This window comes from Nitratidesulfovibrio vulgaris str. Hildenborough, assembly GCF_000195755.1.
GTDB lineage: Bacteria > Desulfobacterota > Desulfovibrionia > Desulfovibrionales > Desulfovibrionaceae > Nitratidesulfovibrio > Nitratidesulfovibrio vulgaris.
The window spans coordinates 57,672-173,014 of the sequence record NC_005863.1 but is presented as its reverse complement, the minus strand read 5'-3'; the positions used below and the strand labels follow the sequence as shown (position 1 = coordinate 173,014).

Sequence of the window (115,343 nt, the reverse complement as noted above, 5' to 3'; positions counted from 1 at the left end):
CATGCCCGGTCTCGGGGTCGATGCGCGGCATGTTGCCCGCGTCGGGGTCGCCGTTGGGGTTGCCGTTCTCCACATCGAAAAGCAGCACGAACTCGTATCTGTTGGCAATGGCGGTCATGGCTAGTTCTCCTTGTTCTTCTTGGTGAAAAGGGCCTTGCGCTGGTGGTAGTAGCCGATCATGAACAGGCCTTGTTCGTCGGACGACATGGTCACCGGAAAATCGCTGATGTTGTCGATAATCTCTTGCATCATGATTTCGTAGTGGATGGCCGACCCCTTTCTTTCAGGGTCCTTGCGGAGTTTGGCCGTGTGGTTGGACGCATTCTTGAGCAGCATGTGGAATACCTGCCCCGGATTGGCCGATGCGGAGGCCAGATAGCGGTCCTTGATGGTGGCGTTCGCACCGGGCACGGCATCTTCCTGCGCTTTTTCCAGAACGGCGAAGAGTCGTCCGAGCAGGTACGGGCGGTCTGTTCTTGCGGGGTCGAGAGACACGGGCACCTCCAGCTTTCTGTTTCTTATGAGATACGCCTTGATCAAGGCGGCTCGATAATACGTCACAACTTCAAGCCTATAGCGGCTTTTATCTTCTGGTCTGGCGTGCTCGGCGCGGATGCGTCCAAGCACGGCGGGCAACAGGCTTTGCGGATAGGGCCCGCCGGTGAGCATGGCCCTGAATAGCCCGCCTGCAAGTACAGGCGAGATGTTCTCGGTCTTGTTCAAGACGGCAGTCTGCCGCAGCAGGGTTGAAAGAGACGGGAACTCCTGCTCGTTGTTGAATTGCGGAATGATCTCGAGTTCACGGTAGTGCCGCCCCACCTTGTCCAGCATGTGACCGACGGTATCGACCTCCCAGAAGCGGACGGACAGGCGGGCGGCGTTGGGCGACAGGCCAAGCACATGGAAGCGCACGGACTCGTCCATGTCGGGCATGATGTCCGTGGCGCGCTTGCCGGAACGGATGGCCACAAGCAGGTCGTGCATTCTGGCAGCGGCATGGGGGTCGTCTCTGGCTGTGTCAGGCTGGCTGCCTTCTTCACTGTCTTCCGGCGGCGTCCCGTTCGAGGACTCCGGTTTCGCCGTGGTGGAAGGCGGGTCGAACATGCCTGCAAAGATGTCCTCTGCCGGGCTGCTGCGTTCGGCCCAGAAGACCACGGTGGCGTCAGCGATGGTGACCTTCTGTCGATTTGACGGGTTGAGCAGGTAATTCAGGGCTGTGACATAAGAGAATGCCGCTTCTTGACTGACGGGTGCATTGATCGACTGTTCTTTCCCGTAAGATTCAAAGGCGGTGTTGTTAAAGGACACTATCGAGGCAACAGCCTGTGCACCGCGAACGCCGTCTCGCCCGCCTTTGATCGACGGATGGAGTTGGGCAATCGGCTTCTGGCGCTCCCCGGTGATGAGGCATTGACCACATAGCCCTTGCTCCCGCCGGTTCAGGCAGTTGGCCCAAGCCTGCCGCGCAGCCGGACGCTCATGGACGAAGCCCGGTTCGCCCTCGATGCGAAAGACGATATTGGAGCCGATGACCTCTTCCGAAACCGGAAAAGCGGAGAGGTCTTTTTCGCCGTGTTCAAGGAACTGCAGAACGGCGGCAAGGTCTTGGTCTGCAGTGTCACAGTAGGCCTTGATGTGGGCAATGAACGCGGCGTGGCACTTGTCTGTACGTTCCTGCTTGCCCTTGGCGTCCACCCCCAGAATATAACTGGTGTTCTCCCACAGGAAGTTCGGTTTGATGCCGTTCCCCTTCTTTTCCGCGATAGGAACCAGCATCTTGCGGGGCCGCAGCTTCTTGCCTTCCTGTTCCCGCAAGTCCTCGATGCCCCGTAGCGTCCCTTTCGCATCCAGCACCAGCGCGAACGAGATGTTCTCCATGCTGGTCCCGTAGGGCGGCATCCCCGCATCGGGGTCTGCGCTCATGCGCTGGTAATAGCCATGCAATGCCTGCAGGATCATGCCCTCACCTCCGGTGACGTGCGCGACGGGGGCGTTATCACTCCGTCTTCCATGACGGCCTTGAAGAACAGCGGCGTCATGTCGCGTTCGAAGTCGATGTCGAGCAGCATGTAGCCAAGGTCGCGCTTCTCGCCCGCGTAGCACGAGAGCGGCACATCCCCCTCCAGCAGTTCGAACGACGCCGGAAACTCGCGGCAGCCGAGGCATGGCTGCTGGAACGACTGCCCGGCGCGCGCACGACGCCTGAAGATGTCCAGATGCTTGCCCGCGTTGTCTTCCGCTCCGGCCTTGTCTGTCAGTTCGAAGTGGGCTTCGATGACATAGTCGACGTTGCGCAGCAGGGTCGCCGCCCGTTGCTGGCGGTTGCTGCCGTCATCGACCAGAAAGTAGAGCGGCTTCCTGTCGCGCATGGCCGTTGCCGGATTGGGCTTGGGTATCTTCGAACTGACCTCGTTGCGCCGCACGTTGTCGAAGACGATGGGCCGCAGCACATGAATCCTGTCCACAATCCACCTGATGGCCGGCTTCCAGTGGATGGCCTCAAGGATGCCCCGTGCGGCGGAAGGGGGCATGACATCGTATGACACCCGTTCCACCTTCATCTCCGGCCGCGTGAAGCAGGCGTAGTCGCCCCATACCCGCAGTCTGATGCCGTATGTCTTAACAGCCCCATGTGTCATGGGTACCTCCTTTTCAGCTGACGAGGCCTTCAGGTTGCCACACTTCGACGGAGTCCACGCACAGGCCCATGTCTTCGCTGTACGCCGCCAGATTGCGCAGCACCGGATAGGCATCGCCTATCATCTCGACCGCACCGGCAGACCGGAGTTTCTCCAGTTCCCTGTGCCTGACCGTCACCGAATACTGTTGCAGCTTGCGCAGGACAGGGCGCGGGAACTCGCAGCCGCGCAGTCGCCGCACGAGGTCTTCCACCTCCGGCCCCGTGGGGATGACGAGGGCCGTTCCCTCGTCGTCGATGAACCTGAAGTCGTTGGCGATTTCTCTGAACTTGAAGACCATGTCCCTGTCCACCTGCCCTCTCAGGCGTTTGAAGATGTCCTTCCTGTCCAGTTCCTGCACGTCATAGATCAGCCCGAAATAGCGGCGAATGGCCTCGAGGCCGAGAGGGTCTGCTTCGGGCAGGGTACGCAGCGTCTCTTGGGCGCGACTGGCGCAGCGTTGCATCCACGGCATTCGCGCGGGTTTTTCCGGCTCGTAGACGACGACCTGCCCCGGTTCTGGAAGCCGCCCTTCGCGGTTGCACCGCCCCGCGGCCTGCGCGATGGAATCAAGCCCCGCCATGGCGCGGTACACGACCGGGAAGTCCACATCCACACCGGCTTCGATGAGCGAGGTCGACACGACACGGCACGGCAGCCTGTCCGCGAGGCGCTGGCGGATGGTGCCGAGCACACGCCGCCGGTGTTCGGGGTACATGTTGGTGGACAGGTGGAATGCGCCCTCGCGCTCTTGCAGCAGGGAGAACACCGCCTGTGCCTGCGGCTTGGTGCCGACGATGCACAGCACCTGTCCGTGCCCGTCGAGCCTTGCGGCGAGTGCGGCATCGGTCAGCCTGCCTGCGAGGGTGACTTCGGTGCGTTTGAGGTCGGTGTAGAGTCGTTGCGGGTCGGCGATGATCTCGCGCACATGGTGCAGGCGCACCCTCTCTGGCAGGCTTGCATCATCGACGGCAGGCTGCGTGGCGGTGCACAGAACCACCGTACACCCGTACTGCCCCACCAGTTCCTTCAGGGCGTAGAGGCAGGGTTCGAGGTATTCCGTGGGGATGGCCTGTGCCTCGTCGAGCACGATGACACTGCGGGCGATGTTGTGCAGCTTGCGACAGCGCGACGGCCTGTTGCTGAACAGCGACTCGAAGAACTGCACGTTGGTGGTCACGACCACGGGCGCGTCCCAGTTCTCTGCCGCCAGACCGCGCCACTTGTCGTAGCCTTGCTCTTCCGGCTCGTCCTTGCTCCTGTAGTTGCAGTGGTGCTCCAGCACGTTGTCCTGTCCGAACACGTCGCTGAAGACCTTGGCGTTCTGTTCGATGATGGACGTGAACGGTATGGCGTAGATGACCCGGCGCAGGCCGTGGGTGACGGCATGGTCGAGGGCGAAGGCCATGGAGGAGAGGGTCTTGCCGCCGCCCGTGGGTACGGTGAGCGAGAAGAGGCCCGGCGTTTCGCTGGCGCGCGCCCGGCAATCGTGCAGCACGGTCTTGCGGATGTCGTTGACGCGGGAGGGGAGTGCTTTGCGTTCCACTGTATCGAGGTGCGTGTTCAGGGCATCGCGCAATGCCACAAGCCCCAAAGCCGAGCGTCCGTTGCGTGCCGACGCTTTTTCAGGGGTGCAGAACGCCTCGGTATCCAGAAAGTCCGCGTCGGTGAGGCATGAGAAGAGCATCCGCGTGAAGAAGGAGAGGGAGAAGCCGGGGTGTTCGGGGCGGCAGGTGAAGGGCGGCTTCAGCACATCGGGGCGGATGTCCACCGAAGGGGGCGAGACATCGGCGGGAAGCCGTTCATGCTTCAGGCGATGGTGCAGCTGCCCATCTTGCAGGCCGCCATCGGGCAGTCCGCCGTGGTGTCCCGCGATGGCATACGACAGGAGCAGCCCGCACGTGCTGCCCTGTTCCTGCGCCAGTCGTGCCCCGCAGATGGAGTGGTTGACCCGCACGGGCCTTCCTTCAAGGCGTTGGGTGAACTGCGCGGTGGCCTTGCCTGCGTCGTGCAGCAGCCCGGCGGCCTTGCCCCACTCGCGTGCGCCGAAGGCCTCTGCGAATGTGGCGGCAAGGTTCGCCACATTCTCGAGGTGCGCGTCCAGCCCTTGCCAGTCGGACTTGTCGGGGTTGGGCGTGGAGTGCGCGTAGTAGCGTGCGTTCTTGAGTGTGTTGTCGTGCCCGCTGGCATGTTCGTCGCCGCCGTCGGCCATGTGCGAATCTCCTCGTATTGATCTTCAGATGATTAAATTTGTGAATGAATACTCACAATTCATGAGCGATGTCGAGGGGGTCGAGGCCGCTATTGCACGGTAGGTCGCCTTTGTGTGCGGCGTGCACTGGGCCGACCACCACGCATCCCGCGCGGGGGGACGCGCAGCTTCCTCCGGGTGCTTGCCGCGTTCGATGTCCCATCCCTGCCTCAATCCCCGTTCCTGCCCCATGCCCCCGTGAACGACGAAGCGGGACGACCCGTAGGGGCCGCCCCGCCATTGCGTTGCGTGGTGTCTGGTGGTGTCGGGTGTTTCAGCGCATCACTGCGGCTGGATGTCCCAGTTGTAGTCGAGGTTGGCCACGGTGTCGGAGATGACGGGCTGTCCGTCCACCATGCGCAGGGTGCACGAGAACGACATGGTGGTGGCCGACCCCGGTTGCAGTTCTTCCATGCCGTGGCCTGTCATCAGGTGGGCGGCGGGTTCGGTGCGCGTCGCGGTGAAGCGGCCCGTGGCGGTATCGAAGGTGTAGCGCGTGCCGCCCCCGCCCCCGCCTCCGCCGGGGCCGGCACCAATCACCTGGAATGCCATGCCGCTGCCCAGTGTCGACCCGGTGAGTTCCACCAGCGGTGCCATCGACGCCTGATTGGCAAGACGCGTGAGGGCCAGCCGCAGCGCGGGGTCGGCAATGGCCTGTGTGACGCCTTCGGTCGTGCTCACGTCCACGCCGTTGACCATGAGGGTGTCGGAGCGTTCGACCACGTCGAGGACGAACGCCTGCGCCACGCCGGGGGCCGCCTCGTTGAGCACGCCGGCCCCGAAGTCGTTGGTTGCTATCCCGGTCAGGCTGCGCTGCACATGCGGGTCGATGGACGGCATGAGGGGCTGCTTCTGGGCCTGCGGGACCTGAAGTCGCGTCTCGAGCCTGTCGACCAGTTCACCGGTGAGGAAGCCGAACTTCGACAGATGCCCTGCCACCTCGCTGGCGGGCGTCATGCGTGCGCCCACCGTGAACGCCATGGTGTGCGCGATGGCGGCGCTACGCATCTGTTCGCCCTTTGGCGAGGTCAGTTCGGCGTAGACCGCCTGCGCATCCTGGTCGGTCATGCCGGCAAGGGCGAGGTCGACCAGGGCTCCGAGGTTCTCGGTGGCGCTGTCGATGGAGTCGCTGGTGCCTTCGATGCACTGCACAAGCTGGTCATGCAGCGGCATGTACTGCGCCGCAGGCCCCATGGGGCCGCCTGCGATGGGCTGACCGGCGAAGCCAAGCTGCCCCATGGCCGTGAGCGTGGCCGTGGCCTGTGGCAGGGCCGCCAGCACCTGAAGGCGTCTTGCGGGCGAAAGCGGTGCCAGCACCGCCTCTTGCGCGGGGGTGAGGGGCGTGGGGCAGATGAGACGTTCGGGCGACTGCGGCCCCACGGGGCGTGGTGCCGCGCCGCCAGCACCCGGCCCGCCAGGCCCACCGGGGCCTCCGGGGGCACCACCCGCAACACCGCCGGGCGCGGGGGCGAAGTCTGCCGCATCGAACATCACCTCGTTGCCGATGCGGGCCTCCATGTGGTCGGCGCGGGTGAGCGAGCGTTCCATCGAGCGCACGAGGTTGCCGCACAGCCCGGCGAAGCGGTTGCGCTCGGGCCCTGCGGGCATGGCTGCCAGCGTGGTGCGCATGTTGGCCATCATGGTGCGGATGCCGCCCGACGAACCGAGGGGGTTGCCCGCCTGAAGCATGGTCTGCTGCGCCGGGGTGAGAATGGCGGCGCTTTCGCGGGTGAAGTCCTTGAAGGCCTGCTTCACGCCGTCGGGGATGCGCTCCTTGCGCGACCCAAGCGCACTGCCCGCGCCACGGGTGGCGATGAAGCTGAAGGCATGACCGATGGCCTCGCGCAGGTCGGTGCGCAGTCGCACGGGCCTGTCGGGTACGCCATCCTGCCCGGCCTGATGCGCCGCCCCGGAGAGGGTGCTCAGGCGGCAGCCGTGCGACTCCATCTTGAGGAACATGCGGCGCGGCGGCTGACCCCCCGCCCCTTCGGGGATGACGGCGAAGAGGGTGGTGGCGTTGCCGTGGGGCAGCCCGTTGGGGCCCTGCGGGATGTCGATGCCACGGTGCGTGTTGGTGTGCCCGTCCACCACGGCCCGCTGCATGTCGCTCATGTGGCTGGACGAACGCTGGTACTTCTCGGGGCACTGGTTGAGGAAGGCGGCGAGATGGCCTTGCGGGTCTTCGATGCTGAAGGCCCCCGCGCTGAACGCCTGTCCGCCTGCGTTGGCCTTGGCGTCGAGGAAGAGCATCACGTCGGCCACGTCCTGCGCCGTGGGGTTGGGCTGGGCGTGGCCCGCCAGCACGTCCTGCATCAGGGTCTGCCCGTGCTGCATGCGCCCGGCGAGGTGTGCGGAGAGGTTGGCGCGCGCTGCGGCACGCTCGGCATTGGGCAGCGAGCGTATCATCTGCGCGAGGTCGCGCCCGTCGTAGGTCACCTGCCCGCCGCCGGGCATGGCAATCTGCACCTGTGCGGGCAGGCCCGCCGTGGGCGTGTGGCTGGTGCGCACCTCGGCGAACCAGCGGCGCATGTTCTGGAAGAGCCCGCCGGGGCGTGCCTGTCCGGCAAGACCCTGCGGCCCGGGCTGCGCGATGTGCTGCTGCCCCGCCTGTTGCGCCACGGCGGGGTGCGCCACACCCTGCATGTGCTGCGGCAGGGGGTGGGCGGCCTGTTGCGGTGCGCCCTGCACGGGTGCGCCGGGGGCCTGAAGGCCGCCGGGTTGACCGGGGCCGAGAAGAGGCTGGTTGAGGATCAGCGGTGCCATGCTTCCTCCATGGTCGCGCGCTACCGTGAGCGGTGCGTGCGGTGGCTTCGTGGGTGCTGTTAGATGCGGATCATGCCGGAGAAGTCGGTCGGTGCGCCGGAGGCTGCGGGGGCCGTGCCTTCGGGGGCGAGGCGTGCGCGCCAGTACCGTGCAGCGCCGACCATGGCGGCGAAGAGTTCAGGGAAGGCCATGGGGTCGCCTGCCACATCTACGGGAAGTTCGATGAGACGGTGGATGGACAGAAGGCCCGTCTCGCGGTCGATGCCCATGTTGCCGCCCGCAGAGAAGCCCCACATGTAGTTGCCGCAGAGGATGTCGTAGAGAAGCCCGGTGTCGTCGGGGTCGACCCTGCCGGGGATGATGCTCACCACGAGGCTGGACGTGTCTTCGGAGAGGTAGATGATGGCGCCCATGTCCTCATCGATGCCGAAATCGACCTTGTTGGCGTCGTCAAAGGCCAGAGGGCCGCACTGAAGCGTTTCGGCCAGCCCGTCGAGAATCTGCTGTGCGTTTTCACGAATGGTCATCGCATCGCTCCTTGCTTTTACCAGTGCTTTCCAATCTCCGTGCCAGCGGGTGGCGCGGTGTCGTAACCATGTGTATTCCTGAAATGTGTCGCGTTTGAGGCGTGCGGGATGGCGCGGACGTGCGTGGAATGCCGCATCGTCTGTGCCACCATCGTTGGCAGTGATGCCTGTCGTGCCGACATCGGTGGCATTGCGACCTCCCGTGGCGTGGTGCCCCGTCCGGTTCCGTGCTGTCGGCTGTGATGCCGTTCGGTCGATGCGGTCGGCCCTGTCGTCTGCCCGGACGCCTGCCCGGACGCCTGCCCCGTTGGGATGCCGTGGGGGCGTGGCGCGAAGGGCGCACGGTGCCCCCCACCGTGGTGCATGACGGCGCTCATCGCATGCCGTCCAGTACGCGCCGCACGAAGGTGCGGGTCTCGTCGAACGGGGGCATCCCGCCGTATTTCAGCACGTTGCCGGGGCCTGCGTTGTAGGCCGCCAGCGCCAGTTCGAGGCTGCCGAAGCGGTCGAGTTGCTGCCGGAGGTAGCGGCTTCCGGCCTCGACGTTGGCTTCGGGGTCGAAGGGGTCGTCGAGTCCCAGTTCACGTTGCGTGGCGGGCATGATCTGCATGACGCCCTGTGCCCCGCGGGGCGAGACCGCGCCGGGGTCGTAGCCCGATTCGGCCCTGATGACCGCCGCGATGAGGCGCGGGTCGAGGGCGTGGGTGCGGCTGGCCTTGTCGATGGCAGACTCCCAGAAGGGGAAGGCGGGACGCGCCACACGCAGGCGTTCCGCCACGACCACCGGCACCATGCGCGGCAGGGCGAGGCGCGCCGCGTGGGGCGAGAGGGCGTAGACATCCATGCTGTCGAGAAGGTTCTCGGAGGTTGTGGCGTGCTGCGAGACAGACGCGGTAGCGTGTTGCGATGCGGACGCGGTAGCGTGTTCCGAGACGGACGCGGTAGCGTGTTGCGAGACGGACGGGATGGAGTGCACCGTGCCGGAAGTCGTACCGTAACGTGTTGCGGACGCAGGCGTTGCCGTCGTCACGGCTGCCGGGGCATCCGCCGGTCTTGCAGCCGGGCCGGACGGTTGGGACGTCGTGGTGCCGGACGCCCTTCCCGAAGGTGCGACCCGTGCCCCATCGCCCACGGCATGAGGGATGCCGGATGGCGCAGGGCTGTGCGTTGCGGTCTGTGCGTCCGGCCGTACCGGGCGGGCAGGTCGTTGCGGCACTGCCGTTTGCGGCATCACCCCGGCGGTATCTGCCGGGGGTGTGGTGGTCTCGGCGTGACCGGAGGCGACGTCTGCGGATGACGCCGGGACGCGGGCAGAGGCCGTGGCTGCATCCGCGTCATCCAGACCATCTACGCCATGCACACCATGCCCACTGTTGGCGTGGGGCGCACCGTCCGCATCGGGTGTACCGTTCGTCTTGTCCGCGCCGTTTGCGCCACCCGCAACGTTTGCGCCGGGCACATCGGAGTCATCGGGCACACCGCCCGCACCGGGCGTCGCACCGCGCACGAGGGGGCCATGCGGCACAAGGCGCACGGGCTGGCGTTCAGAGACGTTCACCTCTTCGGAGATGATGCCGTACAGTGCGGGCTGTCCCGTCTCCGCCGTCACCGTCTCCCACGGGCCGAGCACCAGCACCGCCAGCGCGCAGCACCCCGCCAGCGCGGGCCATGTCCGCTTCGTGGCGGGCATGGTGCGGTGGGGATGCGTGGCGCGGGTGTGGTGCATGGTGCCCCCGTCAGTCGCCGAGGGGGAAGTAGAGTTCGATGTGGTTCGACGCCTCGTGGTGGCTGTAGCTGTAATGCCCCACCATGGACTTGATGAGATGCACCCCGAGACCGCCCACGGGCCGTTCCTCCACATCCAGCGAGGTGTCGGGCGTGGGTGCCTCGCTGAAGGGGTTGAACGGTGCGCCCCAGTCCCTGACGGTGAGGCAGAAGAAGGGCGCGTCGTCGAACAGCACGACACGGCAGCCCACCTCGGCCTTGCCGGGGCTGTCGGGGTAGGCGTAGCTGAACACGTTCACCAGCAGTTCTTCGGCGGTGAGCTCCACCTGCGGGATGATGCCGCGATGCTGCTCGGGCATATGCTCGGCGATGAAGGCGTTGACCGTGGCGAGGTGCTCGATGCTTGCCGGAACAGAGAGGGTGGCCATGCGTCCGTCCTCCGGCTAGGCGAGAGAGGCGAGGGCCTCGTCGAGACCGGGGAACACGGCGAGCATCGACGTGAAGCCGGAGATGCGGAACACCTCTGCCACCATCTGTCCCACATTGCAGAAGGCCAGTCCGCCCTTCGCCGCCTTGCTCGCCTTGAGCAGCGAGAGGATGCCCCGCAGCCCCGCCGAGCTTATGTACTCCACGCCGCCAAGGTCGACGACGATGCGCCGCGCCCCGTTGTCGAGGCAGGTGCGCCATGCCTCGTCGAACGAGGCCACGGTGGTGGCGTCCATGCGCCCGGTGAGGGAGATGACGGTGATGCCGTCGCGTTCAGTGGTGACAATCTGCATAGAGGCTCCGATGGGGCGCGCGGCCCCGTGCTAGCGGTAACTGAGAAGCAGCCCCTGACTGACCTTGAGCCAGCCGTCGAGGGTGACGAAGAGAAGCAGCTTGAAGGGCAGCGATATGGTCATGGGCGAGACCATCATCATGCCCATGGCAAGCAGGATGTTGGAGATGACAAGGTCGATGGCGACGAAGGGCAGATAGAGCAGAAAGCCAATCTGGAAGGCCCGCGTCAGTTCGGAGATGGTGAACGACGGAATGAGGATGAGCAGGTTGTCGCGCGAGATGCTGGCGTGCTGGTCGGCGGGCCAGATGCGCTTGGCGGTGCTCATGAACACCGTTACGACCTTGTCGTCGGCGTTGCGTTCGAGAAAGCCGCGCAGCGGGGGCGAGGCCTTGTCCAGCAGGGCGATGATCTCACGCGGGGCCGGGTCGGGGCCGATCTTCATGTTCTGCATGAGGTCGAGGGTGCCCGAGGCCACCGGGGCCATGATGAAGATGCTCAGGATGATGGCGAGGCCGTTCATGACCATGGTGGGCGGCACCTGCTGCACCCCGAGGGCGTTGCGCACCAGCGAGGTGACGACCACGATCTTCACGTACGAGGTGACCATCATCAGGAAGAACGGCGCAAGACCCAGCAGGGCCATGCCCGCGATGAAATACAGTGGGGCTACGCCTGTCACGCGTCGTCTCCCGTGGACAGGGGGGGCCTTGCGGTCGCGCCGGCAGTGCTGCCGGTGGACGTTCCGGCTGTCGCGCTGCCAGTAGGCGTGCCACCAGCACCGCCCGACATGCCTGCACCCGTAGCCGTACCGGTTCCTGCACCGGCTGCCCCGCCGCCGTCTGCCTGATGGGGCGATGCGCTCTCAAGGTGCAGCACCTGCACGCCGGGCGTACCGTCAAGGTCGACGAGTCGCCCGCGCCCGATGTTCCGTCCCTGCACCCGCAGCGTCACCGGGGCGAGGGGGTCGGTGCCGAGGGCGAAGGTGTAGCCGGGGGCGAGGGCCGCAAGGTCGTTCAGCTTCATGGTGCGGCGTTCGAGTTCGAAGACGATGTCCACTTCGAGGGCTGCGGTATCCAGCCCTGCGGGGACTTCGGGGGTCTGCTGGTCGCTCATGGGTGACTCCGGGGTGTTCGGTGCGGGCGTGGCGTCGAGCACGGTGGCCCGCCCTTCGGTCAGGGAGCAGGCGAAGGCGTGCGGCCCTGTCATGAGGGCGATGCGCCCGCGCAGGGCGGGGTAGTCTTCGGGCAGCAGCACGTCATCGACGGCCAGCGTCGCCAGTTCATGCGCGGCAAGGCGCATCCTTCCGGCTTCGATGGTGACGGTGACGGGAATGTCCTCGCGCGGGGTGTGGCGTTCGGGCAGGGCCATGAGTTGCGCCGCCAGTGAGGTGGCAAGGGCCACGGGCAGCGTCAACCGCAGGGGCACGACGGTATGGCCCGCGCTGCCGCTGTCGCGGTTGTCGCCATCACCGCCGGTATCCGGGGCGGGCGTCGTCCCGCCAGCTGCCGTGCCGCCCTTTGTGTCACCTGTCGGGACGGAGAGTGCAAGCACCACGGCGCAACTGCCGGGGGGCGGTGCATCGTGCCCCGCACTCGTGCCCGAAGCCACACCGGGGGCGGCGTCTGTGGAGGCCGCCGGGGGCGTCTCCATGGCCTCGGCCCGGACGGTGGTGCCCAGAAGGGTTGCCAGCGCGGTGCAATGGGGGGCCAGAAGCAATTCGGCGAGGGCCAGCCGCAGGGCGTCGGGCAGGTCCACGTCGCCCTGCACGCCCGCCAGCGCGGGGTGGCTGTGCACCGGCAGGCCCGCCCCGGCGTCGAGACGGCACGAGGCGTCACCGATGAGCAGCCTGAAGCTGTACGCCGGAACGAACGGAAGCTGTTCCACCGGGACAGAGAGACCGCAGGCGAGGGTGCCCGCCTGAACGCGCCACGGCTGGCTGCGGGTGTGCAGCACGTTGAGCAGGGCCGTGGCCGCCGGAGAGACCCGTGGCGGCCTGAGCGCGGGAATGACGCCTGAACTCGCGGGCGTGTGGCCCTGACTTGGAGGCGTGTGGCCCTGACTTGGAGGCGTGTGGCCCTGACTTGAGGGAGTACTACCCTGATGCGGGGCGGATGCGGGAGTGGTGGGCACGCTAGCGTCGCTCCTCGTCGGGTTGTTGCGTCATGTAGCCTGCCGACCTGCGGTCGGCGTCGCCGTCGTCGGGCCGCGCCTCCTGACTCACCTCCACGCGCACCTGCCCCTGTTCGAGGCGTTCCAGCCGCTGTTGCAGCCCGTCGCGGGCGGCGACCAGACTCTGGAACGAGCCGGGGTCGGTGGTCTGTAGCGAGACGGAGAGAAGGCCGTCGGCCCCGCGTGCGAGGTGAATCTCGGTACCGGGCAGCACGCCGTCGCCGAGGATGATGCGAATCTCGGCAGTGCCGGAACCGGGCGAGGAGACGAGGATGCGCTCGACCAGTGTGCTGGCGAGGCTGTCGGCGTCGGTCATGGCGTGGGGCTGCTGTGCGCCCTCTGCCGCCTCTGCGCCGTGCAGGGTGAGCAGGCCCTGCATGGCCCCGCCCAGCAACTGGAACGGCGAGGCCGTGGCACCGGGCAGGGTGTCGGTACCGGTATCGGGGGCGCCATCCGCGCCCGTATCACCGTCGCCCTCCATGCCGTCATGAGAGCCGTTCTGCCGTTCGTCGCCGGGGCGCTGCATGACCCGGTCGAAGGCATCCACCTCCTGCGATGAAGGTGGCGTCTTGCGTCCCTCTTCGTGGGCGACGGCACGGTCGAGCCGTTCCGCGTCGATCTTCAGAAAATCAGCCATGTGTTCCCGCCGTTTCACGCGTCATCGTGGTCACAGGTCGTCGCCCTCCGGTGAGGGGGGCGTTCTGAACTCTTCCATCTCGAGGTCTTCAAGCCGTTCGGCCTCGCGCCGTGCCGCCTCGCGCCAGATGTCGCGGTGCGTGGCTATCTTCATGGTGTCGCGCCGTGCCTGCGCCGCAGCCTCGCGCGCGGCGAGCACCGCCTTGCGGCAGGCTTCGGTGGCGCGTTCCGCCGTGCGAACCTCCTCCTCGCGCAGCAGTTCACCCTGTGCGAGGGCCGCCAGCCCCGCCTTGAAGCGGTCGAGGTCGGCGAGGGCCATGACCTGCCCCATGATGGCGTCGTAGCGTCTCTCTTCCTCGTCGGGCCGCCATGCGCGGTAGGCCGCCAGTTCGTCGCGCCGACGCTGTTCGTCGTCCTCGGCCTCGCGCAGGGCGCGTTCGGCAAGGCGCAACGCCCCTGCCGCCGCGTTCTCGCGGAAGTGCCGTACGTCGAGCAGCGGTTGCAGCGGATAGGCGGCGCGGGCCATGTGTTACTCCGTGGCCTTGTACAGGGCCGCCAGCGTCTCGTCGAAGGTGCTTCGCTCGTCGAGACCCTGCCGCAGGAAGGCGTTCACCGCGCCCACACGCGCCAGCGCGTCGTCGGCCTCCTTGTCGGAACCCTTCTTGTATTCGCCAATCTGCACCAGCAGTTCCACCTCGGCGTATTTGGCGAGAATCTTGCGCAGCTTCTGCGCCGCGCCCTTGTGCTCCTTGCCGACGATGGCGTTCATGACGCGGCTGACGCTGGCCTGCACGTCGATGGCGGGGTAGTGGTTGGCTGCCGCCAGCTTGCGCGAGAGGACGATGTGCCCGTCGAGGATGGAGCGCGTCTCGTCGGCGATGGGTTCTGTCATGTCGTCGCCTTCCACCAGCACGGTGTACAGCGCGGTGATGGAACCCCTGTCGGAGTTGCCCGCACGTTCCATGAGGCGCGGCAGGGTCGAGAAGACCGACGGCGGAAAGCCCCGGCGCGTGGGCGGTTCGCCCGCTGCCAGCCCTATCTCGCGCTGGGCGCGTCCGAAGCGCGTCACCGAGTCCATCATCAGCAGCACGCTGCGCCGCTGGTCGCGGAAATATTCGGCGATGGCGGTCGCCGTGTAGGCGGCCTTCAGCCGTTCCATGGACGAACGGTCAGAGGTGGATACCACCAGCACCGCCTTCTTGCGTCCTTCGGGGCCGAGGTCGTGTTCGATGAACTCGCGCACCTCTCGCCCGCGTTCACCGATGAGCGCGAGCACGCACACATCCGCAGAGCATCCCTTGATGATGCTCGAGAGTAGGGTGCTCTTGCCGCCGCCCGCAGCCGCGAAGATGCCCATGCGCTGGCCTTCGCCGCAGGTGAGCACCCCGTCGAGGACACGCAGCCCCAGCGAGATGGGCCTGTCGATGATGCGGCGCGTCATGGGGTTGGGCGGGTCGGCGTAGACGGGGTAGCGGGTGCGCGGCTTCAGCGGCGGGCCGCCGTCGATGGGGTCGCCAAGGCCGTCGAGGACGCGCCCCAAGAGGTCTTCACCGACGGGGATGGAGAGAATCTCGCCAGTGGGGATGACCTCCGTGGCGGGCGAGATGCCCTGAAGATTGCCCAGCGGCGTGAGCAACGCCACATGCTTGACGAAACCCACCACCTCTGCCCGCAGGTTCCAGTCGTCCCACGGGTTGCGCAGCAGGCACAGTTCGCCGACCTTCACCCCGGGCACCACGGCGCGGATGATGGTTCCCACCACCTGTTCGACGCGACCGCGCACCTCGACCGAGGGGCCGCTGTTGACGGCCTCTTCAAGCAGCGGGCCTATGTATTCGAAGGCCATGCCGACTCCTGCCGCGGGGCGCGGTGTGTTGCAGGGTGGCGGGGCACGGCGGCGGTTGCCGTCGTGGGGGTGCGGTGCCTGTGCGCTGCCGCCCGGAACGATGTCGCCACGCCGTAAGGGGCCGTCCTGTAAGAGTCAGGCCCGGTGATATGTGTCCCCTTAAGGTGTGCCCCTTGAAGGTGTGCCTGCTGAAGGTCAGGCCCGGAAAGGCCAGCCGCCGAGGTGTCCGCGAAATGGCGCACGGCACCGGAGAGGGTCGGCGGGCGCACAAGGGGGGCGTTCTTCTTCGGATGCCGGGCTGCTGCCGCCCTCGCCCGCAGGGGTGCGTCACCTGATCTTGGCATGGAACGCCTTCTCCAGCGCGGCAAGTTGGGTCTCGAGGCTGGCGTCCACCACGCCGAGTTCGCTTTCAAGCAGACACGCCCCCCGCGCAAGGCGCGGGTCGGCCACCACGTCGAGAAAGCCCACGCTGCCGGGGGCGCGTTGCAGCATGGCGGCAAGCGATTCGGTGACGGCCTTCTCGTCTGCGGGGGCCACGCGGATGGTCACGCGCTGCTGGTTGCGCACGGCGACGAGGGCGTTGCGCACGATGCGCACGATGCGTTCGTCGTCGTCCATCTCGCCGATGACCTTGCGGATGGACTCGGTGACCACGCGCACCACCGTGCCTTCGATGCCCTCGATGAACTCCACAGAGGAGAGGACGGTCTCAAGCACCTTCTCGGCGTGTTCCATGCGGCCCTGTTCGAGACCGTCGTTGTAGCCCTCGTCAAGGCGTCTGGCGTAGGCCTCTTCGGCCTCGCGTTCCAGCGCGGCGGCACGTTCACGGGCGGCGGCAAGGATGTCCTGCGCCTCGCACAGCAGGGCGGCATCAGCCGCGCGCAACACGCGGCGGCCCGCAGCGGGGACGACGGTGCTGGCGTTCAGTCGAAACAGGGCGCCCATTGCGGTGCGACCTCCTTGAGGAGCAGTTTCCGTAGCGAGAACCAGATGTCGGGCCATGCGGCCTGCCTGCGCGCCTCGTCCCACCGGGGAGAGGTGCCGGAGATGATGTCGGCTGTGATGTCTTCGGGGGTGTTGCCGGGGGTGTTGCCCGAGGAGATGCCAGACATGCTGTCGGGCCAGACCAGCCGACGCCGCAGCACGTCGGGCCAGCGGGCGATGCACACGCCAAGCGCGGTGAGGCCGTCGGTGCGGATGCGCCGGGCGATGCCCTCGCCCGTGCGTTCGGCGTCGCGCAGCGGCGAGAAGTGGCGACGCACGCCGCCAAGCTGGTAGCGGCCCCGGTGCAGCCCGTAGGCGTAGAGGTCTTCACCGAGGGCGGCGCGCAGGGTGAGCACGTCGTCGCGCCGGACGAGGACGGCGAAGGCGTTGCCGTGCAGTGCCGCGCCGAAGGTGAGGGCCAGCCTGTCCACGGCGGGGGCGGGCAGCAGGGCGAGTCTGCGCGATTCTTCGGCGAAATCCCAGAAGGGCACGCGCGGTGCGCCCGAAGCCGGTGCGCCGGGGGCCGTAGCCTCGGAAGCCCGCTCGCCGGATGTTGCTGTGTCGGGGCCAAAGGTGTTGCCCGGTGTGCTGCCGGATGTCTTGCCAGCTGTGCTGCCAGCCGCGCCGTGGCCCGGCGCACCCGCAGCCGTCTCACCGGGCGCAGCCACAGGGCACAGTGCGGTGAGGCGTCTGCGGACGTCGGGAGATGTGAGCAACAGCCCTGCGTCGATGCCCGGTACGGCCCGCGTCAGCACGTCGGCAAGTCCCGACGCAGACGGCGACCCTTCGGCGTTGAACGCGAGCATGGCCTGGAACAGGGCCGGCTTGCGTCGCAGGATATCCAGAAAGAACGCCCGGTTCATGGTGGGCTAGTCTCCGCCGTGCTGCTTTGCGTCGGCAGCTGCGTTCTTGCGGGCCTCGAGCGTGGCAAGCCCCGCACGCACGCCCATGAGGGCGAGGGCGAGAAGGGCGCACAGCAGCGCGATGGCGGCCCCGGCGAGAAGGTACGAGGGCCCCGAATCGGAAGGCAGCGGAATGCCCAGCAGGGTGGGGGCGTCGCGCAGGGGCACGGTGACGCTCTCGCGCACGGGCACCAGCATGACCGACACCTTCTCGTAGTCCAGCCCCGGCACGGCCTTGGCTGTCATCTCGCGTATCTTGGGGATGAGGTTGACCACGGGCGAGTCTTCGGTGTGGCGCAGGAAGACGGCAGCCGAGGCGGGGGTGCGGGTGTCGGTGCCCACGTCGGACGAGGCCAGCACAACGTGGGCGCGGGCCGTCAGCACGCCGTCGATGCGCGAGAAGGTGTCTGCCAGTTCCTGCGAGATGGCGTACGAGAGGCGGGCCTTCTCTTCGGAGGGCGAGGCGATCATGCCATCGCCGGAGAAGACCTTGCCGAGGCTCTGGTACTGCTCGCGCGGGAGGCTGTTCTCGCGCAGCACCTCGAGGGCCTGCACCACCTGCCTGCGTTCGACGCTCAGCGTATAGCCGTTCTTGCCCTCGGACTGCTTGTCGACCTCGATGCCGCGCTTGAGGAGGGTAGCCAGCATGGTGTTGGCCTGTTCCTCGTTCAAACCCTTGTAGAGTTCAGCCTTGCAGCCGGTGAGGAGCACAAGCAGAAGTGCCGCCAACGCGACGTTTCGCCATGTGGCCAGAAGTCCGTATGCCCTGTCGCGTCGTCCCATCGTGTCCTCTCGCTCGGTGGCGGATTAGCCCTGTTGCTTGAGCAGGGATTCGAGACCCTGCGTAGCCTGCTGTGAAACCTGAGTACCGCTCGATGCCTGAAGCCGCAACATGCCCACCATGTATTGCAGCCTGTAGAGTTCGGTGGGCGTGGGCTGCCCGGTGGCAACCCGTTCGACCAGTCGCGCCAGTTCGCGCAGCGGGTCATCCGCCCCGGAGGCACCGCGCCCTGCGCCGGATTCGTGGCCCGTTCCCGGCACTTCGGGCGAGGTGCGCACGCCATCGGGCGCGTGCGTGCGGTCTGCGCCTTGCGGTGACGTAGGCGACGTCTCGCCGAGGCCCATCTCTTCTACTCCGGTGCGGCGTGCCGCATCGTCCACATGATAGGTGGTGCCCGTCTTATCCGTTGCGCCCGTTCCTTCCGGCACACCCGTGGCCTCGGGCCGTGTCGGGTCGTGTCCGTCCTCAATGCCGCCTGACGCGGCCTTGCCCCGCACGGCGTCGGGCCGCGTGTCAGACCCTATCCCCGATGCCGCTTCGGGCCCGATATCGGGCCCGACACCGGGCATGGCCTCCGGCCCGCCGTGCAGCGGCAAGCCTCCCGGCCCGTCATCGGACAGGGCCGTGGGGCCGGATAGACCCTGCCCGCCAGCACCGCCTTGCAGACCCGACGACGCACCACCCGTACCCTCCAGCGCGTCCAGAAAGGCGCGCACCAGTTCAGGGTCTGGCTGGCCCGAAGGCCCGGTCGCGCTCTTGAGGTCGGCCCCCGGCGAGGAACTCAACTTCTCAAGCGCCTCAAGAAGGCGTGACGACGCCTTGCCGACGGCGGCTATGTCCATGGCGTCTCCGGTCGCAGTGCCGTTGCGCCCCCGTGGGCGGGGCTAGCGGATGCCTTCCAGAAGTCCCCTTGCGACATAGGCGGCAGGGGTGTCGCCCTCTGCCACGGGACGCAGCACGTCCCGGGCCTCTTCGTCGCGTCCGGCGAGGAAGTAGGTCAGGCCCAGCAGGGCCTTGGCATCTGTGTCTTCGGGGGCTTCTGCCAGCACCTCTTCGTTGATGATGCGTTCTGCCTCTGCGAATTCGTTGACCACGGCGTGGCTGAGGGCCTGCCCGAGACGTGCGGGGGCGAAGCCGGGGCGCACGGCCAGCACACCTTCGTAGATGCTGCGGGCGTCGGCCACATGGCCCTTATGGCAGGCGGCGTTGGCCACATCGAGCAACAGCGATATGTCGGAATCTGAAAACACGGTTCTCTCCTCTGTTCAGGCAAACTGGCACAGGCCGGACACAAGCCGGGTGTGATACGGGCGCGACATGTGCGCTACATGAGCGCGTCACGCGCACGACATGCGCACCATGGGGCGCGATAGCCGCATGACGGCTGCGCCCGTGACGGGCGGAGCGGGCGGGGCCGCGGCCCCCCACACACCCGCACGCGGTGCTAGCCGGTGCGCTGCGAAAGGCTCTTCAGCATGTCCGTCATGCTCTTGGTGACCGACGACAGCGCTTCGAGTGTGGCGTTGTACTGGCCCATCTCGAATTGCAGTTGCAGCATCTGCTCAGGGCTGACCTGTTCCTGCTGCATGAGCGTGCCCATCTTGTCCTGAAGTGCCTTGCCCTTGTCACCGAGGCTGTCGACACCTGTCTGGAACATCTTGCCAAGGTCGAGTCCGGGGGCGTTACCGACGTTCATGGTATCCTCCTGCGGGTTTACGGGGTCAGCGGGAAAGGGCCTCGACCACGCGCGACGCGGCCTGAACGGCGTCGCGGGCGGCCTGTGCCACCTTCATGTCGTCGGGGGTGAGCCCGGCGTCCATGGTGCGCTTCACCGACATGTCGAGGGTGAGCAGTTCTTCCTTCAGGGCGCGGGCCTTGACGCCGGAGTGGTCGTCGGCAAGGTCGAACGCCGATGCGCGCGGTTCAGTCATGGGAACCTCTCAGTCGGTAGATGGTGGAACGTCCATCCTTGCGCAGATGGAGTTCGGTGGTGCTTATGGATTCGACGACATAGCCGCCCGGCAGCATGCCGCCTTCGAAGATGCGTTGTCCGTCGCCCGTGGTGACGAAGCGTAACGGCGTGAGAGTGACACTGCGCACGTCGATGCCCTGTGGCCCCTCGGCCTGTGCCGGGGCTGCGGCCTCTTGCCGTGCGGGGGTGAAGCCGCGGCCCGCCACCGGGGCGGGGGCCTCCTGCTGTTTCTTGTCGGGTGCCGGGGCCGATTGGACGACCTCGAAGGGGATGTCGACCTGAAGCCGCGTGCGCGTCTGCGCCAGCACGGTGTCGAGGGCCTCGCGCTGTGCCGCGTCGAGGTCGCCGGAGAGTTGCACCACGCCTGAAAGGTAACGCGTCTGCACATGCTTCAGCCCCGCGTCGGCAAGCAGCGGGTCGAGGACGGGGGCCACCTGACTGGCATAGCGCAGGTCGCGGGTGACGTGCGGCATCTGCGGCACGTCTTCGCGCAGCGCGTCGAAGGCCCATGCCTCCACCACGCCGTCGCGCATGTAGCCCGCGACACGCAGACCCGCCTTGGCTTGCGGGGTCGCAAGCGGGGCGGATGCCAGCGTCGCAGCCCCGGCGGGCACGGTGCCTGCCGTCATGCCGCCGATGCTCTTTCCGTCGCTGTTGTTGCCGCCGTTGCCGCCTGTACCCGCAACGCCACTCGCTGCCGTGCCGGTGCCCGCCATGCTGGTGGTCGCCGTGTCTGGGCTTTGCGCGAGACCCGTCCCGGCGTCGGGCGTACCCGGCACAGCCTTGGGCATGGCCTGCGCGGACAGGGGCGGTGTGGTGGGCGTGGTGTCGGCGGCGGGCATGAACGTCACCTCGGGGTAGATGCCACGGCTGTTGAAGGCGGCTTTCACGGCGTGCAGCACGTCGCTGCGCACAGCCACCTCAAGCTGTACCCGGTACAGCAGGTTCCGTGCCATGTCCCACAGGCGGATGCGCTGTGCCTCGTCGTCCAGCAGCCCGGAGACGACCACCCCTTCGGGGCGTGCCTCGACGCGCAAGGCGGTCAGTCCCGCGGCATGAAGCTGCGCCGCAAGGTGCGCCGCGCGTTCAGGGGGTGCGGGCGGGCGTGTCTCAAGGGTGATGACCACCGTGCTGGTGCACAGCAGCATGACGGCGGCAGCCAGCAGGGCCGACCGCCAGCGTTTTTCGTGGTGGGGCCGGGTGGGGCTGCCGAGTACGAGGTCGTCAACTTCGTTGGCAGGCGTTGCCGAAAGTGTTGGCGTCTGGGATGCGCCCGAGGGGGCATCGCCCGCCGCGCCCGATGGGGATGCACTGGCGGCCGCATTGGCGGAAAGCGTGGACGCCGCAGGGTCGCCACCCGCCATGGCGGATGTTCCCGCTGCCGCGTCGGCAGCCGTCACGGACTGGCGCGGTGTCAGGTCGAAGGTCTCCCACGGTGCGCCGGGGGTGTTCCATGCAAGGCAGGTCTCCCCGATGTGGCAGGGGGTCGCCGGGGCGAGGGTCACGCCCGTGGCGGGCACCTCGGCATCGTCGTAGCGCACCGGGCCGTCAAGCGGGGTGATGTGGACGGTGGATGGCGCACCGGGCACTCCGGCGGTGACGCCGATGGAGACGTGGCGTGGCGCAAGCCCGCCGTCGGAGAGGATGATGTCGCACGAGTCTTCGGTGCCGATGACATGGTCGCCGGGCGGAAGCACCACCTCGGCCCCCGTATGGGGGCCGGAGAAGACGCGAAGGATGATGTCGCCGCTACTGCTCATGGGGCGACTCCGTACGCAGGGACAGGGGATGTGGCCGCTTGGGGCGTGGTGCCGCCTTCTGTGTTCGCTGTCACCCCTGTTCCTCCCGTGCCACCTGCCGCACCCGAAGCCGCTTCCGGCGCATTGTCGGGCGCGCGGCTGCAACCGCTACGGCGCGACGGGGGCGGCGTGGGGGTGCGTTCGGCATAGTCCGACTGGGTGGCCGTGCGGTGGAAGGCGGGGTCGTCGACCCGTGGCGGGGTCCCCGGCAGGTTGTCGAGGCGCACCACCTTGGGGGTGATGAGGATGAGGCGTTCCATCCTCTTGTTCTCTTTCGACTGGGTCTTGAACAGGTTGCCCAGCACCGGGATGTTCATGAGGATGGGCACGCCGTCGGCGCTGGTGGCCTTCTGTTCGTAGTAGTAGCCGCCAATCAGCAGACTCTGTCCCGCGCCGATGATGGCCTGCGTGTTGATCTTCGTCTGCTTGATGGGCGGGATGGCCTGCGTGGTGGAGGTCGAGGTCGGCGTGGTCTGGTTGTTCTGGTCGTCCTGCACGCTCACCACCAGCTTGATGGCGTCGGTGCCGTCGTCGTTGTTGATGATGTGCGGCGTCACGCGCAGCACCGTGCCCGCCTCGACCTTGAAGAGGTCGACGGCCTGATAGCCCTGCACCTGTATATAATAGGTGCTGGTGTTCTCGAGGGTGGCCTGCACGTTGTCCACGGTCAGCACCGAGGGCCGCCCCAGCATCCGGGCCTCGCCGTTCTTCTCGAGGGCGTTGATGCGGGCGAGAAAGTAGTCCGACCCCATGGTGTAGATGGTGGAGAGGGTCAGGCCGCTGCCCTGCGGCACGCCGGGTACGGGCAGGGGGGTGAACTTGTCGGTGCCCGTGGATACGTCGGCACCGCCCGCCCACCGCTGGTCCTTGCCCACCGTGGCCTGATAGGTGACGCCGAGGTCGCGCTTGAAGTTGGTGTCGATGTCGACGATGGCGGCGTGTATCTCCACGAGTTCGACCGGCCTGTCGAGGTCGCCGATGACCGACTCGTAGTAGGGCATCCGGTACACGGCGTCGTGCACGATGACGGCGTTGACGCGCGGGTCGGCCATGATGCTCACCTGCTGACCGTCCTGCGCCCCGCCCGAATCCTGCTGCGAGGCCTGCCCGCCGCGCTGCGCCTGATTCGACTGGCCCGACTCCTTCTGCTGACGCCCCTGCGAGATGAGGCCCGTGCCGGAAAGCTTGTCCACCGTGGCGGTCTCTTGCGTGACGCGCGTGGCGCTCGAGGGCGACCCGCTGACCATGGCCCGCAGGATGCTGGCGACACCGGGCAGGGTGACGGTCTTGTCCATGCTGTTGACGGTGATGTCTTCGGCCCACGCGTACTTGAGCGGGAACACCTTCATGCCGAAGTTGCCCGTCTGGGCCTCTTCGAAGGCCGTCACCGCGGCCTGAATCTGGTCGAGGTAGGCGGGCGGGCCGGAGACGACCACCATGGCGCCGCCGGGCATGAGTTCGGCGGGCAGTTGCGGCGACAGCACCGAAGACTGGCGCAACATGCGGTACAGCGACTCGGCACTCATGACCCGCGGCGAGATGAAGATGCGCGTGGTCTCGGCCTCATGGTAGAAATGCAGCGTGGGGCCGAGGCGGTACCACGACACGCCGAAGGCCGCCTTCATGCCCTGAAGGAACTTCTCCGGGGCCACGTCCTCGAACCTGCCGCTGACCGTGCCCGTGACACCGGGCGAGAACGACGTGGCAAGGCCCTGCGTGCGCCCGAAGTCGGCCAGCAGCGCGGTCAGTTGCTCCTGTTCCGAATAGTGCGAATAGGTGTGCGGAAAGGCGGGTGCGGCCTCGCACCGTGACGGCGCGTGAAGGCACAGCATGAACAGCAGCACGGCGAAGATGGCCGCGAGGTACGGGCGCAGGCTGTTCCGCGTGCCGGGCGTACTAGCGCCATCGTGAATGGCGGGCGTACAAGCACCCGTTTTCAGCCCCGATGGACATGGATAGTGCAGAATCACTGGTCGGTGCGCGCCGTCGTGAATATCAGGCGCGCCGAGCGTACCGGGCGTATCAGACGGGCGCAAGCCGCCCGTCATGAGGCGGGCGGCGCGGGTGCGGTGTGGCGTGGCGTCACGGGGAACACGACAACGGGAACGATAACTAGGCAACGGCCACCACCTTTTCAGCGAATGGGAATCCAGGGCACACCGGCGGGCATCGCGCCCCCCGCAGGGGCACTGCCCTGCGCGGACGGTGCGAGCATGCGCTTCCACCATGCGAGATCGTTGAGAAAGTCGCGCATGGCGGCTGCCGCCTCATCGGGTGATGCGGTGTCCACGTTCAACTGGCGATGCAACACGAGCATGGTTCCGTCAAGGGCGATGACGCTCTTGCGGGTGCGCCCCCGTGCGAGGGCGTGGCGGGCGCTGTCGGCCAGCAGGGTGTCTGCGGCGCGGCTGTCGTCGGGCAGGGGCACGAGGTCGGCCCGCATGATACCCGTGCGTCCGTCGGGCGAGAACAGCGTCACGTCGAGGTCGCCCTCAAGACGGAAGGCGTACGCGCCGTCGCCGCCGGGTTGCGGGGTGGCCCACCCCGCCGCCTGCGCCACGTGGCGCGCCAAGTCGTCCAGCCTGCTCATGTGTTCTCCCGGTGTCGTGCAGTGAGGCCGGGGCCCTGCGGGCCCCGGTCGGTCAGCCCAGAATGCGTGTACGGGTCTGGTTCATGTTCTGCTGGATGGCGTCCATGCCGGAGAGGGTCTTCTGGATGAGTTGCGCCAGCGCGTCGTCGAGTTGCTTCATGGCGTCGCGGCTGGCCCTCATGCGTTCGACATCTCCGTCCATCTCCTTGATGGCGGCGTCGAAGAAGCCGCCCACGGCCTGATTGATGCCCGCCACCGCGCTGTTGCCGGCGGTGAAGCCGCTGTTGAGGGCGTTCTGCTGCGCCGTCAGCTTGGACATGCCACTCTGGTACATGGCGTCGAACGACTTGGCCATGTTGGGCAGCCCCTTCTGCGTGGCTATCTGCGAACCGGTCTGGAAGCCGTCAAGCTGCTTCATGGCGCTGGCCTGCATGCTCATGCTGGCGACGCCCTGCGCGATGCTGATGGCCCCCGAGACCACGCCCATCACAAGCTGGACGATGGCCTTGTTCCGCATCTCGTCGGCCTGGTCCATGATCTTCTCGACGATGGCCTTGGTCTCTTCGATGCGCATCTGCGCGTTCTGCTTGCGTTCGTCCGCAGCCATGGAGGTGATGAGCGACATGAGCGTAGCCCCCGGCGAGGGAGCCATGTCGAGCGACCCCAGATGGCTGAGGGCGTTGTTGTGCGGCAGCGAGAGGCGCGGCAGGTCGCCCGTGACGCTGTTGAGCGCCGCCGAGAAGTTGCTGCCTGCGTTGACGGCCTGCAACAGGGCCATGTCGATGGCCGCCGGGTCGATGTTCTGACCGCGGGCCGTGGCGACGAGCGTGTCGTACTGCGACTGGTTGAACCCCGGAATATCGCGGACGTTGGTGATGGTCGTCATGTCGTACTCCGTCAGGCCATGGCGGGGGTTCCACCAAGGATGGCAGTCTGTGCCTCTGCGCAATCCTTGACGATTTCTCCCACCTTGCCCATGAGTTCTTCGGCCCGTTTCATTTCCGCCTCAAGGAAGTCGTGTTCGAAGTCGATGGCTTCCCGAATGCGTTCAAGTATCGCTTCAAGTTCTTTGCTGTCGGCCTGTGACGAGGCGATGCGGTAGTCGATGACGGCCCCGGCGATGGCGCCGCTGCCCTGCGCCACGGCCACGCCCGCGTTGACGAACTGGCCTATCTGCTGCGCTTTGATGGCGAAGTCGAGGGCCTTGGTCGCCGCCGTGGTGCTGAGGTTGGCGGCAGAAGAGCTGACGTTGGCGAAACCCGCCCCGAGGCTGAGGCCCACGGCGACGAGGGTCACCGCCATCTGCATGCCGAAGCCGAACCATTTGGCGGCCTCATCGCTCATGCCCATGGCCTTGCCAAGCTCTGTCATGCCCGACATGAAACTTATCTTGCCGTCCGTGGCCGTACTCAGCACGGCGTCGAGGGTCATGGCCATGCCCATGACGCCCGCAGCCACCAGCAGGGGGTTGCCGGTGAGCGCGCCCACGACGGTGGTGGCGATGGAGGCGATGGCGCCGACGATCATGCCGATGATCTTGAACGCCTTCAGAAAGCCGTTGAGCACCGACTTCGAGCGCATGTCCTCAAGTCGCTTGGAGATCTGCTCCAGCCTTTCCTCGTTGATCTTGGCCTGGTCGGCGGCCTTGGACTTGATCTGGTCGACACCGTTCTTGCACGCCTGCCTGCGCTCGGCATTGCCGAGGGCGGACATGAGCGTCTCCAGTGCCAGACCGCCCATGGGCGGGGCCAGTACCGGAAGGTCGGCCTTCGAGGTGCCGTCCGCCCCGCCGGGGGCCGGGGGCAGCGTCGCGCCGGTGGTGATGCGGAACCGCGGTGTGGGGTCGAGCGAGATGTCGCCCACGCCGGTGGTGCCGGAAAGCCCGCCGACGGTCAGGGCGCTCATGGCCTCTCCCCGGCCAGCAGTTCGAGCATGGCCTCTGCCTTGCGGTGCATGGCGGCATGGGTGTCGTTGTCGGGGTCGCCGATGAAGGGCACCCCGGCGAAGGTGTTGCGCGCGTTCTCGGTGTCGCCCAGCTTCATGTAGCAGATGCCCGCATGCACGAAGGGGGCGGGGTCGCCGAGGGCGCTGGCGGCACCGGCGAGGCCGTAGGCGTCGATGGCCCCGGCAAGGTCGCCCTGCGCCTGCCTGCACCCGGCAAGGCCGAGCCAGTAGCGTTCGTCGTTGTGGTCGTAGACGCACAGCGCGCGGAACATGGTCTCGGCATCGCGGTAGTTCCCGGCGGTGTACAGGTTGTAGGCGAGGGCGTAGCCCGCCTCGAGCTGTTCCTGCTGCATGTTGCACACCGCGCCGATGGAGGCCCCGGCGAACAGCCCGTCTACCATGGCCTGCATCTGTGCTTCGGTGAATTCCGGCCCGGAATGCTGATAGCTGGTGCTCATGGCGTCTCCTAACGGCCCGTGGCGAGGGATTGCAGGGTCTGGTTGCCCTGCTGGATGGCGGAGTTGGCACCCTGCAGGTACGAGTTGTACTGGCCCATGAAGTCCTGCACGAAGACCATGAGCTGCTGCGTGTCGGTGCCCAGCTGGTCGCGGTACGAGGTGAGCTGCTGGATGTTGTAGTCCCACTCGTCCTTGTTGTGATGGTCGTCGTTGCCCTTGGTGTCCCACTTCAGGTTGTTCTTGGTGAAGAAGGCCTTCATGTCGGCGGGCATGTCGGTGGTACCATTGTTGTTCTTGGCCGTATTCTGGAGTTCGCGCGCCTTCTGGATCATGGCGGCGCATTCCTTCTGTGCCTCCTGACTGTCCTGGATCTTCTTGATGTTGTCCATGGCGCCGTTCTTGGCCAGTTGCGCCTGTGCGAGGTTGAGCTTGGCGAAGAGCATCTGGAGGCTCTGCGTGGGGCCAAGGTCGATGGAATTCATGATCCCGGAAAGGGAGGTGTTGTTCACTTGCGACATGATGTTCTCCTTGCTGCTGGCTGGAAGTTCACCCGCTAGAGGCGGACGGCACCGCGGCGACCTGCGCCGGGAATCTTGGCCGAGGTCGTGGCCGTGGCTGCGGTGGTGCAACGGCTGGCGCGTGCCTCGCCCTCGCGCTTCGCGTTCTCCTGCGCCTGCGTGAAGGCCTTGGCCACTTCGGGCGGCAGGGTCGCGGTGTCGACCGCCGCGAGGTCGGCCCCGGAGACACCGGCGGCCTTCATCTGGGCGTCCAGTTGCGCGTCGAGGCGCGAGAGTTCGTCTTCAAGCTGACGCAGCTGTGCCTGTTGCGCTTCGAAATCCTGTTCGGTGAAAGCCATGGTCGGTTCCTCCTGCGGTGTTCGGGTGCGGACGATTCCGCCGTAGCAGCAAGTATGCCATGCCCCCTTTGCGGGGTGCAGAGTGTGTCATTGCAGTGGTTTGTGATGTCAGACCCGGTGCTTCGCCTTTGTCTGCCCGTTGTACCCCTCTCGAAGTGCCAACATCGTTGCCTTTATATGCCGCCTTGCGGCAGTGTTGTTGGCGTGCTGTCCATGACTGTACCATGTGCCAGTGCGACAGCGCGTGTCGCTGCGGGTGTGTCGTCTCCTGCACGGCTTCGGTGACCGGAGTAGGGCGGCTGCCAGCAGGTAGGGTGTACCATCATGCGCTGTTGCCGACATGCCCCGGAATATGTCATTTAACTAGCCGTTGTACAGCGCATTAAAGCATTTTCTCGGGTGTCTCTTCAAGTGCCAATGCGTGTGGATGCGTGGTAGGATGTGGACCTTCTGGCCCGCTTTTCGCAAAGGTGTGTATCTGCAACGTTGTTGCTGCTACGGACGTAAGTCCTGAGAGTGCGCGGCAGGTGCCATGCCCGACTGCATCAGGTGGCGTGCGGCAGAGTGTGCTGACGTATCACACAGGCACGGTACGGCGCGACTCGGCTCACTGCGGCGGGCGTCAGGCCCGTTTCCATGGGCCGGTGGCGTCTGCTCTTGTAGATAGATTGGGGACATGCACAGCAGTTTTTGTGGAGGATACACTATGTCGATCGACCTGCGTGGCGTGTCGGGGCCTGCCCAGCCCGGACTTGCGAACGTTCAGGACGGGCCGGACGGGGCCGCGGGCACCCTGCTGGGCAGGGCCGCGACCGTGGTCGATTCGCCGCTGTCGCTGCTTGCCGATGCCGCCGAGGAACTCACCTTCGCCGCCGACACCACCGACGACTTCGAACTCTCCGAACGCAAGGAACGCAAGAGCACCGAAGACGCCATGGCCGAGCGCATCGAACTCTACAAGGAGTTGATGCATCAGGCGGGCAAGGGCGAGGGGCTGGACAGGCTGAAAGACAGCCTCAAGTCGCAGCAGGGCAGGGAACAGGCGCGCCAGGAGGCGCTTTCGCAGTTTCCCGACCCCAGCGACGCATGGGCCGCCCTGCACGACGCCCTGCAAGCCTTCGACGACGACCCCGCCATCCCCGACGGCGTGCGCGAGGCGGTGCGCGGCGCCATCGCCGACCTCGAGGCGGAACACGGTCCCGCCATCCGCGCCGGGGTGCACGGGGCGCTCGCCTCTGCCGGTTTCGCCGACCTTGGCGATGCCGACGCCCTGCGCGACCTCTACCGCGGCACGGTGTGCGACTTCACCACCGTCGAGCAGGTCTTCGCCACCATCAACGAACGCTACGGCGACGAACGGTTCGACGTGGCCATCGGCTTCCTGTACCGCGCCCTGTCCAGCGACCTCGGTTCGGACATGCCGAGTATGGACGGCACGCACCTCGAGAGCGTAAACACCAGCCTCGGGCAGCTGCGGCTGCTCAAGAGCGCCCACGCCCTGTGCGCCGACGTGATGACCCGGTGGGAGAACGTGCACGGCGTGAAGGACTGCCCGCTCACGGCGCAGGGGCTGCTCGAGCAGGTGGTGGCCCTGCGGTCGGAGAACTTTCTGGGGGCGTTGCACATCGACCGCATCGCGGCGCAGGCGAAGGCCCCCGACATCGAGCATGAGGTGCTGTTCCTTCAGGAACTTCTGCGTATGACACGCAATGTGCCCGCACAACTCTTCGACGGGACGGCGGGCCGCATGAAGCTGCTCGACGCCGTACAGGACGCCGTGGACAGGGCCATAGACCGCGAAGACGCCTTTCTGGCAGCGCAGGAGGGGTAGGGATGCTTCAGGACACCATCGCCGCATTCGCAAGGCGCATGGGCATGACCGGCTTCGTGCCCTCTGCCGGGGGCCTTGCGGCCTTCGACATCGACGGGGTGGGGCGGCTGTATGTCGAACCTTCCGACGACACGCTGCTGGTCTATCTCGCCCGTGCCGTGCCTGCGCACGAGACGCACCTGCCCCGCAGGTTGCTCGACCTTTCGCACTACCGCCACGCATGGCCCCTGCCGTTGCAGGGCGGCATGCACGGCGGGCAGGCCGTGGTGCTCACCCGGCTTGACGGGCGCACAGCCACCGCCGTGGACGTGGAGAACGCCGCCGTGCTGCTTGCCGGTGTACTCGACAGGGCCACCGCACCCGGGGAGGGCGCATGAGCCGCGTCACCGGGTTCTTCGACGGGTCGCTGGGCATCCAGAACGTCATGGATGTGGAGACCTTCCGCGCCACCATGCCACAGGCCCGGCCCCTTGCCGCCAGCGTGCTGCACGAGGCGGGGCTGGAAGAGCTTTTCGCGCCGCAGAACGCGCGCAGGCTGGTCGAACAGGCCCTCTGCCCGCCCGTGGGTGACGGCGAGATGCTGCGCCCCGACGTCTTCGGCGCGAACCTGCGCCAGTGCCTCGACGCGCTCAGCCTCGAACGCTCGCCCGCGGTGCGCGACTTCGTCCGCAACGACCTTGCCGCGCTCATCGACGACACCGAACTTCTCCGGGCCTACACCGGATTGATGGTGGGAGGTTAGCCTTGGCCGTCGCCCCCGAATGCCGCCGGACGCTGAGCGTCCTCGGCTACCTCTACCTGCGCATGGGCCGCCACGAGAGCGCCCGCCGCACCTTCGCCGCCATCGCCGCGCTGCTGCCCGACGACGCCCCCAGGGCCGAGGTCAGCCTCGTGTACCGCAACCTCGCCGCCGTCGCCATGGCGGAGGGTGACGGTGCCGCCGCCCTCGACCACCTGCACAAGGCCCTCGACGGCATGGTGCTCACCTCTGCCGACGCCGCGCTGCACCTCCTGCGCGCACAGGCGCTGTGGCAGCAGGGCAGGCACGACGAGGCGCACGGCGCGGTGGAGACCTACCGCCATCTCACGGGAGACCGTTCATGAGCATGCTCGCCCGCGCCAATACCGCCGTGGGGGCTGTCACCCGGCACAACGACCTCGCCATCGTGCTGCTGCTGGTGGTGGTCATCGCCCTGATGATCCTGCCGCTGCCCACGCCGCTGGTCGACACGCTCATCGGCGCCAACATGGCGCTCTCGTTCGTGATGCTGATGATGTCGATGTACGTGAAGTCCATCCTCGACTTCTCGGTCTTCCCCACCATGCTGCTCTTCACCACGCTCTTCCGCGTGGGTCTCAACATCACCACCACCCGCCTCATCCTGTTGCAGGCAGACGCGGGCGAGATCATCTTCGTCTTCGGCGAATACGCGCTGGGCGGCAACTTCGTGGTGGGCGCGGTGGTCTTCGTCATCCTCACCATCGTGCAGTTCCTCGTCATCGCCAAGGGCGCGGAACGCGTGGCCGAGGTGGGGGCGCGCTTCACGCTGGACGCCATGCCCGGCAAGCAGATGTCCATCGACGCCGACATGCGCGCCGGGGTCATCGACATGGAAGAGGCGCAGCGCAGGCGCAACACCGTGTCGCAGGAAAGCCAGATGTACGGCGCCATGGACGGCGCCATGAAGTTCGTCAAGGGCGACAGCATCGCGGGCATGATCGTCGCGCTGGTCAACATCGTGGGCGGCACGGTCATCGGCATCACGCAGCACGGCATGGCGGCGGGCGAGGCGCTGCACACCTACGGCATCCTCACCATCGGTGACGGTCTTGTATCGCAGATACCCTCGCTGCTGGTGTCCATCTCCGCGGGCATTCTCATCACCCGGTCGGGCGATTCGGGCGGCAACGTGGGGGCGCAGATTGGCGGGCAGATTTTCGGACAGCCCAAGGCCCTGCTCATGGCGGGGGGGCTGGTCTTTCTCTTCGCGCTGGTGCCCGGCTTCCCCAAGCCGCAGCTGATGGGGCTGGCGCTGGCCCTCGGCGGTTTCGGCTACGTGCTGCGCCGCATGGCGGAGTTGCCCGCAGAGACCGACCCGCGCGCCGAACTCTCGCGCTCGCTGGCACCGGCGGTGAAGCCGCGCCCCGCACGGGGCGGCGCACAGCAGGGCGACGACTTCGCCCCCACCGTGCCCATCATCCTCGACCTCTCTCCGGCCCTTGGCGAGAGCCTCGACTACGACTCGCTCAACGATGAACTGGCGCGGCTGCGCCGTGCGCTGTACTTCGACCTAGGGGTGCCCTTTCCGGGCATCAACGTGCGCCCCAACCCCGCGCTGCCGGGGCTGTGCTATGTGCTGAACCTCAACGAGATACCCATGTCGCGCGGGGTGCTCGAGAAGGGCATGAGCCTCGTGCGCGACACCCGCGAGAACCTCGCCATGATGGGCGTCGCCGTGCGCGAGGGCGAACGCTTCCTGCCCGAGGTCGAACCGCTGTGGGTGCCCGACGAGCAATGCCGCCTGCTTGAGAAGGCGGGCATCGGGCACATGTCGCATGCGCGCATTCTCGCGTACCATCTTTCGCTGGTGCTTTCGCGCCACGCCTCCACCTTCATCGGCATGCAGGAGGCCAAGTACCTTCTCGACCGCATGGAGGAGAGGGCACCCGACCTCGTGCGCGAAGTCACCCGCCTGCTGCCCGTGCAGCGCATCGCAGAGATTTTCCAGCGGCTGGTGCAGGAACAGGTCTCCATACGCGACCTGCGCAGCATCCTCGAAGCACTCATCGAATGGAGTGCCAAGGAGAAGGACACGGTCATGCTCACCGAGTATGTCCGCAGCGCACTCAAGCGGCAGATAAGCTACATGCACTCGCGCGGGCAGAACATGCTGCCCGCCATCCTGCTCGACCCCGGCGTGGAGGAGACCATCCGCAAGGCCGTCCGGCAGACCTCCGCAGGGGCCTTCCTCGCGCTGGAACCCGCCGTGACCGAACGGTTCATGAAGGCGGTTGCCGATGCCGCAGGGCCGTATGCCCAGCAGACGCAGAAGCCCGTCATCATGACCTCGATGGATATCAGACGGTATGTGCGGCGTCTCATCGAAGGCGACCACTACACCCTCGCCGTCATGTCGTATCAGGAGCTTACGCCAGAGATTTCGGTGCAACCCGTGAACAGGATACGCCTGTAACCCCGCAGGCGTATGCAAGGCAGGCAGACGTCGGCGGCGCCATCCGGCCAGTCAGGGGACGGGGGCCGCGACACGGGGCGGTAGTTACACGGCAGGCGCAGCAGACGCCGTCATCCGGCCAGGCGTCGGCAGATGCCGTCATCCGGTCAAGCGTCGGCAGGCGCTGTCATGCGGCCAAGCGTCGGCAGATGCCGTCATCCGGCCAGACGTCGGCGCACGCTGTTATTCGGTCAGGCGATACCGCCCGCCACGCACCCCGGTGTCAGGTCAGGAATCGGCACACGCCGTCATCCCGCACGCGCGGGCACGAGAAGGAACCCCATGGATTCGATGCCCATGACATACGCGGTCAAGGCGCTGTACCTTGTGCTGATGCTCTCCATGCCGCCCATCATCGTGGCGTCTGTGGTGGGTATCGTGCTCAGCCTCATACAGGCCATCACGCAGTTGCAGGAACAGACGCTCACCTTCGGGGTGAAGCTCATCGCCGTGGTGCTCACGCTCTTTCTCATGGGCGGCTGGTTCGGGGGTGAACTGCTGCGCTTCGCAGACGAGATATTCGTCAAGTTCTACCTGTTGTAGGCGACCATGACGCTGGAGACGATACTCGACCAACTGGCCGTATACGACCATATGCTGGCCCTGCTGGTGGGGATGCCGCGTCTGTTCGTCATCGCGCAGGTGGCCCCCTTCATGGGCGGCAACGTCGTCTCCGGGCAGTTGCGTCTGGTGCTCGTCTTCGCATGCTATCTGCCGCTGCACCCCGTCATCGTGGGGCAGCTGCCGCACGGGCACATCTTCGACCCCTCGCTCATGGGCCACTACGGGGCGCTGCTGCTCAAGGAGACGCTGCTGGGGCTGCTGATGGGCCTTCTGGCGGGCATGGCCTTCTGGGCCGTGCAGAGTGCGGGCTTTCTCATCGACAACCAGCGCGGCGCGTCCATGGCTGAAGAGTCCGACCCCATGTCGGGTGAGCAGACCTCGCCCACCGGCGCCTTCCTGCTACAGGTGATGATGTACCTTTTCTACGCCAGCGGAGCCTTCGTAGCCTTTCTCGGGCTGCTCTACACCTCGTACGAGGTATGGCCCGTGCCTTCGCTGACGCCGCTGTCATGGCGGGCCGACCTGCCCCTGTACTTCGCCGGAAAGGTGGCGTGGCTCATGACCCACATGCTGCTGCTGGCGGGGCCCATCATGGTGGCGTGCCTGCTGGCCGACCTCTCGCTGGGTCTGGTGAACCGCTTCGCCTCGCAGCTGAACGTCTACGTGCTGGCCATGCCCGTGAAGAGTGCGGTGGCAAGCCTGCTTCTGCTGCTCTACTTCGGGGCGCTGGTGGCCCATGCACCGGGGCTGTATGCCGACTTCGCGGGCGGCCTCGCCACGCTTCAGGGGCTGCTGCCATGAGCGACAAGACCGAACAGCCAACACCCAAACGCCTGCGCGAGGCGCGCGAGAAGGGTGACATCTGCAAGAGTCAGGACATCGGGTCGGCGGTGACGGTGCTTGCGGTGGCAGGGTACTTCGCCTTCGCCGGGGAATCCATCTTCGCCTCGCTGATGGAGGTGACGGAACTTTCGATGCGCCACATGGCGATGCCCTTCGACGAGGCGCTGCCCCTTCTGGGCACGGCGGTGGTGCATGCCGCCGTGGGCATCGTGCTGCCCGTGGTGGGCCTTGCCATGATGGCGGCGTTTCTCGGCACGCTGGCGCAGACGGGTGTGCTCTTCGCCTTCAAGGGGGCCATGCCCAAGCTTGAGAACATCAGCCCCGGCAAGTGGTTCAAGAAGGTGTTCTCCATGCGCAACGCGGTAGAACTGCTCAAGAACTGCATCAAGGTTGGCGTTCTCGGCTGGGCGGTGTGGAAGGTGATGTCCGACCACATGCGCGGGCTGTTCTCCATCCCCGACGGCGACATAGGGCTGCTGTTGAAGGTGCTGGGCACGGCGGCGCGCGACATGGTGCTCATGGCTGCCGTGGTCTTCTGCGTCATCGCCGCGCTGGACTATCTCTACCAGCGCTGGCAGTACAACAAGCAGCATATGATGACCAAGGACGAGGTCAAGCGCGAGTACAAGGAGATGGAGGGCGACCCCCATATCAAGGGCAAGCGCAAGCAGTTGCATCAGGAGATGCTGGCACAGAACACGCTCTCGAACGTTCGCAAGGCGAAGGTCATCGTGACGAACCCCACCCATTTCGCCGTGGCACTGGATTACGAGAAGGACAGGACGCCGCTGCCCGTCATCCTCGCCAAGGGCGAGGGTCTGATGGCGCGCCGCATGGTGGAGATAGCCCGCGAAGAGGGCATTCCCGTCATGCAGAACGTGCCGCTGGCGCGTAGCCTCTTCGCCGAAGGCACCGAGAACGCCTATATCCCCAAGGAACTCATCGGCCCCGTGGCCGAGGTGCTGCGCTGGGTGCAGTCGCTTCAGGAACGGTAGGCCGTGCCGCAGGGCCATGCGCCCCGGCGGAGAAGGAACCGGACACGATGGACGAGAACGACTTGCTCGACAACCTCATCGACCTCTGCGACGACCTCGCATGGGGTCGCCCCGCCAGTGAAGACAGACTCTTCGGCCTGACCGCACCTCAGGCGTCGTTTCAGATTTCGGGTCAGACGCCGTGCCAGACGCCGGGGCAGGCGTCATCAAAGGCTTCGGGGCAGACTTCAGTACAGACGTCATCACAGACGCCATCGCAGGCGTCAGCGCAGACTTCGGGCCAAGGGGCGCAGCAGCCGTCACCCCAGTCGTCACCCCAGACGTCACCCAAGCCGGGGGCGGGCACCGTGCCTGAACGCTACACCCGCCTTGCCGAGGCCTTCGGCATGATGCTGGTCAAGGTCGAGGCACGCGAATTCCAGCAGGCGCAACTCATCGCCGAATTGCGCGACCGCAACGAAGAACTCGAAGAGGCGCGCCGCCTGCTGACCGAACGCAACCAGCGTCTCGCCCATACCCTGCAAGACAGCTTCCAGCCCCGGCGTCTCATCGGGCAGTGCGCCGCCATGCGCGCCGTGACCGACATGGCCCTTTCCATCGCACGGCGGCCCATCAACACGCTCCTTCTCGGCCCCACCGGGGCAGGCAAGGAGGTGGTGGCGAAGCTCATCCACTATAGTTCGCCACGGCGCGAGGGGCCGTTCATCGCCGTCAACTGCACCGCCATCCCCGAAGCCCTGTTCGAGAGCGAGATGTTCGGCATCGAACGCGGGGTCGCCACGGGCGTCTCGGCGCGCAAGGGTCTCGTGGAAGAGGCCGACGGCGGCACGCTCTTCCTCGATGAACTCGCCGACATGCCCCTGCCGCATCAGGCCAAGCTGCTGCGCGTCCTCGAAGGGCGCGAGGTGGTGCGCGTGGGCAGCAGCCGCGCCATACCCGTCGACATCAAGGTCGTGGCAGCCACCAACGCAGACCTCGCACAGGCGGTGCGCGAAGGGCGTTTCCGCGAAGACCTCTACTACCGCATCAACGTGGCAGAGGTGCACCTGCCGCCCCTGTGCGAACGCGGCGACGACATCCTGCTGCTGGCACAGCATTTCCTCGAACGGCACTGCGCCCAGATGGGACGGCCCCGGCTGACCATCTCGTTCGGCGCGCGCGACCTGCTCCGCCGCTATGCGTGGCCCGGCAACGTGCGTGAACTGAACAACGAGATGGAACGTGCCGCTGCGCTCACCATCGGCGACCGTGTGGAGGTGGGCGACCTGTCGCCCCGTATCGCCGGGCCCGTCGGGGCTGGCGGGTCGGGAGGCGGTGCGGGGGGCGGAACAGCCGCAGCGTCGGCAGGCCGGGAGACGGCATCTGCCGGGTCGGCCGGTCACGCGCCGGGACTCACGGCTGGCGCAGAGGGTTCCGGTGGTGCCGCAGGTGCCGGTGGTGCGCCGTGCCCTGCGGGGTCACTCCCCGGCGCGGGTTCCCTGCCGGATGCCGGGGCGTTCCCGGGCGCAGGGTACCAGCCGCCGTCCGTTGCCAGCCCGTCGCCTGCTTTTGTCGCCGCCGTATCCGCGGGTGCCGGCCAGCCCGGAATCTCCGGCGGGGCCGATGCCGCCGACCGCTTCAACCTGCACGGACTCGAACGCGAGACCATCCTCGCCGCCCTCGACCACGCGGGCGGCAACAAGAGTCGCGCCGCCGAACTTCTGGGCATCACCCGCGAGGGGCTTCGCAAGAAGCTGCTGCGCTTCGCCATCTCCGGCGGGGACGACAGGGCATGATGTCTCCGTGTCGCCCGTGGGGCAAGGGACGCCACCGCCCCGACGCTGTCCCCAATCCCGTCACCCGTATCGCCTGTCGCGTCTCCGGTACCGTGGGCCTCGCGTCGGACACGGTGTCCGGTGGTGTCCTTCACGCCATGGGGCCCCGCGTGGGCGTCGATGTGGGCGGCGACACGACTCTCCCTGCCTGCGGCGTCATCATCCGCAATGACAGCGCCACGGCCCGTCGCAACGCCCCCAATCCCGTCACCAGTATCGCCCACAGTATCACCTGTCGCACCACAGGCTGCGCCACGGACGGGACGGCCCGCCCCCTGTCCGCCTTCCGTATCCATGAACCTGCAACGCCTCACCGGACATGCCAGCCATGACCATCTCGCTCAGAACCAAGCTCTTTCTTCTCGTGGCGTGCTCCATCGCGCTGGCGACCGTGCCCATCATCTCGTTCACCTACCGCGACCTGCGGCAGTCCAACGCCGAACTCGAACGCGAGGCCTTCGGCAACGTCATCACCCTGATGGAAGACGGCATCGACTCGCGCTACCTCAACCTGCTCAGCAACAAGGTCGTCGACGTGCTGCTGCGCAAGGAACAGCTGCGTCGTTTCACCCAGCTTGCGCGGGCCACATGGCAGGATGTGGCGCAGATGCCGCCCGACGTGCGCGAACGGTTCGTCGCCAACTGGATAGGGCGTCTCGCCGAATTCGGCGTGCACATGGACATCGTCGACGCGCAGGGCCGCCCGCGGGCCGGGACGGGGCTTCTCGGCACTGTGCTCGCCGACCCGTCGCGTACCGACTTCAAGGGTCGCCCGGTGCGGTCGCTGCTGTCTCCGGTGCTTTTGCCGCAGGACGGCGAGTTCGCCGTGCTCGAAGCCTCGGGCGGTGCGTCCGCTGTCGGTGCCTCTGTCGCTTCCGGCACTGCCGCTGCCCCCGGCGCGGCTATCGTTGACGGGCTGCCCCTCGCGACGGCGCAAGGCGATACGGCTTCGTCAGTCCCGACCGGCGTACAGGCGGACGCACAGGCGGATGCACAGACGCCAGCGCCCGTTGCCTCTGCCGCCACACCCGCCACCGGCACAGCCGTAGCCCCGTCCGGCGCGCCCATGCTGGTCTACTTCCTGCCCATGCCCGACGGCGAGAGTGTCGCCGTCTCCGCGCTGCTGCTGTCCGACATCGAGAAGCAGGCGCTCTTCAGCGAACAACAGATCATCCGCAGCCTGCAAGAGAAGTTCGCCACCCTGAAGCTGAGCGGCAGCGGCTACATCGCGCTCCTGTCCGGCAGGGGCGAGGTGCTGGCCCACGAAGGCAACCCGCTTGGGCGCAGCGACGGCACCATCCCCGCCGACGCCCTCGCCACGGCGCGGGCACAGGGCCGGGTCGAGGTGGTCTCTGCCGCGTCGTCGCCCCTCGGTCAGGCCATCTTCCGCATCGCGTACTTCAAGGCCCTCGACTGGTATGTCGTCTCCGCCGCCCCGGTGGCCGAGATAGAGGCCCCCACCAACGCGCTGGTGCGCAAGCTGTCGTTCCTTGCCGCCATCGCCGTGCTGGTCAGCCTTGCGGCGACCCTCGGCATCACCGCACGTCTCATCGCCCCGTTGCGGATGCTCACGCGCAAGGCCCATGCGCTGTCGTCGCTGGACTTCAGCGCGCCCGACGCCGCGACCTTCGCCGCCGAGGGGCTGTTCACCCGGCGCAGCGACGAGGTGGGGCAACTGGCGCGGGCCTTCGCCTTCATGGGCGAGGCGCTGTCGCGCAACGTGCGCGCCCTCATGGAGACCACAGCCGCCAAGGAGCGCATTCAGGGTGAACTCGACGCCGCGCGCGACATCCAGATGGGCATCCTGCCCGCGCCCGACGCGTGCCCCGTGCGTCCGGGCTTCTCGGCCCACGCCTTCCTCGAACCCGCCAAGGAGGTGGGCGGCGACCTCTACGACTTTCTCACCGCGCCCGACGGCAGACAGGTGTTCGTCATCGGCGACGTCTCCGGCAAGGGCGTGCCCGCGGCCCTGTTCATGGCGATGGTGGTCACCCTGTGCCGGTACGCCGTGGCGCAGGGGCTGTCGCCCGCCGAGGCCATGATGCGCGTCAACGCGCAGCTGGCGCAGAACAACCCCGGCTGCATGTTCGTGACGCTGTTCATCGCCGCCTTCGACCCGCAGACGGGCGTGCTGGAATACGCCAACGGCGGGCACTGCCAGCCCTGCGTCGTGGACTGCGAGGGCACTGCCCCGCCCTTTGAACTGGAGGGCATCAGCGGCCCGATGGTGGGGGCGTTCGAGGATGTGGACTACGAGGGCTTCACGGCGACGCTGGAGGAGGGGCAGACCTGCCTCGTCTACACCGACGGCGTGACCGAGGCCATGAACCCGGCACTGGAACTCTTCGACATGGTGCGGCTGCATGACGTGGTCGCCGCGCACCGCGCCAGCACGCCTGCCGACATGCTCACGGGCGTTCACGAGGCGTTGCTGGCCTTCCGGGGCGAGGCCGAACAGTCGGACGACATCACCATGTTGTCCTTCACGCGCCGCAAGCCCTAGGCTTGCCTGACATATCTGACGGGCCTGACGGGCCGGTGTGCCTGATGTGCGGTGCGTCGCGTGTCGCCACGTCGCCAGCCACAAGCCCTCCGGGGGTGTCCAAATCGTCCCGGACATGCGAGATTGGGGGTGACGTGACCCACGTACCGCAGACCGGAGGAGGGAAGGCATGAACCGGGCCACATACATTTCCGTGCCGGGGCTGGTGCGCATCAAGCCCGGCGCGCTGGCGCGCCTTGGCGTGTACCTGCGCCGTGGCGGGTACGTGCGGGTCGCCGTCCTTGCCAGCACGGGGCTGCCGCAGCCGGTGGTCGAGGCCGTGCGCGGGGGCTTCGCGCAGGAGGGCGTCGAGGCCGCGTCATGGGCCGAGGTCGCGGACAACACCTTCGAAGAGGTGGTGCACGACTTCGCGGCACTGCCCGCCAAGGTCGGCGCCATCGTGGGGCTTGGGGGCGGCAAGGCGCTGGACATGGCCAAGTACATGGCCTTTCTGGCTGGCGTACCCTATTTCGCCGCGCCGACCTCGCTGTCCAACGACGGCTTCTGCAGCCCGCAGGCGAGTCTCACCCTCAACGGCAGGCGCAGGTCGCTGGCCGCAAGGCTGCCGCAGGGCGTGGTCATCGACGTGGATGTGTGCCTGTCTGCACCGCGCATCCTCTGGCTGTCGGGGGTGGGCGACCTTGCCTCGAAACTCTCCGCCGTGGTGGACTGGAAGCTGGCCTTCCACAACACGGGCGAACCGGTGAACGACCTCGCCGCGCTCCTCTCCGACGCCACCGTGCGGCAGTTCATGGCCGCGCCCGCCTTCGACGCGCAGGGCATGAGCCTGCTCGGTACGGCGCTGATGCTCAACGGCATCGCCATGGAGATTTGCGCCTCGTCGCGCCCCGCCAGCGGCAGCGAGCACCTCGTCTCGCACGCGCTGGACGCCACGGCGTCACGTCCGCGCCTGCACGGGTTGCAGGTGGGGGTGGCGACCTACCTCATGCGCCGCCTCCAGCGGCAGGAGACGGCCACCATCGACAGGCTGTTCACGAAGACGGGCTTCTGGGACGCCATACGCGCCGACCCGTTCAGCAAGGCGGAATGGCTTGAGGCGGTGCGCGTGGCGCCGTCGGTCAAGGACGACTTCTTCACCGTGCTGTCGCTGCGCGACTGCCTGCCCGAAGTGCGGGCCATGCTCGACGACGACCCGGTGCTGGCGGGGTGCTTCGTCTGACCTTGCGGGGGGCGGCTGTCTTCGACCTTGCGTGCCCGCGTCAGCTCAAGGAAGCCGGAAGCCAGTGCAGCCGTATGTTCGTGCTTCGCCCTTGCGCGCCTGCGCCAGCTTCACGGTCTCTCCGCGCCATGTCCGGCGCGCCGTTCAATCGAGGCACTGCACGCCGCCAAGGCACCACGGGCAGTGCCCGCAGGGCACGGTGACACCGTGGCAGTCCATCTCGAAGTCGCCGAACGTGCCCGTGATGTCGTCGCAGGGCACGGTGGGGCAGTTGGTGCAGTCGGGGTAGTCGTAGGCCAGCACCTCGTCACGGAAGGCCCGCCATGCCTCTCCGTCCCACATCTCCTCGAGGGGTGTCTCCGCCAGCGACCCGAAGCGGCGCGGGTACACCTGCTTGGTCGCGCCGTCGAGATGACAGGCGTAGCGGTGCCAGAGAAACTGGCACGGGTGCGCCCCGCCGTCGGCGGCGATGAAGGCCGCGCCCTCTTCGATGAACGCGCAGTGCCTGTCCAGCCGCGCCCCTGTCTGCGGCAGCGAGAGGTCGAGGCCCGCGCGGTCGGCCTCGGCCTGTGCCTCGGCGAACAGGGCTTCGAGTGCCTGTGGCGACAGCGCGACCGTTTCTCCCCTGTGCGGGTCGAGCAGCCTTCGCAGATGCAGTGACAGCCCGTGCGCCACGGCCTCGTCCTGCATGGCCCCCACGTAGTCCACGACGGCCTTCTCCTGCGGTGACTTGTGGAACTTCCACAGCACGTCGAAGTAGGTCGAGATGTCCAGCCCCTGTTCCGCGGCCCTCTGGCGGTGCGCGGCGACGAACGCCAGCGCCTCGGCGGTGTCGGCGCTGAAGAGCGACTGTTCCGCCGTCTTGGCGTCATAGGGCAGCACGTGCGAGACCAGCATGAACGACGCGCCCTGCTGCGCGGCCCAGCGCACAACCCGGGGCAGTTCATGGGCGTTGTCGCGCAGGAGCACGAACTCGCACCCCAGTTGCAGCCCGTGCGGGCGCGGCGAGGGGATGGCGCGCAGCATGGTCATGACGGAGGCGAGACGCTGCGCCACGATGTCCGGTCTGCCGCCCCCGTGGCCCATGTCGGCGCGCAACGTTTCGCCGTGCGGGCATCCGGGTGCGGACATGCTGTCGGGGCTGCCGAGTGAATCCACCGAAAGGCACAGCCGGTCTACCCCCGCCTCCACCACCTGTCGTGCGAGGTCGGGGGTGAAGAGGTGGCCGTTGGTCTGGAAGCCGATGCTGGCGTCAGGGGGCATGAGGCTGCGGGCGAAGCGCAGCATCTCGGGCAGGTCGGGGTGCAGCAGGGGTTCGCCGATGCCGTTCAGCACGAGGCTGCGTACCGACGGCAACACGCTGCCGAGGCGCATGAAGAGCGCAAGAGGCAGGTCGGCCTCTTCGATGCGGCAGCCTTGCGCCTGTTTCACGCACATGGGGCACTGGAGATTGCACCGGGTGGTCACCTCCACATGCAAACGGGCGGGCAGTCTGGCAGGCGGCCGGGCGGGTGACCGGGCCGGTAGGGAGGCTGTCCGGGGCGCCATTGGGGGGGCGTGCGGGTCTTGCGCCCCTGCCGCGGTGGCTGGCGTCGCGGCAGGGGCGTCTGGCGTCTGGTGCCGTGCGGTGAGGGGGGCTGTCATGGCGTATACTCCTGCGGGGCGGGTGTGCACATGGTTACATGCTATGGACATGAACGTGGTGCCCGTCAAGTCACCCCTTGGCGTGGTCGTGCCGACCTGTGGCGACGCGCGTGTCTGTCCCGTGTCCCCGAGGCGTGCCGGGAGTGTCGCCGCACCGTGCCACTGCGTCACGCGCAGGTGCGTTGCTGTCCTGCCATCGCCTCATGCCGCCCGAGGGGCAGGCGTGCCCTGACAGCCCTGTTCCCGTTCCGCCCGTGCGCGCCTGTGCGCGTCTGTACACCCCATGTCATCGTTTTGCGCCTCTATCTCGGCCAACTGCGCGCCCCCCTTCGTCAGGCCTGTCCTTCCTGTACGCCGTTGCCGCGCATGGCGGCGATGAAGAACGGAATGCTGGCCACCAGCACCAGCGACATGATGCCGAAGGCCCATCCGTAGCCCAGCAGGCCCACGAGTACGCCGCCCAGGATGGGGCCGGAGGCATGCCCGATGTCGAAGATGGTTCCGAACACGCCCATGGCGGTGCCATAGTTGCGGGCCTTGCAAAGGTCTGCCACCAGCGCGGCTGAAGACGAGGTGACAAGCGCCTCGCCCAGTCCGAACACGAGGCATGCGAGGAACAGCGACGTGAAGTCGCGCAGCAGGGGGATGAGGGCGAAGGGCACGGCACAGCACAGCAGCCCGGCGACGATGAGTCCGTTGCGCCCGTGCCCGTCCGAGAACCTGCCCATGAGGGGCTTGGCAAGCATGGTGGTCACCACCTGCCCCGCCCACAGAAGCCCGGCCTCGAACGCCGAGAGACCCGCCACCGTCACCGCATACACGGGCAGGAAGGCCTCAAGCGCCCCCATGGACATGTTCTGCACGCCCTCCATGGCAGAGGCGGCGACGACCCGCCTGTCTCCGGAGACCTCGCGGATGCCGGAGACGAAGCGTTCCCATCGCGAACCCTGCACGGCCCCGGCTGCCGTCTCCTCCTTGAGCAGTATCTTCACGCCCAGCAGCAGGGCGGCAAGCCCCGTGACCGCCACGATGCCGTAGACCGCATGGAACGTCGTGGCCGTGGCCCCCTGCACGCCGCCAAGAAGCGAGACCAGCAGGCCACCCACCGGGGCACCGGCAAGCGTTCCGAGAATGGCGACGGACGAGAACCACGACAGCATCTCGCCCTTTCTCGCGCCTGCCACGTCGGCGACCACCGCCATGGCGACAGGGCCGTAGATGGCCGTGGCGAATCCGTGCAGGAAGCGTACGGCCACGAGGGCCTCGTAGCTGGAGATGAAGAAGTACAGGAACGGGACGAAGGCGAAGAAACAAAGCCCCGCCAGCATCGTCCTGCGGCGTCCGATGATGTCCGAGATGGCCCCGGCAGGCATCTTGAAGAAGATGCCCGTCACCGTGGAGATGCCCACGGCCAGCCCGATGGCCTCGGGCCCTGCGCCCAGATACAGGGCGAAGAGGGGCAGGACGGGGTTGCGGGCAAGGGCGTAGGAGAACCGGGCAAGAAAGCCGACAGAGCACAGGGCCGTGATGAGGTGCGTGTTCATGGCGCGTCCGTGGTTCGAGAATGATGGGCGCGACGGGCTGCGGGTACCGTCTGTGCGACGCGGTTCAACCTGTCACAGTTGCACTATAAGCTCGTCGCAAAAGATGTCAATTGACATATCCTGCGCGAGACATATAGTGCAATTGAAAGACCGTGAAGGCGTCTTCCCGGTCGGTGGCGCAACGCCGCACCCGGCCCTGCCGGGCATTCCGCGTACCCGGTGCGACCGGCACATTCCCGCACCCGCTGCATCCGGTGCACCCGCTGCATCCGGTGCAATTGGGCCGGGAACGCCCACAACGTCCATACCGACCACAACGACAGGAGACCCCCATGCCTGAACTCAATGAACACATCGCCGCCAGCGTGGCGCGAACCGGCAAGGAATACCGCGAGGTTCACGAGTGGATTGACGCGCCCGAGTCGAAGTACGAGCGTCATGATTTCTCGAAGGTGCTTGCCAACGCCGAGATGTTCCGCAAGCAATACGGCGATGAGGCCGCACAGGAATACGTGTATCATCTCGTGGACGACCTGAAGTGCAGGTTCGGCAAGCAGATTGCCAGCCATACGGCGAACCTTCAGGATTGCCTGAAGTATTTCGGCGGATAGACCCGTGGGGCCGGGGTTCCCGGCCCCTTCATCCGCAGGGCGTCATGCCCGGAGGAGTCGACCATGACAGACAGGATATCACCCGACGAACTCGAAAGGCTGCTTGCAGCCAAGGCCGTCAGGCTGCTCGATGTGCGGCGGCCCGCCGACCGTGCTGCCGCAGGGGGCGGCATTCCGGGGGCCGAGTGGCGTTCGCCCGAAGAGGCTGAGGCATGGGCGCATGAGCTTGCACCCGACAAGCCCGTGGTCATCTACTGCGTGCGGGGCGGTTCGGTCAGTGCCGCCGTGCACGCGACCCTCACCGCGAAGGGATGCGACGTGCGCATCCTCGACGGCGGACTTGCAGCGTGGGAGGCCCATCGTGGGAAAGGCTAGAGCGGCGCAGGACGGGATGCACCACCCGTGGTTGCTCTGCATCCACAACATCCCGCCCCGTCCCCCGTATCTGCGGGCGAAGGTCGCCCGCAGGCTGGCGGCACTGGGTGCCATGCCCGTGAAGAACTCGGTCTACGTGCTGCCCGACACCGCGCCGCATCGTGACGCCCTCGTCTGGCTGGCACAGGAGATAGAGCAGGGCGGAGGCAAGGCCTATGTGTGCCGTGCCACCTTCGACGGTCTCGATGGCGGCGGGCTTTCCGATGCGGACATCAGACGCCTGTTCACCGAGGCCCGCGAGGCCGACTACCGCAGCCTCGCCGGGGAGTTCCAGCCGCTGGTCGAAGGACTGACGGCACCCTCTTCGGCCGATGATGCCGCCGTCCAGCAGGCCCGCCAGTGGTGCACGCAACTCAAGGCCCGCTACGAGGCGGTGCTGGCCCTCGACTTCTTCGGGGCGCAAGGCCGCGGCGCTGTCGAAGGGCTGCTGTCAGCCCTCGACGGCTGGCTCGAGGAACAGGCGCAGGGCGTGCGCCCCGGCCCCGGCACGCTTGACGTTGCCGACTATGCAGGGCGCGTGTGGGCGACACGGCCCGGAGTGCATGTCGACCGCATCGCCTGTTCATGGCTCATACGGCGGTTCATCGACGCCGGGGCGACGGTCATGTTCGACCCTGACAACGCGCCCGAGGGGGCCATCCTGTTCGACATGGTGGGTGGCGACTTCACGCACGAAGGGCCGCTTTGCACGTTCGAAGTGCTGTTGCGCCGTTTCGGTCTCGGGGCGGACAAGGCCCTCGCCATGCTTGGACAGGTCGTGCACGACATCGACCTCGACGAACGCGCCCCGGTGCGCCCCGAATCGGCGGGCGTGCTCGCCCTGCTGAACGGCATCTGCCTCGGCAGCGACGACGACCGGCGCCGGGTCGAGAACGGCGGAAGACTGCTGGACATGCTGTACGAACACTTCAGGCACGCCGGGTCGGCATAGGGGCGCATGATGGACGCAAGGCAGGTTCCTTCCTTCTCCGAGGCGTTCCGCACGTGGCTGCGCATCGGCCTGCTGGGCTTCGGCGGCCCTGCGGGGCAGATTGCCCTGATGCACAAGACCCTCGTCGAAGAGAAGAAGTGGGTCGACAACGAGCGGTTCCTCCATGCCCTGAACTACTGCCATTTCCTGCCGGGGCCGGAGGCGCAGCAACTGGCCACCTACGTGGGCTGGCTGCTGCACCGGACGTGGGGCGGCATCGTGGCGGGCACGCTCTTCATCCTGCCCGGCTACTGCGTCATCATGGCCCTCAGCATCCTGTATGCGGGCTACCGTCAGGTGCCAGCAGTGGAGGCACTGTTCTATGGCCTGAAGCCCGCCGTCCTCGCCATCGTCATCGGTGCCGTGCTGCGCATGGGCAGGAAGTCGCTGCGAACGCCCTTCGCCGTATGTCTTGCGGGCATGGCCTTCATGGCGCTCTTCGCGTTCAGGGTTCCCTTTCCGTGGGTCATCGGCTGTGCGGCCCTGCTGGGCTGGCTGAAGGCGGGGCGTGACAGGGCTGCCGCGCCTGCCGGGGCCGCCGGGGCCGCTGTGCCCGGAGACGCAGAACCGCTGCCCGACCACGTCCACCCCGACACGGGCAGAAGCCTGCGCACGCTGGCCATGTGGTCGGCCCTCTGGTTCATACCCGTGGCGGCCAGCGGATGGCTGGCAGGGTGGGACAGCGTGTACGCGCACATCGCGCTCTTCTTCAGCAAGATGGCGGTCGTCACCTTCGGCGGTGCCTATGCCGTGCTGACCTATGTGGCCCAGCAGGCGGTGGAGAACTACCAGTGGCTTTCGCCGGGGGACATGATCAGCGGACTGGCCCTTGCGGAGACGACCCCCGGCCCGCTCATCCTTGTGCTGCAATATGTCGGCTTCATGGCCGCCTACGCGGCACCCGGTGCCCTGCATCCGGTCGTGGCGGGCGTCCTCGGGGGTACGCTTGCCGTGTGGGTCACGTTCACGCCGTGCTTCCTGTGGATATTCCTCGGTGCCCCGTACATGGAGAAGGTGAGGGCCAACAAGGCGCTTTCCGCGGCCTTCGCCGGAGTGACCGCAGCTGTCGTGGGGGTCATCCTCAACCTGTCTGCATGGTTCGGCCTGCATACCCTGTTCACGCGGGTTCAGGACTGGGACGGCCCCGTGGGGCTGCTGCTGCCCGTTCCGGTGCTGGCAAGCTTCGATGCCGGGGCCTTTGCGTTGAGCGCCGTCGCCGTCTTCGCCATGACCCGCTTCCGTCTGGGCATGGGGGTGACGCTGGGGCTGTGCGCCCTGTCCGGCTGGGCCATGAAGCTGCTGCTGTGACAGGCGGTACCTGTGCGGCGGTTTCCGGATGCATGCCTTGCCTTGCGCGGGGCGTGAGGCACCGCACTCGTGAATGCGCCGCACGTGCCCTCTGCCGCACACGGTAGTCGTCACTCTAAAGGTTCTGCGACGGACTGCCGACAAGAGGTCATGCCACAGCGCAGCATCACCTGAAATCAGGAGTCGTCATGGGCATCACCATCGACATGGAGCAATACGGCAGGGCGTCCGGCGCGACGTCGGGCAGTACGTTGCGACTTGCCCGTACCGCGGGGACGGAAGAGACGGACGGCACCACGAAGCCCGCCTCATCCGGCGGCGATGTCGTGAGCATCTCGGAGCATGGGCTGAAACTGTCGAAGCAGATGCAGGCCGCCTCCGGGCAGGACAAGTCGGAAGACGCCAAGTCCGCCGCCGAACAGGTCATCGAGAACCTTCGCAAGCGGATGAAGGAGATAGAGGCGGAAATCCAGAAGCTTGAAGCATCATCCATGCCCGACGAGGTGAAGCAGAAGCTCATCGAGGCCAAACGCTCTGAACTGGTGCAGATTCAGGGGCAGCTTGCCGAGGCGCAGGCCGAACTCGCCAAACAGTCGGGCGGGTCTGGTGGGGCGGGTGGTTCTGGCGGTTCGGGCGGTGCCACCGAACGGGTTCGCCCGCGCTACTAGGTGCACGTTCGCCGGGGTTCTTCCTGTCCCGCAGGTGCCCGCGACCATTGCCCGGATGTTCGGCGCAGTCGCGCGGCGGCACTCGTCCCCGAGCGACATGCATCGGCGGGGTACGGTCGGGCGACCACAGCAAGTGCAACGTACCGGCACCATCGTCGAAGGCCCCGCAACCATGACTGGTCGCGGGGCCTTCGGTGTCGTTACGGGGAGGGTGCGGGCTAGCCCAGTGCCTTTGCGGGGTCGAGCCCGAGAGCCTTCGCCACGCCGTTTCCGTAGGCGGGGTCGGCCTTCAGGCAGTTGCCGATGTGCCGCAGCTTGATCGCATCGGGCGCATCGCCGAGGGCGCGGGCGGTGTTGCCGAAGAGTTCCTCCTGCTGCGCTGGGGTCATCAGCCTGAAGAGCTTGCCCGGCTGGGTGAAGTAGTCGGCGTCGTCCTCACGTGCGTTCCAGTGGGCTGCCGCGCCGCTCAGTTCGAGGGGCGGTTCGGCGAAGCCGGGTTGTTCCTGCCATTCGCCGTAGCTGTTCGGCTCATAGGCGAGGGTGCTGCCGTGGTTGCCGTCCACGCGCATCATGCCGTCACGGTGGTAGCTGTGGAAGGGGCAGCGGGGCATGTTGACGGGGATGAGGTGGTGGTTGACGCCAAGGCGGTAGCGCTGGGCGTCGCCATACGAGAACAGCCGCCCCTGCAACATCTTGTCGGGCGAGAAGCCGATGCCCGGCACCACGTTGGCCGGGTTGAAGGCCGCCTGTTCGACCTCTGCGAAGTAGTTCTCGGGGTTGCGGTTCAGTTCTAGAACGCCCACTTCGATGAGCGGCGCGTCGTCATGGTACCAGACCTTGGTCAGGTCGAAGGGGTGGTAGGGCAGGGCTGCCGCCTTCTCTTCGGTCATGACCTGGACATACATGGTCCATCGGGGGAAGTCGCCCCGTTCGATGCTGTCGTACAGGTCGCGCTGGTGGCTTTCACGGCATTTGCCGACGATGGCCTCGGCTTCGGCATCCGTCAGGTTCTTGATGCCCTGCTGCGTCTTGAAGTGGAACTTGCACCAGAAGCGTTCACCCTTTGCGTTGATGAAGCTGAAGGTGTGGCTGCCGAAGCCGTGCATGTGGCGATAGGTGGCGGGAATGCCCCGGTCGCTCATGACGACCGTGACCTGATGCAGGGCCTCGGGCAGGCTGGTCCAGAAGTCCCAGTTGTTGCGTGCGCTGCGCAGGTTGGTGCGCGGGTCGCGCTTCACGGCGTGGTTGAGGTCGGGGAATTTGAGCGGGTCGCGCAGGAAGAACACGGGAGTGTTGTTGCCCACCATGTCCCAGTTGCCCTGTTCGGTGTAGAACTTGACGGCGAAGCCACGGATGTCGCGTTCGGCGTCGGCTGCGCCGCGTTCGCCCGCCACGGTCGAGAAGCGCACGAACAGGTCCGTCTTCTTGCCCACTTCAGAGAATATGGCGGCGCGGGTGTAGCGCGTGATGTCGTGGGTCACGGTGAACGTGCCGAAGGCCCCCGACCCCTTGGCGTGCATCCGCCTTTCGGGGATGACCTCCCGGTCGAAGTGGGCGAGTTTCTCAAGGAACCATACGTCTTGCAGCAGTTGAGGGCCGCGCGGCCCCGCCGTCATGACGTTCTGGTTGTCTGCGACGGGAGCGCCGGCGTTGGTCGTCAATCGCTTCTTGTCCACGGGGTCCTCCTTGAAAGGGTGTGGCGTGGCCGCAACTTCTGGGCGCGCTGCTGCAACGCATGGGCTTGGTACTCCCTTTCAGCGTATCAGACCTGTTCCGTTCGTGCACCTCTTTCCGGTCAACGGCAAACGGTGGCTAGCCGATGAGATGCACCCAGAGGGCGGACACGGGCATGGCAAGCAGCAGGGCGGGCAGCATGCTGAGAATGGGAAACTGCACGATGCCGCACATGCGCAGCCCCGTGGCGAGCATGATGAAGCCCCCGCAGCCCGAGAAGTCGGCCAGCACGGCGGGCGTCGCCCAGTGGGACACGAAACCCGCCGAGAGCAGCACCGCCATCTGGATGACGAACTGCGGCACGCAGAGGACGCCGATGACGGCACCGATGTTGGCGGCGATGAACATGGCGGTGGGCAGGTCGAGAAGCGACTTGATGAGCAGCATGGTGAAGTCGCCCGTGAGCCCCTCCTGCATGGCGCCGAAGAAGCCGAGACCGCTGGCGGAGAACACCACGGTGAACACGGCGAACTGCTCCTGAATGGCCTCGATGCTCACGGAGGGTCTGGCGGCGTCGGGCGCGGCGCATGGTGAAGCCGGTGTCGCCGCATCCGGCGTACCTGCATCTGCTGCGCCTGTGACTGTGCCCGTGACTGCGCCCGAGGCTGCGACTGTAGCGTTCGCCCCTGCCTGCGCGGTCATGCGGGCGGCCTTGCGCGCGGCCCGTCGTGCGCTCCGGCGGGCGAAGAAGCCCGCCACCTTGTGCGAGAGGCGCACGACGATATGCTCCAGCCGGAACAACTCCCCAAGCACCGTACCCGCCATGAGCGAACAGACGATGGGTGGCATGGCGTGGGCCTTGCCTATCATGAAGATGCCAAGCCCGGTGCTGATGCAGCCGAACACGAGCATGATGTTCTTCTGGAACGAACTGCCCACCCTGCGGGCGAGCAGGCTTCCGAGGACAGCCCCTGCCACGATGCAGGCACTGTTGATAGCCGGGCCGGTCATGTTCTCTCCATGGAGACGGTTGGCACCGCAAAGGCGGCGCAGGTGCGAACGCAGGACGGTTGCCTGCCGTAGATGATCGAGGTGCGTGCCGTGAGGCGTGAGCCCCGGCACCGGGTGCGCCTGCCGGATCGGGGCAGACTTGGGCAGACCCAGGCAGTCCGGTTCAGGCCGGTTCAGGCAGGTTCGGGCCGGGCCATGCAGGGCGCAGGCACGTCGTGCCCCGGCAGCCGTTCTTGCGGTGCTCCGGTGTAGTGCCTGTCGTGTCCGCTGGCAATAGTCCGTTGGTGTCGGCATCGCTGGGCCCGTGGCGTATCGGAGCCCTTGCAGACCATACTTCATGCAATGACAGTATGTTGTGTGCCATTCTGCCTGTGGTGGCGCTTCTGGCGGTGGTGCGAAGGGGCCGTCCGCGAGGCGGCAGCCCGCCAGCGTGCGAGAGGAGGAGGGGGGCATGTAAAGCAAGGCAGTGAGTGTAAGGTTTCTCGACACATCTTTCACATATAACAATGTATCATGAAAGGAGAATTTTATGGAATGCAATTTGCTTGGAGGTGGAATAACGCAATAAAGGAGTCGGCCATGGCAATCAGAATCTTACTTCTTTCGATGTTCATGATGTTTTCACAGATAGGGCAAGCTTCAGCGGCGATGGACTACGACTTTTTCGGCAACCTCCCGTATCACAACACAGTCTTGAGATTCGACTTTGACGTGAGTACGACGGGTGATCGCACGTTCTTCAGCTCCTCATGGGATGATGGCGGCTTCGACCCCATGCTGGGCCTGTGGAGCGCGGCGGGGAACAAGATCGAATTCCAGGATGACGGGGGAAGGACAGGTTCCACGGCATCCAACGGCATTCTCTACACTCATGGCAACTGGGACTCGTACTACACCGTGAATCTTGCGCCGGGGTCCTACATCCTCACGCTCTCCACGTACAACAACTTCAACGTCGGCGACCTGCTCTCGCAGGGGTTCGATTTCGACGGCACCAACCCCATTCCCATCGCATCGTGGGACCAGCCCGCCAACGGCTACCGCACCAGCAACTACGCCTTCCACATCCTGAACGTGGACCGTGCGGTCATCGACGACCCCACCGTGCCTACGCCCGAACCTTCGACCATCATCCTGATGGGCCTCGGCTTCGGTGCACTCGCCCTGCTGCGCCGCAATCGCCAGCGCGACGTCTAGCAACATCTGCGAACCCGGACGGGGAGTGTCGGTATTCCTGACACTCCCCGTTTCTTTTCGGGGTCCTGTCCCCTGCTTCAGCCCCCATCGCCGGAGGCACCCAGACGGCGTGGCGGTCTTCCTTGTTCCGGAGAGGCGCCCGCCTGCCACGCCTTGTCCGCATGAGCGCACAAGCACCATTCCTGTACGCCTGTTACGCCAGCTGGCGCGGACGTTCCATCGTGACATGCACCTGCGCACGGGCCGTATGACCGACGCGCCATGCCCGTCTGGTGCGGCTTCGCCGTGCAGTATGGGACGCTCGTCATGCAGCATGATGCAGCAGGGGGCCGGGGCCGTGTGCAACTTCGTGCGGACTCCGTTCTCGGCTGTACGCTCGCGTGTTCCATGCGTGTGGACAAAGGACGGCATCTTTACATAGAGTGCATGAAGTCGTGTTGCCGCCTCGCCCGAGGTGGCCGCGACGTAGGCCGTCCATGTCCGGGGTTCTTCATGCGCTGGCCCGTAGCCTGTCTGTTCTGCATCCTCTCGCTGTGCGTGGTCGCGACAGCCCTCGCCGACGCCGTTGCGCCAGCCAGACCCGCATTGCTCTTCGTGGTGCACAGCTACGACGACGATTTCATCTGGTGCCGCAACATCGACCGGGGATTGCAGACGGCCCTGCGCGGGTTTCCCGTCACCATCAGGACGTTCCACCTCGACGCCAAGCACGACCTCGACCCCGCAAGCCAGCGGCGCAAGGCCCTTGCCATCGCCTCCCGCATCACGGAGGAGAAGCCGCAGGTGGTGGTCGCCGTGGACGATGCGGTGCAGGAACTGCTGGTGGTGCCCCATCTTCTGGGGCGCGACACGCCGCAGGTGGTGTTCTGTGGCGTCAACGCCCCTCTTGCCCGTTATGGGTACCCCGCACCCAACGTCACGGGGGTGAGCGAACGCTGGCACGTGCGCGAATCGCTGTCCCTGCTGCGAAAGATCGTTCCCACGGCACGGCGTGTGGTGCTGCTGACCGACGGTTCCGAATCGAGCGACTATATGCTGGCCGACATCCGCGCCGACCTGCGGCAGGGCGGGCCCTATGCCGTGGAGGACTTCAGCATCCGGCAGGTGCAGACCTTCCAGCAATGGCAGAAGGCGGTGCTGGCATCGCAGGAGGCCCAAGGTCTGGCCTTCGGGCTGTATTTCTCGCTACGCGACGAGGCGACCGGGTCCGTCGTCCCCGCCGAGGCCGAGGCCCGGTGGACGGACACCGTCAATCGTGTGCCCACTGTGGGCTTCGCAGACTACGTGCGCGAACACGGGCAGCTGTGCGGCGTTCTCGAGTCGGCCCATGAACAGGGGCTGATCGCGGGCGGCATGGCAAGGCTGCTGTTCGACCCCATGCTCAGGGCGCAGACGTTGCCGCTGCGGACGAATCAGGAGGGCATCGTCTTTCTCAACCTCAAGACGGCAGAGAGGCTCGGCGTCTCCGTGCCCTTCGAGATCATCCAGTCCGCCAGCGAGGTCATCCAGTGAGACGTTTCATGGATGCGCTACGTGACCGTTTCACCCTCGACAGGCTGGTCTTCCCGGTGCTGAGTGTCGTCGCCGCGGGGGTGCTCATCACCACGACGGTGGCCTATCTCTATACCAAGGCGACCGTCACCGACCTCGCCCACGGGCAGATAGCACAGGCGCTGGCGTTCATCGACCGCGAGGTCTGCATGCAGGCCCGCGACATGGTCATGCAGACCGAGTCCATCGCGCGGGAAGAGGTGCTCGTCCTCGCACTGGAGAATTCGTATATCGGTCGTTCGGCCCGTGCCTCGGCACAACGCAAGCTCGATGCCTATATCAGGAACGGCACGTTCGACCAGGTGTTCCTCTTCAACCTCGAGGGCGAGGCCATCCTCGCTGGCGACCCTTCACTGGCTGGCAGGGTCAACGTGGCTGACAGGCGCTACTTCAGCGAGGCGGCAGCGGGCCGTGCCGCCCTCGAGACCGTGGTGGTGTCACGTTCCACCGGAAAACCGTCGCTCGTCATGGCTTCGCCGTTGCGGGCCTTCGACGGAACGGTGGTGGGTGTCGTCGCCGGGGTGACCAACATCGAGACGTTCGCAAAGGCCATTCTCGAAGGTTCGCACATCGGTCGTACGGGAGGCGCCTTCATCACCGACACCGATGGTGTCGTGCTGGGGCTTCCGGCTTGGCTATCTGCCGGGTCGCTCGGTCTGCATGAGGGGGGCGGCTTCTCTGACGCGCACGTGGCCGCGTTGAAGCAGAGTGCCGAGACGGGCGAGGTCTACCGGTTCACGCGAGGGGGCAACCACAGGGCGAGTTACAGCCGCCTGAACGGTGCGACGCACTGGCTGCTGACCCTCGAGGCCGACGAGGGCGAAGTCCTCGCCCCGGCCCGCAGGCTGGCCGCCGTCAGCGGTTCCATCCTGCTTGTCACGCTCATCACCGTCGCCCTCATCCTTGGCGTGTTGCGCCGTGCCATGGTCAGCCTGCGCCATTCCGAGGCCGACCAGCGGACGCTGACGGAACTCTCGCCTGTGGGCATCGTCACCTTCGACCCGGCAGGACGCCCCTCCTATCTGAACAGGCAGGGCCGCGACATCGCCGGCATGACGGCGGACGACCCGCTGCCCGCCTTCTTCGCACTCGAAGATACGGACGGCGGTTCGCTCATCGGCGACGATTCGCCCTTCGTGCGCGTGTTCCGCGAGGGGCTGACCCTCACCGATTTCGAGGCGTGGCTTCCCATGCCCGACGGAACCCGGAAGCTGCTGTCGGTGAACGCCACGCCGCTGGTGGTGGGGCGTGAACAGCGCAACCATGGCGTGGTGGCCACGTTCGAGGACGTGACCGAACGGCGCATGGCACAGGAACGCCTGCAACAGTCCGAGAAGCGTTTCGCCACCCTGTTCCGCCTGTCGCCCGACAGCATCGTCCTCTCCAGCTTCGACACCGGACTGGTCGTGGATGTGAACGATTCCTTCTGCCAACTGCACGGTCTGGGGCGTGACGAGGTGGTGGGACGTTCGTTGCGCGACATAGGCCTTTACGACGACCCCGCACAGCTTGATGGCATCATCACCCTCGTCCGGGAGAAGGGCCGGGTGGTCGACCTCGAGTTGCGGGCCCGCAGCCTGAAAGGAGAGGAACTCTACCTTTCGCTTTCAAGTCAGCTCATGGTCATCGGCGAGGCCAACTATCGCCTTACCGTGGTCCGCGACATGACGGAACGCTACAGGGCCGAGCAGGAACTGCATGAGAAGCGCCTGCTGCTCGAGGGCATTCTCGATTCCGTCCCGGTCTCCATCTTCTGGAAGGACGCGGCAGGCCGCTTCATGGGGTGTAACCGGACCTTCGCGCAGATGGTGGGCCTCGACACCCCCGAAACGGTCATCGGCAAGGACGACGCCGACCTGGGCCTGCTGCCGGGGCTGGCAGAGACGTTCAGGGAAGCCGACAGGAAGGTGATGGCCACGCTCTCGCCCATGCTCGGCTATGTCGAAAGGCTGGCCTTCGCCGACGGGCGCGAGCGGATGCTCGAGACGAGCAAACTTCCGTTGCTGGCTGCCGATGGCCGCGCCGTGGGGGTGCTCGGGCTCATCCGCGACATCACCGAATCGCTTGCCGCGCAGGAGCAGTTGCGGCAGTCGGAGGAGCGTTTCTCGCGGCTGTTCCGGTATTCGCCCGAGGCCATGGCCCTCGTCGACATGGCCGACCAGCGCTTCGCCGACGTGAACCACGCCTTCGAGAGACTCACGGGTTACGAGGCGTCTGAACTGGTGGGAAGAGGGACCATCGAGATGGCCTTCTACACCGACGCCACAACCCGTGCGGAGTTGCTGCGCCGCATTCACACGGAGGGCTTCGTCGACAATTACGAGTTCGAGGGGCGCACCAAGGAAGGCACGCCCATGCCCTGTTCCATCTCGTGCAGCATCCTGTCCATAGGCGACCGGCGGTTCATCCTCGGCCTCGTGCGCGACATCACGGAGATGAAGCGGATGCAGGAGGTCATGATACAGACGGAGAAGATGATCTCCGTGGGGGGCATCGCCGCCGGCATCGCCCATGAGATAAACAACCCCCTCGGCATCATCCTGCAAGCCGCGCACAACCTCGCGCAGCGGACACGGCCCGACTTCGCCAAGAACCTCGACGTGGCGACACGGGTCGGCCTCGATATGGACGCCCTGCGCCAGTACATGGCGCAGCGCAAGCTCGACGTCTTCATCGAAGACATCCGCGACGCGGCCGTGCGTGCCTCCGCCATCATCCGGCACATGCTCGACTTCAGCCGTTCGGGCGGGTCAAAGCGTGTGCCGTGCGATGTCACGTCCATCCTCGACAAGGCCGTGGCGCTGGCTGGCAGCGACTACGACCTCAAGAAGAGCTACGATTTCAGGCGCATCACCATCACCCGCGACTACGAGGCGGGGCTCCCGCTTGTGGACTGTTCGCCGACGGAACTGGAACAGGTGCTGCTGAACCTGTTGCGCAACGCCGCCCACGCCCTTGCCGAGTCGCACCGGGACGGCGAAGGACCGGCCATACACCTGCGGGTGCGACGACAGGACGAGACCGTGGTCATCGACGTGCAGGACAACGGCCCCGGCATCCCGGTGGCGTTGCAGCGGCGCATCTTCGAACCCTTCTATACCACCAAGCCTCCGGGGGTTGGCACGGGGCTTGGTCTTTCGGTATCGTACTTCATCGTCACCAAGGGGCACGGCGGCAACCTGACAGTGGTAACCCCGCCCGAAGGTGGCACGCTCTTCCGCATCGAACTTCCGTTGCAGGGCAGCACAGAGGCGCATTCGTGAACATACCGGCAAGGCTATTGATCATCGACGACGAAGAGCGCATCCGGCAGCTGATGCTCGACTATCTCGAAGACCATGACGAATTCGAGGTGCGCCTGTGCGGTTCGGCTGAAGAGGCTCTCGACATGCTCGCCCGCGAACCTGCCGACGTGTGCATCGTCGATACGCGACTTCCGGGCATGGACGGGCTGACGTTCATCGAGACGGCACGGCGGCAGACTCTGTGCCCCCGGTTCATGCTGCATACGGGGTCTGTCGAACTGGCCAGCCCTCCGGCGCTGGCGGAATGCGGCCTGCCCGAAGACGACGTGTTCCTCAAACCCTGCGACATGGAACGCATGATCGCGCGTATGCGCGCCCTTCTCTGGCCCGACGGGGAGACCGCATGAGCATCCTCATCATCGACGACGAACCGGGCTTGCGGCGTTCCCTCGCCGCTCATTTCGAAGACCTCGACCTCGATACCCTCGAAGCCTGCAACGGCCTTGAAGGGCTTGAGGTGCTGCGCGAACACGCCGACAGCATCGAAGCGGTCATCGTCGACCTGAACATGCAGGTCATGGACGGGGCGTCGTTCATCGGGCACGCCACGCAGGAGGCCCCCGAAATGCCCATCATCGTCCTCTCCGGCGTCGGCGTCATCGAGGACGCCATCGCCGCCATGCGCCGTGGGGCGTGGGACTTCATCACCAAGCCGCTGCATTCGTTCGAGATGCTCGACCATACCCTGAACAGGGTGTTCGAGAGGGCGCGCCTGCTGCGCGAGAACAGGATGCACCGCGAGAACCTCGAATGCCTCGTGCGGCAACGTACGGAAGAACTGGAGGAGACGCGGCGGCAGGTCATGCAGCGACTCAGCCGCGCCGCCGAGTACAAGGACAACGAGACGGGGCGGCACGTCATCCGCGTGGGGCAGATAAGCCGTCTTCTGGGGGCCGCCATGGGACTCGGGACGCAGCAGTGCGACCTGCTTGGCGAGTGCGCCCCCCTGCATGACGTGGGCAAGATAGGCATCCCCGACGAGGTGCTGCTCAAGCCCGGTCGCCTCGACGACGATGAACTGGTGATCATGCGCAGGCACTGCCTCTACGGGTGCGAGATACTCGGCCCCCTCGACGACAGGGAGGCCGCCCACCGCATATGCTCCGACGTGCCCCTGCTGCGTGACCAGCAGCCCTTCGACGAACTCGCCCTCGCCCGCATCCTCGCCCTCTGCCATCATGAACGATGGGACGGCGGGGGCTACCCCTTCGGCCTGTCCGGCGAGGACATCCCCGTCGAGGCGCGTATCGTCTCGGTGGTGGACGTCTACGACGCCCTGTGCAGCGACCGTCCCTACAAGACCGCCATGCCTCCCGATGAGGCCGCCATCCTCATCCGCGACGGCGCGGGCACGCAATTCGACCCCGCCGTGGTCGATGCGTTCCTGTGCCACCGCACCGAAATCGACGCCATCCGCGACCGCTGGCGCGACTGACCGTGCTGCCTGTCCCGGCTTGCGTGGTTTCTCCGTACCAACAGGAACTTGAGAAGGGGTGCCCTATACCGACGAAGCACGTGATACTGCCGACACGGGAAGCGTCGACCTTTAACCTTTGGTATCGCTTTCCGAGAGTCCGGGAAGAATATCCTCCATTAATGCACCGGCTTCAATGCCATGATATGAAATCGAATGTTCTCGCCTAGCTAAATCATCCCGCCGTGCAGACAACCAGTTGAACGACCCCTCAACGAGGGTATGCTTGTCCACAATCAGCGTTTTGTTGTGCACGCCATTTTTAAACTCGATCCTTGCACCTGCATCCCGGATAGCCTGAGCCAGATCATCAAGTGCAGCCTGTTGATTCTGGCAGCAGGACAACGCCAAGCGAGAGTCCGAATATATATCGACGGCAGCGCCACGACCTACTGCAGAACGGATCATCTCAAGCACGTTGTCCGCCTTGAGGGCATTGCGCGTAATGAACGGCGAGACAATCACCAGCTGTTCGCGAACCGTTTCAAATGCCTTACGTAAGGTCTCTCTGTGCTGGTCGAGAGTTGTAAGGTGCTCGATACGGCCTTGAATGGGACGAGGGGCCAAGCGGAAGCCATCCAGCTCCCCGGCCATCATGTTGCACTGCAGATGCTTGCCAAGGATTCCAGAAGGACGTCCATTGCCCGGGTCAAACAGGGCCATATTGCCGAAGACAAGGAACGAATGCTTCGCCCGTGAAACGGCAACATTCAACATATTCCTACCCCGGTCGAAAAAGGGAACAGCCACGTTGCCGGGACCATACACGGGCGAGAAAACAATGATGGGCCGTTCTGCTCCTTGCAGCTTGTGCACCGTCCCCACCACCATTTCCGCATAATCGCTCTCCGGAAGACACCCCTGCATGCTCTCGCGAAGGGACGAGACCTGTCGGGCGAACGGGGTCACGATGGCAATCACGCTTGCCAGCGAAGACGCCTTATAGCGTGCCAGGATTCGATCACGGTTATCAGCCAACCACTGCGCGATGTTGTGTGCCTCATAAGGGTTGCACCAGCTTCCGCCCTTCTTTTGGCCGGAAGAGGGGATATGAGCATAACCTAGCGGTGGAAAAAGATAAAAGTCGTCCGGTTCCTGCCGTGTGAGCACCTCAAGATGCGGATACACCAACTCCTTGCAGTACCCGATGATATCTTTATGGCATCGACGATGCTCCAAGAGATACATGCCGCGCTCTTCGGCAGGGTGACCATTGAGAATGCAATGGTACGGGCTCGCATCCTGTGCCATGCGCATGGCGCTTCCCTTGGAAACGGCAACCGCCCTGGGCATTTCTTCTTCGCGCCCCACATAGACGTTGTTGCGCTTCAGGTTTCCCAAATCCACGGAAACGGGGATTTTGTACACTGGCTCTATCTGGTGCACATCACCCACCACAAGTCCGCGCTTTGCTAGCGCGAAGACGGCTGCTGCCTTATCCGGTCCAGCCTGACCGGCTTCATCAAGAATGAGCAGATCAACGAACTCATAGAGAGGTGCCCCGGACTCGCTGAAGAACTTGGGCACCATGAACAGGGTGGAAACAATGCAGGGCGTGAGCATGGCAAGGCGCTTCAACCGATCCTTTCCGGAGACCTTGCCGTTCTCACTTCTAAGCATGTGTTCGAGCCAGAGCCCTTCGTAATAGTGCACGGCGAGAAGGAACATCTCGAAACGCGCGTTCCGGTCGAACTGGTCCAGAACACGATACAAACCAGCGCGGGTAAAATCTAACTCACACTCTTGCACGCCGAGGATTTCCGCCAACCTGCTTGCGCGTCCTGCAATTCCTTGCAGTAACGCCTTCAGCTCTCCTTTCTCCTGTTCCATGCCTGCTGCGGCACGTTGTAATTCATCGAGTTCACGACTCAGGGCCTTGTGACGTTTTTTAACGGTGTCCAGCAAATCATCAACATGCTTTTCCACATCATGCAGGCTTTGTGGAGCAGGATCCATCTCAAGGCCATGCTTCAGGGTGAAGGCTTTTGCGCGGGCTCTCCGGCGTTCTTTGACAAAACCCAAAGCCCCTAGCAGACTTTCCCAAAAAGGCTGTCCAGCAATGGTAGACGCCGCTTCCATTGCCACGGTGCCAGTACGGGTTAGCTCTTCGCCAGCCTTGATCAGTTGGGTAGCCTTGGCTGATGACGCTTCGGTGCATCTGCGCAAGGAAGTTTTCAGTCCAGTCAGATTCTTTTCCGTCTCGGCCTTACGCTCGACGTCCTGACGACACCGTTTCCAGGAGGCAAGAGTCTCCTGCATATCCGCAGCAATATGCAGCATACGCCTGCGAAGCTCTTTGCGGATGGCCTTCACCAGCTCAGCGGGCGCTTCCCTCTTCATGGATGCCCCGGAGAACCGCTCGTACATCTCCAGATATGTTGTAACTGCCTGCCCGATGAATTCCGGAGATTCGGTCTTTTCAAAAAAACCTTTCAGTTTGTAGCCACCACTGACCCACGCAAGAGACACGCAAAGGAGGCGATTGTCCTCTGATTCCAGCTTTTTTTGTCTAGCCTCAGCAACGGCGTAGGTGCCAAGGCTACCAACCCCTTCAGGAAGCCAGCGCATTTCGAGAGGGTTATCTGACTCAAGCTTGAGCACCTCGCCAAAATCTCTGATGACATTCGTCACAGCCTGATTGTTGGATGAAGTGGCCACTATGACAGGCGGGTCCGGATAATCATTCCCGGCGACCATGATGGCTTTTACCCATAATGAAGCAATGGCGCTCTGTAACAGCGTGGTTTTGCCTGTTCCGGGAGGACCATTCACTGCCAGCACTTCACCTTCATTGATGGAAAGAAAATGATGAATGGTTTCACGCTGGCTGGCACCGAGTCCGAAAGCCCCGCTCATCTGCCCCAAATGGCTATGGGCGGCCACGTCAACTTCCTCTTCCAAAGTCAATAAGGCTCTTGGCGCGGAACACCCAGCCACAAAGCTCTCATACGCCTTGGGCATGTCCTTCTTTTTCAGCACACTGTCATAGAGCTTCTTGATATTGCTGGTTGCCCCGCCTTGCCCGCTGTCCAGATACACGCGAGGTTCGTTACACGCGAAATAGGCCGCATGCCCAAGCTGTACTCTGCCATCGGCGTCGAACCCGATCAGATCTTGCAGCATTTTAGAGCAAAAGCTGAGGTACTCCTGCCAACTTGTACAAGCGAAGTCTTGGCTGTTACGTGCGATGAACTCTTCAACATCATCGACCGAACTGATAACGACGCTATCTGCAGAGACGACTGGATCAAGATAGTCACGAATGAACCACGGCATGATTCGCTCTTGGGCTGCCAGTTTTCCGTCCCTGCTGAGAACGCATGGCACTAGCATGGGGGTAATGACTTCAGGCTGCCTCCAGTGCCGTGCGTCACGAAAGAAGCCTCGCTTGAGCTGCATCGGGGCAATAAGCAGTCGCTGCTCATCCTGGTCGCCCAACAACCCCTCTGCAAGCTTTGCAGGCAACGCACCACGCTCGAATTGTTCTGGCGAGATGGTGGTGTAGGTGTTGGCGCCCTTGGGGCTTCCGACCTCATCGAGAATGAGTTCATCGATAAGCGAATCGCGAAAGTACTGGGTAAGATTGCGAGCGAGTGAGTGCATGAGTGTGCTCTATGTGGGGTAAGCTGGAAAATCGGGAGTCTCGGGGCGGGCTATTCAGTCCGTTTCGCCCTGTGGCAAATCGTCCTCTTGGTTGGTCACGATAGCCCGAAGCGGGTCGAAACGGTGCAGGACGATTGTCCCGTCAGGGCGCGGCATCGCAAGAATGGCCTCGTTCTCCTTGATGCCGATTCTCTGCAGAAGGCCCTTCGGGATTTGTACGGTTCCGGTGGAAGTCTGCTTGAGCACTTCATATTCAGGTCTTGCCATGGACAGCTCCTTGTCTTGCCGTGTTTGCCATTTGGGTGAGCATATGAAAACAGCGTTTTTATGCAATGTCCGAAAATAAATGTTTTCGGACATAACACGACTTTTCTTGACAATCATCTTAAAATCAGAAAAGCACATTCGTGTGTTATATCGATCATGATGGAATCGAGGATGGCACGAAGAGCTTCAGTGGGTATTCCAGATAGCAAGCCTTGCCGCGCGTGAAGACCAGCACACCATCTGGCGCATCGGTCGGCACGAGGCATATCAGCTGCCGGGGCATGCCCGCTGCGAGTCATGGTCAGACCCTGACATGCCTGACACAGGCTTCCACTGCGCTGCATGGTCTTGATGCCCCGGTGCGGCGCGTACCCGGAATGAGGGCCCAGTCATGGTTAGCGAGTTGCCCGTCGAACAGTACTTCACGCCTCCGGACAAGAGACGTATTGCCGCCGTGACCGAAGAGTCTTCCGGCGGGCGCATCTCCGACATCCTCACGGCGTCCACCGGGCTGTCACCGACTGAACAGGCCATCGCAGCCCACATGGTCTCCCTGCGGCGAGGTTCACCCGGGACCGTCCGGGTCTACCTGCCCACCCTTCTGGCCTTCTTCCGCTTCGCAGAGACCCCGGTCACCCACATACGGGTGTGGCATATCGAAGACTGGCTCAACTCGCTGGAACAGGCCGCCTACAAACCCGCGACCATCGCCACCAAGCTCGCCTGCATCAAGTCGTTCTTCGGGTACCTGTGGAAATGCGGCCTGCTGCCCCTGAACCCCGCGGCACCCGTGAAAGGGCCGAAGCATATCGAGGGACATCACGGCGACCGGGTCTTGCTGGCAGAAGAAGTTCAAGAACTGCTTGAACATACACGGCGCCACGCCCCGGCGCGCGACCACCTGATGTGCAGACTGCTCTTTGCCGCAGGGGCACGTGCCGCCGAGGCGGTTTCACTCCGGTGGGGCGACCTCAGGCGCGACGTACGTGGGCGCTGGTATGCGACGGTCATGGGCAAGGGGCGCAAGACACGGCATCTGCACATTCCCAAGGATCTGGCCGCCGACCTGCTGGTATGGAAGGGTGCGCTGTACAGTATCGAGCCCTATCAGCCGGCACCGGGTCTCGATGCCGTTCCGCTGTTCCCCAACCGCCGCGTGCTCACGCAGCCGATAACGGTGAAGACGGCCTACCGCATCGTCACCAGATGGGGAGAGGCCGCCCTCGGACGGAAGATCTCGCCCCACTGGTTGCGGCACACCTTCGCCACCCACTCGCGCCTCGCCGGGGCCACGCTGGAACAGATTCGCGTGGCGCTGGGCCATGAGTCCATCCAGACCACCATCCGGTACGAGCACTCGCCGCACCTGACGGAACCCGCCGGGGAGATTCTGGAGAGAAGGGGCGTCGGGACGAAAGGTTAGGGGCTTGCCCCGCCTGTACGTTTCGCGGCATCCGTCACTGGTGACAGACCGGTCGTCATTGCGGTCAGGGCGTCGGAGTGCACGCCCCGCGTCGACCGTCGTCGAATGTCACGCGCTTCGTGCGGATGACGGCCCATGGCGGCGTCTCGCCCGCGTCATGTCGCTGGTTTTCCGGCCATGCCGGCCACGCTTTGTGATGCGGCGCGCTCATGCGGGCTTTCCCCTGCCATTGACCGTAATGGGCAGCCTACAGGTGCCACGCTGCAACACTCCCAAGGGGGCGTCGCCTGTCTCACGCCATGCATCACGCCCTGCCGCATGCTTTGCGCAGTTCATGGAACGTACGGTCGGCCATCCTCTGCACGTCATGGCGCGTCGCCACCCACGCACGCGCCTCATGCGCCATCGCGGCCCATAGTGCGGCCTCGTCGGCAAGCCGCACAAGCCCTCTTGCGGCAGCGCCAGCATCGCCTTCAGGATAGAGCAGCCCCGTCACTCCATCGGCGACGGCGTCGCGGTTGCCCACCACATCCGTGGCCACGACAGGCAATCCGTGGGCCATGGCCTCCAGCACGGCAAGAGGCATGCCTTCCCAGCGTGACGAGGAAAAATAGCATAGAGCCCCGGCGTAGGCTTCATGCGGGGTCGGGGTCGCCCCGGGGCAGGACACCCTGTCGCCTAGACCCTGTGCTGCCGCCTGTTCCAGAAGCCTTGCCCTGTCGGGGCCGTCGCCGACCAGCAGGAACCTGAACCCGTCCAGCCGCCCCTGTTCTTGCAGCGCACGGGCGACATCAAGAAGGAACAGGCTGTTCTTCTGCATGTCGAACCGACTGAAAGAGACCACCAGCCAAGGTGGGCCAGCAGGTCGCGGCGCGGTGCCCTCCGGCATCTCAACGCCATTCATGATCACGGAGACCTTCGACGCGGGCATGAGTCCGTGGGCCTCGATGGCGTCCCTCTCCCCCCTCGAGACGGCAATGCCGCGCCGGGTGCACCACGAGGCCGCCCGTTCATAGGCACCATACAACCAGCGTTTGAGCGGCCCGTAGCCGCCGAGGTGAACCCCGTGGAACGTGTAGACCGAAGGGATGCCGCACAGCAGACTCAGCACACGGGCGTACAATCCCGCCCCCTTGCCGTGGGCATGCAGCACGTCGAACCCTCGCTTGCGACAGAAGCGTCGAAGGCGCGCCACTGCCTCCAGCGTGAAGGCCCGGTGCGGCATGCTGAACATGTTGTCATCACCCACGATATTGCGGAAGCGCTCCCAGTAGGGGACATCCTCGGGGCAGGCGACAGCCGCTTCGACATCTGGCGGCAGTCTCCTGAGCAATTGCAGCACATGTTCAGGCCCGCCTCCGAAATCGGCGCGGGCCGAGAGAAAGAGCACCTTCATGTGCAGCCTTCTGCGTGGGCGAAGTGAAAGGAACATCTTGCGCAGCGGCAGCCAGTAGAGATTGCCGTTCATGGGGCATAGCGCGAATGCCTTGCCATACCATCGCAGGGCGAGGGCGATGTCACGTGCCCCGAATGCGGCGATGACGCCCATCTTGAAGGCGAGGTCGGAATAGGCCCGACGGCGCACGGCAGGCGGGATTCCCTCATGCCGCAGGTGCCTGTCCATCATGTGCCACTCGCATTGCAGGGCGTCGGCCACCTGCCTGACGCCACTGCCACGGCGCTGGCGGTAGCGCAACAGCCTTGCGTCGATGCCGACGGCTTCATGGTGCCGCTGATGGTAGATGTCCTCCAGCATCGAGAGGAGAAAGTCCCTGTCCTCGCCCACCCTCAAGGTCGGGTCGAAAGGTCGGCATCCCTTGACGACCTCGGCGCGGGCAAGCCATGCGCCCATGAGCATGACCGAGTCGGAAAGCATATCCCACCAGACGTTGCCGGTCGCATGCACATTCCCCCACGGCTGGGGCTTCACCGTGCCGTCGTCGTCCATGAACATGGTCATGCCGCAGTAAACGAGGTCGACCTCGGGCCGGGTCAGCAAGGGAGGCAGCAGCGTCTCGAGAAAACATGGCAACCAGTAGTCGTCGCCATCGAGAAAGGTGATGAACGCACCCTGCGCCTCGGCAATCCCCCTGTTGCGCGCAGCGCTGACTCCGGCGTTGGGCTGCCGGATGCAGCGGATGCGCGGGTCGGCGACCGAGGCGACCACCTGCGCCGTGCCGTCGGTTGAACCGTCGTCGATGACGATGCACTCGAAGTCGTCGACGGTCTGCGAAAGGATGGAACGCAGGGTCTGACCTATCCACGGTGCGATGTTCCATGCCGGGATGATGATGGAGATGCGGGGCCGCGCGTGGCCGGAAGCGTTCCGGGTCGTGTCGGCAACGGTGACAACCCCTTCAGGGGCGGGGCAGGATTCCCGGTGCAGGGCTGCCGGCAGCATGACGTCGTCACAGTGCATCACGCATCACCACGGGCAGAGTCGCGACCACCCACGCGCGCGGGGTCTGCCGTCGTCCAGCAGGGGGGCAGCCCGCGCATGACCCGCAACCTGTCCAGCATGACAGAAGCCCGACGGCCCGCCAGCCTGCACAAGACCCACAAGCCCACGGCCTTGCACAGCGGGACCAGACGCCGACGCGAGAAGGCCCCATGGCCGTGCCGGGCTGCCACGCGCACAAGTTCCCACTGGGTTCGCAATCTGTGGGCGGGGCTTGAAGAGACACCCCCGACCCCCATATGCGTCACAGTGATGCCAAGAGTATGTCCCACGCCGTCGTGGGGCCATGTGCGGCAGATGAGGTCGTAGTCGGCGGCAATGCGCAACGTGGCGTCGAAGTGCCGCGCCTCGAACAGGCAGGCCCGATGCCAGAGTGACGAATGGCAGAACGGGATGTGGTCGGCCATTCGGCGCGTGGCCCCTTCGGCTGTGCAGGTCACAGCGCGTGAAGAACCGTCCGGGTAGACTTCGAGCGCGTCACCGCAGGCATAGAGCACCTGCGGCGGCAAATCGGCGAGGCGGCGGGCGCACTGTGCCAGTACATCCGGCCCGGCAAGCGTGTCGTCACTCCCCAGAAAGAGCACCCAGTCCCCCGTCACGCGGGGCAGGGCACGGTTCCACGCATCATAGATGCCCGAATCGGCAACGCTTGCGAGTGACAGTCTGGGCAGCCGCCCGGCAGCCTCCTGTGCGACTGCGAGGGTACCATCGGTGGACGCGCCATCCTGGATGACCACCTCGAAGTCACGGAATGTCTGGCTTGCGAGGCTGTGCAGGCACTCCCGGAGCACTTCTGCAACATTGAAGGTCGCAATGACGACGCTCAGGAACGGTTGATTCATGGTCTGGCCTTCATCACGACAGTGTGCATTCAAGGGGCGCAACGTATCAGGGGAACACGCGGGTTGCCAGCACCGCCAAAGGCCCGCCTTCCGTCGGCTACGGGAAACGGACGGCCTTGCCGGGGGCTTGGGCATCCTTCTGCGCGCACGGGACGGTCATCACCTGCAAGATGAAATCGGTAAGACTCTGCACACTCTCCTCGATGGTGTTCCGGCTGGTATCCACGACAATATCGGGCGACTCCGGTTCCTCATAGGGAGCCGATATGCCCGTGTAGTTCTCCACAAGCCCCTGACGGGCCTTGCCGTAGAGCCCCTTCACGTCGCGTGATTCGCATACCGTGACCGGACACTTCACATAGACCTCGAAGAAATCGCACGGCCCGATGATATCCCGGACTGCCTGCCTGTTAGCCCGCAACGGCGAGACGAAGGCGCACAGGCAGAGTATCCCCGCATCCAGAAAGAGTCGTACGGTTTCAGCGATGCGCCGTACGTTCTCCTTGCGGTCATGTTCCGAGAAGCCGAGGTCGCCGCAAAGCCCGTGCCGGACATTGTCACCGTCGAATACATAGGTACGTATGCCACGCTGATGCAACACCTCTTCCGCGATGTGGGCAAGGGTCGACTTTCCGGCACTGGGCAATCCGGTGAACCAGAAGGCGCGCGCCGGATGTCCGTTCAGACGCTCACGGTCGGGGCGCCGTATTCTCCCGTCACAAAAAAACGTATTGCACGATTTCATGTCTTGTCCGTCGGTTGGGTATGTGGGGTAACATGGCATCAATCCCCGGCATCCGGCATCGGTATCCGACATCGGTGTCGGGCCCCGGCGTCCGTATCAACGCTTCCGGCACACGTCCCTGTCGCCGTCAACGTCTGCCTGGAGACTCACGCCGCATGCGTCGTCGTGACTCACCGGCCGGCGGTCCTGCACGGGGCACTGCATCAAACAGCGGGCCTGCACCGGAGACTCCATGCATCACGCTCATGCACAGCCCGGAACACCTCAAACAGGGATGACGCGTGTAACGCCGCAAAAGCCTTCAGGGAAGATGGCAGTCGGCAGCGCCTGCTTTTTTCCGGCTGTGAGCCAGTGGATACTCCAAATCGGTGATTTTGTCCTCATCACATGAAGCAAGCCCCATCTATTCTTCATTCTTGCATTTGCACTGCACGGTAAAACCGTGTATTCAATAAGCATAGTCATAGCCATGACGCAATCATTGAATGAAAACAGGCTGCTAGCTAGTGAAAGAACATATATCCGCCTGCAAGGGGCCGCTTGCGTCGCACACAATAACGTGCGTCTCTTCCCGGAGAGGCACCTCGCTGACACACAATCCGGTGACCTTGCTACGCACGCTGGTGGCACGTAGGGACCTCTTCATGCAGCTGCTGCGCCGGGACATCGCCGCGCGCTACCGTGGAACCTGTCTCGGCTGGCTGTGGGTGCTTGCCACACCCGTTCTCGTGCTGGGGGTCTACACCTTCGTCTTCGGGGTCATCTACCAGGCATCACGTTTCAGCGGGGGCGTGGGCGACTACGCCCTCATGCTGTTTTGCGGTTTCGTTCCGTGGTGGCTTTTCGCGGAGGTGACGGGCGGTGCCCCCACCCTGATTCAGGCGCGCCCCAGCTTCGTACAGAAGATGTGCTTCCCGCTGGAAATCCTCCCCGTTGTCCATCTCGGGGTGTCTCTCTTCAATTCACTGGCGGCACTCGTCATCTTGCTGGCAGCCCTTGCCATGAAGGGAATGCCATTCCACCTCACACTCCTGTGGATTCCTGCCCTGTACGTGCCTCTCTGCCTCTGGAGTCTCGGGGGTGCCTTTCTGCTTTCCGCTCTTGGGGTGTTCCTGCGCGACATGCAACATGCCGTGAGTGTAGCGCTTCAGCTCTTGTTCTTCGCGACCCCCATCGTCTACCAGCTGGATATGGTGCCAGAGCAATGGCGGTTCCTGCTTCGCTGCAACCCCATGACGGAAATCGTGGAGGCATTCCGGCACGTCATCTACTTCGGTCAGGCTCCCGAACCGGTCTCCCTCGGTATCGTCACTGTTCTCGGCGCCTGCGTCCTGTGGGTGGGGCATCTCGTATTCATGCAAGCACGCAAGGCCTTTGCCGATGTTCTATGACACCAACGAAAACGGGCAGGTCGCCGCGATCATGCGCGACGACCCTACGGTAGCCATCGCCGCAGAACGCCTCGGCAAGTGCTACGAGATATTCGACAGACCGGCCGACCGACTCAAGCAGATGCTGCTGCGCCGCTCGCTGGGGCGTCCTTTCTGGGCGTTGCAGGACGTGTCGTTCACTGTGCGCAAGGGTGAGGCCCTTGGCGTTGTCGGGCATAACGGTGCCGGAAAGAGCACGCTGCTCCAGATTCTCGCGGGGGCGCTCAAGCCGACCACAGGCGAAGCCTTGCTTCGCGGGCGGGTGGCGTCGCTTCTCGAACTCGGCAGCGGCTTCCTGCCCGACTTCACAGGTCGGGAGAACGTCTTCGTGAACGGCACGGCACTCGGCCTGTCTACACGCGAGGTGGAGCAACGGCTCGACGAGATTCGCGATTTCGCAGAGATCGGCGAATTCTTCGACCAGCCCGTCAAGACCTACTCCAGCGGCATGTTCGTCCGCCTCGCCTTCGCTGTGCAGGCATGTCTTTCTCCCGACATCCTCATCGTCGATGAAGCGCTTGCGGTGGGCGACATCTTTTTCCAGCAGAAATGCCATGCCCACATGGCGGGCCTTCTGGACAAGGGGGTTGCCATTCTGCTTGTCACCCACGACGTACAGGCGGTGCGCAAATACTGTTCGTCGGTCATCCTTCTGGAAAACGGCAGGGTGACCCATCAGGGCGAAGTCGAAACGGGGCTTCGGCTTTATGGGAACAGCCGCCCTACGCTGGCGAAGGGCCTCGAGGCCTCCGCTGCAGTCAGCGACGAGACGCGAACGGCTTCGGCCTCGCACTCCGCCAGCGTTGACGAGGCGGGGGACATGGACTTCTGGCCTCCCGACGAGGCCTTCCTCCCACTGGATGCTGCACAGTCCATCGTGGCCGAAGAAGAGAGCGTCAGGATAGACAGGGTTGCCCTGTGCACCCCTGCCGGTAGTCCATGCCGGATGTTCGAACAGGGGCAATACGCCCATTTCTTCATCGAAGTCACGACGCTTCGCGATGTCGAACAACTGGCCATAGGGCTCACGATCAACACCAAGGACAACCTGCCCCTCTATTGCACCAATTCCCTCCTCACCCGTTCGGGCATTCCGGCAACGCTCGGCCGCGACGTTCGCTTACGTCTCTGCTGGAAGATGAGGCTTCCGGTGGCCTGCGGCGACTATACTTTCAGCGTGGGGATTGGCGAGCACCCTTCATGGATAGCAGAGCAACTGGAGTATATTTCTGCAGAGACGCTCATTGCATCCGGCAAACCGCTTTTCAGTCTGCTGAAAGCTGGATCGTTCGTAGTCTGCAAGCCGTCGCATGGTCTACAGATTCCATTCATAGGTCTTGTAGACATTGAAACGGACATTTCATTCCGCACTTCACAATCACAATAATGAAGGGATACACGATGTCTTCGATCTTCTCCCTTGAAGGAATCAAGGCGCTCGGTCCTGACGAACTTCGCGAAATACAGCGCGGCGGACTCCCCGTCGTCATCCATTTCGGAGACGCCGGAGACGACTTTCTTGCCTATGTCAGTGACCATGCCACTGAATGGCTGGGCACTGATGCCATACGCACCGTCGACGCGCGACGTTTCATGGAGGACAAGGAATGGAAAGCCCCCATGCTGACCTCCGAAGTCCTGCCAAAGACGATCATCGTCGACCCGGCACGATGGGGAGACTCGTTCGCGGACAAGGTTGCCGCCCTGGACATGACTGCCTTCTACAGCAGCAACCCTGTCCTTCTGGACTACAACGACGCATTCGAGGTCGTCTTCCTCTTCTCCACATTCTACCACCATACCATGGTGAGCGTTACGGACTTCTGCAACCTGCGATGCCGGGGGTGCTCGTTCCATGGTGACGACTCGCGCTACGACTTCGCAGCGAGCCGGGGCAAGACCGAACGGCAAGAGTTGAAAGAAGAGGACTACTACCTCTTCCTCGACCAGAGGAAGCCCGGAGACGACCTTCTCTTCTGCGGCACAGGTGAACTGTTCGTATCGAAGAAGGCCATGCCCTACATCCGCGAGGCCATCAGAAGGGGGTTGCATGTCCGCATCCTCACCAACGGCATGCTGGTGGATGACAAGGTGGCCCGGGAACTTGTCGAGCTCGGTGTCGGCGCAGTGCTCTTCAGCATCGACGGGCACACAAAGGAAATCGTCGAGAGCATCAGGCTTGGGGCTGACTACGACAGGATTCTCGCCAACCTCCGCAATCTGATGCGCGTCAGGGACGAGGCCGGTTCAGGCATGATCATCGGGGTACAGAGTGGCTGGTTCGACGAGGTCAAGACCCGCAAAGACGAAATCCTCGAATTCTGGAAAGAATTCGGCATAGATACATTCTCGTTCTTTGCTGAACAGGTGGGCTGGTTCCAATGTATTCCGATGCATGAAGACAAGGTCATGCCCGTAAAGACCCATGCCTGTTTCAACAGTCTCATCACTCCGGTACTGATGACGAACGGCTATGTGGCACCATGCACAGGCAACTATCAGGCTGAATGGTCGTCGCTCTCGTCTTCATGGATGAAACATATCTCCGAAGCGCCGTTCGATGAAATCATACGCTACTACAGGAAGATGCGAACCGACCCGGCAAGCCCGTACCGGCAGAGATGCGCCATGTGCATAGGAAGGCTCTCTACATATGTGAATTCGGAGTACGTTTCGGCCTATGCGGAAGGGTACCGGTTCAGCGAACGCAAGTCCGACAAGGAAGCTGCCTTCGTCAAATTCTCACCACAGGATGAGAAAACCGGATTCACACTCAAAAAGTTGTGGAACCGCCTTCTTCGCAGGTGACGTGTCAACTGGATGGGCATTGCATCCGGAAATCATTGTCCCATGGGCAAGTAGCATACGAAACACAGAATAGAAGAAGGTCGCAACATGCTTGTCTGGCTCACATCCTTTCCCCGGTCTGGCAATTCGCTGCTACGGACGATTTTCAACCATTGTTTCGGGCTTGAAACCTACTCGAAATATGAACGTACGAACGAGTACTCCAATGTCGACATCGCCAAATTCATGGGTGCGCGACCATTCGGGGGTGAACTTGACGACTTTCTCGAAAAGGCACGTGCGGAACAGCATGTCACGGTCGTCAAGACCCATGAAGAACCGGAGAGCGACGACCGGGCCATCTATATCATACGCAACGGTCTCATCGCGACCGATTCATACCGCCACTATCTGGCGAAAATAGAGAATGTGCAGTGCACCTGGCAGCAGGTGGTCGACGGGACGGCATTCCCCACATGGTCTGCCCACATAGAAGCATGGTCTCCTATGGATCGACCCAATACATTGCTCATTCGTTATGAAGACCTGTTGTCTCCGGCAGCACAGGAGAACATCGACAGGATTGCAGACTTCACAGGTCTGCCCATGCTTCGCAAATGGGTGAACCCGTTCGACACGCTGCAAGGCATGGGGAAGAACTATTTCAGAAGGGGCAAGGTCAGCGTTCCATGGTCGATCAAGAAATCTGAAATAGACTACTTCATGAGCCGGAACAGGCTCTGGATGGACAGGTTCGGCTACTCGGCAAGGCGTAGCATCTTCACGCTTTTCAGATAGCTACCGGGCCATTCTCGCGATCAACCCAGGTGCGCCAGCAAGGATGCAACACGTGCACCCTGCGGCATCCCTGCTTCCATAGAGGCATTCATGTGCGGCATTGCAGGCATCATATCTCGCAAAGACAGAAACGTATCGAGCCAGCCCCTGAACAGGATGCTCACCAGTCAGGAGCATCGTGGGCCTGACGCCGGTTACGGTGTATCCTTTCGGCGGCAGTCGACCGGGGCCTTCGCGGCAGGACGACGCCACTCGGCTGACGCCCTCGCAGCCGGCTTGGAACCCGCGCCGGTCTGGCTTGGCCACAGAAGGCTGTCCATTCTCGACCTCTCCGACAAGTCGGCCCAGCCGCTACGCCGGGGGGACCTGCATATCGTCTTCAATGGTGAGCTCTTCAACTATATCGAACTTCGAAGTGAACTGACCGCACTCGGCGAGCACTTCGAGACCTCCGGAGACACCGAGGTGCTTCTTGCGTCCTACCGCCACTGGGGCGCAGGATGCCTTGAACGGTTCAACGGCATATTCGCCTTCGCCATCTTCGATGCCAGCCGTGGCAGTCTTTTCGCCGCACGCGACCCGTTCGGCGTCAAGCCGTTCCACTACGGCGTCAAGCCGTTCCACTACGCCGTCACGCACGATTTCCTCATCTTCGCCTCGGAGATCAAGGCCATATCCGCCAGCGGACTGGTGCTGCGAAAGTGGGACCCGGACGTGGCCTCCGCCTATCTTTCCTATGCGCTGACGACTGCCCCGCAGGGACGGACCTTCTTCGAGAACATCAGGCAAATCCCGCCCGGTCACTGCCTTACGCTCGCCAGCCCCGACGATGAGCCGTCGGTGACACGCTATTACGCGCCCAGAATCACGGAGACACCGCGTAGCCTTCACGAACTCGTCGACGAAGGGGCGGGGCTCATTCGCCAGTCATGCCGCATACGGATGCGCAGCGACCGTGATGTCGGGCTGTGTCTCAGTTCGGGGATCGATTCCGCCAACGTGGCGGCTGCCCTTGTCGCGGAAGGCATCGCCCCTGAGTGCTATTCCATCGACGCTGCCAGTTCTTCAATGCTCGACGAATTTCCGCTCATCACGGCGCTGGCTGACAAACTGGGGCTTCATGTCAACCCCATACGGCATCCCGACGCCATTCCCACGGCCGACATCGTCCGCTACATGCTGTTCAACGACGAGCCTTCGCTCTTCTGGGGGTCGTACAACCAGTTCCATCTGTATCGTGAAATGCGCAAGCTGGGTGTCATCGTGTCCATGAGCGGACACGGTGGCGACGAACTGTTCTGCGGCTATCAACGGTACTATCCGGCTGTCGTTCGCGACATGCTCGCACAGAGACGAATCATGTCTCTCATCTGGTGGTGTCTGCGTCAGTCAAGGCATCTCATGCAGGACAGACGCACCATCAGAAGCACATGGGACAGCTACAGCCACCCGCTAGGCTGGGCAAACGACTACGCACACGACATCGCAGCCCTGCACCTCAAGCACACCATCGCCGACCCTGAAGAATGGATTTCGACATTCGTCGGCGCCTCTTCGTGGGGGGAACAACAGCAGAAATCCCTGTTCACATATGAACTGCAATACCTGCTGCGGGACGCCGACCGGAACTCCATGGCCCACGGCATTGAAGAACGGGTTCCCCTGCTGGATACGCGGCTGTACGAGTTCTGTGCCAGCGTCCCGCTGAAGGACCTGTGTCAGGACGGGTACCTTAAGGGACTCGCACGGCAGCTGTTCCCCGCCATCCCTGAATCATTGCGGTTTCACCAGATAAAACGGGGGCTTTACACGGACATCAGCTCCAAGCTGCCACAGTTGCAGGCAGACCTCATGCCCCTTGTGCACCGAAGCCCCCTGCTGCGTGAGCTTGTCGACCTGCAGAAACTCCCGCAGCAGCTTCCCGGCATCGTCTGGTGGCGGCTTTGCAGCCTTGCCGTGCTGGATGTGAGCGGAATCGAGGAATGGACGGCGCAGACCCCCTTGCCCCGACTCGTCGACGACGAGATGGCAGAGCGCATCGGGGGGGTGCCCTCCGGCACTGGCAGGACCGCCGTCATCAGGCATGTGCTCGACGAGGGGCTTTCGTATCTCGAACCGGGAGCCCTGCACGGGCTCGCCGAGACCGTAGGGCTCATCGAATCGGCGGCAATCCCGGGCTGTATCATCGAAGCCGGGTGTGCCCTCGGCGGGTCGACCATGGTTCTTGCCACGGCCAAGGCTAAAGAGCGACCGTTGCATGTCTTCGATGTCTTCGGGTGCATCCCGCCCCCCGGCAGCAACGATGGCGAAGAGGCACGTGCCCGTTTTGCGGTCATTGCCGCCGGAGAGTCCACGGGGCTCAACGGCAAGCGCTATTACGGCTACGAACCTGACCTGCTCAAGAATGTGCAGGACAACTTCGTCGCTCTCGGACTGCCCCCTGCCGAACATGGCATAACCTTCGTCCCCGGCCTCTACGAGAACACCCTCTACCCTTCCGGGCCGGTGGCGCTGGCTCACATAGATTGCGACTGGTACCAGTCGGTGAAGACCTGCCTTGAGCGTATCGCCCCCCACATCTCACCGGGGGGCCGCATGATCATCGACGACTATGACCACTACAGCGGATGCCGCAGGGCGGTTGACGAATTCCTTGAAGCCTCGAACGGACAATTCATCCGCGAACGGTACGCCCGGGTTCACCTCGTCCGCACCAAGGCTGACGGACAGGAGACGGACGTACACCGGCCCGGCGACTAGCCGCCGTGCACACCGCAGGACGGGGCGTCATGCCCCGGACGCTGGCTGGGCGGACAGGTGCCGCCCGCCCCGAATCAGGAGCCTTACTTCAGGAGACATGGCCCGCCAATGAACATACTGACCATCACGGCGCTGCCCGCAGGCGGGGCGACCTATGCGGCACAGCGCCTCCATTCCGCACTTGTCGAGTACGGACATGCATGCACCCTCGCCTGCTGCGACCCCGTGCAGCCGGGGCATGTGGCGCTCAATTACCAGCGACCTGACGCAACGCCCTTCATGTCTCCACTCTTCCGGTACTGGAGCACACTCTCCACGCCCGAAACACGCGAACAAGGCGCGTGTGAGCTCTTTTCCGACACGTCCACACTTCTCGCCTCTCCGGCATTGCCCGACCATATCGTCGAGGCCGCCGACGTCGTCCACCTCCACTGGGCGTCAGGCATCCTCTACTCCCCCGCCCTCTTCAGGCTGCTGCGGAACAAGAAGCTCGTGTGGACACTCCACGACATGAACCCCTTCACGGGTGGCTGTCACTATCATGTCTCATGCGAACGGTATGAGCATGAATGCGGCAACTGTCCCCTGCTGGCGCATCCTGCCCCCAACGATGTCAGCTTGCAGGCGCACCGGTTCAAACGCCTTCTGTACCGTGAACTCGACATCACCATGGTCAGCCCCAGCGCATGGCTGGCCGACAAAGCCCGCCGAAGCCCGCTCTTCACCGGGAAGAAGGTCGCTGTCATTCCCAACACGCACGACACGACCCTTTTCGCGCCGCGCGACAGGGCAAGCCTGCGTAGCCAGTACGGGGTCGAGAAGGACACGTTCATCGTACTCACCGGCGTCGAGTCCCTCGACAATCCCCGCAAGAACATCGGGTGCATGGTCGAAGCGATGGAACAGTTCGCACAGAGACGTCCGCACATCTCATTCGAACTCGTACTCTTCGGTGCAGGCGGGGCGAACCTGCTGGCATCGTTCCCCACGCGGCATGTCGGAAGCCTCGATGCGGAATCACTGGTGGACTGGTACAACATGGCGGATGTCTTCGTGCATCCATCACGTCTCGACAACCTCTCCAACACCCTTTGCGAGGCGCAATGTTGCGGAACCCCGGTCATATCCTTCGATGCGGGTGGCAGCACAGAGGCTTTCCAGGACGGGGAAACGGGTTTCATCTCGGGCAACCAGCCGCAACACCTTGCCGAAGCACTCGACAGGCTGCTTTCGAGTGACATGGAGTCTCTCCGTCAGAAAGCCCGGATGTTCGCCATGAACCGTTTTAATGGAAAAAACATTGCACAAAGATACACAGATATATATGAGGATGACATCATAAATCAAGAACATCATGGGATGCATGGGCCCGCAGATGAGAGACTTGCATCCAATGCGATGGATGGATTTCTCAAGGTTGCGCCATTCGACAAGCCAGCACCATGATGTACGGCATATACCATTGATACGTCACGTGATACATTCACAACGTCAAGTGACGCAGCGATTCACATCATGAACCACGGCAAAGACATGGCGAAACGTGTCTTGTAACAGCAAGTGATCGGAACGTTATGCTCAAAGCTTTCAGGAAAAACCAGCACCCCGTCGCCATACCATCCACGCTTCCCGACGGCAGTGCATGGCCTCGCATATCCATCGTCACGCCGTCCTACAACAATGCGAAGTACATCGAAGAGACCATCATCTCCGTTCTCGAACAGGGATACCCCGATGTAGAGCATATCATCGTCGATGGTGCATCGAAGGACGGAACAGCCGCCATCCTTGACAGATACAGGGGTCACGTCGCCCGCATCATACAAGAGCCCGACACCGGTCAGTCGAACGCCATCAACAAGGGCATGCGCCTTGCCACGGGCGAAATCGTCACATGGCTCAACAGCGACGACCTGCTTGCCCCGGGGGCGCTTGCGGCTGTGGCCATGGCCTTTCACATGTCCGGTGCCGACATGGTAGCCGGAGGCTGCCAGCTGTATCGGAACGGGGGATATCTGGGGACCCATCTCACGTCCTGCGCCGATGGCACCCTGCCTGCGGAAGAGATTTCAGACCTCTACGGCGGCTGGCAGACAGGCAAGTTCTTCTACCAGCCCGAGGTCATGTTCACCCGCGACCTGTGGCAGCGGGCGGGCGGGCAAGTGCGGGAGGACCTCCATTACTGCATGGATGTCGAAATGTGGCTTCGCTTCGCCTCATGCGGTGCCCGACTGCATGTCATCGGCGCACCCGTCGCCATGTTCCGCCTGCATGAAGAACAGAAGACCAACAACCCCGACGCATCCCCCGACGAATACATCCCGGTGGCCAATGCTTGGCGCACCACGCATGGCCTGCCGCCCATCACGCGCACCACTCTTCCGCCACCCCCGCCCCCCCTCAAGGTCGCCTTCGTCAACGACATCGGGTTCCAGTACGGGGCGGGTATCGCGCACCAGCGCCTTTTCACGGCCGTTTCCTCGGCGGGGCACACGGTCAGGGGATGGGCCACGGGGTTCCAGAGTCCCCGCGATGTTTTCGAGGCGACTGCGGCGAGGATCATTTCCGAGATCGAGGCCTTCGAGCCCGATGTCGTCGTCTGCGGCAATCTCCATTGCACCATCGCCGACTCGGACATGCTCGTCAGGCTTACAGACCGCTGGCCCACATGCTTCTGCCTGCATGACCTGTGGCTGCTCACCGGACATTGCCCGCATCCCGGCTTTCTCGACTGCGTCAGACACCTTGCAGGGTGCGACCACACCTGCCCAAGCCCCGACACCTATCCCACCATCGCCGCCGGGGACATCCGCAAGGCATGGGACGCCAAGCGCGAGGTCATGGCCCGCGACACGTTTCTCGCACTGGCCAACAGCAACTGGACACGCGCCCAGCATGATGGCTGCACCACGCCCGGGCATGAGGCGCGGCTGCTTCGCCTCGGTTGCGACGAATCCATCTTCCACCCCGGAGACAGGCTCGAAGCGCGCCGCCAACTCGGGCTGGACATGGACGCCTTCGTGGTCCTCATGCCCATGGTCGACTTCTCGTCGCCGTTCAAGGGTTCCGTGGAGGGTCTTGAGGCTCTTTCAGGGGCCGGGCTTGAGAACCTTCAGGTGATATGCTTCGGCGTGGTCGAACAGGAGATGATCGCACGCTTCCCCATACTCACGGCCCTCGGCTACCTGCATGACCCTGAAGCCGTTGCTACGGCCTACCGTGCGGCAGACGTGGTGGTGAGCTTCAGCCATGCCGAAACGTTCGGGCAGACACTCATGGAAGCCGCCTGCTGCGGCATCCCCTCCCTCGCCTACCGCTGCACGGGGTTGCCAGACGCGGTCGTGGACGGTGTTTCAGGTTTTCTCGTGGACGAGACCCCTGACGCCCTCATCACGAGGCTGCACCAGTTGCATGCGGACGCGAACCTGCGGGCCAGCCTCGGCACATGGGCGGCACTCTACGCACGGAACAGCCGCTGCCTGCAGGCGGAGTATCACAGCTTTCACACCAATCTCGAAGAGGCAGGCCTGCTTGCGCCCGGACGTCTCGGCAAGAACATCTTCTTCGCGCATACCGAAGCGCACGAGGCAGAACCGTCCATCCCCGTTTCAGACCCGCGGCCCGGCAGTGCGTTCAAGAACTGGCTGCGCAGGGAACTCCCCACGCCGGTATGGATGGCCTTGCGCCGCGTCTACAGGGGCACGAAATCCCGCCTCGGAATGCACCCATGACCGTGTCCCGGCGGGCCGAAGGCCCCATGCCGCGCTTTACGGCAACGGCGCGACACACACACGGAAACGGGGCAGGAGCCTAGGACGTAGCCATGACACGCATCAACATCTTCGACCCGGCCCTTCAGGATAATGAAGGGCGACCGAGTACCAATCTCGGCGACCTCATCATCAGGAAAAGTGTCGATCGCATCGTCGATGACCTGTTTCCCGACGCCACCATAGAACGCATCTCGACCCATACTCCACCCGCACGGGAGTTGCTCGAACGCGCCGTGGATGCCGACCTCAACCTTGTCGCCGGCACCAATCTCCTTTCGTCGCACATCGGGCACTACAACCAGTGGAAGCTGTTCGACGACCCGCTACGCCACGCCGACCCGCCCGCCTTCAATGCGGTACTCTGCGGCGTGGGCTGGTGGCAGTATCAGGATGAACCCGATGCCCAGACCGCGTGGTTCTATCGCAAGGTGCTTGCGCCTGCGGGGCCGCATTCGCTTCGCGACGGCTACAGCCTCTCGCAACTTCATCAGTGCCGGGTCGGGGGGCTGTACAACACCACCTGTCCCACGCTGTGGCAGTTGCACGGACGTGAGACGGCCCGGACAGGTGCGGCGAAAGCCTGCCTCTTCACGCTCACGGACTATTCCAGAAGCCCGGCGGATGACGCCCTGATACGCACCCTCGCCGCCCTCTACCCCGAAGGCCTCGTCTTCTTTCCGCAGGGCAGCCACGACATGGAGTACATCACGTCGCTGCCCGCCTTCGAGGAGCACCGCGAACACATCGAGATACTGGGGCATCAGCCATCGAGCCTCGATGTGCTCGCCGCCCGCGACACATGGGACTATGTGGGCACGCGGCTTCATGCCGGCATCTGGAGTCTTGAGCAGGGGCACAGCTCACTCATCCTCCATGTCGACAACCGCGCGAAGGAGATTGCCCGAGAGACAGGGCTTGCCGTGGTCGCGCGGGACGACATGGACGGCATCAGGCGCTGGCACGCGGGACGACACGACGGCCCTTCGACCATCACCCTCCCCCGCGACGCCATCCGCCAGTGGCAGGAAGGGCTGCACACCTTTTGCGAACGACGCGCCGCCGAACGCCGTGGCAACGCGATGCCTTCCATCCGCCCCCGTCCGGATGGAACGTACCTCAATCTCGGATGCGGCGAACGCGTCTGCGAGGGATGGGTCAACGTCGACCTCGCGACGACCGCCCCCGGTGTGCTGCCCCATGACCTGAGACAGCCCTTGCCGTTCGACGATGCACATGCCGACGCCATCTACGCCTCACACGTGCTGGAACATTTCGACCGCGCCGAGGCATCGCGCTTTCTCTCGGAATGCCACAGGGTTATCCGTCACGGCGGGGTGCTTCGCCTCGTCGTCGCCGATCTTCTCTGGCTGACGGAGAACTACCGCAGAGCCTTCGAAGACGCCCGTGCGGCCCTTGCCGCAGGGGCCACCGGAGACGATGCGCTGGCACGGCATGACTATGCGGTGATCAACCTCATCGACCAGCTTTGCCGCCATGAACCGGGCGGGGAGATGCTCCGCTTCCGGATGTACGACCCCATGCCCGCAGCTGGATATGTGTTCGAAACCAATGGCGTGGAGGCGGTGCGAAGCATCCTCGCCCTGCAGCAGCATGGACGGGGTGCCCCCGATGTGCAGCCCCCGCAAAGCGACACGACGACGCCCGACGACGCACCGCACCCCACATTCTGGCAACGCCTGCGCTACGCCTTCGCGCCGGAGAGACATCCGCTCACCCCGCCCCCGCCTCGGGAGACAGACCATGAACGTCTCGGCAGGTTCAGACTTTCGGGCGAACCGCGCCTGTGGATGTATGACGAGGTCTCGCTTGAACTGCTGCTCAGGCAGGTCGGCTTTACACGGATTCGGCGGATGACGGCGGCAGAGTCGGCCATTCCCGGTTTCTCTTCGTATGCTTTGGATACCTGCAACGACGGCAGCCCATACAAACCTGAAAGCCTGTTCGTGGAGGCAACGAAATGAGCACCTCCCCCACCGTGGACACCACTCCCAGACACGATGACGCACCAGCCCCTGAGGGCTTCATGCTGCCTGTCGCACTTATCCCCGCCTACAAGCCCACGCCCGGTCTTCTCGGGATTGTCCGTGAACTCGGAGAGTCGGGCACGTTCCATGCCATCGTCTGCGTCGATGACGGTAGCGGCATGGAGTACCGGCACCTGTTCGACGCCCTGGAGGGGATGGGGGTCACCGTCCTGCGCCATGCGACGAATCTCGGCAAGGGCAACGCACTCAAGACGGGCATCAACCACATCGCCGTCAACCACCCCGAAACCGTGGGGGCTGTGACGCTGGACGCTGACGGTCAGCACCTCGCCAAGGACTGCATCGCCGTTGCAAAGGCCCTTCAGGCGGGCGGGCGGGAACTGGTGCTGGGGGTGCGGGCATTCGACGGGGAGTCCGTTCCGTTCCGCAGCAGGTTCGGCAACACCGTGACCCGTAGCGTCGCACGCTTTCTCGCAGGCGTCGACATCACAGACACGCAGACCGGTCTACGTGGCATCCCATCGTTCCTGTTCACTTCGTTGCTCAGACTCAAGTCTGGTGGCTACGACTTCGAACTGGACATGCTCATGACCGTTTGCGAGCAGAAGATCCCTTTAAGACAATTGCCCATCGAAACCGTCTACATCGACAACAATGCGACATCCAGCTTCAACCCGTTCTGGGACTCCATCAAGATCTATATGGTGTTCCTCCGGTTCAACATCTCCGCGCTGCTGACCTTCGCCATAGACTACCTCGTCTTCGGCGCGTTCTTCGCCCTCAGTTCAAGCGTGGGGCTCAGCATCGTCTTTGCGCGGCTGTGCGCGGGTGCCTTCAACTACACCGTCAACAGGGAGATCGTGTTCCGCTCCACGCGGCGCCATTCCGTCACGCTCCTCCTGTATGCCCTCACCGTCCTTCTGATGGGCAGCATCGCCTATGTCTCCATCAAGGCTCTTGCGGCGTCCGGCACCAATGTCTATGCCGCAAAGATCTTCATAGAGTGTGTCCTTTTCCTGTTCAGCTTCATCATCCAGCGCGAACTCATCTTCACGAAGCAGAAGGATGCCCGGGGGAGATGCGCGTTACGGACTGGTGCACGTACTATGACACGAGAAGCACATGCTCCGACATCACCTCGAAACTTGCCTTCGCAAGCTTCAAGAAGGACATGGCCCGATTCGCTCCCGGCCTGAAGAGCCTCGTCGAGCTTGGCGGCGCCAATTCCATCTTCTATGACCGTTTCAAGAGCCTCTTCCCGCATGCACGGTTGAGCCTCGTCGACAGGTGCGCCCCCACCGAGGCCTTTGCGCGCAAGATTTCAGGCGACCCGAATACGGCATACATACAACGTGACATCCTTCAAGATGACCTCACCGAATATCACGAGACGGCCGACTGCGTTATCAGCTTCGGACTCATCGAACACTTCGACGAAGCCGATACCGCAACCATGATAGACAGACACTTCGCCCTCGCCAGACCCGGGGGGACCGTCTACATCTCGTTCCCCACGCCTACATGGCTGTACAGGCTCACACGCGGGCTTCTCGAATTCATCGGGCGGTGGCCCTTCCATGATGAACGCCCCCTCACGTTCGATGAAGTCCTCAGAACAGCCAGCCGCCACGGGACCATCCTGAAGCAGGGCATGAGCTATCGACTGGGCCTGACCCAGGGCATCATCATCGTACGCAAGACAGCGTGATCGACAGACAACAGGCACGCACCATCAATCGCAAGGAACTGTCATGCCATCCCGCTATGCATGGAAAGACGCCATAGGCATCATTCTCGTCATCGGCACCGTCTTCTGCCTTTCCTATACAATCGGAGCCAATGCATGGTGGTATTCGAAAGAGGCAATCCATGACGACGCCTGCACGCTTGGGCACAGCTTCACCATGGGGCTGGACTTCGACCTCGACTACATGAACGAGGTGTCACTCGGAAAATACGCCAAGTCCTACAGGGGAACCCCGCCCGTACCTCCGGGCATTGGCGTACTCTCTGCGCCTTTCGTGGCGTTCTTCTCGATATTCGACCGCATGGCGGAGCATCCCGTCATACAGAACCATGCCCAGTATTTCGGGTCGTGGGCCTTCTTCGCGGTCGGGCTATCGTCATCATTCTATTTTCTGATGGGGGCCTACCTCTATTACCGGGGCTTGCGCTCCCTCATCGACATCTCTCCGGCATTCGTCTTTCTGTTGTGCACGGGGACGGGCATCCTCTTCTACGTACTCATGCGTCCGCTCATGGCGCACGCGTTCGAGTTCTTCAACTACGCCCTGTGCTTCTTCGCATCCGTGCAGTTGTACCGCGAAGAGTCCAGAAGGCAGTGGCTGTACGCGCTGCTGGCCGCCATCGCCGTCACGCTGGCATGGCTCACCAGACTGCACGCCATTTTCCCCGTCCTGTTCCCGCCTCTGGCACTGCTTGGTCTGATGCTGACCATGCAGACATTCGACAGGAGAACGTTTCTGGCCAAGACGGCACAGTACGTGCTTGCCCTCGTGCCATGCTTTGCCGTGGCCATAGCGCTCATGTACGGAATCTATGCCGGGCCTGCACCGAAACTCGACTCGTACGGCAACATATACTCCTACGTGCCGGTCTATACGACCTTCATCGCGTTCGTGGGCGACGTGATAGCCCTTGTGGCTTCGCGGCTTGCCCTGCTGCCGGTCATCCTCGTCGGCAACAGCTTCCCCTTGTGGTGCTTCATGCCGATTGCCTTCTTCGGGGTCGGGGCACTCCTGTTCCATGGAGGCACCTCCGCCCGCCGGCACGGTCAACGCACACTCTGGATAGCATGGACTCTTCTCGCCGTACTCTACATGGCAGGCCCCATAGCCGCCGTACTGCTGTGGCGCATGCCCGGTTCAGCCTACGGGTTCAGATACCTCTATCCTCTCGTCCCTCTGGGTTTTCTCGGCTTCACCCTTTGGCGGCTGCGGGCAGGTGCACAGAAGAGTGTCGTCTCGCGGGTCGTCATCGCAGCGCTTCTGGTCACATCGATTTTCGGCACGCTAGCCCCGGTAGCCTTCAACTCAAATCCTGCGTGGGGGTATACCCAGTCCCCCATCAACGAATTCGGGCTCAAGGAAGGGGTGAGCGCACGGGACAACCTCTACAGGACGATAGCTTGGATGGAGCATCCGAGTTTCCTTCGGGTGGCCATCGGTTATGGCCCGGCTTTCGCCTTCCTGCCTCGCACCAGCCCGGAAGTGGCAGGCAAGCAGGCATTCATCCACGCCAACACCTACGCCCAAGTGTATATCATGTGCGCTCTATGGGCCACAGTGGCTCTTGCCTTTGCGTTCCATGCGCTGCGTAACAAGCCCGCGCAACATGGTGCAAGAGTATCTGCCATTTCTTTTATACCTGTCATGGTGGTTTTTCTCTCCATATGGCACATATGCTTCGTATACTATCAACATCGCCCTGAAGTCGCGAGCAAGCTCCTTGAACACGCAGCCTCGTTGCGCGACACGATAGAAGCCGAAAGAAAAGAAAAAGGCAGCTACCCCGTACAGCAAGACTTTCTTCCCATAGAGACAGCTGAAAACAACGTACAGTTTCTCTACAGGTCTGACGGAACGAACTACAAGCTTATCGTTCTCAACGCGCCTGACGCCAACGTCGTGACTCTCTTCCACCCCGACGAACGCGACCCCTCGCGCCCATGGTGGGCCTATGGCTACTGGACAAAGGACGCTCGAAAATGGTGACGGCATCGTTTTCCAGACGCCCTGCATCTACGTAGCAAGGAGGTTACACCCATGAGCACCACAAGACGATTGGCCTATCTCGATGCATTGAAGATCGTTTCCATCTATTTCGTTGTAATCATCCACGTCGTAGGCTTCAAACTTGGCACATTCACCGCGAGTCTTGACTGGTTCTCATCCCATTTCGTTTCAATGATGGCCCGCTTTGCAGTACCGGCCTTCATCATGTGCAGCGGGGCCGTCCTTCTTTCGCGAACGACAGAATCACTCACCGATGTGAAGCGCTTCTACGGCAAGTACCTGACAAGCTATGCGGGCTATCTCTTTCTCGGCCTTGTCATCGCCAAGGGACTTGCCATCTATCTTAACATCCCCACGCCCTTGCTGAAGGGCATTGTGTATGACTACTACGACGGTTTCGGTTCGGGGATGTGGTTCTTCTTCATGCTCATCGGGCTTGTTCTTGTGGCGCCGATACTGCAGCAGCTGGCAAAGAACAGGTCCATGGAGAAACTGTTCGTAATGCTCTGGGTCTTCTTCAGCATCATGAATCCGCTATTCTCCAATATCCTTGGGCTGTACAAGTCATACATCGACAACATGCTTTATGGTTCCTACTTCGTAGGGTACTTCGTGCTTGGGCACTTGCTGGCGACAACGACGAGACGTTTCAATACAAGGGCACTTGTCATATGTGCTGCATCTGGCCTTGTCCTAGCCACGCTGTCGGGATTCGCACTCTCGATGCATACAGGTTCACTCAGCGAATTCTTCTACTATAGTAACAATCCCTTCATCATGGTCTACACGGCATCGTTGTTCTTGCTCTTCAAGAACCTCCATTTCGGCGACACTTCTACGAACATGCTGAAGCATATCGCCTCCACCACAGGGTACATCTACATATTCCACACGGCAGTGATGTCTATTGTCCCGATAGGGTACAGCACCAATCTACTCAAACTCGTATTCATTCGCACACCGGGCATAGTCATCATCTCCATGGCCATTGCTTTTGCGTACATTCTCTTGCACCGGGGTGTGAAGAGAATAATGACGGCACATCCCGGTCTCGCACCCGACGCGATATTTCAGGCATTCTCGAGTCGAATGCCCCACACAATGCACTCGATGACCGTAAAATTCCGTCGCTTCCTGTTTTCCGATGGGGCATGACATGCAACCGTTCGCACCTGTCTCGCGGAAAGACAGGCCGTACATGGAGGATACCACGCCGGACATGCTGCCACGCAAAAGGCATGGTCGTCGTCCATCCGCCAGCGCATGACCTTGCTTGCCTTCTGCAAGGCCAAGCAGGATGCATCGACATCATGAAACCCGATGCGACCGCAGGTGCAATCTTCATCGCGTCACCGGAGGCGTCTCCAAGGCCTTCTGCAGTAATCTATCTGTCATGCGAATCTTGAGACAGGGACTGCTCACCATGTTCGCCAGCATGACGCTTCCGGGACGATGGTCCTGCTGGTGCGCTGCCGCAACCGGGGCGCGTACTCCGAGGACGACATCACCCGCCCGGCATCCCCGCCCTCATGCCATGCCCCCATCACGGTAGCCCTTGCGGCTGGCAATGAAGGCCTCGACGCACCTGTCGCCACTGTCGATGAGGCTGCGCACCTGTTCGCGCGAGATCTGGAAGTCGGTGGTACGCACCCCCAGTGCGTCGATGAGCACGGTACGCTTCCAGTCGTGTTCCGACAGGTAGGCGCTGTGCATGCTGTCGGTGATGAAGCCGAGAATGGAGCGCAGGTAGGTGCGGAAGTCCGCCACGGGGGTGACGTCGTGGTGAAGCAACTCCTCACCGTGTCGCGATTCGACCATGAAGCCCAGCGTCTCGCGGTTGAAGGTCACGGCGTCGGGATTGTGCGGACATGCATCACCCTGCCCCGCATCACCCCGACCGGCCTTGCCCTGCCGAGGTGTATCCCCCCTCGCTACGCCGCGTCCTGCTTCGCCTGGTCTGGCATCGCCCGGACCATATTCGCCCGGACCATATTCGCCGGGAGCGGCGTCACCCCGTAGGGCAACGTTCTGCCTCGCATCGCCCTGTCTGGACTCACCCGGCGGGGTGTCAGCCTGCCCGTCCTCACCGTGCATCGCGTTGCCCTGTCCAGTGAGGCGACGCCCGCAAGCATCCGGTGATGCATCGCCCGGACCATCTTCGCCCCGCACGGCGCTGCCGTGCACCGCATCACCCTGCCCCGCGCGTACCCGGCTTGCGTCTCTCGGTGGCACATTCCAGCCCGACGTATCACACCGCCCCGCAGCATCCCGCGTCGCCCCGCTCCGCCCCGCTTCGCCGTGTCCGGCATCGCCCCGCACGTGATCGCCGTGCATCACGTAGCGTGCGCGGTCGTACAGCGAGATGGGGTAGTTCCAGATGACGCTGCCATCCACCAGCACCTCGCCCCGGCTGTTGCGCACCGCCGTGAAGAACAGCGGGATGCTCATGGAGATGCGCAGGGCCTCGTGGATGGGGGTGTCGGGCGTGCGTTCGGCGTTGAAGAGTTCGGGCGTCTCGCGCGAGAGGTTGGCCCCCACCACCGTGAGGTCGAGAAAGCGCCCCGGTTCGACATCGGCCCGCTGGCGCAGTTCACCGAAGGTCATGTGCGGCTTTCCGGTCAGCACGCCGATGTTCGACCGCGCCCAGCGTTCGAGCACTTCGCCCTTGAACCAGCCGAAATCGCGCACCAGTCGCTGCAAGTCGCCGCCAAGCCAGCGCGAACCGTCCATGAACTTGTGGAACGGGGTGCGCAGCAGGATGTCCACCATCTGGTCGGGCGTGGCCCCCAGTGCGAGAAAGACGGCGGCCATGGCTCCCGACGACGTCCCGGCGGTGCGGCGCACATCCCGCAACATCCCGTGCCGCCCCATGGCGCGCAAGGCCCCGGCGTAGGCCAGCCCCTTGATGCCCCCGCCCTTGAACACGATATTGCGGTACATGATCATCCCCTCGTCGTCGCAAAGCCGTGTTGTACGATGATGCCCGATGCCCTCCGGTGACGACGCACCGCGCCGCGCGATGCCGCCCTTGCACTCCCGGCACGCCTTTCGGTGACTCCCGACCGTACGCCAGCGGGTGGCCCCCGCTCGGACGCGGCCGACATGGCCCGCCGGGTACGCACCGCCGAACGCCGCCGGGTGACGAGTGCCGGGTGACGCCTGCATCGCCCCGGGTCGACCCGGACACGGCACGACGCCCCTCGCAAGGCCGAAGATGTCGCGCCTTCGCCGCGCCCGTCACCACCTCCGTCTCCCTCCACCCGCCGGACACCCCCGCCGGACACGCGCACCTGTCACGTCCCGCTGGCACGTCCCGCTGCCATGCCCTGCCAGTCATATGCCCCGGCTACGCGCCGCCCTTACGCTCCCGTCACGTCATCCTTCACCGAACCGTCAGCCCTCCCTCCGGGCGAACTGCACGGTGAAGGTGCTGCCGCGTCCGGGCTGCGACTCCACGCCGATGGTGCCACCGTGCGCCTCGACGATCTTGCGGCAATGGTACAGGCCGATGCCCATGCCGCGCTTCTTGGTCGATCTGAAGGGCTTGAACAGTCCGTCGCGCAACAGGGCGGGGTCGATGCCGCCCGCCGAGTCCTCGACCTTGATGAGCGGGCCGCCGTTCACACCCACCCGCACCACCACCGGCCCCGCGGGGTCGGCCTCGATGGCGTTGAGGCACAGGTTCACGAGCACCTTCGACACCTGCTCCGCATCGACCGCGGCCCGCACCCCCGCGCCCTCGAAGCGGATGTCCGCCCCCGGCAGGCTGGCGCACGCCTCGCGTGCCAGTTCCATGAGGTCGACAGGGGCGAGATGCAGGTTCTCGCGCCCCGGCAGGCGCGTCAGTTGCGAGATGAGGTTGCGCATGTTGCTGACGCTGTTGGTGAGCGTCTCCACAAGGTCGCGCTGGAACTCGGGTTCGGCGATGTACAGCCGCGCGTTGTCCACCAGCAGCGAGAGCGCGTAGACCTGATTCTTGAGGTCGTGCATCACCAGCGCGGCGAAGCGGCCCAGCGCCTCCATCTCGCGCGCCACCGCCAGTTCGTCGCCAAGGCGGAAGCTGCGCACGCACAGGGCTATCTGGCGTCCCATGGCCTCGAGGAGTTCGAAGTCCTCAAGGTCGTGCTCCTCGCGGGTGTCGATGGGCCGTGCCAGTAGCACCACCCCCTCGCAGCCCTCCACGGTGCGCACCGGCAGCACGAGGCCCACCCCGGCGTCTTGCAGGGCTTCGAGCGCGTCTTCGCTCAAGAGCCCCGCCACCGTGTCCAGCGTGCACGGGCCACCCTCGTAGACCAGCAGTCCGCCGAAGGCCGTGGCGGGCAGCGTGGGCGGCAGCGGTTCCATCTCGTAGACCACGGCGTCGCGGGCCTGTCCGGGGTGTTCGAAGTCGGCGGGCACGAAGGCAGCCCCCACGAAGCCGAAGGCATCGCACAGGCCCACCAGCATCACGTCCACGAAGTCGCGGGTGTTGCGGGCATGGGAGAGCATGTCGGTGAAGTTGATCCACTGTGTGCGGTAGTCGTACTTCTCGTTGTAGAAGGTGCGGTGCATCCAGATGCTGAACCGCCTGCGCAGGTGGTCCGACAGCAGGATGATCAACCCCGCGAGGACGACGGCGAAGACGATGGCCAGCGCGAAGTGCCGTTCGAAATCAGGCCCCGCCAGACGCACGCCCTCGCGCAGCACGCCGAGTCCAAGCAGGTACCCGCCCGCGATGATGGCGACCACGGACCGGAAGGCCAGACGCCGCGCGATGTGCACCTTGTCGCTGCCACGGCGCGTCTCGGCGAAGAGGAACAGCGCGAAGCCAAGCGCCACGGCCCCGTTGCGCAGCCCCACATAGCCGAGGTCGAGGGTGCGGATGACCAGCCCCTGCCCGTATTGCAGGCAGAGCGCCGCGAGCACCGCCCCCATGCCGACGAGGGCCAGCTTGATGCGCCAGCGCTGGCTGTGGCGGCTGTTGCGGAGCGTGGTCTCGAGGTTGCCCGCCGACAGCAGCAGGCACAGCAGCAGTTGCAGGTAGAGGAAGAAGGCGCGCGGTTCGAGGTAGAAGACTCGTTCGGCCGTGAAGTCGGCAAGATAGAACAACTGATCGGGTGGCAGCACGGCCGCCATGAGCACGGGCGACAGCGACAGGGCCAGCAGCAGCCTGCCGCTGCGCGGCAGCGTGCGCCATGAGCACTCGCGCCCGTAGCACAGGGCGAACGTGGCCCACGCCGGGGCCAGCAGCGCCTGAAGGATGAGCGTCGCCTGCAACGTCCACGGCGCGACCTCGGTGGCCACGGCGAGATAGGTCTCGGCCACCACGAGAACGGCCGTGAGCACCGGGGCCACCACGCGCGGCGCAGCCGCCCGCCCCGACTCGTGCAGGGCGCGGGCCGTGCCCGCCACCGTCAGCACCACCACGAGACACGCGAGGACGATGGTCATGGCCTGTGCCCTCCTTGCGGCGGTCCGCCCCCGTGCGAAGCGTCGCGCCCCGCTGGAGTCGTCGCCTGCACGAACGTCAGGGTCGCCAGCGCCGAGGCGTCTGCGGCCCCGGCCCCTTGCGCGGCGTCGCGCACGACCTCGCGCACGGTGTCACGCACGAGGGCCCCGAAGGGGGTCGCACCCATGGCGCACTCCGCCGGAAGGACGACGTGGACGACGCCGGGGACCACCTGCCTGAAGGCGGGCCATGCGCGGTATGCGCCACGCCCGCCCCTGTGCGCGGGGTGCCGGCTGTCGCCACGCCCCATGTGAGGCCCCATCTGATGGCTGCCGCCATGCGCGGTGTCATGTCCCGCATGATGCCCGGTGCCACGGTTATCGCTTCCGTTGCCTCCGCCCTCTCCATCACCGTCGCCGTGCCGCGCCGCACCCCCGTCGGGGTGCCCTCCGGCAGCACTCTCGCCGGGGACGAGTGCCAGAAGTGCGTCCAGACGGGCGGCAAGACCACGGGCGAACGCGTCGCCGGGGATGAACCGCCCTTCCACCGTCTGAAACCACGTCCCGGTGGCGGGCACGCGCCGCATCAGCGGGAAACCGCGCCCGCAGGGGCACGGGCCGTCCACGGGCACGCCGTGGTCGCCGGTGTCGAAGCGCAGCACGGGCATGGCCCTGTTGTTGAGGTCGGTGACGATGAGGCGTGGCGGGCCGCACGCGGCATCGGGTTCGAACGCCACATGGGCCGAGTGCGTCAGCAGGTGCAGGTTGCCCGCGCCGCATTGCATGGCGATGCAGGGCACCTCGGCGCAGCCGTACAGGTCGAACACCGGGCAGCCGAAGGCCTCGGCGATGCGCTGCCGCCCCGTCCCGTCACCGTCGGCAGGCCCCGTGTGCACGGCGTGGCCGGTCTGGCCGGTCTGGCCGGTCTGGTCGGTCTGGCCGGGCACCCCGATATGCAGGCCGCCAGCATCCGGAAGGCCGTTCGCATACGGGTGGTGGTCGCCCCTGCCGCCCGACACCACGGCCCCGCGCACGTTGCCAAGCCGGATGCCGCCCTCGCGCATGAAGTCCGCCATGTCCGCCATGACGCGAGCATTGCCCAGCACATAGGCCCTGCCGCAACGGCGGATGGCCTTCACCCACTGCGCCACGGCGTCCGGTGCGTAGGTGCAGCCGTCCACGGCGAGGGTCCCCGCCAGCCATTCGCGCACGCCGGGGTGCAGCAGGTCGCCCGACTCGTCGCCCGACGCGGCATACAGCCGCACCACCATGTCCGCCTGTGTCCATCCCGCGAAGGTGAGGCACAGCAGCCAGTTGGCCTGCGTCTCGTCGCGGGCGGCGCGGTCGCGCAGGATGGGCGCGGGCAGGCAGCCCCCGTTCTCGGCAGACTGCCCTTGCAGCGCCGCCAGCGCCTTGCGGGGCAGGGCCTTGGACACGAGGTCGGGCGCAGGTGCCCCGGCGGGCCACCGGCGCAGCACGGGCAGCGCCGCGAAGTCCGCGAAGCTGCGTACCGCGTCGGGATGCAGCCCCGCCCCGTCCATGAGCGCACGGTAATGGGGCACCGTCTCGTAGGCGTGCTTGAGCAGCGTGACCGCGACCCAGAACTGCCTCTGCCGCAACTCGTCGTGCGGCAGCCGTTCCAGTGCGAGATGCTCGCGCATCCTCGCATGGCACGCGCTGTTGCTCAGCCTGTGCAACATCATGCGCGCATATCCTATCATGCTGCCGCCTCCGTTTCCCTTCCCCGGCGCTGGTGCCGGGGTCTCTCTGCGTCGTGCCGTGCCGTCATCACACCCTGCCCAGTCGCCGTTTGAGCCACGGGTAGGCAGCGCGCATGAAGCGCGCCACGCGGGATGGCGCGCACTCGACGCACCAGTATTCATGCAGCTGCCCGCCGAAACTCGCCTTGAAACGTGCGATGCGCGGGATGTCGGACCCCACGAAGTCGTACCTGACCACCCCCCGCGCGAGGGCGAGGCGTATGGCCTCCCATTGCAGGATGTTGTTGGGCGACAACCGCCCGCAGTCGCCCGCCGAGGCACCGCTGATGTAGTAGGCGTCGCGCGCGTCCATGACGAAGAGCGCCGAGGCGATGTCGCGTCCCTCGTGCCGCGCCGTCAGCCCCACGACCTCGCGCCCGCCGAAGGTGCGCCACACGTCGCGGTAGAAGGCGCGGGGGTTGGGCGAGGTCAGCCCCTGTCGGGCGTAGACGCCTTCGAGCATGTCCACGAACCGTTCGAGGGCGGCATCGTCCGCCATGGGTTCCACGGTCACGCCCTCCTTGGCGGCCTTGCGCACCGCCGTGCGGCAGCGCCCCTCCAGACCGTTCCAGAGGGCCTCCTCCCCCGGCGTGAGGTCGAGCACATGCGTGGTCTTGCGCTGCACCCCGGCGGGCGTGCCGTCCACGGGGGGGCACGCCATACCCACACGGGTGAACAGGCGCACGAAGTCCATGCCGCTGTGCCGCGCATGGTCGAGAAGCGCGGCCCACAGGGCATGAGGCGACACGTCGTCGTCCACCAGCGGGCCGAGGTAGGGCGTATCCGTCACCACATAGGGCGACGAATGCACCCGGATGACGCCGTAGCCCCGGCTGAACATGGGCAGCAGCCCCACCACGCGGCCTTGCGCCTCGATGCAATGGAGGTCGAGACGCACGCCCTGATGGCGGGCGAGCAACGACAGCCACCGCCGTGAATGGAACAGCGGGCGGGCGGGATGCGCCTCGACGAAGGCATCCCACTCGGCGTGGCGTGACGGCCCGCAGGGGGCGATATGCAGGGCGTGACCTGTCATGCGCCGCCCCCTCGCGTGCCCGTCGTGCCATGCGCTCTCGGCGGGGATGACGGCGTGCCCGGTGACGGTGCGGCGGGCATACCCGGCAGCCCCCCGGCCCCGGATGCCCCAAGAGCCCCGGACATCCCGACGCATCCCGTCTCGTGGGGCCCTGCCCCTGCCGACGCCTCGTCGTCCAGTGCCACTCCGTCCAGCTTCACATCGACCAGTTGCACCTCATCCATGGCCGTCAGGTGGCGGAAGGTCTCGCGGTGGCGCATCACACGCGCCCGCCCGTCCTCCACGCCCACCACGGCGGCACGCGGGAAGGCGAAGTTCATGGCGTACGACGAGAAATAGGCCCCGGCGTCCAGCACGGCGAGGATGTCACCGGAAGCGAGTTCAGGCATGACCTTGCCCCGGTACAGCCAGTCGGAACGCGTGCAGACCCTGCCCGTCACCGTGTAGGCGCGTGCAAGCGGCCTGCGCAGGTCGTTGGCGAGAAAGGCCTCGTGCCATTCGAAGTCGCAGGGGTAGGCCTGCGAGAGACGCCCCCCGTCGGTGATGGCGAAGGGTTCCGCCCCGGGCCGTTCCTTGACGGCCTTCACGCGGGTCAGCAGCAGTTCGGCCCCGCTGGTGAGCAGCCTGCCCGGTTCGAGGCAGACCACGGGCTGCGGCAGGGCATTGTCGCGGCAGTACGAGGTCAGCAGCGCAGCCATGTCGCGGATGTAGAGGCGGAAGTCCTGGAACGGGTCGAGCCACGCCCCGCCCGGTGCCACCCCGAACAGTCGGTACAGGCCGTATTCCACGCCGGACATGTTCTTGCTGGTCTGCACGCCGAAGCCGCCGCCCACGTCGAGAAGCCGTATGTGCACCCCGTGGACGCGGGCGAGGGTGCGCATCACGTCGAGGGCGAGGGCGAGGCAGCGCACATGGTAGCCGCTGTGCCGTGCGTTGCTGGTGACGTTGAAGTGCAGCGCCTCCAGCGAGGCGTGCTCCGGGTGGGCCTTGCAGCGGGCCACGACATGGGCGATGTCGCCGTCACCTTCCGCGCTGTCGGGGTCGAGACCGAATTGCGCGCTGCGGTTGAGCCCAAGCCGCAGGCCGATGCGGGCCACCCGCCCCTGTGCGCGGGCCGTCGCCAGCACCGCGTCCACCTCGTCGCGGTTGTCGATGTTGATGAGCGCGCCGTGCGCCACCGCCATTGCGAGGCTCTCGGGCGACTTGTCCACACCGTTGTAGATGAGCTGTTCGCCCGGTACGCCAAGGCTCTGTGCCAGCCAGTACTCATAGGCCGAGATGGCCTCGGCCCCCACGCCCGCGTCGTGCAGCACGCGCAGGATGCCGGGGATGCAGTTGGTCTTGTACGAATAGGTCAGCCGGGCACCGGGCAACTCGTCGTCGAGCACCGCCCGCACCTCTGCCACCTTGGCCCGCAGGGCCTTCTCGTCCACCACCAGAAGCGGCGTGCCATACGCGGCTGCCAGCGCCACGGCGGAGGCCCCGCCCACGGTGAGAACGCCGTCCTCGTCGGCGAGGCCCCACAGCGAGAGGGGCGGCCTGCCCTGCCGCATCTGCCGTCTGTACGAAGCGCGTCGCAGCAGGCTGCCCGTCAGTTGCATCATGTGGCTCATGAGCGACATGCTTCACCTCGTCCTGTTCCATCGGTTGCGTAGTGATGCGGGGCCACCCGCGAGGCGATGCGCCCAAGCAGATGCCGCAAGGGCCATGCGAAGAAGGGCAGCGGGTCGCGGACGTCCCAGTCGTCGAAGGCGGCGATGCCCCGTGCGGCCTGACCCTGCGGGCGCGAGAAGAGACGCCGCAGCAGCAGGGCCGGGTCGCCGCGCAGGGCGCGACTGAACCATGCCGTGCTCACCCCCGTGTCCATGTCCGCGCACATGCCCGCACTCATGTCCGGCACACCCCGCGGCACGCCCGGCGACACACCCGGCGACACGCCAGCCGCGCCGGTGCCCGGAACATCTCCCGCGCCGCCTGCGCCGCCCGCATCACCCATGCCCAGCGCCATCCGGCAGTGCATGACGGGAAAGTCCACCCCGCGGGCGGTGCTCTGAATCAGCGAATTCCAGTACCGGGCGTTGATGTCGATGAGGTACGGCGTGCCCGTGACCGGGTCGATGATGAAGTCGGCCTGACACGGGCCCGTCCAGCCCACATGGGCAAGCAGCGTCCGCAGCGCGTCCACGGCGGCGTCGGCCCGCACCGACTCGCGCAGTGTCGACTGCCCGTGCCGCCTCGGGTACGAGGACACGATGCGGAAGGTGTCGCACGCGTGCATCTGCCCCGCCTCGCACAGCATGGCCACGCACACCACGTCACCCGGCATCCGCTGTTGCATGAAGTAGTCTTCGCGTTGTCGGTCGGTCATGGCCGTGATGCGGGCGGCGACCTCCTGCGGGCTGGCGCATTCGTGCATCCCGTAGCCGCCCCACCCCCACACGGGCTTGGCGAGGCACGGGCACGGAAAGGCCGCAAGGGCCGCCGGGTCGGCAGCGAGGTCGGCAGCCCTGCGGTACTCGGGCACGGCAAGCCCCGCGTCGCGCGCCACCTCGTAGGTACGGTACTTGTCGCCGAAGTCGGCCAGCGTCGCGGCGTCGCCAAGTAGCATCCGCACGCCGGGGCCGAAGAGGTGACGATGTCGTGCGATGACGGCGCACTCGCGCAGGATGGGCAACAGCACGTCCACGCCCTGCGTCTCGCAGATGCGGCGGATGTCGTCGATGAACCGCGACTCGTCGTGCTTCGGGTCGGCGTGGGTGAAGGTGCGCCGCACATAGCGCGAATAGGCGCAGATGGGCCACGGCGTGGAGGAGGCCGCCAGCACGGTGAAACCCGCGCGATGCAGGCTGCGGCTGACCACGCGCGCCAGCATGGTCTCGGCACCGAGGACGAGGACGACGCTCATGCCCCACCCCCCTGACGGGTTCCATGTCCCCCATGCGCCGCCTGCGGCCCATGCGCCACCCCTGTCACCCGTCGCGCACGGGTCTTCCGGCGACGGTGCACGACCCACGCGCACGCGGGCAGCAGTCCCGCGAAGACGGCGACCGTGAAGACGGCGATGCCCCCGGCGCTGAAGGCGGCCTCCGGCACGGGCGAGGGCAGGCGGCCCAGCACGGGCGTAAGCCCGCGAAGGACGACCAGATGCGCCACATAGTAGAACAGGGGCGCACTGCCGGACAGCACAAGCCAGCCGGGGCAGCCCCGGGGCGTGGCGTGCGGGAGATGGCAGCGGCTGTCGAACCACGCCAGCAGCAGCCACATGACGCCCAGCGTGACAAGAAGGAACTGCAATGAAGGCGGGTACTTCGCCACATTGAAGAACGCGGCGGCAGTGCGCCACGCCGTGTCCTGCACGGCGAAGGTCGAGGGGTCGCCGTAGCCCCCGGCAAGACGCAGCAGCACGGACGCGGCAAGAAGCCCAAGCCCGAGGCGCGGCAGCACCCGTACACGCCTCCCGATGTCGAGGTCGGCAAGCCCGCCGCACAGGTAGCCAAGCCACATGACCCCGAACCACGGCAGCACCGGGTAGATGATGTGCAGCCCCCCCACATCGGGGACATCGAGATACGACTTCACGAACGCCAGCCGCCACAGGAACGACGCCGTCTCCCCGTCGGGCATGAAGCCCCGCAGGGCGTCGTGCCCCGCGACCAGCAGCAACGCCATCACCCACGCGACACCACGCGGCAGATGCACGGCGACCGCCAGCAACACCATGGAGACGCCGATGGGCCACAGCACGTCGAGGATGAGCACCCTGTCGGGCGACAGGGGGGCGTGCAGCCCCAGTGCCATGTTGAGGCCCGCCAGCATCAGGCCTCGCGTGACGAGGCGCGCCGACACGGGGCGTCCCGTGCCATGACGTTGCTGCCAGAGATGGACGGAGACGCCCGCAAGCAGGATGAACGAGGGCGCGCACAGGTGCGTCACCCAGCGCATCGTGAAGAACAGCGGCGTGGTGACGTCCAGATTGAGCGGGTCTGTCGGCAACGGCGAGGCGTCATGCCACAGGGCATACGCCGCGTAGGTGAAGTGCCCGCGCACATGGTCGAGGGTCATGAGCAGCATCACGAGGCCGCGCATGGCGTCGATGGCACGCAGCCGCCCGTCCGCAGGGGGGGCCGGGTTAGCCTGACCGGGAGGGTTCGCCTGACCGGGAGGACTGACCTGACCGGGAGGGCGGGCCTCGCGCGGGGGGGCGGTCGCGGGTGCCGGAGTGGGTGCCGGAGTGGGTGTAGGGGGACGCGTCATGGTGTGCCCTCCCCCTTGGTGCGAGCGGGCAGGGGCGACGACTGCCGCCCCGGAGACGACCGGCCGGAATGCGTCTGGCCGGAATACGTCTGGCCGGAAAGCGCCTGAGCAGAAAGCGTCTGGCCTGATGGTGTCTGCCCAGATGGTGTCTGGCCTGATGCTGTCTGGCCTGATGCTGTCTGGCCAGCCGGGGTAAGCCCCGAAGCCGCCTGCACGGCAGGCTCATGGGTGGCTAGTGCCTGCGGGGACGGTGTCTCGGCGTTCGCCGCATGGTGCGCTTTCGCCGCCAGTGCGGGGCTGGCCACGGGTTTCGCCCTGCCGCCCGTACCGGGACCGGGCACACCGGAACCCGCCATGCCAGCCCCCCTCGGGGCGACGGTGGGCGGCCCCGCATGCCGACGCCGTCCCGCAAGCAGGGCGTACGCCTTCAGCAGCACCCACGCGATGCCCGCGTTCATGGTCAGCACCAGCAAGGCGTCGAGGTACGGGTCCTGCGCCAGCGGCAGCCTGAAGTAGGTGTGGATGATGTAGAGGGGCAGCATCAGGTCGCCCACCGCATCGAGGACCCTCGCTGGCAGCAGGGGAAGACGCACCGTCAGCGCAAGCACGGTACAGACGTACCCGGCAAGGCCGATGACGGAGTACGCCAGCACGGGCAGATGCCCGATGAAGCGGTACGCCACCGCCCCTGCGAGGCAGGCGCACAGGGCGAACCATCCGCTGCGTGCGGGGTGCGAACCGCCGAAGCGCGCCAGCCAGAAGCCCGCCACGAAGCCCACCGATGTCGACCACAGCGAATGCCCGTAGGGAAGACGCACCTGCATGACCGCCGCCAGCGCCACGCAACCCCACAGCAGCAACCGCCCGCGCGCCGGGGTGGTCACCGCACGGTTCATCACCGGATAGACGAGGTAGAACAGCAACAGCAGGGTGAAGAACCACTGCCCCGCCCCGAAGGGGCTGTCGTTGCCGAGATGGAACCAGTTGAGAAAACCGTTGAGGCCAAGCAGGTTCACCAGCGCATCCCACGTGAAGACGCCCTCGCGCCCGGTGGCGAGGAACACGCAGCCCAGCACCGCGTTGAGGAACAGGAAAAGCCCGCACAGGCGCGAGACCTTGCGCCGCCAGTAGCCCTGCATCATCGCCGCACCGGGGTAGCGCAGCGCGGTGAAGTACCCCGACGTTGCAGTGAAGAAGAACAGCCCCACATCGCCGGGAACCCACCACAGGCGCATGGGCAGGCCATCCATCAGCGTCGAACCCGGCAGGGTCGCAGCCGGGCCTTCGGCGAAGAGGTGCCCGTAGCAGATGACCAGCAGGAACAGCAGCTTCAACGCCTGCACCGTGTCGTTGCGCGTTCCGCGTCGTGTCGCGTCCGTCATGGCCTTCTCCTGCGGTTCATTCCGTTGTCGTCATCCGTTCCGCATCGTCGCCGTGACCTCGCCCGTCCGTCCGGGGGCCGGTCATGCCCCGCAGCCCGTCTCGCAGCCCGTCTCGCAGTCCGCCCCGTACACCGCCCGTCATTCCCAGACGCCGGAAAGCGCCTCGCTGGTGGTCGTCATGCCAAAGGCCTTGCGGACGGCGCGCACCGCCTGCCCCGCGCTCCATGCCAGCATGGGCAGCGGGTCGGCGAGGTCGAAGTCGTCGTAGGCCGCCACGCGCCTGCGCTGCCTCAACGCCCCGGAGATGTAGCCAAGCCTGTCGCGTGCGGCGATGAACTGCGCCCCCACGCGCATGATGTCGCCACCGAGCCAGCGGGTGACCACGCCGGGGGGGGCCTGCGGCACCGCCACATCGCGCTCGCCCATGGCAAGGCGGTAATAGTAGTGCGGAAAGTCCACCCCCCGCGCCACGCTGTGCGCCAGCGACCCCCAGAAGCGCGGGTTCACGTCGATGAGGTAGGCCGCGCCGTCCAGCCGGGGGAGGTGCGCCGACGCTCCGGACGACTGTCCAGTCTGGGCCTCCTGCCTCGCCTGCCCTCCCTCGACGGTCTGGTCGGCCCGTGCAGAGTGTCCCGGCTGCGCCACATGGTCTGCCAGCCCGCGTCCCGCATCCTTCCCGCGCCCGTCCTCTCCGTGCGCCCCGCCCTCGGCCCCGCCTGTACCGTCGGGCACGACGATGAAGTCGGCCTCGCACACCCCCGTCCAGTGCAGGGCGTCAAGCAGCGCACGCAAGCCAGCCTCGGCCCCGGGGCACGCCACCGAGTCGCGCAACGTCCCCTGCCCGTAGGGGTGCGGGTAGGTCTCGAGCACGCGGTAGGTGTCGCTGGCCACCAGCCGCCCCGCGTCGTAGAGCATGGCCACGCACACCATGTGGCCCGCAAGCTTCTGCTGTGCCAGCCCGCCGTCCGCACCGCGCTGCCGCGCGATGTCGAGCAGCCGTGCGGGCGTGGCGGCCTCTTCCACGGCCCATCCGCCCCCGCCCTGCCGGGGTTTGACCAGCTGCGGGTAGGCGAGGCCGTCTGCGATGCCGGGTGAGGCCAGCAGCGCAGCAAGGGACACCGTCTGCGGCATGGGCACACCGCAGTCCGCCGCCAGCCCGCGCAGCGACGCCTTGTCGTGCAGGCGCACCATGTCGTGGTACCCCGCGAGGCACAGCCCCACATGCGGCGCGAAACGGGCGTGATGGCGGGCCACCATGTACGTCTCCTCCAGCACGGGGACGAGCACGTCGATGCGTTCGCGGTCGATGATGCGCAGAAGGTCGTCCACGAACGCGGCCTCGTCCTCGAAGGGCGAGGTGTAGCGCGCCGTGCCCGCCGCATGGCGCGATGCGAACGACATGGCGTGCGGCCTTGCGTCGGCCACCACCACCTCCACCCCGCGCCGTGCGAGACTCTTGCAGATGTTGTAGGCGACGCGCGTCCGTGCCGAGGTGACGAGTGCCCTACCCATCATGCGCCTCCTGCGGCTGTGTCGTATGGCTGTCCGTGCGCTGCATGCTAGTTCTCCGGCAACACGGGGCCGGACCAGACGCCCCCGCCGAAGGTGGTGACGATCATCCGCGTGCGGTCGGCGGGGTCGAAGGTGACGCCCGTGACGGCGGCGAAGGGAAAGGCCGCATACGCCTGCCAGCTTTCGCCCCTGTCGCGGCTGTACAGCAGCCCGTGCAGCGTGGTGCCCGCGTAGACCAGCTTCGGGTCGTCGGGATGCACCGCTACGGCCATGGTGTGGTCGAAGCTGTCGCCCCCGACGGCCTTCTGGATGCCCTTGTCGCTGAGCACCTGCTTCCAGCCGCGCCCGCCGTCGGTCGTCCTGTAGATGCCGCCCTCGAGCCAGTGCCCCGGCGCCGTGGCTGCGGAGACGTAGATGGTGCGCGGGTCTGCGGGGTCGAAGGCGAGGTTCGTGGCCCACCACGCCAGCGGGCTGCCCGCCGTGAGGTCCTGCCATGTGGCGCCGCCGTCGGCCGACTTCCACAGCCCGCCGGGGACGGTGAAGTTGGTGCCCTTGCCGCTGATGCCGGTGATGAGGCAGTAGAGTTCGCGGGTGACGGGGTGGATGCGCACGCGGTACACGTGCAGGTTGCCCGGTGACCCGAGGCCGAGGCTCACGTCGCGCCATGTCCTGCCGCCGTCCTCCGACCTGTAGACCCCGGCCCTGTCATCGTCGCGCTCGCCGAAGAACCCGGCGTAGAGCACCCGCGCCTCGGCGGGCGACGTCTCGTCGAGGGCGATGGTGGTGCATGTCATGCTCGGCAGCGCGTCCGGTGCGCCCTTGGCGTCGTAGGGCACGCGCCACGAGGCCCCGTGATCGTCGCTCACCACCACCCCGCCCTTGGCGTGGACGCCGTAGCCCATGTTGGTGGGCGAAAGCGACGTGCCGTGCGGGATGTCGTGCCTCATGCTGGCGGCGGCATACAGACGCCCCGGCACGGCGGGGTCGACCACCACGTCGTAGAAGGTGTTCGTCCACGGCGACCCCTTGGCGGACCACTGCCACGAACGCCCCCTGTCCAAGGAACGCGCGAAGCCGATGTCGGTGTAGGCGATGTAGGTGCGCTGCGGGTCGTGGGGGTCGAACAGGTAGCCCCATGCGCTGGTCACCTCGAGGCCGATGGTGGCAAGGCGGGGCGACGCGCCTGCACCGCCCGCACCCGTGTCGGGCGGAAGCACGGCAGACATGGCCTGCCGCCACGAGTCGCCGCCGTCGCGGCTGACGTAGAGGTCGCCCTGTGTCGCCAGCAGCAGGAAGCCGTCACCCGTCGGGTGCACCGCCAGCGGGTTGGCGGTGAGGTAGTAGCCCCAGCCGAGGCTGGTCTGCACCCATGACCGTTCCACGTTGGTGCCGAAGGTGACCTTGTCCCACGGCATGGCCATGCGGAACGTCTTCTCCCACGTGACGCCGCCGTCCGTGGAACGCAGAAGCTGCTTGTGCGCCACCCCGCCGGTCTGGGCGGCGTAGGCCACGCGGGTCTGTCCGGGGGCCATGGTCAGGTGGCGTTCGTTCTCGAAACCGGGCTTCACCGTGGCCCAGTCGCGCCCGCCATCCACCGAACGGATGAGGCCCCTGCCCTCCACCGAGGCCAGCAGTACGGTCCGGCTGCCATCGGTGGCCCCTGTGAACGAGGCGACACGCCCGCCCACCGAAGCGGCGGCCGCCGTCACGCCCCACGTCACCCCACGGTCGCGGCTGGTCATGAACGTGCCGTCGCCCGTGAAGGTGTACAGCATACCGTCAAGCGACACGATTTCGCTGCCGCCGCCGTCCAGCACGCGCTGCCAGCCGTCGGGCCTTCCCCCGACGAGGGTGGTGCGCCACACGCCATCCTTGGTGCCCGCGAACAGCACGTCGGGGCCGTCCGCCCCGGAGGGGGGCGCCCCGTAGGGCCGGGAGGCTGTCGCACCGCCCGTTCCAGCGCCGGATATGCCTGCCAGCCGCGTCACCGGCGACTTCCCCCACGGGCCGGGGGGCTGCGTCGTCCAGCTTGCGCCACGGTCATGGCTCATGGTGACCCTGCTGCGCTCGGTGACCCACGCGATATGCCGCGGAAAGTGCACCATGGGCGGCGAAAGCTGCGTGTACCGCAGCCCGTTGCCGAAAGGGATGAGACGCCAGCGCGCGCCGTCGTCTTCGGAACGGAACACCCCGCCCATGTCCGTCGCCACGAACACCAGCCCCTGTTCGTAGGGCGACATGGAGGGCACGTACATGCCGCCGCCCCCGCCGGGGCCCAGGGGGGTGAAGAGGTCTCCCCGGCCTGACCCTGACGCGCCCTGCCCCGAAGCGGGCCCTCCCGGCGCAGTGCCCTGCGTGCCCGCGGCGAGGGCGTCGCCCGCCATGCCGGGGAGTGGCCCTGCGACCATGCCGGACAGAAGGCCCGCAAGAAGGAAGGCGAAGACGGCGCACACCGGCACCGCCCGACGGCATCGGGCAACGCCACGGGTGATGCCGCAGAAGAGGCGGCGCCCCATGCCAAGGGAGACGCCGCGGGAGACTTCAGGAGAGACATCGGGGGAGCCCCCCGTGGAGGCACCGGGCGAGACACGACGGGCCATGCCCGCGGTGATATCCGCGGTGATATCCGGGGCCATAACCGGGGCCATAACCGCGGCCGGACGTGAAGCCGGACGTGGAGTCGGGCGCAAGGGGCAGCCGGAGTGCGCGACCTGCCTGCGGTCTTCATGCGATGGACGGTGCGGGGCATACATCATGGGATGTCCTTCGCCGCATCGTGGCAACGGGGCGACGCCCCGGCCCGTGGCGGCCTCGCGTTACGGGTCACGCCTCGATGCCGTGCTTGCGCAACAGGTCGTAGAAGGTGGGGCGACTCACGCCGATGGCCAGTGACGCCTGCACGATGTTGCCGCCGCACTTGTCCAGCGCGGAAAGCACCATGTCGCGTTCGAGCGCGTTGCGCGCCTCGCGCAGCGAACCTTCGGGTCGTGGGGCGGCCGCCTTGGCGGGGGTCTCGTCGAAGCCGAGGTCGTCGGGCATGATGCGCCGCCCGCTGGCGAAGATGACGGCGCGCCGCACCTTGTTCTCGAGTTCGCGCACGTTGCCGGGCCATGCGTATCGCAGCATGGCCTGTTCCGCCGCGGGCGAGAAGCCCACGATGTTACCGGTGCCCTCACCCGCGCTGCTTTCGAGGAAATGGCGCGCCAGCAGCAGGATGTCGTCGCCACGCGCACGAAGCGGCGGCAGGGCCACGGGCACGACGCCGATGCGGTAGTAGAGGTCTTCACGGAACCGCCCGCTGGCTATCTCGGTCTGGATGTCGCGGTTGGTTGCCGCGACGATGCGCGCATCCACCGCGATGTCCTTGCGTCCGCCCACCCGCTGGATGACCTTCTCCTGCAGGAAGCGCAGCAGCTTCACCTGAAGGTTGGCGGGCAACTCGCCTATCTCGTCGAGGAACAGCGTGCCGCCGTCGGCGTATTCCACCTTGCCCTGCACCCGTTGCGTGGCCCCGGTGAACGCACCCTTCTCGTAGCCGAAGAACTCGGCCTCGAGCAGGTTGTCGGGGATGGCCCCGCAGTTGATGGCGACGAAGGTGCGGGTGCAGCGCGGCCCGAGGGCGTGGATGGCCCTAGCCACCAGTTCCTTGCCTGTGCCCGATTCGCCGGTGACCAGCACCGGGGCGCCGGTGACCGCGACCTTGGCGACGGTCTCGAACACCGCCCGCATGGACGGACACCGCCCCACGATGCCCTGCCAGCCGTCGTCGGGCTTGCCCCCCCCGGCACCCGCGCCTGAAACGGCGTCCGGGGCGGAGGCACCACCCGATGCCGACGCCATACCCGATGCGGACGCCATGGCGCCGCCCCCCTGCAGGCCATGCAGGAAGAAGGCGCGGCTGATGATCACCTTGAGCATCTCGAGGTCGGCGGGCTTCTGGCAGAAGTCGTACGCCCCGCCTTCGATGGCGCGAAGGGCGTTCTCCATGTCGTGATGCCCGGTGACCACGATGACCTTGGTGCGCGGGTCGTGGTCGAGAAGCGCCGCAAGCCCCCTGAAGCCCTCCGACGCGCCCTCCGCGTCCGGCGGCAGGCCGAGGTCGAGCGTCACCACCGCCGGGGCGTGCTCACGTTGCAGGGCAAGCGCCTCGTCCACCGACCCCGCCAGATGCAGGTCGTAGGGTTCTTTCGCAAGCCCCCATCGCAGTTGCCTGCGTACATCCTCGTTGTCTTCGACAATCAACAGCCCCGGCATGGCTTCTCCTTGCGTCCTGCGTCCTGTCGTTGCGTCCCGCAGTTCCCGTCGCGCGTTCCCTGTCCCGTCGGGCACATCGTGCCTTTCACATGGCGTCTTCCGCGTCGCGCCCGCATGTCGTGTCCTCGCATCGCCGTCCGCCGCGCGCCCCGCCCTAGCGGGGCAGGTAGTCCAGCAGCAGCGGGTACAGCCGGGTCACGAAGTCCGCCACCGCCTCGTCCGCGCCTGCGGCCTGCGCCAGCGGCACATCGAGCCTGATGAACGCGGCGTCGCGCCGTGCATGCAGGAAGGCGTTCCGCAATTCTGCCAGCTTCAGTTCGAGGTCGCCCGCCATGGTCGCGCCCCTGACCTGATACCAGTAGTAGTACACGCTGCCCTCGTCGCCCTTGGCGAAGGTGGCCCGCACGAGGCGCACCGGGCCCTGCGGGGTCTGAAGGTCGCGTCGGGTCTCGTCCAGCATCGCCCACCCCGAACTCGGCAGGCAGTTGCGCGGCGAATGGATGGGCCCTGCGCCCTCGCCGCCCCCGTGGAAACCCACGTACAGGCCGATGCGGTGCTCGCCGTCGGTGTAGAGGCGGTAGAGGTAGTCGGTGGGGCGCAGCACCGACAGCGTCCTGCCGTCGAAGAAGACCTGCCCTGCACTGCGCCATGGCCCCACGGACGCCGGGAAGTCGTCCAGCGCGCGCTGCGTCAGCACGGCGGACTCCACGCGGCCCTGCCCGAAATAGGCCCCCACGGCGAGGAACGCGACGATGATGAGAACCCTAGCCCACATGTGCGCCTCCTCCCGTGCCGCCCGTACCTGTTCCGGGCCCAGCGTCCGGCCCCGCGTCCGGCCCAGCGTCCGGCCCAGCGTCCGGTCTGGCGTCCGGTCTGGCGGAGGCCCTGCCCACGCGGGCGAGCACGAAGCCGAGCGCCGCCGTCAGCGCCATGGCCACCGCGAACACCACGAGCCCTTCGAAATCATGGAAGAAACCTCTGGCGGCGTCCTTGCCGATGTACCACGACAGCACCCCGGTGACGAAGACCCGCAACGTGTTGGTGGCCACGGCGATGGGTACGGTGGCGAGCACCAGCGTCCAGCGTCGCCACCCGGCGGGCAGGAAGAGAAAGGCGAAGGCCGTGCCCAGTGCCGCAAGGCTCATGATGGAACGCAGCCCGCTGCACGCATCCACCACCTCCAGCGTGATGTTGGGAAAGATGATGACATTGCCCTCACGCAGCACGGGCAGCCCCAGAAGCTTGATGCCCCCCGTGGCAGCGAAGGAGACGAGCCCCTTCAGCGGCAGGGCGAGGGCGTCGTAGACGGTGTACGGCAGCGGTATCATGAACAGCAGGTACGCCAGCGGGAACAGCAGGATGCGAAAGGCATCGCGCCCGTAGAGGAAGAGCACCGTGCCCATCATCAGCACCACCAGCGAGGCGCGCGAGGTGAAGAGTTCGATGAGCACAGACCCGAGCACCAGCAGACAGAGACCGGCAGCCAGCAGGCCAAGCCCCCACGCCGAGGGCCGCACCTCGGCCTCGCGCAACTCGGGCCAGCGCATCCACGCGAACCACAGCGCGAGACACGGCACGAGAAAGCCGTGCGAATAGTTGGGGTCGAAGTTCCAGTCGCCCACCATGCGCATGACGATGGCATGGTACGTCACCGCGAACATGGCGATGACGGGCAGAAGGTGCAGCGGCTGCTGCCTGAAGGTGGCGGCTAGGGTCACGGGCGATTCCTCCGGTCTGGGGATGGGGCCGTCGGGCCGGATGTACGGGGTGTGGATTCTGACGTACGGGATGTGGATTCGGATGTACGGGGGGCGGGTTCGGATATGCGGGATGCGGAAACGGACGCGGACGCGGGCGAGACGGTGGCGTAGCCCGTGCGGGGCAGCGCGAAGGAAGACGCATCGGCGACGCCATACAGGTCGAGATAGCCACGCACCATGACATCATGCCCGCACCGCGCGCGCACCATGGCAAGGGCGCGGTCGCGCATGGCCATGCGTTCTGCGGGGTGGTCGAGCATCCAGCGCAGGGCGTCGGCAAGGGCCTGCGGGTCGCCGGGGGGCACGATGCGGGCCGTCTCGCCGTCGCGCACCAGTTCACCGATGCCGCCCACGTCGGTGGTCACCACCGGAACACCGCAGGCCATGGCTTCGAGCACGGCCACGGGCATCCCCTCATGCCGCGACGAGAGCACGAACACCGTCATGGCCCGCAACAGGGCGGGCACGTCCTGCCGCGTTCCGGCGAAGTGCACGGTGCCGCCAAGGGCGAGGGCGTCGCGCAGGGCCTCGGCCTGCGGGCGGGTCTCGCCGTCGCCCACCAGCAGCAGACGGGCCGCGGGATGGGTGGACTGCACGTCGTGGAAGGCGCGCAGCAGGCCGGGGTGGTCCTTGGCCTCGCAGAAGCGGGCCACGTTGCCGATGACGACCCTGTCGCCACTGTCGCCACTGGCGGCCCCGTCCGGACGGCGCGCAGGGGCCGCGGGGCCAGTGCTGGCGGCATCTCCGGCCCCGTCGCCATGGTCGCCATGGTCGGCAGAGGCCGGGGCGGCGGCATGGGCCCACCCGTCCGGCAGGGGGGCCACCGGGCCGTGGGGCGAGAAGCGTTCCACGTCCACGCCGTTGCGGATGAGCCGCACCCGGTGCGGGGCGATGCCCATCCGGTCGGTCATGTAACGGCGCAGGCGTTCGGTGACGCACGACATGCCGCCAAGGAAGGGGGCCATCCACCGCACAAGGCGCGCCATGCGCGGTTGCGTCTCGAAGGTGTGCGAAGAGTGCTCGGTGTACACCAGCCGCGTGCCGGTGAGCCACGCCGCAGGCGCGGCCCATTGCAGCAGGTAGGCCGCCTGCACGTGCAGCACGTCCACCCGCTGCCTTCGCAGCAACGCCGCCAGCCGCATGATGCCCGGCAGTCTGCTGCGTCCGATGACGTCCAGCCCGAACCACGGTATGCGCCGCTGCTCGAGTTCAGCCACCAGCGGCCCCGTGTGCCCGAAAAGCCCGCACACCGACCCGCGAATCATGCTTCCCGCCTTGTCGAGGGTGGTGAGGGCCAGACGTTCGGCCCCTCCGGGGGCCAGCCTGAAGATGAGCTGCATGACGTGCGGTCTCATGGCGTGCCTCCCTCGTCACGGGGTTCGCCACGCTTGCGGATGACGCGGGCGGGCACCCCGGCGGCGACGCTGTACGGCGGCAGGGGCGACACGACCACGCCACCGGCGGCCACCACGCAGCCCTCGCCCACATCGGCCATGACCACCGCGCCGTTGCCAATCCAGCAGTCGCGCCCGATGCGCGTCGTCTCGCGCTCGCCGCCCTGCAACCGGATGGGCGTCTCCACATCGTCGAAGTGATGGACGTTGCGTCCGCTGGTGACCAGCACATGCGACCCGATGAGGCAGTCGTCGCCGATGTCGGCAAGCCCGATGTTGCAGTGCGACCCGATGTAGACGTTGCGTCCGAGTACCGCCTCCGGGGTGACGAAGGTGGTCATGAACTCGATGGCGCACGACTGCGGGCAACTGCGCAGGGCCAGCCTGTAGAAGGCCGCCCGCAGCCACACGCCATAGATGCCGGGAACCAGCGCGAGAAGTTGCGACAGGCCCATGAACGACCGTTCGCGCCCGAGGACGAGCGACTCGACCCTGTGCAGCAGATAGAACGGCACAGCCGCCAGAAGGGCCACACCCCGCGCCATGTCACGAACGAACGACCTCATTGCACGTCTCCTCCTCCCGGGTCGGCTGCGCCGGCGGGCCTTCGCGCCCTGTCCCTCGCGCCTTTCGCCATGCCTACTGTCATGTCCGCCGCCATGGCTGTCATCATGCCTGTCGCCATGTCTGTCACCATGGCTGTCGGCCCCCTGCCATCGGGCGGCACACCACCCGGCGATGCCGCCGGGTACAGTACCGGGCCCCGGTATCTCGCCGTGCGGACACGACGCCCCCCTATCCATCACACTGCCCCTCGCCCGTCCCGTTACCCCTCGCGCTACCGGGCACACCCGGTCGCGGGGCGTCCACCACCACCGAAGCCTGCGCCGCACGCCACGCCTCCACCCTCTCGGGCCCGAAGACCTCCGCGAGGTCGTCGTTGATGGGCAGCTTGCCCACGATGCGGCAGGGGTTGCCCTCGATGAGGCAGAAGGGCGGGATGTCGCCCATGATGTGCGTGCCCACCTTCGCCACCACGCCATCCCCCACCGTGGTGCCGGGGTAGACGTAGCTGCCCTCGCCAAGGAAGCACAGGTCGCCGATGGTGACGGGCTTCACCCCCTTCACCGAAGGGTGTCCGCCCCCGCGCATCATGCGCGCCCGCGCGTCGGTGATGGGGTGCCCGGAGTTGTCGAAGATCATGTGGCAGCCAACCAGACTGTGACGCCCTATGCGAACGCTCTTCGCCACCATGAAACGCACGCGAGGCGCGATGTAGGTTCCCTCTCCGATATGCAGTTCAGGGTTCTCGCACACTGTAAGGCCGACGAAGGACACGTTGTCGAAGATGCTCACGTCATCGTCGAGGTGTATGGCGAGCTTGCCGAGGATGCGCGTGGTGCCGTTTCCGGCGTACCACATGCGAAAACCCTTACCCACATGGGCGCATTGCGACTTGAACATCGGCTCGTAATAGACGACGCGCCAGAAGTTGTGCCACGTCGAGGTGCGTGTGGCCCATTCGTTGTAGAGAAAGGCGTGCAAGCCCGGCACCACGGGCACGGAGATGCCGAACAGCGCCTTCGCCACGTCGTAGAGGAAGGCGTGGAACGGCGTCTCGCGCTTGCGTATGGCGACCTTGAATTCAGCCCAGCTTCGCATGGCGTTGTCCTTCTCCGGCAAGCGGTTGCAGCAGTTCATGATAGAGTCCCAGAATCCTCTCGGCCCGCTGGTGCGGCGCAAAATGCCCGAGCACACGCTCACGCCCGCGCGCCCCGAGTACCTTCCTGCGTTCCACGTCGGCGCACAGGGCGACCAGCGCGGCGGCAAGCTGCGCCTCATCGCCCGGCGGCACGAGAAGGCCCGTCTCGCCGTCGCGCACCACCTCCGGCACGCCCCCCACATGGCTTGCCACCACGGGCAGGCCGTGCAGCATGGCCTCGAGGGCGGCGTTGGGCATCCCCTCGCTGAGGGAGGGCAGCACGGCCACGTCCAGCGCACGGTAGACACGGGCGACGCGCGACACATGGCCCGCAAAGGTCACGGCATGGGCAAGGCCCAGCATGTCCGCTTCGCGGCGCAGCATGTCGGCACCGGGGCCGTCGCCAGCCAGCAGCCCCACAAGGCGTGGTTCGGTCTGCCGCGCACGGGCCAGCGCCCGCAGGAAATGGATGTGCCCCTTCTCGGGGCTGAGTCTCCCCACGACACCGGCGACGAGAGCGTCGGCGGCGATGCCGAAGGCGGCGCGCAGGTCGCCCTTGCCTGCGTCTGAACCCGTGTCATGGTTAGCATCCGGGCTCGCATCGGGGCTCGCATCGGGGCTCGCATCGGGGCTCGCATCGGGGCTCGCATACAGGCCGGTGGCTGGCACGTCTCCGTCGCGCAGGGCCTCGGCGGGGTCGCCCGCTTCGGGCTGCGAGGCCCCCCCCGGTACCTGTGGTACCTGTGCGAAGGCGTCCGGATGCGCCCCGGAGTGCGGCCCGGTGGCTGGCACGTCTCCGTCGCGCAGGGCCTCGGCGGGGTCGATGGCGTTGGGGATGACCACCATGCGCCGACGCGCCGCAGGCCACACGCTGCGGCCCAGCGCGTCCGACACGGCGACGACCCGCGTCGCCAGCGGCAACAGCGCCTGCTCAAGCACCCTGTAGGCGCGGACCCTGACGTTCTCGGCCGTCCAGCCATGCACGAAGGCCACCCACGGCAGACCCGTCATGGCGTGCAGGCAGGCGCATACCGCGTGACTCTTGTAGCCGTGCGACTGCAACACCTCGCAGCCTTCATCCCGCACCACGCGCAGGGCCTGCGGGATGAGCGAGACATCGAACGCGCCGCGCTGCCGCAGGATGCGCAGGTCGGCCCCCGTGTCGCGCACGGCCCGCGTGAACTCCGTCTCTCCGGGTTCGCCCGCCTCGTAGGCCACCACCACGGGCGAGCAACCCGCCAGCCCCCCGTGCCGCAAGAACTGCACGAGACCCTTGCCCGGGCCGCCAAGCCTGTCGGTGGCCAGCAACATGCACACGCGCGGGCGTCTCATGCGCGACCTCCCGCCGTGCCATCCCGGCCCCCCGCCCCACCCTGCGGCGTACCCTCCGCGTTGCGGGCCGCAAGCCCCTCTTCGATCCACGCCGACAGCAGGGCCGCCTTGTCGCGCCATGTCTCGCCCTCCAGCGCCGCACGGCGCGGGGCGGCATCGGACGGGGCGGCGAGTTCGCGGTCGATGGCGTCCACGAAGCCCGCACCGTCCGTGGCCACATGCAGGCACGCGGCATAGCGCAGCGCCTCGGGCATGGGGGTGGTGACCACGGGCCTGCCCGTCGCCATGTACTCCTTGAGCTTCAGCGGATTGGCGGTGCAGGTGTGCTCGTTCACCACATAGGGGATGACGGCCACGTCGAAGCGGTAGGCGTAGCGCGGCAGGTCCGCATAGGGCACGGGCGGCAGCCACCGGAAGTTGGCATGGCGTTCGAGGCGCGTCAGCGGGATGCGCCGCGTGCCGATGAGCACCACGTTCCACTGCGGACGGGCGGTGAGGATGTGTTCCACGATGTCCACGTCGAGATGACTGTCGATGAGGCCGAAGAACCCCACCACCGGGCCACGGAGGTCGGAGAGTGCTTCCGGCAGTGGCTGCGGTGCGGCGGCCCTTGCGAAGTGTCCCACGTCCACCCCGTGGGTCAGCAGGCGCGTGGGGGTGCGCCCGTTGCCCTTGGCACGGACGAGGGCGTCCGACACGGCGACCACGAGGTCGGCGGAACGCATGAGGTCGGCTTCGAGGTCGCGCACCATGTCGGGCAGGTTCATGCCCGGCCACACGGTGAACTCGTCCACGCAGTAGTAGACCACCAGCGATTCGCCGCAGTGCCCCACGTAGTCTGCCGCGTTGGGCACGGTCGCCAGCAGCACGGGGTCGCGAAAGCCCATCTCGCGGGCGTTGCGCGTCACCGCGTCCACCACGCTGCGCCGGTTGAAGGCCCGCACGGGGGGCAGGGGCGCGAAGGGGACCATGACCGGAGAGATGACGCGCAGCCCTTCCGGTACGGCATCGCCCAACCCGTCGGGCGATGCCGCGGCACCGTCCTGACGGACGGGGAAGACCCACGAGCGCAGCTTCTCCGCCGCGCGGCGCATGTCGTACAGCGAAAGGCGCGGCAGCCTCATGCCGATGGTGTTCACCCACAGCACCCGGTTGCCGGGCATGAAGTGCTGCATGATGTGCTGGCAACTGAAGGGGTGCCGCCCCCAGTCGTCGGAGAACACGATGAAGTCGCGGCCTTCGAGCATGGTCACGTCTCCTTTGCGGCCTCAGGCCGCACCCCGCGTGAACCGCAGGAGGGATGACTGGATGCCCACGGCAAGCACGCCCTGCATTCCCGCAAGAAGGGCCAGTTGCAGGTAGCCCGTACCGAGCGTTCCCCGCATGATCAGGTACAGGAGCACCTGCGGGGCCACATGCGTGACCGCCACCTCCGCCAGCAGGCGCGCGTAGGCCAGAAGGGGAAGCCCCGCCTGCGTGAAGACGAACCACGGCACCACCCCGGCGCGAAAGACGAGGGCCACGCCGCAATAGGCCCATGCCACGCCCTCCATGCCGAAGGGCCCCGCCAGCGCCAGCGAGAGCAGTACGATGCTGACGCCCTCCGCCATGGCGCAGCGGGCCAGCATCCGGTGACGGGCCGTCCCCAGCAGGTAGCCGTCTGCGGGCAGCATCCCCAGCGAGAACACGGCCCCGAGGGTCAGCGGCACGAGGGCGTCGTGGGCTTCGGCGAATCCGGGGCCGAGCCACAGCACGATGAACTCCTGCCCGTAGAAGATGAGGCACAGCCCGATGAACGAGGCCGTCACATAGCTCAGCCGCAGGGCGAAGAGCAGCGAACCCGCGGTGTCGTCCCGGTCGCCGCGGGCCTGCATCCGGCTGAAGTACGGCACCATGATGCCGAAGGCGCTCTGCATGAGGCTCAGGAAGTAGCCGATGAACTGCATGGCGATGGAGAACACGGCCACCTCGCGCACGCCCGAGAACAGCGCGATGATGTAGTTCTGCGACCGGTAGCGCATCGACTCGCCCAGTTGCGTCACGGTGAAGGCCCAGCCGTAGCCGAGAAGCTCACGCGCGAGGGCGGCGTCGAAGAGTGCCACACGCACGCGCCCCCTCCCGCTGCGCCGTGCGAAGAGCAGGCAGGCCGCGCCTTCGAGCAGAAAGCCCCCGCCGTTGACCGCCGCCAGCAGCCACAGGCCGTTCTCCGGCGTGATCATGAGCAGCACCGCAAGGCTGGTGAACGCGCTGCGCAGCATGGCCAGCACGGCGATGAGCGTCCAGCGCATCTCGGCCATGAGCAGCCCGGTGTGCGTCCTGAACAGGAAGAACAGCGAGAGGCACACGCTGTAGATGACAAGGCACTGGCGCAGCCTCTCCACGGGCAGCTGGTCGGAGGCGAAGACACCGGCGAACAGCGCAAGCCCCCCGGTCACGCACAGGGCCAGACAGCACGACAGCGCATGGAGGGCGAAGCCCGCCGTGCACACCCGGTCGACCTCGTGCCGGTCGTCACGCGCAAGGGCCGCAGCCGCATGGCGCGACACGGCCTGCATCACGCCGCCCTCGAGCAGCAGGAAGTAGCAGGCCACGGAACTGACCAGCACCCACACGCCATAGTTCGTCTTGCCCAGCGTGCCCACCACCACCGGGGTCACGAACAGGGCGAACCCCACCCCCACCGCGAACGACACGATGCGGATGACGGAATTGCGTGCGAAGTAGCCGGACGTGCCCATGCCTCACCTGCCTGACGGGTCGTGGATGGCGGCGTGGGCCGGTGAACGGCGTCGCCCGAGGGTGGTGCCCGCGTTGTGGCTGCCGGGGCGGACGTTGCCCGCACCGCCCCGTCCGCGCCCCCGCCTGTAGGGTTCGGGGGCGGGCGTCTGCGGTTCGTCGGCGATGCCGGAGGCGGCCTCGCGCTCCTCAAGACGCACCGCCATGGCCGCCACGAGGGCCAGCAGGCAGAAGAACGACATGCTGAACGCCTCGGAGACGAAGCAGATGCCGGTCATGAACGCGGTGAGGGCGTAGCGCACGCCAAGCCAGCGCAACCGTTCCGCGCGGGCGTGAGGGTCTTCATGCCCGGGCGGGGCTTCGGGCAGGGCTTCGGACGAGGTTTCGGGCGGGGTTCCGGACGGGTGCGAGGGACGGGACGGGGAGATGCCACGGTCGGCAAGCCGCGCCACCGTCAGCAGCAGCGAGCAGTACACCACAAGGGCCGCCAGCCCCATCTCGGTGGCCACCTGGATGTAGGTGTTGTGCGCCGTGAGATAGGCGCCGTTGCCGTACATGAAGTTGGCGGGGGCGAACTGCCCCACCCCCACGCCGAGAAGCGGGTTCGACAGCATCATGGCGAGGCCGCTCTTCCACAGTTCGAGCCGTCCCGTTCGGGCGGAGACGTTGTAGTCCGCATCCGCGTCGCCCAGGATGGCGAACCGGTCCCAGAACGAGGCGTCGGCACTGGCGTAGAAGATGCCGCCCGCCAGCAGCAAGAGCGCCAGCAGCGGCAGCCTGCGCCGCGAGGCCAGCACCATGTGCAACCCCATCACCGCAAGGGCCACGAGTCCGCCGCGCGACTGGGTCATGGTCATGGCCACGAGGGCCATGGCGGCGGCCCCCCACGCGGCGAGCCGCACCACCCAGCGCCCTGCCAGCCCTTCGGCCCCGAGCACCGGCAGGAACATGGCGAAGAGCAGGGCAAGGTCGTTGGCGTCGTAGGTGGCGCTCACGAAGGCGCGGCCCGTGCCCTTCTCCACCAGCATCATGCCGCTCAGCAGCGAAACGCCGATCATCAGCGCAAGCCGCAGCATCGCCCCCCCGTCACGACGCGACATGACCGCCAGCGCCACGAAGATGAACACCGTCTTCGCCACCCCCTGAAAGCTCTCCAGCGCACCGGCGCGCCAGACGCTGAACGGCACGCTCAGCGCCGCGAGCAAGAGCAGCAGCAGGACCTGCCGCAGCAGGGGCGTGCGCCATACCACGGGCGGCGTGATGCGCGACGCGCTCACGGCCAGCGTCAGCCCGCCCAGCGCGAAGGCCAGCTTGCCCAGATGCAGCGGGGCGAGCACGGGGAACAGTTCCGCGATGCGCGTGAACCCCACCAGTGTCAGCAGATGAATGGCGACCATGTCCAAGGGGAGACTGTCCTTTCGCCCGTCGGCACGCCGCGAGGGCGCACCGCGCGCGGGTCAATGCACGGCGGCCACGGCACCCAGCCGTTCGCAATGCGCGAGGATGAAGTTGGCGAACCGTTCGTCGTTCATGCCCTCGCCCGCCGGGAAGCGTGCGGTGTCGATGCGCGGCGCGGGGCTGCCGCCCAGAAGCCGCAACGTGTCGGTGCCGATGACGATGTCCCACGACATGACGGGGTAGTCGGGCATCAGGCGGTGCGCCTCGGTGGCGAGGGCGCGTGCCTCGTCCCACAGGGGCAGACGCAGGCCGGCGATGACCTCGCCCGTCTCGGGGTGGCGCTTCCAGCGTTGCGGCGAACGGCTCTTGACGCCATCGCCGAGTTCACCCGTCCGCAGGTCGACCACCCGCGCCGTGAGGCCGTATTCCGGGCCGCATTCGGCCCGCCACCACCCGCCGGGGATACGCGTCAGCGCCGCGACGAGTTCCGGTTCGCCCCCGATGGCCGCCAGCGTGAAGCAGCGCACCGAGCACGACCCCAGAAGGCCGAGGGGCCGCAACACGGGGTGGGCGGGTTCGAAGGGTTGCAGCAGCATGGTGCGCCCTGCGGAAAGGTCGCGTGCGCGCGCCCCGATGTCGTCCAGCGTCACCCGGTTGCCGTGCCGCAGCCAGCAGCCCTGCCCGCTGCGCCAT

At 65.6% G+C, this 115,343-nt stretch carries 94 protein-coding genes (2 of these 94 cut by a window edge); 35 read left to right on the top strand and 59 right to left on the bottom strand.

Translation table 11 applies throughout. The annotated features are described in order from the left end of the window. The 29 genes from cas7c to DVU_RS16435 all read right to left on the bottom strand — a co-directional run. A protein-coding gene (gene cas7c, locus DVU_RS16575) for a type I-C CRISPR-associated protein Cas7/Csd2 (protein WP_011176709.1) crosses the window boundary here: on the bottom strand, window positions 1-118 show its 5' end (the start). The gene continues 755 nt to the left of window position 1, outside the view; the window shows 118 of its 873 coding nt (coding positions 1-118); the start codon lies at window positions 116-118; its stop codon lies beyond the left edge, outside the window. A gap of 2 nt (window positions 119-120) precedes the next feature. Then, window positions 121-1,959: a type I-C CRISPR-associated protein Cas8c/Csd1 gene (cas8c, locus tag DVU_RS16570; protein WP_011176708.1), complete on the bottom strand. Its 1,839-nt coding sequence runs from the start codon at window positions 1,957-1,959 to the stop codon at window positions 121-123. Next, window positions 1,956-2,639 carry a type I-C CRISPR-associated protein Cas5c gene (gene cas5c / locus DVU_RS16565; protein ID WP_011176707.1) on the bottom strand — a complete coding sequence of 228 codons (684 nt, stop codon included), beginning with the start codon at window positions 2,637-2,639 and terminating at the stop codon, window positions 1,956-1,958. Before cas5c ends, cas8c begins: the two co-directional genes overlap by 4 nt. 13 nt (window positions 2,640-2,652) lie before the next feature. Beyond that, a complete protein-coding gene (locus tag DVU_RS16560; RefSeq protein WP_014524690.1) occupies window positions 2,653-4,890 on the bottom strand; it encodes a CRISPR-associated helicase/endonuclease Cas3 in 2,238 nt (745 codons plus the stop codon). A 321-nt stretch (window positions 4,891-5,211) separates the two neighbouring features. Further along, entirely contained in the window at window positions 5,212-7,692 is a 2,481-nt protein-coding gene (locus DVU_RS16555) for a hypothetical protein (RefSeq protein WP_014524689.1), read from the bottom strand. A gap of 59 nt (window positions 7,693-7,751) precedes the next feature. After that, a complete protein-coding gene (locus tag DVU_RS16550; RefSeq protein WP_011176704.1) occupies window positions 7,752-8,219 on the bottom strand; it encodes a type III secretion system chaperone in 468 nt (155 codons plus the stop codon). Between the two features lie 373 nt (window positions 8,220-8,592). After that, the gene (locus DVU_RS16545) at window positions 8,593-9,945 is read right to left on the bottom strand and encodes a transglycosylase SLT domain-containing protein (RefSeq protein WP_011176703.1); all 1,353 of its coding nucleotides are present in this window, start codon (window positions 9,943-9,945) and stop codon (window positions 8,593-8,595) included. Between the two features lie 10 nt (window positions 9,946-9,955). Then, window positions 9,956-10,372: an ATP-binding protein gene (locus tag DVU_RS16540; RefSeq protein WP_011176702.1), complete on the bottom strand. Its 417-nt coding sequence runs from the start codon at window positions 10,370-10,372 to the stop codon at window positions 9,956-9,958. Between the two features lie 15 nt (window positions 10,373-10,387). Then, window positions 10,388-10,723 (bottom strand): STAS domain-containing protein, encoded by a 336-nt coding sequence (locus tag DVU_RS16535; RefSeq protein WP_011176701.1) that lies wholly within the window; start codon window positions 10,721-10,723, stop codon window positions 10,388-10,390. Between the two features lie 30 nt (window positions 10,724-10,753). Beyond that, entirely contained in the window at window positions 10,754-11,368 is a 615-nt protein-coding gene (sctR, locus tag DVU_RS16530; RefSeq protein WP_241158802.1) for a type III secretion system export apparatus subunit SctR, read from the bottom strand. Between the two features lie 32 nt (window positions 11,369-11,400). Beyond that, the gene (gene sctQ, locus DVU_RS16525) at window positions 11,401-12,855 is read right to left on the bottom strand and encodes a type III secretion system cytoplasmic ring protein SctQ (RefSeq protein WP_011176699.1); all 1,455 of its coding nucleotides are present in this window, start codon (window positions 12,853-12,855) and stop codon (window positions 11,401-11,403) included. Window position 12,856: 1 nt separating this feature from the next. After that, the gene (locus DVU_RS16520; protein WP_014524688.1) at window positions 12,857-13,531 is read right to left on the bottom strand and encodes a type III secretion system needle length determinant; all 675 of its coding nucleotides are present in this window, start codon (window positions 13,529-13,531) and stop codon (window positions 12,857-12,859) included. Window positions 13,532-13,561: 30 nt separating this feature from the next. Next, complete coding sequence (gene sctO, locus DVU_RS16515) at window positions 13,562-14,056, bottom strand: type III secretion system stalk subunit SctO (protein ID WP_014524687.1); 495 nt, start codon at window positions 14,054-14,056, stop codon at window positions 13,562-13,564. Window positions 14,057-14,059: 3 nt separating this feature from the next. Further along, a complete protein-coding gene (gene sctN, locus DVU_RS16510; RefSeq protein WP_011176697.1) occupies window positions 14,060-15,376 on the bottom strand; it encodes a type III secretion system ATPase SctN in 1,317 nt (438 codons plus the stop codon). A 327-nt stretch (window positions 15,377-15,703) separates the two neighbouring features. Next, a complete protein-coding gene (locus tag DVU_RS16505) occupies window positions 15,704-16,321 on the bottom strand; it encodes an HrpE/YscL family type III secretion apparatus protein (protein ID WP_011176696.1) in 618 nt (205 codons plus the stop codon). Continuing rightward, window positions 16,300-17,223, bottom strand: coding sequence for a hypothetical protein (locus DVU_RS16500; protein ID WP_011176730.1), 924 nt, complete (start codon window positions 17,221-17,223; stop codon window positions 16,300-16,302). The genes DVU_RS16505 and DVU_RS16500 overlap by 22 nt, the downstream gene beginning before the upstream one ends. Window positions 17,224-17,229: 6 nt before the next feature. Next, entirely contained in the window at window positions 17,230-18,045 is an 816-nt protein-coding gene (sctJ, locus tag DVU_RS16495; RefSeq protein WP_011176695.1) for a type III secretion system inner membrane ring lipoprotein SctJ, read from the bottom strand. A 24-nt stretch (window positions 18,046-18,069) separates the two neighbouring features. Then, window positions 18,070-18,885, bottom strand: a complete 816-nt coding sequence (locus tag DVU_RS16490; protein WP_014524686.1) for a hypothetical protein — start codon at window positions 18,883-18,885, stop codon at window positions 18,070-18,072. A 42-nt stretch (window positions 18,886-18,927) separates the two neighbouring features. Continuing rightward, window positions 18,928-19,293: a tetratricopeptide repeat protein gene (locus DVU_RS16485; RefSeq protein ID WP_011176694.1), complete on the bottom strand. Its 366-nt coding sequence runs from the start codon at window positions 19,291-19,293 to the stop codon at window positions 18,928-18,930. 194 nt (window positions 19,294-19,487) lie between these two features. Further along, window positions 19,488-19,739: an EscF/YscF/HrpA family type III secretion system needle major subunit gene (locus DVU_RS16480; RefSeq protein WP_011176693.1), complete on the bottom strand. Its 252-nt coding sequence runs from the start codon at window positions 19,737-19,739 to the stop codon at window positions 19,488-19,490. A 25-nt stretch (window positions 19,740-19,764) separates the two neighbouring features. After that, a complete protein-coding gene (locus DVU_RS16475; RefSeq protein WP_011176692.1) occupies window positions 19,765-19,974 on the bottom strand; it encodes a hypothetical protein in 210 nt (69 codons plus the stop codon). After that, entirely contained in the window at window positions 19,967-21,775 is a 1,809-nt protein-coding gene (gene sctD, locus DVU_RS16470) for a type III secretion system inner membrane ring subunit SctD (protein ID WP_011176691.1), read from the bottom strand. Before sctD ends, DVU_RS16475 begins: the two co-directional genes overlap by 8 nt. Beyond that, the gene (gene sctC, locus DVU_RS16465) at window positions 21,772-23,646 is read right to left on the bottom strand and encodes a type III secretion system outer membrane ring subunit SctC (protein WP_011176690.1); all 1,875 of its coding nucleotides are present in this window, start codon (window positions 23,644-23,646) and stop codon (window positions 21,772-21,774) included. The genes sctD and sctC overlap by 4 nt, the downstream gene beginning before the upstream one ends. Before the next feature lie 302 nt (window positions 23,647-23,948). Then, entirely contained in the window at window positions 23,949-24,404 is a 456-nt protein-coding gene (locus DVU_RS16460) for a CesT family type III secretion system chaperone (RefSeq protein WP_011176731.1), read from the bottom strand. 52 nt (window positions 24,405-24,456) lie between these two features. Then, the gene (gene sctB, locus DVU_RS16455) at window positions 24,457-25,290 is read right to left on the bottom strand and encodes a type III secretion system translocon subunit SctB (RefSeq protein ID WP_014524684.1); all 834 of its coding nucleotides are present in this window, start codon (window positions 25,288-25,290) and stop codon (window positions 24,457-24,459) included. A gap of 11 nt (window positions 25,291-25,301) precedes the next feature. Beyond that, window positions 25,302-26,309 carry a type III secretion system protein gene (locus DVU_RS16450; protein WP_011176688.1) on the bottom strand — a complete coding sequence of 336 codons (1,008 nt, stop codon included), beginning with the start codon at window positions 26,307-26,309 and terminating at the stop codon, window positions 25,302-25,304. Next, window positions 26,306-26,806, bottom strand: coding sequence for a SycD/LcrH family type III secretion system chaperone (locus DVU_RS16445; protein ID WP_011176687.1), 501 nt, complete (start codon window positions 26,804-26,806; stop codon window positions 26,306-26,308). Before DVU_RS16445 ends, DVU_RS16450 begins: the two co-directional genes overlap by 4 nt. Before the next feature lie 8 nt (window positions 26,807-26,814). Beyond that, on the bottom strand, window positions 26,815-27,324 hold the full coding sequence (locus tag DVU_RS16440) for a hypothetical protein (protein WP_014524683.1): 510 nt from the start codon (window positions 27,322-27,324) through the stop codon (window positions 26,815-26,817). Between the two features lie 35 nt (window positions 27,325-27,359). Continuing rightward, window positions 27,360-27,662 (bottom strand): hypothetical protein, encoded by a 303-nt coding sequence (locus tag DVU_RS16435; RefSeq protein WP_011176733.1) that lies wholly within the window; start codon window positions 27,660-27,662, stop codon window positions 27,360-27,362. A gap of 706 nt (window positions 27,663-28,368) precedes the next feature. On the opposite strand from DVU_RS16435, the gene sctW reads away from it, so the two are divergent. From sctW to DVU_RS16375, 12 genes are all read left to right on the top strand, one after another. Next, window positions 28,369-29,493 (top strand): type III secretion system gatekeeper subunit SctW, encoded by a 1,125-nt coding sequence (gene sctW / locus DVU_RS16430; protein ID WP_011176684.1) that lies wholly within the window; start codon window positions 28,369-28,371, stop codon window positions 29,491-29,493. 2 nt (window positions 29,494-29,495) lie between these two features. Continuing rightward, complete coding sequence (sycN, locus tag DVU_RS16425) at window positions 29,496-29,870, top strand: type III secretion chaperone SycN (protein ID WP_011176683.1); 375 nt, start codon at window positions 29,496-29,498, stop codon at window positions 29,868-29,870. Beyond that, on the top strand, window positions 29,867-30,235 hold the full coding sequence (gene sctX / locus DVU_RS16420) for a type III secretion apparatus assembly protein SctX (RefSeq protein ID WP_014524682.1): 369 nt from the start codon (window positions 29,867-29,869) through the stop codon (window positions 30,233-30,235). The genes sycN and sctX overlap by 4 nt, the downstream gene beginning before the upstream one ends. 2 nt (window positions 30,236-30,237) lie before the next feature. Continuing rightward, entirely contained in the window at window positions 30,238-30,597 is a 360-nt protein-coding gene (gene sctY, locus DVU_RS16415) for a type III secretion apparatus assembly chaperone SctY (RefSeq protein ID WP_014524681.1), read from the top strand. Further along, a complete protein-coding gene (gene sctV, locus DVU_RS16410; protein WP_011176682.1) occupies window positions 30,594-32,687 on the top strand; it encodes a type III secretion system export apparatus subunit SctV in 2,094 nt (697 codons plus the stop codon). The genes sctY and sctV overlap by 4 nt, the downstream gene beginning before the upstream one ends. 321 nt (window positions 32,688-33,008) lie before the next feature. Further along, window positions 33,009-33,269 (top strand): type III secretion system export apparatus subunit SctS, encoded by a 261-nt coding sequence (sctS, locus tag DVU_RS16405; protein WP_011176681.1) that lies wholly within the window; start codon window positions 33,009-33,011, stop codon window positions 33,267-33,269. Between the two features lie 6 nt (window positions 33,270-33,275). Continuing rightward, window positions 33,276-34,091 (top strand): type III secretion system export apparatus subunit SctT, encoded by an 816-nt coding sequence (gene sctT / locus DVU_RS16400; RefSeq protein WP_011176680.1) that lies wholly within the window; start codon window positions 33,276-33,278, stop codon window positions 34,089-34,091. After that, window positions 34,088-35,128 (top strand): type III secretion system export apparatus subunit SctU, encoded by a 1,041-nt coding sequence (gene sctU, locus DVU_RS16395; RefSeq protein ID WP_011176679.1) that lies wholly within the window; start codon window positions 34,088-34,090, stop codon window positions 35,126-35,128. Before sctT ends, sctU begins: the two co-directional genes overlap by 4 nt. 47 nt (window positions 35,129-35,175) lie before the next feature. Then, a complete protein-coding gene (locus tag DVU_RS16390) occupies window positions 35,176-36,903 on the top strand; it encodes a sigma-54 interaction domain-containing protein (RefSeq protein ID WP_011176678.1) in 1,728 nt (575 codons plus the stop codon). After that, window positions 36,900-37,274, top strand: coding sequence for a hypothetical protein (locus DVU_RS16385; RefSeq protein WP_014524680.1), 375 nt, complete (start codon window positions 36,900-36,902; stop codon window positions 37,272-37,274). Before DVU_RS16390 ends, DVU_RS16385 begins: the two co-directional genes overlap by 4 nt. Next, window positions 37,271-39,445: a SpoIIE family protein phosphatase gene (locus DVU_RS16380; protein WP_014524679.1), complete on the top strand. Its 2,175-nt coding sequence runs from the start codon at window positions 37,271-37,273 to the stop codon at window positions 39,443-39,445. Before DVU_RS16385 ends, DVU_RS16380 begins: the two co-directional genes overlap by 4 nt. Before the next feature lie 169 nt (window positions 39,446-39,614). Continuing rightward, window positions 39,615-40,664 carry an iron-containing alcohol dehydrogenase family protein gene (locus DVU_RS16375; protein WP_011176676.1) on the top strand — a complete coding sequence of 350 codons (1,050 nt, stop codon included), beginning with the start codon at window positions 39,615-39,617 and terminating at the stop codon, window positions 40,662-40,664. Between the two features lie 144 nt (window positions 40,665-40,808). Here DVU_RS16375 and DVU_RS16370 read toward each other — a convergent pair whose 3' ends face one another. Together DVU_RS16370 and DVU_RS16365 are read right to left on the bottom strand one after the other, a co-directional pair. Further along, window positions 40,809-42,308, bottom strand: coding sequence for a radical SAM/SPASM family putative metalloenzyme maturase (locus DVU_RS16370; RefSeq protein ID WP_011176675.1), 1,500 nt, complete (start codon window positions 42,306-42,308; stop codon window positions 40,809-40,811). A 332-nt stretch (window positions 42,309-42,640) separates the two neighbouring features. Then, a complete protein-coding gene (locus DVU_RS16365) occupies window positions 42,641-43,852 on the bottom strand; it encodes an MFS transporter (RefSeq protein WP_011176674.1) in 1,212 nt (403 codons plus the stop codon). Window positions 43,853-44,184: 332 nt separating this feature from the next. Here DVU_RS16365 and DVU_RS16360 point away from each other — a divergent pair, with 332 nt between their 5' ends. The 5 genes from DVU_RS16360 to DVU_RS16340 all read left to right on the top strand — a co-directional run bounded on the left by DVU_RS16360 (window position 44,185) and on the right by DVU_RS16340 (window position 47,844). Further along, window positions 44,185-44,463 (top strand): hypothetical protein, encoded by a 279-nt coding sequence (locus DVU_RS16360; protein WP_014524678.1) that lies wholly within the window; start codon window positions 44,185-44,187, stop codon window positions 44,461-44,463. Window positions 44,464-44,526: 63 nt separating this feature from the next. Further along, window positions 44,527-44,838 carry a rhodanese-like domain-containing protein gene (locus tag DVU_RS16355; protein WP_014524677.1) on the top strand — a complete coding sequence of 104 codons (312 nt, stop codon included), beginning with the start codon at window positions 44,527-44,529 and terminating at the stop codon, window positions 44,836-44,838. Then, entirely contained in the window at window positions 44,825-45,829 is a 1,005-nt protein-coding gene (locus DVU_RS16350) for a chromate resistance protein ChrB domain-containing protein (protein ID WP_011176672.1), read from the top strand. Before DVU_RS16355 ends, DVU_RS16350 begins: the two co-directional genes overlap by 14 nt. A gap of 9 nt (window positions 45,830-45,838) precedes the next feature. Then, window positions 45,839-47,176 carry a chromate efflux transporter gene (gene chrA / locus DVU_RS16345; protein WP_011176671.1) on the top strand — a complete coding sequence of 446 codons (1,338 nt, stop codon included), beginning with the start codon at window positions 45,839-45,841 and terminating at the stop codon, window positions 47,174-47,176. Window positions 47,177-47,364: 188 nt separating this feature from the next. Beyond that, the gene (locus DVU_RS16340; RefSeq protein ID WP_011176670.1) at window positions 47,365-47,844 is read left to right on the top strand and encodes a hypothetical protein; all 480 of its coding nucleotides are present in this window, start codon (window positions 47,365-47,367) and stop codon (window positions 47,842-47,844) included. A gap of 218 nt (window positions 47,845-48,062) precedes the next feature. On the opposite strand, the gene DVU_RS16335 is transcribed toward DVU_RS16340, so the two are convergent. Beyond that, window positions 48,063-49,460: a catalase gene (locus DVU_RS16335; protein WP_263053358.1), complete on the bottom strand. Its 1,398-nt coding sequence runs from the start codon at window positions 49,458-49,460 to the stop codon at window positions 48,063-48,065. Between the two features lie 196 nt (window positions 49,461-49,656). After that, the gene (locus DVU_RS16330; protein WP_011176668.1) at window positions 49,657-50,529 is read right to left on the bottom strand and encodes a DUF554 domain-containing protein; all 873 of its coding nucleotides are present in this window, start codon (window positions 50,527-50,529) and stop codon (window positions 49,657-49,659) included. A gap of 579 nt (window positions 50,530-51,108) precedes the next feature. Between DVU_RS16330 and DVU_RS16325 the strand changes: the two genes are divergently transcribed. The 5 genes from DVU_RS16325 (at window position 51,109) to DVU_RS16305 (ending at window position 58,017) form a co-directional block, all read left to right on the top strand. Then, entirely contained in the window at window positions 51,109-51,726 is a 618-nt protein-coding gene (locus DVU_RS16325) for a DVUA0089 family protein (protein WP_011176667.1), read from the top strand. Between the two features lie 492 nt (window positions 51,727-52,218). After that, window positions 52,219-53,238 carry an ABC transporter substrate-binding protein gene (locus DVU_RS16320; RefSeq protein WP_011176666.1) on the top strand — a complete coding sequence of 340 codons (1,020 nt, stop codon included), beginning with the start codon at window positions 52,219-52,221 and terminating at the stop codon, window positions 53,236-53,238. A gap of 8 nt (window positions 53,239-53,246) precedes the next feature. After that, entirely contained in the window at window positions 53,247-56,540 is a 3,294-nt protein-coding gene (locus tag DVU_RS16315) for a PAS domain S-box protein (protein ID WP_014524674.1), read from the top strand. After that, entirely contained in the window at window positions 56,537-56,929 is a 393-nt protein-coding gene (locus DVU_RS16310; RefSeq protein ID WP_011787366.1) for a response regulator, read from the top strand. Before DVU_RS16315 ends, DVU_RS16310 begins: the two co-directional genes overlap by 4 nt. Then, a complete protein-coding gene (locus tag DVU_RS16305) occupies window positions 56,926-58,017 on the top strand; it encodes an HD domain-containing phosphohydrolase (protein WP_011176664.1) in 1,092 nt (363 codons plus the stop codon). Before DVU_RS16310 ends, DVU_RS16305 begins: the two co-directional genes overlap by 4 nt. 111 nt (window positions 58,018-58,128) lie before the next feature. Here DVU_RS16305 and DVU_RS16300 read toward each other — a convergent pair whose 3' ends face one another. Further along, window positions 58,129-61,659 carry an AAA domain-containing protein gene (locus DVU_RS16300; protein WP_011176663.1) on the bottom strand — a complete coding sequence of 1,177 codons (3,531 nt, stop codon included), beginning with the start codon at window positions 61,657-61,659 and terminating at the stop codon, window positions 58,129-58,131. Between the two features lie 54 nt (window positions 61,660-61,713). After that, window positions 61,714-61,926: an AbrB/MazE/SpoVT family DNA-binding domain-containing protein gene (locus tag DVU_RS16295; protein ID WP_014524673.1), complete on the bottom strand. Its 213-nt coding sequence runs from the start codon at window positions 61,924-61,926 to the stop codon at window positions 61,714-61,716. 391 nt (window positions 61,927-62,317) lie between these two features. Between DVU_RS16295 and DVU_RS16290 the strand changes: the two genes are divergently transcribed. Beyond that, a complete protein-coding gene (locus tag DVU_RS16290; RefSeq protein WP_011176660.1) occupies window positions 62,318-63,349 on the top strand; it encodes a tyrosine-type recombinase/integrase in 1,032 nt (343 codons plus the stop codon). Between the two features lie 304 nt (window positions 63,350-63,653). Here the strand turns inward: DVU_RS16290 and DVU_RS16285 are convergent, their stop codons facing one another. The 3 genes from DVU_RS16285 to cysC all read right to left on the bottom strand — a co-directional run bounded on the left by DVU_RS16285 (window position 63,654) and on the right by cysC (window position 67,394). Then, window positions 63,654-65,768: a glycosyltransferase gene (locus DVU_RS16285; RefSeq protein ID WP_011176659.1), complete on the bottom strand. Its 2,115-nt coding sequence runs from the start codon at window positions 65,766-65,768 to the stop codon at window positions 63,654-63,656. Beyond that, window positions 65,768-66,649, bottom strand: coding sequence for a glycosyltransferase family 2 protein (locus tag DVU_RS16280; RefSeq protein ID WP_011176658.1), 882 nt, complete (start codon window positions 66,647-66,649; stop codon window positions 65,768-65,770). The genes DVU_RS16285 and DVU_RS16280 overlap by 1 nt, the downstream gene beginning before the upstream one ends. Window positions 66,650-66,746: 97 nt before the next feature. Then, window positions 66,747-67,394 (bottom strand): adenylyl-sulfate kinase, encoded by a 648-nt coding sequence (gene cysC / locus DVU_RS16275; RefSeq protein ID WP_014524672.1) that lies wholly within the window; start codon window positions 67,392-67,394, stop codon window positions 66,747-66,749. Between the two features lie 644 nt (window positions 67,395-68,038). Here cysC and DVU_RS16270 point away from each other — a divergent pair. From DVU_RS16270 to DVU_RS16215, 12 genes are all read left to right on the top strand, one after another. Further along, a complete protein-coding gene (locus tag DVU_RS16270; protein ID WP_223294698.1) occupies window positions 68,039-68,785 on the top strand; it encodes an ABC transporter permease in 747 nt (248 codons plus the stop codon). Then, window positions 68,775-70,211, top strand: a complete 1,437-nt coding sequence (locus DVU_RS16265; protein WP_011787359.1) for an ABC transporter ATP-binding protein — start codon at window positions 68,775-68,777, stop codon at window positions 70,209-70,211. The genes DVU_RS16270 and DVU_RS16265 overlap by 11 nt, the downstream gene beginning before the upstream one ends. Window positions 70,212-70,225: 14 nt before the next feature. Next, the gene (locus DVU_RS16260; protein ID WP_011176653.1) at window positions 70,226-71,632 is read left to right on the top strand and encodes a radical SAM/SPASM domain-containing protein; all 1,407 of its coding nucleotides are present in this window, start codon (window positions 70,226-70,228) and stop codon (window positions 71,630-71,632) included. A gap of 87 nt (window positions 71,633-71,719) precedes the next feature. Further along, the gene (locus DVU_RS16255) at window positions 71,720-72,409 is read left to right on the top strand and encodes a sulfotransferase domain-containing protein (protein ID WP_011176652.1); all 690 of its coding nucleotides are present in this window, start codon (window positions 71,720-71,722) and stop codon (window positions 72,407-72,409) included. Window positions 72,410-72,499: 90 nt separating this feature from the next. Next, on the top strand, window positions 72,500-75,169 hold the full coding sequence (asnB, locus tag DVU_RS16250; RefSeq protein ID WP_011176651.1) for an asparagine synthase (glutamine-hydrolyzing): 2,670 nt from the start codon (window positions 72,500-72,502) through the stop codon (window positions 75,167-75,169). A gap of 108 nt (window positions 75,170-75,277) precedes the next feature. After that, entirely contained in the window at window positions 75,278-76,615 is a 1,338-nt protein-coding gene (locus DVU_RS16245; protein WP_011176650.1) for a glycosyltransferase family 4 protein, read from the top strand. A gap of 128 nt (window positions 76,616-76,743) precedes the next feature. Beyond that, a complete protein-coding gene (locus DVU_RS16240; protein ID WP_011176649.1) occupies window positions 76,744-78,900 on the top strand; it encodes a glycosyltransferase in 2,157 nt (718 codons plus the stop codon). A gap of 92 nt (window positions 78,901-78,992) precedes the next feature. Beyond that, the gene (locus DVU_RS16235; protein WP_011176648.1) at window positions 78,993-80,924 is read left to right on the top strand and encodes a methyltransferase domain-containing protein; all 1,932 of its coding nucleotides are present in this window, start codon (window positions 78,993-78,995) and stop codon (window positions 80,922-80,924) included. Next, a complete protein-coding gene (locus DVU_RS16230; protein ID WP_014524670.1) occupies window positions 80,921-82,144 on the top strand; it encodes a glycosyltransferase in 1,224 nt (407 codons plus the stop codon). The genes DVU_RS16235 and DVU_RS16230 overlap by 4 nt, the downstream gene beginning before the upstream one ends. Next, the gene (locus tag DVU_RS16225) at window positions 82,120-82,656 is read left to right on the top strand and encodes a class I SAM-dependent methyltransferase (RefSeq protein WP_014524669.1); all 537 of its coding nucleotides are present in this window, start codon (window positions 82,120-82,122) and stop codon (window positions 82,654-82,656) included. The genes DVU_RS16230 and DVU_RS16225 overlap by 25 nt, the downstream gene beginning before the upstream one ends. 43 nt (window positions 82,657-82,699) lie before the next feature. Further along, the gene (locus DVU_RS16220; RefSeq protein ID WP_011176646.1) at window positions 82,700-84,682 is read left to right on the top strand and encodes a DUF3488 domain-containing protein; all 1,983 of its coding nucleotides are present in this window, start codon (window positions 82,700-82,702) and stop codon (window positions 84,680-84,682) included. A gap of 51 nt (window positions 84,683-84,733) precedes the next feature. Further along, window positions 84,734-85,858 carry an acyltransferase gene (locus tag DVU_RS16215; protein WP_011176645.1) on the top strand — a complete coding sequence of 375 codons (1,125 nt, stop codon included), beginning with the start codon at window positions 84,734-84,736 and terminating at the stop codon, window positions 85,856-85,858. A gap of 372 nt (window positions 85,859-86,230) precedes the next feature. Here DVU_RS16215 and DVU_RS16210 read toward each other — a convergent pair whose 3' ends face one another. From DVU_RS16210 to DVU_RS16110, 21 genes are all read right to left on the bottom strand, one after another. Further along, entirely contained in the window at window positions 86,231-87,643 is a 1,413-nt protein-coding gene (locus DVU_RS16210) for a patatin-like phospholipase family protein (protein ID WP_011176644.1), read from the bottom strand. A gap of 453 nt (window positions 87,644-88,096) precedes the next feature. After that, window positions 88,097-90,133: an XrtA/PEP-CTERM system histidine kinase PrsK gene (prsK, locus tag DVU_RS16205; protein ID WP_011176643.1), complete on the bottom strand. Its 2,037-nt coding sequence runs from the start codon at window positions 90,131-90,133 to the stop codon at window positions 88,097-88,099. Further along, on the bottom strand, window positions 90,130-91,851 hold the full coding sequence (locus DVU_RS16200; RefSeq protein ID WP_014524668.1) for a phenylacetate--CoA ligase family protein: 1,722 nt from the start codon (window positions 91,849-91,851) through the stop codon (window positions 90,130-90,132). The genes prsK and DVU_RS16200 overlap by 4 nt, the downstream gene beginning before the upstream one ends. A gap of 67 nt (window positions 91,852-91,918) precedes the next feature. Next, window positions 91,919-92,926, bottom strand: coding sequence for a lipid II:glycine glycyltransferase FemX (locus DVU_RS16195; RefSeq protein WP_014524667.1), 1,008 nt, complete (start codon window positions 92,924-92,926; stop codon window positions 91,919-91,921). Beyond that, window positions 92,923-94,548 (bottom strand): type III PLP-dependent enzyme domain-containing protein, encoded by a 1,626-nt coding sequence (locus tag DVU_RS16190; protein WP_014524666.1) that lies wholly within the window; start codon window positions 94,546-94,548, stop codon window positions 92,923-92,925. The genes DVU_RS16195 and DVU_RS16190 overlap by 4 nt, the downstream gene beginning before the upstream one ends. Further along, window positions 94,536-95,831 (bottom strand): carboxylate--amine ligase, encoded by a 1,296-nt coding sequence (locus DVU_RS16185; protein ID WP_011176640.1) that lies wholly within the window; start codon window positions 95,829-95,831, stop codon window positions 94,536-94,538. Before DVU_RS16185 ends, DVU_RS16190 begins: the two co-directional genes overlap by 13 nt. Beyond that, window positions 95,828-97,180 carry a DUF1624 domain-containing protein gene (locus DVU_RS16180; RefSeq protein WP_011176639.1) on the bottom strand — a complete coding sequence of 451 codons (1,353 nt, stop codon included), beginning with the start codon at window positions 97,178-97,180 and terminating at the stop codon, window positions 95,828-95,830. Before DVU_RS16180 ends, DVU_RS16185 begins: the two co-directional genes overlap by 4 nt. Continuing rightward, complete coding sequence (locus tag DVU_RS16175) at window positions 97,177-98,562, bottom strand: acyltransferase family protein (protein WP_011176638.1); 1,386 nt, start codon at window positions 98,560-98,562, stop codon at window positions 97,177-97,179. Before DVU_RS16175 ends, DVU_RS16180 begins: the two co-directional genes overlap by 4 nt. A 138-nt stretch (window positions 98,563-98,700) precedes the next feature. Then, a complete protein-coding gene (locus tag DVU_RS16170; RefSeq protein ID WP_011176637.1) occupies window positions 98,701-100,077 on the bottom strand; it encodes a carboxylate--amine ligase in 1,377 nt (458 codons plus the stop codon). Window positions 100,078-100,121: 44 nt separating this feature from the next. Further along, the gene (locus DVU_RS16165) at window positions 100,122-102,674 is read right to left on the bottom strand and encodes a sialidase family protein (protein WP_226987321.1); all 2,553 of its coding nucleotides are present in this window, start codon (window positions 102,672-102,674) and stop codon (window positions 100,122-100,124) included. Between the two features lie 223 nt (window positions 102,675-102,897). After that, window positions 102,898-104,328: a sigma 54-interacting transcriptional regulator gene (locus tag DVU_RS16160; protein ID WP_011176635.1), complete on the bottom strand. Its 1,431-nt coding sequence runs from the start codon at window positions 104,326-104,328 to the stop codon at window positions 102,898-102,900. A gap of 154 nt (window positions 104,329-104,482) precedes the next feature. After that, window positions 104,483-105,103 (bottom strand): exosortase C-terminal domain/associated protein EpsI, encoded by a 621-nt coding sequence (locus DVU_RS16155; RefSeq protein ID WP_011176634.1) that lies wholly within the window; start codon window positions 105,101-105,103, stop codon window positions 104,483-104,485. After that, window positions 105,093-106,046 (bottom strand): exosortase, encoded by a 954-nt coding sequence (xrt, locus tag DVU_RS16150; RefSeq protein ID WP_011176633.1) that lies wholly within the window; start codon window positions 106,044-106,046, stop codon window positions 105,093-105,095. The genes DVU_RS16155 and xrt overlap by 11 nt, the downstream gene beginning before the upstream one ends. Next, the gene (locus tag DVU_RS16145; RefSeq protein WP_011176632.1) at window positions 106,043-107,443 is read right to left on the bottom strand and encodes a glycosyltransferase family 4 protein; all 1,401 of its coding nucleotides are present in this window, start codon (window positions 107,441-107,443) and stop codon (window positions 106,043-106,045) included. Before DVU_RS16145 ends, xrt begins: the two co-directional genes overlap by 4 nt. Next, window positions 107,440-108,048 carry an acyltransferase gene (locus DVU_RS16140; protein WP_014524663.1) on the bottom strand — a complete coding sequence of 203 codons (609 nt, stop codon included), beginning with the start codon at window positions 108,046-108,048 and terminating at the stop codon, window positions 107,440-107,442. The genes DVU_RS16145 and DVU_RS16140 overlap by 4 nt, the downstream gene beginning before the upstream one ends. A 229-nt stretch (window positions 108,049-108,277) precedes the next feature. Further along, on the bottom strand, window positions 108,278-109,183 hold the full coding sequence (locus tag DVU_RS16135; protein ID WP_014524661.1) for an acyltransferase: 906 nt from the start codon (window positions 109,181-109,183) through the stop codon (window positions 108,278-108,280). Then, window positions 109,128-110,516: a glycosyltransferase family 4 protein gene (locus DVU_RS16130; RefSeq protein ID WP_011176629.1), complete on the bottom strand. Its 1,389-nt coding sequence runs from the start codon at window positions 110,514-110,516 to the stop codon at window positions 109,128-109,130. Before DVU_RS16130 ends, DVU_RS16135 begins: the two co-directional genes overlap by 56 nt. Further along, window positions 110,513-111,763: a glycosyltransferase family 1 protein gene (locus DVU_RS16125; RefSeq protein WP_014524660.1), complete on the bottom strand. Its 1,251-nt coding sequence runs from the start codon at window positions 111,761-111,763 to the stop codon at window positions 110,513-110,515. Before DVU_RS16125 ends, DVU_RS16130 begins: the two co-directional genes overlap by 4 nt. Window positions 111,764-111,784: 21 nt before the next feature. Continuing rightward, on the bottom strand, window positions 111,785-113,254 hold the full coding sequence (locus DVU_RS16120) for a lipopolysaccharide biosynthesis protein (RefSeq protein WP_011176627.1): 1,470 nt from the start codon (window positions 113,252-113,254) through the stop codon (window positions 111,785-111,787). Window positions 113,255-113,257: 3 nt separating this feature from the next. After that, a complete protein-coding gene (locus tag DVU_RS16115) occupies window positions 113,258-114,649 on the bottom strand; it encodes an O-antigen ligase family protein (RefSeq protein ID WP_223295165.1) in 1,392 nt (463 codons plus the stop codon). Window positions 114,650-114,709: 60 nt separating this feature from the next. Further along, window positions 114,710-115,343 carry the end of a sugar-transfer associated ATP-grasp domain-containing protein gene (locus DVU_RS16110; RefSeq protein ID WP_011176625.1) on the bottom strand. Its footprint extends 683 nt past the window's final position, so the window shows 634 of its 1,317 coding nt (coding positions 684-1,317); its start codon lies beyond the right edge, outside the window — the gene reads right to left on this strand; the stop codon is at window positions 114,710-114,712.

Coding starts and splice junctions, on each gene's coding strand:
- DVU_RS16535 (WP_011176701.1), bottom strand. CDS start 10,723: ATGCAGATTGTCACCACTGAACGCGACGGCATCACCGTCATCTCCCTC.
- DVU_RS16135 (WP_014524661.1), bottom strand. CDS start 109,183: ATGAACTGCTGCAACCGCTTGCCGGAGAAGGACAACGCCATGCGAAGC.
- sctC (WP_011176690.1), bottom strand. CDS start 23,646: ATGCTGTGCCTTCACGCGCCGTCACGGTGCGAGGCCGCACCCGCCTTT.
- DVU_RS16260 (WP_011176653.1), top strand. CDS start 70,226: ATGTCTTCGATCTTCTCCCTTGAAGGAATCAAGGCGCTCGGTCCTGAC.
- DVU_RS16220 (WP_011176646.1), top strand. CDS start 82,700: ATGCCATCCCGCTATGCATGGAAAGACGCCATAGGCATCATTCTCGTC.
- DVU_RS16270 (WP_223294698.1), top strand. CDS start 68,039: ATGCAGCTGCTGCGCCGGGACATCGCCGCGCGCTACCGTGGAACCTGT.
- DVU_RS16210 (WP_011176644.1), bottom strand. CDS start 87,643: ATGTACCGCAATATCGTGTTCAAGGGCGGGGGCATCAAGGGGCTGGCC.
- cas5c (WP_011176707.1), bottom strand. CDS start 2,639: ATGACACATGGGGCTGTTAAGACATACGGCATCAGACTGCGGGTATGG.
- DVU_RS16315 (WP_014524674.1), top strand. CDS start 53,247: ATGGATGCGCTACGTGACCGTTTCACCCTCGACAGGCTGGTCTTCCCG.
- DVU_RS16520 (WP_014524688.1), bottom strand. CDS start 13,531: ATGGCTGATTTTCTGAAGATCGACGCGGAACGGCTCGACCGTGCCGTC.
- DVU_RS16290 (WP_011176660.1), top strand. CDS start 62,318: ATGGTTAGCGAGTTGCCCGTCGAACAGTACTTCACGCCTCCGGACAAG.
- DVU_RS16225 (WP_014524669.1), top strand. CDS start 82,120: ATGGCCCGATTCGCTCCCGGCCTGAAGAGCCTCGTCGAGCTTGGCGGC.
- DVU_RS16390 (WP_011176678.1), top strand. CDS start 35,176: ATGGACGAGAACGACTTGCTCGACAACCTCATCGACCTCTGCGACGAC.
- DVU_RS16295 (WP_014524673.1), bottom strand. CDS start 61,926: ATGGCAAGACCTGAATATGAAGTGCTCAAGCAGACTTCCACCGGAACC.
- DVU_RS16505 (WP_011176696.1), bottom strand. CDS start 16,321: ATGGGCGCCCTGTTTCGACTGAACGCCAGCACCGTCGTCCCCGCTGCG.
- sctT (WP_011176680.1), top strand. CDS start 33,276: ATGACGCTGGAGACGATACTCGACCAACTGGCCGTATACGACCATATG.
- sctJ (WP_011176695.1), bottom strand. CDS start 18,045: ATGGGACGACGCGACAGGGCATACGGACTTCTGGCCACATGGCGAAAC.
- sctO (WP_014524687.1), bottom strand. CDS start 14,056: ATGGCCCGCGCCGCCTATCCGCTGCAACCGCTGCTCGACGTACGGCAC.
- sycN (WP_011176683.1), top strand. CDS start 29,496: ATGCTTCAGGACACCATCGCCGCATTCGCAAGGCGCATGGGCATGACC.
- DVU_RS16125 (WP_014524660.1), bottom strand. CDS start 111,763: ATGCTCGAAGGCCGCGACTTCATCGTGTTCTCCGACGACTGGGGGCGG.
- DVU_RS16320 (WP_011176666.1), top strand. CDS start 52,219: ATGCGCTGGCCCGTAGCCTGTCTGTTCTGCATCCTCTCGCTGTGCGTG.
- DVU_RS16385 (WP_014524680.1), top strand. CDS start 36,900: ATGATGTCTCCGTGTCGCCCGTGGGGCAAGGGACGCCACCGCCCCGAC.
- DVU_RS16555 (WP_014524689.1), bottom strand. CDS start 7,692: ATGGCACCGCTGATCCTCAACCAGCCTCTTCTCGGCCCCGGTCAACCC.
- DVU_RS16490 (WP_014524686.1), bottom strand. CDS start 18,885: ATGGACATAGCCGCCGTCGGCAAGGCGTCGTCACGCCTTCTTGAGGCG.
- cysC (WP_014524672.1), bottom strand. CDS start 67,394: ATGAAATCGTGCAATACGTTTTTTTGTGACGGGAGAATACGGCGCCCC.
- DVU_RS16475 (WP_011176692.1), bottom strand. CDS start 19,974: ATGACTGAACCGCGCGCATCGGCGTTCGACCTTGCCGACGACCACTCC.
- DVU_RS16285 (WP_011176659.1), bottom strand. CDS start 65,768: ATGCACTGTGACGACGTCATGCTGCCGGCAGCCCTGCACCGGGAATCC.
- DVU_RS16195 (WP_014524667.1), bottom strand. CDS start 92,926: ATGACAGGTCACGCCCTGCATATCGCCCCCTGCGGGCCGTCACGCCAC.
- DVU_RS16230 (WP_014524670.1), top strand. CDS start 80,921: ATGAGCACCTCCCCCACCGTGGACACCACTCCCAGACACGATGACGCA.
- sctW (WP_011176684.1), top strand. CDS start 28,369: ATGTCGATCGACCTGCGTGGCGTGTCGGGGCCTGCCCAGCCCGGACTT.
- DVU_RS16560 (WP_014524690.1), bottom strand. CDS start 4,890: ATGGCCGACGGCGGCGACGAACATGCCAGCGGGCACGACAACACACTC.
- sctR (WP_241158802.1), bottom strand. CDS start 11,368: ATGGCCCTGCTGGGTCTTGCGCCGTTCTTCCTGATGATGGTCACCTCG.
- DVU_RS16120 (WP_011176627.1), bottom strand. CDS start 113,254: ATGGGCACGTCCGGCTACTTCGCACGCAATTCCGTCATCCGCATCGTG.
- prsK (WP_011176643.1), bottom strand. CDS start 90,133: ATGACCATCGTCCTCGCGTGTCTCGTGGTGGTGCTGACGGTGGCGGGC.
- DVU_RS16480 (WP_011176693.1), bottom strand. CDS start 19,739: ATGAACGTCGGTAACGCCCCCGGACTCGACCTTGGCAAGATGTTCCAG.
- DVU_RS16160 (WP_011176635.1), bottom strand. CDS start 104,328: ATGCCGGGGCTGTTGATTGTCGAAGACAACGAGGATGTACGCAGGCAA.
- DVU_RS16145 (WP_011176632.1), bottom strand. CDS start 107,443: ATGAGACCGCACGTCATGCAGCTCATCTTCAGGCTGGCCCCCGGAGGG.
- DVU_RS16450 (WP_011176688.1), bottom strand. CDS start 26,309: ATGAGCGCCCTGACCGTCGGCGGGCTTTCCGGCACCACCGGCGTGGGC.
- DVU_RS16185 (WP_011176640.1), bottom strand. CDS start 95,831: ATGAGCGTCGTCCTCGTCCTCGGTGCCGAGACCATGCTGGCGCGCGTG.
- DVU_RS16130 (WP_011176629.1), bottom strand. CDS start 110,516: ATGAGACGCCCGCGCGTGTGCATGTTGCTGGCCACCGACAGGCTTGGC.
- DVU_RS16540 (WP_011176702.1), bottom strand. CDS start 10,372: ATGGCCACCCTCTCTGTTCCGGCAAGCATCGAGCACCTCGCCACGGTC.
- DVU_RS16355 (WP_014524677.1), top strand. CDS start 44,527: ATGACAGACAGGATATCACCCGACGAACTCGAAAGGCTGCTTGCAGCC.
- DVU_RS16335 (WP_263053358.1), bottom strand. CDS start 49,460: ATGACGGCGGGGCCGCGCGGCCCTCAACTGCTGCAAGACGTATGGTTC.
- sctU (WP_011176679.1), top strand. CDS start 34,088: ATGAGCGACAAGACCGAACAGCCAACACCCAAACGCCTGCGCGAGGCG.
- DVU_RS16545 (WP_011176703.1), bottom strand. CDS start 9,945: ATGCACCACACCCGCGCCACGCATCCCCACCGCACCATGCCCGCCACG.
- DVU_RS16370 (WP_011176675.1), bottom strand. CDS start 42,308: ATGACAGCCCCCCTCACCGCACGGCACCAGACGCCAGACGCCCCTGCC.
- DVU_RS16460 (WP_011176731.1), bottom strand. CDS start 24,404: ATGAGCAGGCTGGACGACTTGGCGCGCCACGTGGCGCAGGCGGCGGGG.
- sctB (WP_014524684.1), bottom strand. CDS start 25,290: ATGACGACCATCACCAACGTCCGCGATATTCCGGGGTTCAACCAGTCG.
- DVU_RS16140 (WP_014524663.1), bottom strand. CDS start 108,048: ATGAGGTCGTTCGTTCGTGACATGGCGCGGGGTGTGGCCCTTCTGGCG.
- DVU_RS16330 (WP_011176668.1), bottom strand. CDS start 50,529: ATGACCGGCCCGGCTATCAACAGTGCCTGCATCGTGGCAGGGGCTGTC.
- DVU_RS16360 (WP_014524678.1), top strand. CDS start 44,185: ATGCCTGAACTCAATGAACACATCGCCGCCAGCGTGGCGCGAACCGGC.
- DVU_RS16215 (WP_011176645.1), top strand. CDS start 84,734: ATGAGCACCACAAGACGATTGGCCTATCTCGATGCATTGAAGATCGTT.
- DVU_RS16180 (WP_011176639.1), bottom strand. CDS start 97,180: ATGACGCGTCCCCCTACACCCACTCCGGCACCCACTCCGGCACCCGCG.
- DVU_RS16365 (WP_011176674.1), bottom strand. CDS start 43,852: ATGAACACGCACCTCATCACGGCCCTGTGCTCTGTCGGCTTTCTTGCC.
- DVU_RS16435 (WP_011176733.1), bottom strand. CDS start 27,662: ATGGCTTTCACCGAACAGGATTTCGAAGCGCAACAGGCACAGCTGCGT.
- DVU_RS16255 (WP_011176652.1), top strand. CDS start 71,720: ATGCTTGTCTGGCTCACATCCTTTCCCCGGTCTGGCAATTCGCTGCTA.
- chrA (WP_011176671.1), top strand. CDS start 45,839: ATGGACGCAAGGCAGGTTCCTTCCTTCTCCGAGGCGTTCCGCACGTGG.
- cas8c (WP_011176708.1), bottom strand. CDS start 1,959: ATGATCCTGCAGGCATTGCATGGCTATTACCAGCGCATGAGCGCAGAC.
- DVU_RS16175 (WP_011176638.1), bottom strand. CDS start 98,562: ATGACGGACGCGACACGACGCGGAACGCGCAACGACACGGTGCAGGCG.
- sctV (WP_011176682.1), top strand. CDS start 30,594: ATGAGCATGCTCGCCCGCGCCAATACCGCCGTGGGGGCTGTCACCCGG.
- sctX (WP_014524682.1), top strand. CDS start 29,867: ATGAGCCGCGTCACCGGGTTCTTCGACGGGTCGCTGGGCATCCAGAAC.
- sctN (WP_011176697.1), bottom strand. CDS start 15,376: ATGGCCTTCGAATACATAGGCCCGCTGCTTGAAGAGGCCGTCAACAGC.
- DVU_RS16115 (WP_223295165.1), bottom strand. CDS start 114,649: ATGGTCGCCATTCATCTGCTGACACTGGTGGGGTTCACGCGCATCGCG.
- DVU_RS16440 (WP_014524683.1), bottom strand. CDS start 27,324: ATGTCGCAAGTGAACAACACCTCCCTTTCCGGGATCATGAATTCCATC.
- DVU_RS16265 (WP_011787359.1), top strand. CDS start 68,775: ATGTTCTATGACACCAACGAAAACGGGCAGGTCGCCGCGATCATGCGC.
- DVU_RS16235 (WP_011176648.1), top strand. CDS start 78,993: ATGACACGCATCAACATCTTCGACCCGGCCCTTCAGGATAATGAAGGG.
- DVU_RS16170 (WP_011176637.1), bottom strand. CDS start 100,077: ATGATGGGTAGGGCACTCGTCACCTCGGCACGGACGCGCGTCGCCTAC.
- DVU_RS16245 (WP_011176650.1), top strand. CDS start 75,278: ATGAACATACTGACCATCACGGCGCTGCCCGCAGGCGGGGCGACCTAT.
- DVU_RS16340 (WP_011176670.1), top strand. CDS start 47,365: ATGGGCATCACCATCGACATGGAGCAATACGGCAGGGCGTCCGGCGCG.
- DVU_RS16380 (WP_014524679.1), top strand. CDS start 37,271: ATGACCATCTCGCTCAGAACCAAGCTCTTTCTTCTCGTGGCGTGCTCC.
- DVU_RS16240 (WP_011176649.1), top strand. CDS start 76,744: ATGCTCAAAGCTTTCAGGAAAAACCAGCACCCCGTCGCCATACCATCC.
- DVU_RS16165 (WP_226987321.1), bottom strand. CDS start 102,674: ATGGCCCGTCGTGTCTCGCCCGGTGCCTCCACGGGGGGCTCCCCCGAT.
- DVU_RS16375 (WP_011176676.1), top strand. CDS start 39,615: ATGAACCGGGCCACATACATTTCCGTGCCGGGGCTGGTGCGCATCAAG.
- DVU_RS16325 (WP_011176667.1), top strand. CDS start 51,109: ATGGCAATCAGAATCTTACTTCTTTCGATGTTCATGATGTTTTCACAG.
- DVU_RS16500 (WP_011176730.1), bottom strand. CDS start 17,223: ATGAACCGGGCGTTCTTTCTGGATATCCTGCGACGCAAGCCGGCCCTG.
- asnB (WP_011176651.1), top strand. CDS start 72,500: ATGTGCGGCATTGCAGGCATCATATCTCGCAAAGACAGAAACGTATCG.
- DVU_RS16190 (WP_014524666.1), bottom strand. CDS start 94,548: ATGTCGCTCATGAGCCACATGATGCAACTGACGGGCAGCCTGCTGCGA.
- DVU_RS16300 (WP_011176663.1), bottom strand. CDS start 61,659: ATGCACTCACTCGCTCGCAATCTTACCCAGTACTTTCGCGATTCGCTT.
- sctS (WP_011176681.1), top strand. CDS start 33,009: ATGGATTCGATGCCCATGACATACGCGGTCAAGGCGCTGTACCTTGTG.
- DVU_RS16305 (WP_011176664.1), top strand. CDS start 56,926: ATGAGCATCCTCATCATCGACGACGAACCGGGCTTGCGGCGTTCCCTC.
- DVU_RS16445 (WP_011176687.1), bottom strand. CDS start 26,806: ATGAGCACCAGCTATCAGCATTCCGGGCCGGAATTCACCGAAGCACAG.
- DVU_RS16155 (WP_011176634.1), bottom strand. CDS start 105,103: ATGTGGGCTAGGGTTCTCATCATCGTCGCGTTCCTCGCCGTGGGGGCC.
- DVU_RS16550 (WP_011176704.1), bottom strand. CDS start 8,219: ATGACCATTCGTGAAAACGCACAGCAGATTCTCGACGGGCTGGCCGAA.
- sctD (WP_011176691.1), bottom strand. CDS start 21,775: ATGAGCAGTAGCGGCGACATCATCCTTCGCGTCTTCTCCGGCCCCCAT.
- DVU_RS16200 (WP_014524668.1), bottom strand. CDS start 91,851: ATGATAGGATATGCGCGCATGATGTTGCACAGGCTGAGCAACAGCGCG.
- DVU_RS16280 (WP_011176658.1), bottom strand. CDS start 66,649: ATGAATCAACCGTTCCTGAGCGTCGTCATTGCGACCTTCAATGTTGCA.